Origin of the sequence: Enterobacter sp. MALB-1 (assembly GCF_041021625.1) — a bacterium.
GTDB lineage: Bacteria > Pseudomonadota > Gammaproteobacteria > Enterobacterales > Enterobacteriaceae > Enterobacter > Enterobacter oligotrophicus.
The window spans coordinates 630,737-746,079 of the sequence record NZ_JBDPJL010000001.1; the positions used below are offsets into that span (position 1 = coordinate 630,737).

Consider the following 115,343-nt stretch of genomic DNA (forward strand, 5'->3'; position numbering starts at 1 on the left):
CGGTGGCGTGCTGGGCGGGGTGTTCTCGGATTATCTGATTAAGCAGGGCAAGTCGATCACCCTGGCGCGTAAGCTGCCAATTGTGCTCGGTATGCTGCTGGCGTCGTCCATCATTCTGTGTAACTACACCAATAACACCACGCTGGTGGTGGCCCTGATGGCGCTGGCGTTCTTCGGCAAAGGCTTTGGTGCGCTGGGCTGGCCGGTGATTTCCGACACGGCACCAAAAGAGATTGTCGGCCTGTGCGGCGGGGTGTTTAACGTCTTTGGCAACGTGGCGTCGATTGCGACTCCACTGGTCATTGGTTATCTGGTCAGTGAACTGCATTCGTTCAACGCGGCACTGGTATTCGTTGGCTGTTCAGCGTTGATGGCGATGGTCTGCTACCTGTTCGTGGTAGGCGACATCAAACGTATGGAATTGCAGAAATAAGCAAAGGTATAAGCGATGAGTAACGATATCTTCCCGAACAAGTTTAAAGCGGCCCTCGCGGCGCACCAGATCCAGATTGGCTGCTGGTCTGCGCTGGCAAACCCGATCAGCACCGAAGTGCTGGGTCTGGCCGGGTTCGACTGGCTGGTGCTGGACGGCGAACATGCGCCGAACGATATCAGCACTTTTATTCCACAGCTGATGGCGTTAAAAGGCAGCCCGAGCGCGCCGGTGGTGCGTGTTCCTACTAATGAGCCGGTGATCATCAAGCGTCTGCTGGATATCGGTTTCTACAACTTCCTGATCCCGTTCGTAGAAACGGAAGAAGAAGCGGTGCTGGCCGTAGCCTCTACCCGCTATCCGCCGGAAGGCATTCGCGGCGTGTCCGTTTCACACCGCGCCAACATGTTTGGCACCGTGCCGGACTACTTTGCGCAGTCCAACAAGAACATCACCATCCTGGTACAGATTGAGAGTCAGCAGGGCGTTGATAACGTCGATGCCATTGCCGCAACCGACGGTGTAGACGGCATCTTCGTGGGGCCAAGCGATCTGGCCGCTGCGTTAGGACACCTGGGCAACGCGGGTCATCCGGACGTGCAGCGCGCCATTCAGCACATCTTCACCCGCGCCAAAGCGCACGGTAAACCGTGCGGCATTCTGGCTCCTGTTGAAGCTGATGCCCGCCGCTATCTGGAGTGGGGCGCGACGTTTGTTGCCGTTGGCAGTGACCTCGGCGTATTCCGCTCCGCCACGCAGAAATTAGCAGACGCTTTTAAAAAATAACCATCATTGAGGACAAGATTATGACGCTGAAAGTGGGCTTTATTGGCTTAGGTATCATGGGTAAACCAATGAGTAAGAACCTCATCAAAGCGGGTTACTCACTGGTGGTGTTAGACCGCAATTCAGACGCCGTGGCAGAGGTGATCGCAGCAGGTGCAGAAACAGCCACCACTGCCAAAGCGGTTGCCGAACAGTGCGACGTGATCATCACCATGCTGCCCAACTCCCCGCACGTGAAGGAGGTGGCGCTGGGTGAAAACGGCATCATCGACGGTGCAAAACCGGGCCTGGTGGTGATTGATATGAGTTCTATCGCACCACTGGCAAGCCGCGAAATCAGCGAGGCGCTGAAGGTGAAAGGCGTGGACATGCTGGATGCACCGGTCAGCGGCGGCGAGCCAAAAGCTATCGACGGCACGCTGTCAGTGATGGTGGGCGGCGACAAGGCGATTTTCGACAAATACTACGATCTGATGAAAGCAATGGCGGGCTCTGTGGTGCATACCGGTGAAATCGGTGCGGGCAACGTCACCAAGCTGGCAAACCAGGTGATCGTGGCGCTGAACATTGCTGCGATGTCAGAGGCGCTGACGTTGGCAACCAAAGCGGGCGTAAATCCGGATCTGGTGTATCAGGCTATCCGCGGCGGCCTGGCGGGCAGCACCGTGCTGGATGCCAAAGCGCCGATGGTGATGGATCGTAACTTCAAGCCCGGTTTCCGAATTGACCTGCACATTAAAGATCTGGCGAACGCGCTGGACACCTCCCATGGCGTGGGGGCACAGCTGCCACTGACTGCCGCCGTCATGGAGATGATGCAGGCGCTGCGTGCGGATGGACTGGGCACCGCCGACCACAGCGCGCTTGCGTGCTACTACGAAAAACTGGCGAAGGTGGAAGTTGCTCGCTAATGACGTCCTGCCCGGTGGCGCTACGCTTGCCGGGCCTACGGTCCAGGCCGGATCTGCGCTGTAACAGGCTACAACTATGAAAATCGTAATCGCGCCAGACTCTTATAAAGAAAGCCTTTCTGCCACCGAGGTAGCTCAGGCGATAGAAAAAGGATTTCGGGAGATTTTCCCCGATGCACTTTATGTTTCTGTTCCTGTAGCCGACGGCGGGGAAGGTACCGTTGAAGCGATGATCGCCGCTACCCTGGGTACAGAACAGCATGCCGTGGTCACGGGCCCGTTGGGTGAAAAGGTGAATGCCTGCTGGGGAATGTCCGGTGACGGTAGCACGGCCTTTATTGAGATGGCGGCTGCCAGCGGTCTGGCGCTTGTCCCTCCGGCACAGCGTAATCCACTTGTTACAACCTCACGCGGCACCGGAGAGCTTATCCTCCGCGCACTCGATAAAGGCGCGCGTAATATCATTATCGGCATCGGCGGCAGCGCAACCAACGACGGCGGCGCGGGGATGATACAGGCGCTCGGGGCAAAACTCACCGACGCCAACGGGACGGAGATTGGTTATGGCGGCGGTAGCCTGATGGCCCTTAACAGCATTGATATTTCGGGGCTTGATGGCAGGCTGAAGGGCTGCAAAATTCGCGTCGCCTGCGACGTCACCAATCCGCTGGTGGGAGAGAAAGGGGCGTCGCGCATCTTTGGTCCACAAAAAGGGGCGACCGAGGGGATGATCCTTGAACTTGATGCCAACCTCAGCCACTACGCGGATGTGATTAAAAAATCCCTGCGCATTGACGTAAAGCATGTTCCTGGCGCGGGGGCGGCAGGCGGAATGGGCGCGGCGCTGATGGCGTTTCTCGGTGCGGAGCTTAGGAGCGGCATTGAGATTGTCACCCAGGCGCTTAACCTCGAAGAACATATCCACGACTGTACCTGGGTGCTGACGGGAGAAGGGCGCATCGACAGCCAGAGCATTCATGGCAAAGTACCTGTCGGCGTCGCGGATGTTGCCAAAAAATACCATAAGCCAGTGATTGGGATTGCCGGTAGCCTTACTCCGGACGTAGGCGTGGTGCACCAGTACGGCATCGATGCGGTGTTCAGCGTGCTGACCAGTATTGGCTCCCTGGAGGAGGCGTTCCGCGGTGCGTATGACAACATTTACCGCGCTTCACGCAATATCGCCGCCACTTTGCTGGTGGGGATGCATACCCAAGGGTGACAGCGGCGCGCAAACCCACTATACTGCGCGCCGAAGCTGACCAGACAGTCGCCGCTTCGTCGTCGTCCCTTTCGGGGGAGACGGGCGGAGGGGAGGAAAGTCCGGGCTCCACAGGGCAGGGTGCCAGGTAACGCCTGGGGGGGAAACCCACGACCAGTGCAACAGAGAGCAAACCGCCGATGGCCCGCGCAAGCGGGATCAGGTAAGGGTGAAAGGGTGCGGTAAGAGCGCACCGCGCGGCTGGTAACAGTCCGTGGCACGGTAAACTCCACCCGGAGCAAGGCCAAATAGGGGTTCACATGGTACGGCCCGTACTGAACCCGGGTAGGCTGCTTGAGCCAGTGAGCGATTGCTGGCCTAGATGAATGACTGTCCACGACAGAACCCGGCTTATCGGTCAGCTTCAACTCATTCTAAAACAATACGTTGGTGTGTCTCAGGCTTTATAAGGCAAAACTGTGACACAGACTGTGATACAAACGAGGCACACCAACGGCTGTTCCATCCCGAATATCCTAAAGCGTGGCAACCGCTACCGCCTTCATTTCCGACTACCTTCAGGTGGCTTTTTTCGCATGTCTCTGGATACGCCGCAAGCCATCTCCACCTTTTCATAGCTCGGCCATAGGCATAAATAGGCGGGCAGATGATAATCCCTAAGGCTGACCCTGCAACCTGCGGTTCCGATTCAACAGCCGCTTTCACCAACTCTTTCTGGTCTAGGTACACCAATACCAAAGCCACCACGTAAAAGACTGCCAGGGAAACTTTATCATTCATGGTGAAATAATAAGCAACAGGAAGTATCAAGGGCGCAGTCATGTAGAGATAGAAGCACAGATCCTTATTTTTCAGGTTATTAGTGCTCAAGGTCACAATCCTTTCATGCTGTGAGAGTGAAAATTCAAAGGCACACGATAACCGCATATATAAATAAAATAGATCTTATAGATAAATTTTATCGATATATGCGATTAAAATATCATTACTGAATTCAATAATGAGCCAACTCTGATAACTGTGAGGAGATAAAGAATGAAAGGTTGTGCAGTAATGCTTTGAGGATTATTGATGACCTTAAACGCAACAGTCGGGCGCGTGGCTACGAGCAACCCGAAACGACAACCACGGCAAACGGGCGGACCCGGTGTGTATACAGCAATAGCATTTACACCTTTACCTACGCCACCAGGTCGAAACATTGTCCGTACAGCAAAATCTTCAATACTTCACGGTCTGAATGAAACCACATAATGCATTTATATTATGAATGCATTAAAACGCAGTTTCACTTCAGGTGAAGAGCCGCTTTCGGCGAATGACCGTTATTTTTACAATTCACTCGCAGCAATTTTTTTATGGTAAATAGAGGGACTTATGACCAGAGCGCTGGTAAGGCTCGGAGACAGGACTACGAGCGGTGGAGAGGTTATTTCAGCTTCCTCAACAATTATTGAAGACAGGAATATTGCGCTAAATGGCGATATGGCTTGGTGTCCGAAAGAAACCTGCAATGGACCATTTCAGATAAATGGCACAGCATACTACTTTGCGGAAAACAAACCCTGTGTTGCCACTGGTGATCAGGTGTTGTGTAACTGCAAAAACAATCAGGTAATGGGCACGACAACACTCTGGGTAGAAGACAGCTCGGGCGATCCTTTCGAAGAGCACCAAAAGTGGGCGGCAGAATGGCCCATTAATCAAGCGATTGCCGCTACGGCAGCCTTTAGTGCATTACCTGTTTTTGCAAAATCCTGTTTACGGGGAGAAGGTTGTACCGACGCAGGAACAGATCAGGAATTCGTTGATAATTTCGGTCATGCTGGCTACTACCGAGCGTTGCCTCAACCAGAACAAACTGGATCGGAACCCGTCCAGCACGCGCAGGCAGCAAAGAAGCATAAACCCGCTGAACCGACCCCACCACCAGAAGATAATCGCCCGTGGTATAAACGCCTTTTCAGCTCCCCGGATGCCTCTAAAGCGGCAGCGACCGCTGCGATGGCAACAGCAAGAGCCGCGTCGACAGCAGGGATCACCACTGATGCTGCAATTGAGGCTGGATACGCAGCAATGCAGAAAATCGGCGGGAATCTTTCGACGGCTGGTCACTGGATTGCACCGAACCCCTCTACTATTCTGCTCTTCGGTATGTTCTATTCTCCGAAGCTCAACAGCGGCGAACAGGATTACATCGACAGAATGCGCCTTGAACAGGCCGCACAGAATAAAGAAGATGTTCCTACCCGTATTCGTTTTCGCTGGGAGGCTGACCAGTACGGCACAGTGAAGCCGAAAGGTTTTCACGTTAGTGCGAGAGGCGGTCAGGATAAAGTTCCGGTGCGTATGCTTCAGAAGAATACCGCCACCGGTAACTATGAGCTCTGGGAGGATGGCGCAAACAAACCAACTATCGTATGGACACCAGACGATCCGGGATATGCTTTGCCTTCCAACACCGGCAATCAAGATAACGTCTATATTCCACCAAACGTGCTGGTTTACCCGGAAAGTGAAATCAACAGCCCGTGGTCAACCGTTACCCCTGCACCTGGAGAGCGCCCCTTCCGGGATTATATTCTGGTGCATCCGTTGGGGACGTTTGACCCGATTTATATCTATCTGAATGCGGATCATAAGTATCATGTTGCTCCACGAAGTACACCGCCATTACCCGCATTTCCGGATGCTAAAACGGCTAAGAAAAGAACCCCAGTAAAAGGTGGGGGAACATTGCGCTCAAGATGGAAGGATTCTAAAGGGCGTATTTTCGAGTGGGATTCACAGCATGGTACAGTTGAAATGTATGATCGTTCAGGTCGAAACCATCTCGGGGAGTTTGATCCTGTATCAGGAGAGCAGACCAAGCCAGCGGATCCAACTAGAAGGGTAGAAAAATGACAATTATTTATACTGTTGATGCATTTGATCGTATTGATGAGCTACTTGTTTTTGAGGTTGAAGTACCTAAAGAAAAACTTCCTGAAGTTAGTAACGTTATGGGGTGGAGCGAAGAGGACTATAACGACTTTGTTGCGGGGCTTGGGGGATGGAATCTTACCGAACAAAAAGTTAGAGCCATTGAAGGGATTTTAGGTAAAGAATTCTATCAGGAAGAGCTCGACTACCAGATTTCAGGGGGCGAAGTTTGAAATGATGGATCTCGTCCACTCGTGCCCTTGCTGCGGTCGACATGAGTTTCCCGAAGAAGGTAGTTACGAGATTTGTCCAGTTTGCAACTGGGAAAATGACCCTGTTCAAGCTGAGGACTCTGACTACCGAGGCGGAACTAATGTCATGAGTTTGAACGAAGCACGCGAAGCATTTCGACAAAGTCGAAATGTAAGCTAACCGCTTTCACGGATTTAATCCGTGAGCTAAGTGGCTGGGGCTTAGTCCTGGCCTTTCTTTTGCTTGTTAACCAGCTTTATCTGTCACACAAATTGAGATACAGTCTGCAACACAAGACAACTCCAGCGCCGCAGATGCCTGACGTATGGTTGAACGAACCCGGCTTATCGGTCAGCTTCAACTTCTTAAAGAACCCCGCTTCGGCGGGGTTTTTGCTTTTCGTCCCTGTGTGTCAAATCATCCAAACGATACTAATTCTCAAATTTGCGACACTAAGCACATTTCACTGTTTATAGATTAATGGTTTTCTTCATCCTCCGCAGATGATCGCAATCACAAAATTTCGCGCTAAAAAATCGTGATTTTCCAGTGTTGTTGATTTGTTATGGTTGTTGCCTTAATGGTTCTGAATGTTTTCTTATTTGATAAGCATATATTGAATTCAAAAACATTTACCCTGTGAATGTGTGATGTATTCCACTCTTTCTGCCTGATCGGAAAAATGATTATTATCATATTTGATAAATTACAAAAATGTTTTAAACGAATAATGCCTATTTATTAATCTTTAATTGCCTGAAAGATAGTCTTAATTGATATTTTCATGTGTGAAAAATTCACCATAGTTATCGCCATAAAATAAATTTATTACCGCATATTTTGTTGATCAATATCATCAAGATAGCGTATTTTTAACCGTGTAATTTATTGATTTTAAAGTGTTTTAAAGGCTTTGTGGCGGGTCGTAAAATCCTGTGAAAAGATAAATTGTGAGTAACAGCACATACCCTCTGAAACAATATTGAGTAGAATTCACCCCGTCATAGGGAAATAAGCGCAGAATATTATGAACACTATTATTCTACCGAAAACACAGCACCTTGTTGTATTTCAGGAAGTCATTAAAAGTGGCTCCATAGGTTCTGCTGCAAGACAACTGGGTCTGACGCAACCCGCCGTCAGCAAAATCATCAGCGATATCGAATCCTACTTCGGCGTGGAAGTGATGATCCGCAAAAACACCGGCGTGAAACTCACTGCTGCAGGCCAGGTGCTGCTGTCGTACTCTGAGTCGATCACCCGCGAAATGAAAAACATGGTGAGCGAGATTAACAGCCTCAGTTTTAGTACCGTCATGGATGTCTCCTTTGGTTATCCCTCGCTGATTGGCTTCACCTTCCTGTCGGAGATGATCAAAAAGTTCAAGGAAGTGTTCCCGAAAGCGCGCGTCTCCATGTATGAAGCGCAGCTCTCCTCCTTCCTGCCTGCGATTCGCGATGGCCGACTGGATTTCGCCATTGGTACGCTGAGCGACGAGATGCTGCTGCAGGATCTCCACGTCGAGCCGCTGTTTGAATCCGAGTTTGTGCTGGTTGCCAGTAAATCACGAACGTGCACCGGCTCGACGACACTGGCATCGCTCACGCACGAACAGTGGGTGATGCCGCAAACCGATATGGGCTACTACAAAGAACTCCTGAACACCCTGCAAAACAACCACATCAGTATTGAAAACATCGTCCAGACCGATTCCGTCGTCACCATTTATAACCTTGTCCTGAATGCCGATTATCTCACGGTTATTCCCCGCGACATGATTGCGCCATTCGGTTCCGACCAGTTTGTTGTGTTGCCGGTTGAAGATGAATTACCCGTGGCGCGTTACGCCGCCGTATGGTCAAAAAATTACAGTATAAAAAAATCGGCGTCAGTATTAGTTGAGCTGGCGAAACAATATTCCTCACAGAATAGCGAACGACGACGATGAAGCGTTAATACCCGGTTCAGTATGATTCTTTTTTAAAAAACACCCAGAGCATTATTTACGCTCTGATACCCTGACTTTGCCTGAAAACAATGAATTATTATAACGAGGATATTATGCACATTACCTACGATCTCCCGGTGACCATTGAAGATATTCAGGATGCCAGAAAACGACTGGCAGGAAAAATATATAAAACCGGTATGCCGCGTTCAAATTACCTCAGCGAACGTTGTAAGGGTGAGATATTCCTTAAATTTGAAAATATGCAGCGTACTGGCTCCTTTAAAATTCGCGGTGCGTTTAATAAATTAAGCTCGCTGACCGATGCTGAAAAACGCAAAGGCGTTGTCGCCTGCTCGGCGGGGAACCACGCACAGGGCGTGTCGCTCTCCTGTGCCATGCTCGGTATCGACGGTAAAGTGGTGATGCCGATGGGCGCGCCGAAATCCAAAGTTGCTGCGACCCGCGACTACTCGGCTGAAGTGGTGCTGCACGGCGAAAACTTCAACGACACCATCGCCAAAGTGAGCGAAATCGTGGAGATGGAAGGGCGTATTTTTATCCCGCCATACGACGACGCAAAAGTGATTGCCGGGCAAGGGACCATCGGCCTCGAAATTCTCGAAGATTTATATGATGTGGATAATGTGATTGTGCCCATCGGCGGTGGCGGGTTAATTGCCGGTATTGCCACGGCGATTAAATCCATCAACCCAACCATTAATATTATCGGCGTGCAGTCCGAAAATGTTCACGGTATGGCGGCGTCATACCATGCCGGAGAAATAATGAGCCATCGTGTCACCGGCACATTAGCAGACGGTTGCGATGTTTCTCGTCCGGGTAATTTAACCTTCGAAATTGTTCGTGAATTAGTCGATGACATCGTGCTGGTCAGCGAAGATGACATTCGCAACAGCATGATTGCGCTCATTCAACGAAATAAAGTGGTGACAGAAGGTGCCGGAGCGCTGGCGTGTGCCGCGTTATTAAGCGGCAAGCTCGATCACTATATTCAGGGGCGTAAAACCGTCTGCATTATTTCCGGGGGCAATATCGATCTCTCCCGTGTTTCCCAAATTACTGGCTTTGTTGACGCATAAAAGGATGACCTATGAGCAACACTGAAAGCATTATCGTTGGCCAGACAAAAACGTCCACCTGGCGTAAGTCTGATACCACCTGGACGCTGGGCCTGTTTGGTACCGCCATTGGCGCAGGCGTGCTGTTCTTCCCGATCCGCGCAGGCTTTGGCGGCTTGATCCCCATCCTGCTGATGCTGCTTCTCGCCTTCCCGATCGCCTTTTACTGCCACCGCGCGCTGGCGCGTCTGTGTTTGTCCGGCAGCAACGTCTCCGGGAACATCACCGAAACGGTGGAGGAGCATTTCGGTAAGACCGGCGGGGTGGTGATCACCTTCCTCTACTTCTTTGCGATTTGCCCGCTGCTGTGGATTTACGGCGTCACCATTACTAACACTTTTATGACCTTCTGGGAAAACCAGCTCCAGATGCCCGCGCTGAACCGCGGCTTTGTGGCGCTGTTCCTGTTGCTGCTGATGGCCTTTGTTATCTGGTTTGGTAAAGACCTGATGGTGAAGGTGATGAGCTTCCTGGTGTTCCCGTTTATCGCCAGTCTGGTGCTGATTTCCCTGTCGCTGATCCCGTACTGGAACTCTGCGGTGATCGACCAGGTCAACCTGAGCGATATCGCCTTTACCGGCCATGACGGTATTCTGGTTACGGTGTGGCTGGGGATCTCCATCATGGTCTTCTCCTTTAACTTCTCACCGATCGTTTCTTCATTCGTGGTCTCCAAGCGCGAAGAGTACGAGCCAGAGTTTGGTAAAGAATTCACCGAGCAGAAATGTTCCAAAATCATCGGCCGCGCGAGCATGCTGATGGTCGCCGTGGTGATGTTCTTCGCCTTTAGCTGCCTGTTCACGCTCTCTCCGCAGAACATGGCGGACGCCAAAGCGCAGAATATTCCGGTGCTCTCTTATCTGGCGAACCATTTCGCATCGATGTCAGGGAGCAAATCCACTTTCGCCACCGTGCTGGAATATGGCGCGTCCATCATCGCGCTGGTCGCTATCTTCAAATCCTTCTTCGGCCACTACCTGGGCACGCTGGAGGGGCTGAACGGCCTGATTCTGAAGTTTGGTTACAAGGGCGATAAGACAAAAGTCTCTGTGGGCAAACTGAACACGATCAGTATGGTCTTCATTATGGGTTCCACCTGGGTTGTTGCGTACGCCAACCCGAACATTCTCGACCTTATCGAAGCCATGGGCGCGCCAATCATCGCCTCTCTGCTGTGTCTGTTGCCGATGTACGCCATCCGTAAAGCACCTGCACTGGCGAAATTCAAAGGCAGAGCGGAGAACATCTTCGTGACCACGGTCGGGCTGCTGACCATTCTGAATATCGTTTACAAATTGTTCTGATCAAAGCTCAGGAAGAGCGGAGTCATACCATGATTGAGTTTCCGGTTGTATTGGTTATTAACTGTGGATCGTCCTCTGTTAAGTTTTCGGTTCTGGATGCATCAAATTGCGATGCCCTGATGACGGGCATTGCAGACGGCATTAATACTGAAAACGCCTTTATTTCCGTGAACGGGGGTGAGCCGGTCAGACTGGCTCACCAGGACTACGAAGGGGCGCTGGCTGCCATCGCCCTGGAGCTGGAAAAGCGCGACCTGATGAGCAGCGTGGCCTTAATTGGCCATCGTATTGCTCACGGCGGTGAGCTTTTCAGCGAGTCGACCCTGATCACTGAAGAGGTTATTGAACAGATCCGCCAGGTTTCCCCTCTGGCCCCGCTGCATAACTACGCCAATCTGAATGGCGTGGAAGCGGCAGCGCATTTGTTCCCCGGCGTACAGCAGGTGGCAGTGTTCGACACCAGCTTCCACCAGACGCTGCCGCCGCAGGCGTATCTTTACGGCTTACCATACCGCTATTTCGAAGAGCTGGGCGTGCGTCGCTACGGCTTCCACGGCACCTCTCACCGCTACGTGGCTGGTCAGGCGCATACGCTTCTCGGGCTGTCCCCCGATGATAGCGGGCTGGTCATCGCCCATCTTGGCAACGGCGCATCCATCTGTGCGGTACGTAACGGTGAAAGCGTTGATACCTCTATGGGAATGACGCCACTGGAAGGGCTGGTGATGGGCACGCGCTGTGGCGATGTCGATTTTGGCGCGATGGCGTGGATTGCTCAGCAGACCGGCCAGTCGTTCGAGGATCTGGAGCGCGTGGTCAATAAAGAGTCCGGCCTGCTTGGCCTTTCCGGAATTTCATCCGATCTCCGCACTCTGGAAAAAGCCTGGCACGAGGGTAATCAGCGCGCGCAACTGGCGATTAACACGTTTGTACACCGTATCGCGCGGCATATCGCCGGTCACGCCGCATCGCTGCACCGCCTGGATGGTGTGGTGTTTACCGGTGGTATCGGCGAAAACTCAAAACTGATCCGCGCACTGGTGGTTGAGCGCCTCAAGGTCTTTGGTATCAGCCTCGACGACGCCAAAAACGCTCTGCCGGGTAGTGCGGGCGAGCGCGTGATCTCCACCGAGTCGTCCCGCGTGGCCTGCGCGGTTGTCCCTACCAATGAAGAAAAAATGATCGCGCTGGATGCCCTCCGTCTTGGAAAGGTCATTCCGGCTGCGGCTTACGCCTGATAAAGCGAGAATCAAATGAAAGTAACAATCGATACAGGCGTCGCGCCCTACAGCGACGCATGGGCCGGGTTTCGCGGTGAAGAATGGAAAGACGCCGTTAACGTGCGCGATTTTATTCAGCATAACTACACCCCTTATGAAGGCGATGAGGCTTTCCTCGCGCAGGCGACGCCTGCAACGACGGCGCTGTGGCAAAAGGTGATGGTCGGCATTCGTCAGGAGAATGCCACCCACGCGCCCGTGGACTTTGACACGAACATTGCCACCACCATCACCGCCCACGGACCGGGCTATATCGACGAAGATCTGGAAACCATCGTCGGCCTGCAAACGGATAAACCGCTCAAGCGTGCCCTGCATCCGTATGGCGGGATCAACATGATCCGCAGTTCATTCGAGGCGTATGGCCGCGAGATGGAGCCGCAGTTTGAATACCTGTTTACCGAGCTGCGAAAAACCCACAACCAGGGCGTGTTTGACGTCTACTCCCCGGAGATGATGCGCTGCCGTAAATCGGGCGTGTTGACGGGCCTGCCGGACGGCTACGGGCGTGGGCGTATCATTGGTGACTACCGCCGCGTGGCGCTGTATGGCATCAGCTATCTGGTGCGTGAACGTGAGCTGCAGTTCGCCGATCTTCAGGGAAAACTGGAGCGTGGTGAAGATCTGGAGGCCACGATCCGCCTGCGTGAAGAGCTGGCGGAACATAAGCGCGCGCTGCTGCAGATCCAGCAGATGGCGGCGAACTATGGCTTTGATATCTCACGTCCGGCGATAACGGCCCAGGAAGCGGTGCAGTGGGTGTACTTTGCTTATCTGGCGGCGGTGAAATCCCAGAACGGCGGGGCGATGTCGCTGGGGCGCACGGCATCGTTCCTGGATATCTACATTGAACGCGATATGCAGGCCGGGCGGCTGGATGAGGTTCAGGCACAGGAGCTGATCGACCACTTCATTATGAAGATCCGCATGGTGCGCTTCCTGCGTACCCCGGAGTTCGACACGCTCTTCTCCGGCGATCCGATCTGGGCGACCGAAGTGATCGGCGGGATGGGGCTGGATGGCCGCACGCTGGTGACGAAGAACAGCTTCCGCTACCTGCATACGCTCCACACCATGGGACCCGCGCCGGAGCCAAACCTGACGATCCTCTGGTCCGAACAACTGCCGATTGCGTTCAAGAAATACGCCGCGCAGGTGTCGATCGTTACCTCGTCGCTGCAGTATGAGAACGACGATCTGATGCGTGCGGATTTCAACAGCGACGATTATGCCATTGCCTGCTGCGTCAGCCCGATGGTGATCGGCAAGCAGATGCAGTTCTTTGGCGCGCGCGCCAACCTCGCGAAAACGCTGCTCTATGCAATCAATGGCGGGGTGGATGAGAAGCTGAAGATCCAGGTCGGCCCGAAAACCGAGCCGCTGCTGGATGACGTGCTGGACTACGACACCGTGATGGCGAGCCTCGATCACTTTATGGACTGGCTGGCGGTGCAGTACATCAGCGCGCTGAATCTCATTCACTACATGCATGATAAGTACAGCTACGAAGCCTCGCTGATGGCGCTGCATGACCGCGACGTTTACCGCACGATGGCCTGCGGCATCGCCGGACTGTCGGTGGCGGCGGATTCCCTGTCAGCGATTAAATATGCGACGGTAAAACCGGTGCGCGACCATACCGGTCTGGCGGTCGATTTTGTCATCGAAGGGGACTACCCGCAGTACGGCAACAACGACGATCGCGTGGACAGCATCGCCTGCGACCTGGTCGAGCGCTTTATGAAGAAAATTCAGGCGCTGCCAACCTACCGCAACGCGGTGCCGACCCAGTCGATCCTGACCATCACCTCAAACGTGGTGTACGGCCAGAAGACCGGGAACACGCCGGATGGACGCCGCGGCGGCACGCCGTTTGCCCCAGGCGCGAACCCGATGCACGGGCGCGACAGAAAAGGGGCAGTGGCCTCGTTAACCTCGGTCGCCAAGCTGCCGTTCACCTACGCGAAAGACGGTATCTCTTATACCTTCTCCATCGTGCCGCAGGCGCTTGGGAAAGATGAGGGGGTGCGTAAAACTAACCTCGTGGGGCTGCTGGACGGTTACTTCCACCACGAAGCGGCTATCGAAGGCGGGCAGCACCTGAACGTCAACGTCATGAACCGGGAAATGCTGCTGGATGCGATTGAGCATCCGGAGAATTATCCGAACCTGACGATCCGCGTTTCAGGGTATGCGGTGCGGTTTAATGCCCTGACGCGTGAGCAGCAGCAGGACGTGATTTCGAGGACGTTTACGCAGGCGATGTAAATCAGCACGATTATTATCCCCCTCGTCATGAGGGGGACTTTCATTTCTTGATCACCATCACTTTTAGAAAAACTCCGCAATATTCTCCGTTAAAGAAGTAAATTTTCCTCCTGAAACAGAAAATCCTTATAAACATTGTGACTTTTTTCTCTCCCTCTCCGGATATGATCTTTCCACACCAATAACAAACACCTGCAACGCTCTGGCTCATTATCGCTGGTGGTCAGAACCTCATAAAAATAACTGTTTACCCTACAAACTAAGCGAGTGCCTTTTTATGGATACGGCAACAAACAGCAGTGTGATTGTGAATGATTCCCCTGCGGCAAGGCGGGCGGGAATGAGTGAAAGCGAATGGCGAGAGGCGATTAAATTCGACAGTACCGATACGGGCTGGGTGATTATGAGTATCGGGATGGCTATCGGCGCGGGGATTGTTTTTCTCCCGGTGCAGGTGGGATTAATGGGTCTGTGGGTCTTTTTACTTTCGTCGATTATTGGTTATCCGGCCATGTACCTCTTCCAGCGATTGTTTATTAATACGCTGGCGGAATCGCCGGAATGCAAAGACTACCCGAGCGTGATAAGCGGTTATTTAGGTAAAAACTGGGGCATTTTATTAGGCGCACTCTATTTCGTGATGCTGGTCATCTGGATGTTTGTGTATTCCACGGCCATCACCAACGACAGCGCCTCTTATTTACACACGTTTGGCGTGACCGACGGGTTACTCTCGGAAAATCCGTTCTACGGTTTATTCCTCATCTGCATTCTGGTGGCGATCTCTTCACGCGGCGAAAAGCTGCTGTTTAAAGTCTCCAGCCTGATGGTGCTCACTAAGTTATTTGTGGTCGCAGCACTGGGATTGTCGATGATTGGCCTCTGGCATTTAGCCAACGTGGGCATGCTGCCACCGATGGGGCTGCTGATTAAAAACGCCATTATTACGCTGCCGTTTACCTTAACCTCGATCCTCTTTATTCAGACGCTAAGTCCGATGGTGATTTCCTATCGCTCACGGGAAAAGTCCGTTGAGGTGGCGCGTCATAAAGCGCTGCGGGCAATGAATATTGCCTTTGGCATTCTGTTTGTGACGGTCTTTTTCTACGCCGTCTCTTTCACCCTGGCGATGGGGCACGATGAAGCGGTTAAAGCCTACGAGCAGAATATCTCTGCCCTGGCTATCGCGGCGCAATTTATCAGCGGCGACGGCGCAGGCTGGGTCAAAATCGTCAGCGTGATCCTCAATATTTTCGCGGTCATGACTGCGTTCTTTGGCGTCTATCTTGGTTTCCGCGAGGCGACTCAGGGCATCGTGATGAACATCCTGCGCCGCAAAATACCAGCGGAGAAGATTAATGAAAACACGGTGCAGCGAGGCATCATGTTTTTCGCCATTCTGCTGGCCTGGAGCGCCATTGTTTTAAACGCACCGGTGCTGAGCTTTACCTCTATTTGCAGCCCGATATTCGGCATGGTCGGCTGCTTAATTCCGGCGTGGCTGGTCTACAAAGTCCCTGCGCTGCACAAATATAAAGGCGTGTCGCTGGTGATCATTGTCATCACCGGGCTGCTGCTTTGTGTTTCTCCTTTCCTCGCGTTCTCCTGAGGGCAAATAAGGTCGTAACGATGTCTGAGCAAACTAATTCTTTATGGAACCATTTTATTCGCGCGGTGCAGGAAGAAGTTAAACCTGCCCTGGGATGTACGGAACCCGTCTCACTGGCGCTGGCGTGTGCGATTGCGGCTGAGCAACTGGGCGGTGAGATCACGCAGATTGAGGCGTGGGTGTCACCGAACCTGATGAAAAACGGTCTTGGTGTGACAGTGCCTGGCACCGGAATGGTCGGGCTACCGATTGCGGCGGCACTGGGGGCCATTGGCGGTAATGCGCACGCCGGGCTGGAGGTGTTAAAAGACGCAACCCCCGATGCGCTGGCCCGCGCAAAAGCGATGCTGAATGCCGGAAAAGTGCAGGTGAAGTTGCAGGAACCGTGCGATGAAATCCTCTATTCGCGCGCCTGTGTTTACGCTGGCGACACCTCGGCAATGGTGACCATTGCCGGTGGGCATACGCGCGTCGTGGAGGTGGTTTGTCAGGGCGAAACGCGCTTTACGCTGGACTCTCAACAGCGTCAGGTCACCGACGATCCGCTGGCGGTGCTCTCAAACACCACGCTGTCGCAGATCCTTGAGTTTGTGGAGCAGGTGCCGTTCGAGGCGATCCGCTTTATCCTGGATGCCGGGCGGCTCAACGATGCGCTCTCCCGCGAAGGGTTAAGCGGAAAGTGGGGGCTGCACATTGGTGCGACGCTGCATAAACAGCGCTCGCGCGGATGGATGGCGCAGGATGTCGGCTCCGACATTGTGATCCGCACCAGCGCGGCTTCAGACGCACGTATGGGCGGCGCGACGCTTCCGGCGATGAGCAACTCAGGTTCCGGGAATCAGGGGATCACCGCCACCATGCCGGTGGTTGTCGTTGCCGAACATATTCAGGCTGATGATGAAAAACGGGCGCGGGCGCTGATGCTCTCGCATCTGTCAGCGATCTACATCCATCACCAGCTTCCGCGTTTGTCGGCGTTATGTGCAGCGACAACTGCTGGAATGGGGGCCGCGGCAGGGATGGCGTGGCTGATGGGCGGAAGTTACCAGACGATCGCGATGGCTATCAGCAGCATGATCGGTGATGTCAGCGGGATGATCTGCGACGGCGCTTCTAATAGCTGCGCAATGAAGGTTTCGACCAGCGTCGGGAGTGCCTGGAAAGCGGTGATGATGGCGCTGGATGATTCCGCCGTCACGGGCAACGAAGGGATTGTTGCGCACGATCTGGAGCAATCTATTTCGAACCTGTGCGCACTGGCGTGCCGCTCGATGCAGGAAACGGACCGGCAGATTATTGAGATTATGGCGAATAAGGTGTCGTGAGTCGTTCCTCGCCCCTCTCCCCTTTGGGGAGAGGGGCGAGGGTGAGGGGGCTACACCGGCAAATCAATCAACAGCGCGCGCAGCGGTGTATCCGCCACCAGGGTGATATTCGCTTCATCACGAATAAACGCCCCGTCACCGCAGGTGAGCGCTTCTTTCTCTTCCGTGTGCGTCACTGCATGCACCGTGCCGTGGATCGACTGCAAATAGGCGCGTGGCCCGTGAAGCTGGAAGCTCGCCTGCTCGCCTTTTTTCAGCTCAATATGGTGCAGCCATACCTGCTGGCGCAGTTGCAGACTACCGTTGCTGCCGTCCGGCGAAGCAATTAACTGTTGTTTTTCACCGTTCAAATCCAGTTTCTGCAGCAGCGGATTTTCCCGCTCCGGGCAGGCATCCAGCCATAGCTGCATGCGGGTCAGCGTTTTGTCTTTGCTAAGGTTATGCTCGCTGTAGCTCATACCGGGCTGCGTGGAAATTAACAACGCTTCGCCAGCCTTTGCCTGGACATGATTGCCCTCGCTATCGCGGTATTCTGCCTCGCCTTCCAGGATCAGGTTCAGGATATCGACTTTCGGGTATGTGCGCGGCTGGAAGGCGCTGCCTGGGGCGAGCACTTCCTGATTTAATACGCGCAGTGAAGCATAACCGAGGAGTTTCGGGTCAAAGTAGTGTCCAAAGGAAAAGGTGTAGCGGGCCTGCAGCCAACCGAAATCGGCTTGTCCGCACTGTTTAGCTGTTCTTGTCGTAATCATAAACTTGACCTCTCTTTACACTAAAACAATGGTAAAGGTATGGACGCTGCATTGTTAGCCAGATATTCTGCCCGGTATGTTCAAATTTCCTGAATGAGAACGAGATGGCTAAAGAGAGAGCATTGACGCTTGAGGCGCTGCGCGTCATGGACGCGATTGACCGGCGCGGCAGCTTTGCCGCAGCGGCAGATGAACTGGGGCGCGTTCCGTCTGCGCTGAGCTACACCATGCAGAAGCTGGAAGAGGAGCTGGACGTGGTGCTCTTTGACCGCTCCGGTCATCGAACAAAATTCACTAACGTTGGCCGAATGCTGCTGGAGCGCGGTCGTGTGCTGCTGGAAGCAGCGGATAAGCTGACGACAGACGCCGAAGCACTGGCGCGCGGCTGGGAAACCCATCTGACGCTGGTTACCGAAGCGCTGGTGCCTACCGAGGCACTGTTCCCGCTGGTGGACAGACTGGCGGATAAAGCTAACACCCAGTTGTCGATTATTACCGAGGTGCTGGCAGGCGCGTGGGAGCGTCTGGAGACGGGCAGGGCGGATATCGTGATTGCCCCGGACATGCACTTCCGATCCTCATCTGAAATCAACTCCCGCAAGCTCTACAGCGTGATGAACGTTTACGTGGCTGCCCCGGATCATCCGATCCACCAGGAGCCAGAGCCGCTCTCAGAAGTGACGCGCGTGAAGTATCGTGGCGTGGCAGTGGCCGACACCGCGCGCGAGCGTCCGGTGTTAACGGTGCAGTTGCTGGATAAACAGCCGCGTCTGACCGTCACGTCTCTTGAAGATAAACGTCAGGCGTTGCTGGCCGGTCTGGGCGTGGCGACGATGCCGTATCCGTTTGTTGAAAAAGACATTGCCGAAGGGCGGCTGCGCGTTGTCAGCCCGGAATACACCAGTGAAGTGGATATCATTATGGCGTGGCGGCGCGACAGTATGGGGGAAGCCAAGTCGTGGTGTTTGCGCGAAATACCAAAGCTCTTTGCCCACCACAATAAATAAATGTGCAGGCCCGGAGCGCTGTGCGCCACCGGGCTTTTTTTATGCGCTGACTTTCGGGTCTGGACCGAAGCGGTTTTCACCCGGCGTGCCATTCTGGCAGTTGAAGATCAAAATCACGATCCAACCTACCACCGGAATCAACAGCAACAGTAACCACCATGCTGAACGATCGGTGTCGTGCAGGCGTCTGAACTGTACTGCCCAGGACGGCAGCAGAATAAATATGCCATAAATTGATGTGAGAATGCCTTCCCCGCCGGCCTGCTGCCAGCCGAGAATTTTATCAACGATGCCCAGCACCACGAGAAGAATGAAGTTCACCAGAGCGAACATCCAGTACTCTTTGCGGCGGGCGCGGCCACCAAATCCAATGTAGTTGCGCAGTACGTTTAAATACCAGTCCATTTTCCTTGCCTCATTAATCAGTCAATCACTTGTTTTTTAAGCGATCGAGGTAAGGATAGATGGAGATTGTGAATTAAAAAAGGGCATCTATTGATGCCCTTAATATTTATCCAAAACGGACGTCGCGACCGTGTGGTTCATCCAGATCCTGCCACGGGCCAATGGAGATAATGCCCGTCGGGTTGATGGTTTTATGGCTGCGGAAATAGTGGGTGCGAATGTGGTCAAAATTGACCGTTTCAGCAATGCCCGGCATCTGGTAGATGTCACGCAGAAAACCATACAGGTTGAGGTAGTCGCTAATGCGATGCTTATCGCACTTAAAGTGGGTGACATAGACCGGATCAAAACGTACCAGCGTCGTCCACAGGCGGATGTCAGCTTCGGTCAGGCGGTCGCCCGTCAGATAGCGGTGCTGACCGAGGATCTGCTCCAGACGCTCCAGGGATTCAAATACTTTCCCGACCGCTTCGTCATAGGCTTCCTGGCTGGTGGCAAAACCGGCTTTGTAGACACCGTTGTTTACGTTGTCGTAAATCCAGCTGTTCAGCTCGTCGATTTTCTCACGCAATTCAACCGGATAATAATCCCCGGCGCGGGCACCGTGAGCATCAAACGCCGTGTTAAACATGCGAATGATTTCGGCGGATTCATTACTGACGATGGTCTGGTTTTTCTTGTCCCACAGCACGGGTACGGTAACGCGTCCGGTGTAGTGCGGATCGGCACGCAGATAAAGCTGGTAGAGGAAGTCGTGGTGGTAAAGGTCATCGCCGGTCGCAGCAGGGAAGTCACTGTTAAACGTCCAGCCGTTTTCCAGCATCAGCGGGTTTACCACCGAGACCGGAATGAACGATTCCAGTCCTTTAAGTTTACGTACAATCAGCGTGCGGTGTGCCCACGGACAGGCGAGGGAAACATAAAGGTGATAACGGTCTTTCTCCGCCGCAAAGCCACCTTCGCCACTCGGGCCGGGCGTACCGTCGGCGGTCAGCCAGTTACGGAAGGCCGACGCTGAGCGCTTGAAGCGTCCGCCGGTGGATTTGGTGTCATACCAGACATCCTGCCAGACACCATCTACGAGTTGTCCCATTTTGTTCTCCTCCGTCAGATAAGCAAAAGCGAGGAGAGATCTCCTCGCTTTGTGTTCATTAATTATAGCCTGCTTACCACTTCTTATTCAGAAGGCGGTCAATGCTGTAGGCACCTGGCCCGGTGATAGCCAGCAGCAGGAAGCCGCCTGCGATGGTCAGGTTTTTCATGAACATCAGGGAGTTCACACCTTCCGCAAAGTTACTGTGGAAGATAAACGCCGTCAGCAGGGTGAAGCCTGCGGTAAACAGTGCTGTGGTGCGGGTCAGGAAGCCGAACAGTACCGCCAGGCCGCCGCCGAACTCCAGCAGAATGGTCAGTGGCAGCAGGAAGCCCGGTACGCCCATCGCCTCCATATATTGCTGAGTTCCCGCATAACCGGTGATTTTGCCCCAGCCTGCTGTAATAAACAGAATCGGCATCAGAATGCGCGCGACCAGTACACCAACATCTTCTAATTTTTTCATTTCTCTCTCCAGGAAACCACAACAGCGGCTGAACTTTAAATATGTGCAAATTCGGGTAGATACCGCGGCTTTGCTATCGATGGAGAGGAGTGTAAACGTGACGGATGGCAATTGTTAGCAAGGAAAACTGTCAATCTTTTTCAAAGATATTGAGCAAATGGGCGTGCGGGCTGGTGCCCTCACCCCATCCCTCTCCCACAGGGAGAGAGCGCAAAAACAAAAAACGGTAACCAGGGTTACCGTTTTGCTTTTACCTCGAAGCCGCCACCCGGCGAGAAGGCTACCTCAGCTGCTGCTGCCGCAACGTCGCTTTCACCAGACGCCAGGCGCTCCAGGCACCAAAGCCACGGCGAGCCCAGCGGATCAGCATATTAGGATGGCGGACTGTCCAGATTGCCATCACGCTGCTGCCAACCAGCGCCCACGAACGCAGGCTCAGGAAGGTATTCCAGCCACGATCGAACCGATGCGTCGCCTCGATCCAGTCGCGACGGCTGGCAGAAAGATCCAGCCGCTGCTGCTGGATCTGGCTTAGCAGGTACGCTTTTCGCTTCTGACGTTCGGCTTTGTCGCTCACGGCTTGTCATCCTCCAGCAGAGCGCGATCGTTAGCTAGCTCCTGGCGCGTATGGCGCAGGAAGGTGGATTTTCGCGCTTTACGCAGTGTCCAGATACCGCCAATCAATGCTGCAACAAGCAGAACAACGGTAGTGGCAATCATCGCATTAAGCCGATACTGCGGGTCGATAGCCCAGATGATTAATACCATCAGGCTCATCAAACCAAATGCGGCGAAGAGCATGGTAAGCCCAAGCATCAGTAGCATCTGGAAGAGATTGGCTTTCTCCTCTTCCAGTTCAACCACTGCCAGCCGGACGCGCGTTTCGGCAATCCCGACCAGCGTGGTTAAAATACGCTGGCCGATGCCGAGGACGTTTTTAGCAGGCCCTTGTGCGTGACGAGGATCTTCCATAATTAACGACGCGTCAGCAGAACACCCAGTACCACACCTACGGCGGCACCGATACCAACGCCCGTCCATGGATTATCACGGACATATTCGTCAGCGCGCGCCGCCGCTTCGCGAGTCTGTTTCGCCAGCGCATCGCCGGTTTCACCCAGGCGGTAACGGCTCTCTTTCAGCGCCTGCTCCGCTTTACTGCGCAGCTTGCTGACTTCTTCTTTTGACTTGTCGGCAGAGGAGTTCAGCACCTCTTCCAGGGTATCGGCCAGGGATTTCAGTTCAGCGCGCAGATGTTCAGACGTCGTATCTTTTGACATGATTCTCTCCTGTTGAGATTTCCGTTAACTCAATAATCGCGAGCTTCCAGCGCTTTCAGGTCGTCCTGCGCTTCTTTCAGCTTTCTCTCGCGCTTGGCAATTTTATCCGCATCCCCTTTCTCTTTCGCTTCCTGCAGGTCTTGACGGCGCTCAGCTATCTCGTCCTTTTGTTCAGCGATTTTTTTCTGGTGATCGGCACGCAACTTGCTGTCCGTGCAATTGGCTTTCACTTCGCTCAACGCTTTTTTCAGACCGTCGATCCGGTTCTGATTGTTGTGCTTTTCGGCAAAACTGATCTCGCGTTGAATTTCCTGTTCTTTCTCCTGACAGAGAGAATTGGCGAAGGAAGCTGTGCTTAAAGAAAAAAGGGCCAGAGCCAGAGTGATGCGGTATTTCATTATAGAAACCTTCCATTGTGTTGCGGCGTACACCGCTATCCAGAAACATGCGGAGAACATTGAGGGGTGCTCCGCGTACTTAAGCATAGTAAGTAAACGGGATATTCACCAAAGTAAGTGAAAAGATTCGGAATCCTGGAAGTTATCCGAAGCGATGCGACGTGTCGCGTAGCAGTGATAACCAGGACGCCGTGTGGCTATCGTCATCCTGTTGAGCAATGATATAACCCTGTGGCAGCGTTCTGTCGAGAACGGCTTTTGCCGCTGCGCTTTGTGCACTGGAGTCAAATTTAATCAGTAGCACATCATCCTGCGGAGTTATGCTCTTGAAACGAATTCCGTTGGCATCCAGGTGATGCCAGACAGAAAAACCGTCCGGCACGCTGGCACCCTGGTTCACCGAACGAATCGCCAGCGTAGATTCCTGACGCTGCAACGCGGCCCACGCCAGGAGCATGACGCTGAACATCATCAGCGCGATCATGGCGTATGAGAAGCGGCGCAGAGAGAGCGGGGTCATTGCCATCGTTAGCCCCTGGCTCCGTATTTCTTTTTCCACAGCACAACCAGCGAACCGATCAGGCCAAACACCAGCAGCACGACCGGCAGCAGCATCAGGCAGGACATTAACTGGTCTTCATATTTCATAAACACTGGCGTTTTGCCGAGCGCGTAGCCCAGGGTGGTGAGGATCAGCACCCACAGCAGGCCGCTCATCCAGTTGAAAAACTGAAAGCGTGTGCTGCTCAGCCCGGACAAGCCCGCGATGGTCGGCAGCAGGGTGCGCACAAAAGCGATAAAGCGGCCAATCAGCAGCGCTGACAAACCATGCTTATGGAAAAGATGGTGCGCGCGCTGGTGATAATGCGCTGGCAGGTGGGAAAGCCAGTTTTGCACAATCCGCGTGTTGCCAAGCCATCGTCCCTGGATATAGCTCACCCAGCAGCCGAGACTGGCGGCAATGGTTAACAGCAAAATGGTTTGCGGAAATGCCATCGCCCCTTTGGCACACAAAACGCCGACCAGCACCAGCAGGCTGTCGCCCGGTAAAAAGGCGGCAGGAAGCAATCCATTCTCAAGAAACAGGATCATAAACAAGACGAAATAGAGCATGCCAATCATGGACGGGTTGGCCAGCGTTTCAAAGTCCTGAGCCCATAAGGCATTCAGTAGTTGGGTCAAAAGTTCCATTCAGTGTTCCTGGAAATCGGTTAACGTCACGCCTGTTATCCGGGAAAAACAGCACGGCGACATTGTTATGATTTCATTATGATCGCTCGCGGACACATTGAGATGTGGCCAACACTGTTCCCTGTTAATTGGCTGGTTAGCAAGCACTAACTTACAAAATAGCGAAGTGAATCCAATTGTAACAAAGCCCAACGTTCTGCGTCACAGAATTTGCAGGGGAGAGATGATTTTGGCGTAAGCCCTGGAAGGGAGCGAGGGGATTTACAAAGGCTGACACTATATATGTTTTGCTTACCCATTACTGGCAGAAGGCGCAACGAAGCGCCTGCCAGAGAAAAGGAACGCTATTTTGCGAGACTGGACGCGGTATCAAGATGAACGACAGGATTGTCAGCAAAAAGATAGCGGTCAGCATTGAATTCGAAGTCGTCACTGGTTTCGTTAAACAGCATCTGCTTGGTGTTCTCAAGGTGCTGCCACATCGCCAGTTTCGCTGCATGCGGATCTTTACGAATCAGTGCCTTAAGGATCTGATCATGGTCGTCGCACCAGTTATCGACGGTGCGTGAATCGATATGGTCATGCAGTTTCTTCCAGTACGGGTTGTGAACGCGCTGAGTCCACATTTTTTCAACAATTGCCGCCAGTGCTGTATTTTGGGTTGCCAGAGCCACCTGAACGTGAAACTGCAGATCCCACTCTGAATCGCGGAAACATTTTTCCTTACGCGCTTTCTCCTGGATCTCCATCAGTTTCATGATGTCCTGTTTGGTCACCTGCGTTGCCGCGAACTCCGCAATGTTGCTTTCGATCAACTGACGAGCCTGGAGCAGCTCAAACGGACCGTAGCTGGCGAACTCCAGGCTTTCATCCGGTGCCGGGGAGTGTTTTGCCTGACTGGATATCACGTGTATACCAGAACCCTTACGCACCTCAACATAGCCTTCCACTTCCAGCATGATGATCGCTTCGCGCACCACGGTGCGGCTTACACTCTTTTCATCAGCAATAAAGCGTTCAGCGGGGAGTTTGTCACCGACAAGATAGACCCCTTGCTCGATGCGATCTTTCAGTTCGGCAGCAAGTTGTTGATATAAACGACGTGATTCGGTGATTTCCATATGCGCTCCAGGCAGGGTACGGCGGATTATTTGTTATACCACTTTTGTGCGCCAGTCTCCAGATTTTGCCATGAAAAAAGCCGCCCGGCGGCGGCTTTTGTGCAGATTTTGCCGGGTGGCGTTACGCTTACCCGGCCTGGGTTTTATTGGGTTTTGTAGGCCGGGTCAGGCGAAGCCGCCACCCGGCACAGCGATGCTAACTCTGCGTTGCCGGTCCGCCGAGGGACTCTTTCGCCAGTTCATCTGCCGATTTACTCTTCAGCACCGTCCAGATCACCACCGCCCCCATCAGGTCGAAGATGGCCAGTACCGCGAACAGCGGGCTAAAGCCAATGGTGTCCGCCAGCGCACCGACGACCAGCGCAAACAGGGTGCTCGCGGTCCAGGCTGCCATACCAGTCAGGCCATTTGCGGTTGCCACTTCGTTACGTCCGAAGACGTCAGAAGAGAGGGTAATCAGCGCACCGGACAGAGACTGGTGAGCGAAACCACCAATGCACAGCAGGGCGATAGCTACGTAAGGGCTGGTGAACAGGCCGATCATGCCAGGGCCAATCATCAGCAGGGCACCCATGGTCACCACCATTTTACGGGAGACAATCAGGTTGACACCAAACCAGCGCTGGAACAGCGGTGGCAGGTAGCCGCCAACGATACAACCCAGGTCTGCGAACAGCATTGGCATCCAGGCGAACATCGCAATCTCTTTCAGGTTAAAGCCGTAAACTTTAAACATGAACAGCGGAATCCAGGCGTTGAATGTCCCCCATGCAGGTTCAGCCAGGAAACGCGGCAGGGCGATCCCCCAGAACTGACGCGTGCCCAGAATCTGCCAGACAGACATTTTTTTGCCGTTGTTGGTCTGGTGCTGCGCTTCCTGCCCGCCGATGATGTATTCACGTTCTTCTTCGGACAGCTTTTTCTGGTCACGTGGGTGTTTATAAAAGATCAGCCACGCCATCGCCCATGCAAAACTCAGTACACCTGAGATGATGAACGCCATCTGCCAGCTGTGCATGACGATAGCCCAGACCACCAGCGGTGGCGCAATCATTGCACCGATGGAGGAGCCGACGTTGAAGTAACCCACTGCGATAGAGCGCTCTTTCGCCGGGAACCACTCGGAACTGGCTTTGAGGCCCGCAGGGATCATCGCCGCTTCTGCAGCACCGACCGCACCACGTGCCAGCGCCAGGCCACCCCAGCTGCCTGCCAGCGCAGTTGCACCACAGAACACAGCCCAGGCGACGGCGAAGAAGGCATAACCAATTTTAGTCCCCAGAATATCAAGAACATAACCTGCAACAGGCTGCATTATGGTGTAAGCGGCGGAATACGCCGCAATGATGTAGGAGTATTGCTGTGTTGAGATATGCAATTCTTCCATCAACGTTGGAGCCGCTGCTGCCACGGTGTTACGTGTCAGGTAGCCCAGCACGGTGCCGAGCGTCACCAGTGCGATCATGTACCAACGTAACCCTTTAATTTTACGCATGTAAAACCTCATCGTTATGTTATTTCCGTGCCGGGGCACGGCAACACCTCAACCGTTGCCGGGAGCTGTTCTGTAACGGGAGGGGCGTAACCGGGAGAATTTCCCGGAACGGCCCGAACCTTGCCATAAGTACTCGTGCATAAGTCGGTTTCCGTACCGTTAAATCCGATGTATCTGACACCGGCAATGCATTCCGTCGGCTTATAGTTTGCGACGGCGAAAAGATAACTTGTCATACAACTTTAAAAGGTGAGTGACATCACAAATGTGTGATTCTTTGTAGGGATATTCTGTTGTGAGAACAAAGCCAGTGCTGGCGGGGCTTACAGAAGGGTTTACTCCTTTGAGGGTAATTTTTTTATCGACGATTATTGATCTAACTCACGAAAAAAACTTCGGTCAGTGGAAATTGGTGTGATAACTTTGCAGCATCTGAACATACGATTTCTGACGCTCTCGTTAAGAGGAAGACGATAATGACGCCGTTTATGACCGAAGATTTTCTGTTAGATACCGAATTTGCTCGCCGCCTGTACCACGACTACGCAAAAGACCAGCCGATTTTCGACTACCACTGCCACTTGCCACCGCAGCAGGTTGCCGAAAATTACCGTTTCAAAAACCTGTATGACATCTGGCTGAAGGGTGACCATTACAAATGGCGCGCGATGCGCACCAACGGCGTGGCTGAGCGCCTGTGTACCGGTGACGCTACCGACCGCGAGAAGTTTGACGCCTGGGCCGCGACCGTTCCGCACACCATTGGCAACCCGTTATACCACTGGACGCACCTCGAACTGCGTCGTCCGTTTGGCATCACCGGTAAACTGCTCTCCCCGACCACTGCTGATGAAATCTGGGATCGGTGCAATGAATTGCTGGCGCAGGACAACTTCTCTGCGCGCGGCATCATGAAACAGATGAACGTGAAAATGGTGGGCACCACCGACGACCCTGTCGATTCGCTGGAACACCACGCGGTTGTCGCTAAAGACACGGCTTTTGACATCAAAGTGCTGCCAAGCTGGCGTCCGGATAAAGCGTTCAACATTGAGCAGGCAACCTTTAACGACTACATGGCGAAGCTGGCCGAAGTCTCTGATACCGACATTCGTCGTTTCGCCGACCTGCAAACTGCGTTGACCAAACGTCTGGATCACTTTGCGGCGCACGGCTGTAAGGTGTCTGACCACGCGCTGGACGTGGTGCTGTTTGCTGAGTCTAACGAAGCCGAGCTGGACAGCATCCTGGCGCGTCGACTGTCAGGTGAATCCCTTAACGAACACGAAGTGGCCCAGTTCAAAACGGCAGTGCTGGTGTTCCTCGGTGCGGAATACGCGCGTCGCGGCTGGGTACAGCAGTACCACATTGGGGCACTGCGTAATAACAATCAGCGCCAGTTCAAACTGCTGGGCGCGGATGTGGGCTTCGACTCCATTAACGACCGTCCGCTGGCGGAAGAGCTGTCGAAACTGCTGAGTAAACAAAACGAGCAGAACCTGCTGCCAAAAACCATTCTCTACTGCCTGAACCCACGCGATAACGAAGTGCTGGGCACCATGATCGGTAACTTCCAGGGCGAAGGGATGCCAGGCAAGATGCAGTTCGGTTCTGGCTGGTGGTTCAACGATCAGAAAGACGGCATGGAACGTCAGATGACGCAGCTGGCGCAACTCGGCCTGTTAAGCCGCTTTGTCGGCATGCTGACCGACAGCCGCAGTTTCCTGTCTTACACTCGCCACGAATATTTCCGTCGCATCCTGTGCCAGATGATTGGCCGCTGGGTGCAGGCAGGAGAAGCACCGGCGGATATCCAGCTGCTGGGCGAAATGGTGAAAAACATCTGCTTTAACAATGCGCGTGACTACTTCGCCATTGAACTGAACTAAGGCCGTTTGAGGTTGATATGCAATACATCAAAATCCATTCGCTGGATAACGTTGCCGTCGCGCTGGCGGACCTGACTGAAGGTGACGTTGTGACCGTTGAGAACCAGACGGTCACGCTGCGCCAGGCGATTGCTCGCGGGCATAAATTTGCCGTGAAACCGGTCGCCAAAGGGGAAAACGTCGTTAAGTACGGTTTGCCGATTGGTCATGCGCTGGCGGATATTGCGCCGGGTGAACATATTCATTCCCACAATACCCGCACCAATCTCAGCGATCTGGACGAGTACAGCTATCAACCTGATTTTCAGGCGGAAGAGGGGCAGGCGGCAGATCGCGATGTTCAGATCTACCGCCGCGCCAACGGCGACGTGGGTATCCGCAACGAACTGTGGATACTCCCGACCGTCGGCTGCGTGAATGGGATCGCGCGGCAAATCCAGACGCGCTTCCTGAAAGAGACCAACGATGCCGAAGGCACCGACGGTGTGCATCTTTTCAGCCATACTTACGGCTGTTCACAGCTGGGTGACGACCACATTAACACCCGCACCATGCTGCAAAACATGGTGCGCCACCCGAACGCGGGCGCGGTGCTGGTGATTGGCCTGGGCTGTGAGAACAACCAGGTGGATGCCTTCCGTGAAACGCTGGGGGAGTTCGACCCTGAGCGTGTGCACTTTATGGTGTGTCAGCATCAGGACGACGAAGTGGAAGCCGGCCTGGAGCAGTTACACCAGTTGTATGACGTCATGCGTCATGATAAGCGCGAGCCGGGTAAGCTGAGCGAGCTGAAGTTTGGTCTGGAGTGCGGCGGGTCAGATGGTCTGTCCGGTATCACCGCCAACCCGATGCTGGGCCGCTTCTCGGATTATATGATCGCCAATGGTGGCACTACCGTGCTGACTGAAGTGCCGGAGATGTTCGGCGCAGAGCGTATTCTGATGAGCCACTGCCGCGACGAAGAGACGTTTGAAAAGACCGTCACCATGGTGAACGACTTTAAACAGTATTTCATCGCGCATAACCAGCCGATTTATGAAAACCCATCACCGGGGAACAAAGCGGGGGGGATCACCACGCTGGAAGAGAAATCTCTCGGCTGTACTCAGAAAGCCGGAGCCAGCCAGGTCGTGGACGTGTTGCGCTACGGTGAACGCCTGAAAACGCCCGGTCTGAACCTGCTGAGCGCGCCGGGTAATGATGCGGTTGCCACCAGCGCGCTGGCCGGTGCCGGTTGCCATATGGTGCTGTTCAGTACCGGTCGCGGTACGCCATACGGCGGTTTTGTGCCAACGGTAAAAATTGCTACCAACAGCGAGCTGGCAGCGAAGAAAAAGCACTGGATTGACTTCGATGCGGGTCAGCTGATCCACGGCAAAGCGATGCCGCAGTTGCTGAACGAATTCGTCGATACCATCGTGGAATTCGCCAGCGGCAGGCAGACCTGTAACGAGAAGAACGACTTCCGTGAGCTGGCGATCTTTAAGAGTGGTGTGACGCTGTAAATGTTATGTCGGGTGGCGCTAACGCTTACCCGACCTACCAAATCCTGTAGGCCCGGTAAGGCGTAGCCGCCATCGGGCTTTTTTTACCCGCGCAGGGCGTTCTTCGCTAAACGCGCGTCTTCCGCCTGACAGGCTGCAGCGGTGAACAGCACGTCGGTAGAGGAGTTCAATGCCGTTTCACAGGAGTCCTGCAGCACGCCGATGATAAAGCCCACAGCAACAACCTGCATGGCGATTTCATTCGGGATACCGAACATATTACACGCCAGCGGAATGAGCAGCAGCGAACCGCCCGCCACGCCGGATGCACCACAGGCACACAGCGACGCCACGACGCTCAGCAACAGCGCTGTCGGCAGATCCACCGGAATACCCAGCGTATGTACCGCTGCCAGCGTCAGCACGGTGATGGTGATCGCCGCACCCGCCATATTCACGGTGGCACCCAGTGGGATCGACACCGAGTAGGTGTCGCGATCCAGATTCAGCTTCTCCGCCAGCGCCATGTTAACCGGAATGTTCGCCGCAGAGCTGCGGGTGAAGAAAGCATACACGCCGCTTTCGCGCAGGCACATCAGCACCAGCGGATACGGGTTGCGGCGGATCTGCCAGAACACCAGCAGCGGGTTGATCACCAGCGCCACCAGCAGCATACAGCCAATCAGGACGATCAGCAGCTGTGCATAGCCCCACAATGCGTCAAAACCGGTGGTTGCGAGCGTAGAAGAGACCAGACCGAAGATACCGATTGGCGCAAAACGGATCACGATTTTCACCATAAAGGTCACGGCGTTGGACATATCGTTGACCAGATTTTTGGTCGTTTCGTTACCGTGACGCAGCGCGAAGCCAAGACCAATCGCCCAGACCAGAATGCCAATGTAGTTAGCATTCATCAGCGCTGTAATCGGGTTTGCTACCATGCTCATCAGCAGGCCGCGTAATACCTCTACGATACCGGAAGGCGGTGTGATATCACCTGCCGCGCTGGTCAGATGCAGCGTGGAGGGGAAGAGGAAGCTAAACACAACGGCCGTTAAGGCAGCAGAGAAGGTTCCCAGAAGATACAGGAATAAAATCGGGCGAATGTTGGTTTTTTGTCCGTGCTGGTGGTTGGCAATCGACGCCATCACCAGCATCAGTACCAGCACCGGTGCAACAGCTTTCAGTGCGCCTACGAACAGCGTACCGAGCAGTCCCGTTGCTTCCGCAGCAGGTTTTGACACCATCGCCAGCAGAATACCCAATACCAGCCCGACCAGAATTTGTTTTACAAGGCTGCCCTGCGCCATGCGCGCGAACAGACCGCGTGATTGTGTGCTCATACGTTATTCCTGAGTGAAATTGCGTTCCATCCTGGATGTGCTCTAAGTCACGTTTGTTTCCGGATGTAAGTAAATGTTTGCCTGGTCGAGTATAGGGAATGCGCGAAAGGAGGGAAGCGTAAAATGCTGGATTTTACGTGTTGCGTCATGTTTTTTAACTATTGGTTAACGAAAATGCCGGGTGGCGCTGCGCTTACCCGGCCGACATTGCATTTCCCCCCTCTCCCTGTGGGGGTGGGGTGAGGGCATCAGCCCGCACCGAACGTTGCACTAAATCTGCTGCTTCTTATCGTGCTGGCGGTTAACCCAGGTATTGATAATCAGCGTCACGGTCAGAATGCCAAACACCACGCCAAGCGAAATGGCGATCGGGATGTGGTAGAAGTCGACAATCAGCATCTTAATACCGATAAACACCAGAATCACCGACAGGCCGTACTTCAGCATTGAGAAGCGCTCTGCCGCACCTGCCAGCAGGAAGTACATAGCACGCAGACCGAGGATCGCAAACAGGTTAGAGGTCAGAACAATGAACGGATCGGTGGTCACCGCGAAGATCGCCGGGATACTGTCTACCGCAAAAATCACGTCGCTCAGTTCAACCAGAATCAGCACCAGCAGCAGCGGGGTGGCAAACAGCAGGCCGTTCTTCCGCACAAAGAAGTGCTCGCTTTCGATTTTATCCGTCATGCGCAGATGACCACGCAGCCACTTCACCAGCGGCTTCTCGCCAATACCGGTTTCATCTTCTTTCGCCAGCGCCATTTTGACCCCGGTGAACAGCAGGAACGCGCCGAACACATACAGCAGCCATTCGAACTGGGTGATCAGCCAGCTTCCGGCGAAGATCATGATGGTACGCAGGACAATCGCTCCCAGCACGCCGTAAACCAGCACGCGACGCTGCAGGGCGGCAGGCACAGCGAAATAGCTGAACAGCATCAGCCAGACGAAGACGTTATCCACCGCCAGCGCTTTTTCAATCAGATAACCGGTGAGGAAGGCGAGTGCCTGAGGATCGGCCACCGCGCGGCCCTCGGTCGAAGCCAGATACCACCAGAAGGCGGCGCAGAAGAGGAGTGAAAGGGATACCCACACCAGTGACCAGACGGCGGCTTGCTTGACGCTCATGCCGTGCTCGCCGCGACGGCCCTGCAAAAAGAGGTCGATCGCCAGCATGATGAGCACGACTACCGCGAATCCGCCCCACAACATTGGAGTGCCGACAGAATGCATACTATTTTCCTTACACATAAAAAACAAAAACGGCTATGGTCAGAAGACGATAGCCGTTAGCTTTTTATGCATAGACCTCGCCTTCCGGCAAGGTCTCACTTACAACCATGAAGGTTGCCCGGCGACCGGATGCGGTTTTGCACGCATCGTAATGACGATCCACCGGCGAAGAAGTTACTCCCCTTTGCAGGTAACAAAATATGTCAGACCATCGGTTTCGTCAATGGTCTGCGCCGTTTCATTACACAGTTTTACGCGACCGCTTCTGCGCCCACGCCATCTGCCGGGAACACCACACCAGTCTGACGGCGGATCTCCGTTTGCAGCTTCGCCGTGGTGCGGCTTACCGCGAGGCCTGGGTGATTCACTTCGTTATCTTCTACCAGACGGGCGAAGACCTCTGCCTCATAGAGCATAGTGTTAATATGCTGAGGCTGCGTCAGCTCCTGCGCTTTACCGCCGCGCGGCACAAAACTCAGCTTCTGGCACTCGGAGATCTTCTCAATGACCAGCGACCCGGCTTCACCCTGAATTTCGCTCGGCAGCACGGAATCACTCACTTTCGAGTGCTGCAGCGTGACGCTGAAATCGCCGTAATCCAGCACCACTACGCCATGTGCATCCACGCCGCTCTCCAGCAGGCTGGCGGTGGCCGTTACGCCGTGCGGCTCGCCCCACAGCGCCACGGCAGAGGCCAGGCAGTAAAAACCGATGTCCATAATCGAGCCGTTAGAGAAGGTCGGGTTAAAGGTGTTCGGGTTCTCACCGTCCAGATAGCGCTGGTAGCGTGAGGAATACTGGCAGTAGTTGATAAAGGCTTTACGCACTTTGCCAATTTTCGGCAGGGACTGCTGCAACAGCAGGAAGTTCGGCAGGCTGGCGGTTTTGAACGCTTCGAACAGCACCACCTGGTTTTCGCGGGCAAGCTGAATGGCGGCTTCCACTTCCTGAATATTCGAGGCCAGTGGCTTCTCGCAAATCACATGCTTTTTATGGCTGAGGAACAGCTTCGTTTGCGGGAAGTGCAGGGCGTTCGGGCTGGCGATATAGACCGCGTCAATGGCGTCGCTTTGCGCCATCTCGTCGAGCGAGGTAAACAGGTGTTCGACCGGGTAGTCGTTTGCAAAACTCTGCGCCTGCTCAAGGCTGCGGGAATAGACTGCGGTGAGCTTATATTTGCCGGTTTCGTGGGCGGCGTCGACGAACTGGCGTGTGATCCAGTTCGTGCCAATGACTGCGAAACGTATCATAAACGTTTACGTACTCCGTTGCTGGGAACCTTTAGCCACTGTAGCACGTCATCATGACAATTCGCGTGCGCTACTGCGCATTACTCTTTAACGATAAATGCGTAAGCCACAAACGGGTATCAAACTCCAGCTGGTGGTACTGCGGCTCCATGTGGCAGCACAGAGAGTAAAACGCCTTGTCGTGCTCTTTCTCTTTCAGGTGCGCCAGTTCGTGCACTACGATCATCCGCAAAAACGGTTCTGGCGCAGTGCGAAATACCGTCGCCACGCGGATCTCCGCTTTGGCTTTCAGCTTGCCGCCCTGCACGCGGGAGATGGCAGTGTGCAGGCCGAGCGCGTTCTTCAAAACGTGGATCTTGTTGTCGTACATCACCTTGTTGATCGGCGGGGCGCTCTTGAGATACCGGTTTTTCAGATCCTGCGTATACTGCCAGAGCGCCTTATCAGTCGCGAAATCATGCGTGCCGGGGTAACGTTTTTCCAGCACCGCCCCCAGCTTTTCCCCGGCAATCAGGCTGCGCACCTGAGAAAGTAAATGCTCCGGGTAGCCCTGGAGATAAGTTAGTTGGTTCATCAACGCCCCAAAATGACAATAAAACGGGTATACTCACGCACCCTTTTCAGGGATACGCCAAATTTTACCATTCAGGAGGGCCGATGAGCCACTTAGACAACGGTTTCCGTTCACTCAACCTTAAACGTTTCCCGGAGACGGACGACGTTAACCCGCTTCAGGCGTGGGAAGCGGCGGATGAATATCTGCTGCAGCAGTTGGATGAGACTGAAATCCGCGGCCCGGTTTTGATCCTGAATGACGCGTTTGGCGCGCTGGGCTGCGCCCTGGCGCAACACTCGCCATACAGCATCGGCGATTCCTACCTAAGCGAGCTGGCGACGCGTGAGAACCTGCGTCACAACGACATCGATGAAGGGAGCGTTAAGTTTCTCGACAGCACGGCGGACTACCCACAGGCACCGGGCGTGGTACTGATCAAAGTGCCGAAAACCATGGCGCTGCTGGAGCAACAGCTGCGTGCGCTGCGTAAAGTCGTGACGCCGGAAACGCGCATCATTGCGGGTGCCAAAGCGCGTGATATTCACACCTCGACGCTGGAACTGTTCGAGAAAGTGCTCGGCCCAACCACCACCACGCTGGCGTGGAAAAAGGCGCGTCTGATCAACTGTACGTTTAGCGCACCGGAACTGGCTGATGCGCCAGAGACGCTGAGCTGGACGCTGGAAGGGACCGACTGGACCATCCATAACCACGCGAACGTTTTCTCCCGCACGGGGCTGGATATCGGTGCGCGTTTCTTTATGGAACATCTGCCGGAAAACCTGGAAGGCGAAATTGTCGATCTGGGCTGCGGCAACGGCGTGATTGGCCTGACGCTGCTGGCGAAGAACCCGGAAGCGAGCGTGGTGTTCAGCGATGAGTCGCCCATGGCGGTGGCGTCCAGCCGTCTGAACGTAGAAACCAACATGCCAGAGGCGCTGGATCGCTGCGAGTTTATGATCAACAACGCGCTGTCGGGCGTGGAGCCTTTCCGCTTCAACGCGGTGTTCTGCAACCCGCCGTTCCACCAGAAGCACGCTCTGACGGATAACGTCGCCTGGGAGATGTTCCACCACGCGCGCCGCTGCCTGAAAATCAACGGCGAGCTGTACATTGTGGCAAACCGTCACCTGGACTACTTCCACAAGCTGAAGAAGATTTTCGGTAACTGCGTCACCATTGCGACGAACAACAAGTTTGTGGTGCTGAAAGCGGTGAAGCTGGGGCGTCGTCGGTAAGATTTTTTTTGCCCGGTGGCGCTGCGCTTACCGGGCCTACAACGGCCTCGTACCCGTAGGCCGGGCAAGCGCAGCGCCGCCCGGCAATGCTCTAGATCTCCAGCGCTAATTTCGTCCCCTGCGCAATTGCCCGCCGCGCATCCAGCTCCATCGCCACATCGCATCCGCCAATCAAATGCACTGGTTTACCCACTTCACGCAGCGGATCGGCCAGATCGCGTTTCGGCTCCTGCCCGGCACATAAAATGACATGATCCACGCGCAGCAACTGTGGCTCACCGCCGATCAGCACGTGCAGCCCGTCATCGTCGATCTTCTGGTAGCTCACCGCCGGGATCATCTTCACGCCGCGAGAGAGCAGGGTAGCACGATGTATCCAGCCGGTGGTTTTGCCCAGCCCTTCACCTGGCTTACTGGCTTTACGCTGTAGCATCACAATCTGGCGCGGGCTTTTTGGCAGTTGCGGCCCTTCCGGGCGCAGGCCGCCAGCCTGTTTGAGGCTGGTATCAATTCCCCACTCCACGCAAAACTCGGCAATATTCTGGCTGGTGGCTTCACCCGGCTGGCTTAAGTACATGGCGGTATCAAAACCGATGCCCCCACAGCCGATAATCGCCACTTTTTCCCCAACCGGCACTTTGTCGCGCAGCACGTCCAGATAGCTCAGCACCTTCGGATGGTCGATACCCTCGATCGCAGGGGTGCGCGGCGCGATCCCGCTCGCCAGGATCACCTCATCGAAATCGATCAGATCGTCAGGCGTGACCCACTGGTTGAGCCGCAGATCGACTCCCGTCAGCTCGATCATCCGGCGGTAATAGCGCAGGGTTTCGTAGAACTCCTCTTTGCCGGGGATCTGTTTGGCGATATTAAACTGCCCACCGATTTCGGCTGCGGCATCAAACAGCGTCACGCTGTGCCCGCGTCCGGCGGCATTCACCGCAAATGCCAGCCCCGCCGGACCCGCGCCGACCACGGCCAGGCGTTTTTTATTAACCGCAGGCACGACCGGCATTTTGGTTTCATGGCAGGCGCGTGGGTTGACGAGACAAGAGGTAACCTTACCGACGAAAATCTGATCCAGACAGGCCTGGTTACAGCCGATGCAGGTGTTGATCTCATCCGCCCGCCCGCTTTGCGCTTTGGACAGCAGTTCGGCATCCGCGAGGAACGGACGCGCCATCGACACCATATCGGCGTCGCCGCGTGATATCACATCGTCCGCCACCTGCGGGTCGTTAATGCGGTTGGTGGTCACCAGCGGAACAGAGACTTTGCCTTTCAGCTTGCGCGTCACCCAACTGAAGGCCGCGCGCGGCACCGGCGTGGCGATGGTGGGGATGCGCGCTTCGTGCCAGCCGATCCCGGTGTTGATGATGGTGGCACCAGCGGCTTCAATCGCCTGTGCCAACTGCACGGTTTCGTCAAACGTGCCGCCGCCTTCCACCAGATCGAGCATCGACAGGCGGAAGATGATGATAAAATCCGCGCCCGCACGTTCGCGTACCGCGCGCACGACTTCCACGGCGAAGCGCATGCGGCGGGCATAGTCGCCGCCCCATTCATCCTCGCGCTGGTTGGTGCGGGCGGCGAGGAATTCGTTGATCAGATAGCCTTCGGAGCCCATTACCTCGACGCCGTCGTAGCCCGCTTCACGCGCCAGCGCGGCGCAGCGGGCGAAGTCGTCAATCAGCGCCAGGATCTCGTCGTGGCCCAGGGCATGCGGCTTAAAACGGTTAATGGGTGCCTGAATGGCCGACGGCGCGACCAGATTCGGTTGATAGCTGTAGCGGCCAGTGTGCAGGATCTGCAGGGCAATTTTGCCGCCTTCTTTGTGAACCGCGTCGGTCACAATCCGGTGATGCGCAAGCTGTGACGCATCGTTCAGCACCGCGCCGCCCTCCATCGTCACGCCCGTGGTGGCTGGGGCGACGCCGCCGGTCACAATCAGCGCGACGCCGTGGCGCGCGCGCTCGGCGTAGAAGGCCGCCAGCCGCTCCGGGCCGTCCGGTCGCTCTTCCAGCCCGGTATGCATCGAGCCCATCAATACGCGGTTTTTAAGGGTGGTGAACCCCAAATCGAGGGGGGCGAATAACGACGGGTAGCGGCTCATAGTCTCTTCCAGTGTAAAATTATTGTTATGTGGTCGGATGAGTTACTAATTTAGCCAGCGGGGAGTAAAAGGGAAAAGGGGAATGCAGTGAATGTGATGGGATTCAAATATTGGTGTGGCCTGATGCCCTCACCCTAACCCTCTCCCTAAGGGAGAGGGGACTTAATCTCCCTCTCCCTTAGGGAGAGGGCCGGGGTGAGGGGGTACGCACCAGTCCCGGTGCCTGCCACATCGATGTCGTCAGGCCGCTGTCCACCAGCCCAAGCTGGTCGGCATAGACCGCCTGCCACTTCTGCATCATGCCGTCGTACAGCTCCCGGTGTTGCGGGTTCGGCGTGAACTCGCGGCTCCATTTCACCAGCCGCTCGCCCGTCGAGGCCATATCCGCAAACAGCCCCGCGCCCGCCCCGGCGGCAATCGCGCAGCCGAGCGCCGTCGCCTCTTTTACTTCCGGCACGCGTACCGGCAGGCCGGTGACGTCGCTTAGGATCTGGCTCCACAACGCCCCTTTCGACCCCCCTCCGGCAAAAACCAGGCTCTCAAATGCCACGCCGGAGAAGCGTGAAATCTGCGCCAGATTACAGGCCGAGACAATCGCCGCGTTCTCTTCCAGGGCACGGAACAGCGTGGCTTTGTTGCACTTTTCCGGATCGATGGAGAGGTTAATAAACGACGGCGCGGCGTGGTACCACTGCTTGAAATGCATCGCGTCAGAGAAGATCGGCATTACGCCGTGGGAACCCGCCGGTACGCGGCTCGCCATCTCTTCGAGCAGGGAGTAGGTATCCATGCCCATCCGCTCGGCAATTAGTTTCTCTTCCGCGCAGAAGGCGTCGCGGAACCAGCGCATAGTCAGCCCGGTAAAGAAGCTGATCGACTCCGCCTGCGCCATGCCGGGAATGACGTGCGGATTTACGCGAATATTCATCTCTGGGTCCGTGCGCACCTGTGGCAGGTTCACCACCTGCTGCCAGAAGGTGCCGCCCAGCACTGCCGTTTGTCCGGCGCGCACTACGCCCAGCCCCAGACAACCCAGTTGCACATCGCCGCCGCCCATTACCACGGGCGTGCCTTCGCGCAGGCCGCTCTGTTGCGCGGCTTCTTTGGTTATGGCACCCAACACCGTGCCCGTCTCTTTCACCGGAGAAAGGATATCGGCACGCAGCCCGGCCATGTCGAGCAGCGCCGGACGCCAGTCGCGAGAGAACAGATCCAGCATGCCCGTCGTGCCCGCGTTCGACGGGTCAACCGCCAGCTCGCCGGAGAGCTTCGCCGCCAGCCAGTCGCTGATCATGGTGATGGTCGCGGCTTTACGGTAAATATCCGGGCGATGGTGCGCCAGCCACAGCAGGCGCGGCATGGCGCTCAGAGCAAGAGTTTGCCCGGAGACCTCATACACTTCGGATTCAAAACGGTCGTCGTGGATCTCTTTAAGCTCGGCCACCTCGCGGCTGGCGCGGGCGTCGACGTTGGCGCAGGCCCAGATGGCCTCGCCGTTGCGGTCATAGAGCACAATGCCTTCACGCATCGAGCAGCAGGCAACGGACTGAATATCCGCGGCGCTCAGGTGCGCACGATCCAGCGCCTGCTGAATGCACTGGCAGGTGAGCCGCCAGTTTGTGTCGAGATCGAACTCCATCGACCCCGGCACGTTCTCCACGCTCAGGTGTTTCCACTCGGCCTGGCCGACGGCAATCTGGTTGCCCTGTAAATCGAAAATTACGGCGCGAACGCTGCCTGTCCCTGCATCTAACGCTAAAAGGTAACTCATGAGCTTGCCTCGTTGTTAGCGCAGGGCATCCCCGTTACGTCAGGGCCAGCACCGCGCGGGCTGTCGTCTCTTCCGTCACCAGGCCATTGATACGGCGACCTTTCAGTGCGGCATAAATCGCATCGGCTTTCTCTTCGCCGCCGGCCACGCCAACGATGGTGGGCAGCTGTGCCAGTTCATCGAGCGTGACGCCGAGTAATTCTTTATGGATCTCCAGCTCCTCGACGCATTCCCCCTCGCCGTTGAGGAAATAGCCGAGGATGTCACCCACCGCGCCTTTGCGGGCGTACATCAGCTGTTCACCTTCGCTGATATAGCCGGAGCGCAAAATGGTGGCGTCCCGACGCTGGTTCACCGAACCAATACCTACCACGGCAACATCTGCGGCGGTTGCGGCGAGGATCACGTCTCGCACGCTGGTTTCCCGTTTTAAGATCCCGGCCACTTCAGCAGATGAGACGCGAAGCGGGGCGGGGATCATGCTGACGCTGCAGGCTGCATCAAGCTGACCGATCCCGGTCATATACGGCCCGACGCCGCCGGAGAGCGTGACCAGGCGGATCTGCTGTGAGCTAATAAAACCGCTTAAATGCTGCAGGCTGCTCATGGTCGTTTCACCAAATCCCACCGCTAACAGCTGGCCGGGTTCCAGCACGCCCATCAGCGACTGTGCCGCGCCAATGCCTAACCGCACGTTCATCGGCGGCGTGTTCAGCGCAGGCATCACGCGTACCAGTTTCAACCCAAAACGTTGTTGCAACTCTGTTTCCAGCGCCAGACAGCCCTCATAGCGCGAGTTGATCTGCACGCGGATCACCCCGGACTGGCGGCCTTTTTCCAGCAGGCGCGAAATCTTCAGACGCGGCAGGCCGAGCCGCTCGCCAATGTCGTTCTGGGTTAGCCCGTCGTGGTAGTAGCACCACGCCACGCGCGCCACCAGCTCCTCTTCTGCCAGTGCCAGCCCGGCAAACCGTCCTTCTTCCGCAGTGCGTTTATCGCTCATATTTGAACTCTTATAAAAATTTAGATCATATGTTCGTGATGGCGCGGGCAGAAAATGTGAGCCGCGCGGCAAAACAGATCTTTTAGAGGGTTTCTGCTTTATCTGGATCTTAATCGATAAAACTGTGATCCCTGCACGGTTGTAAATATAGTTCACCGTCTACGCTTTTGAACATTATTAAATCTAAAAATCATTTGTTCAATAGCGGAGCGATGATGACCCCACTTATCGAAGCACGTGATATCTGCAAGCAGTTCTCTGGCGTGCCGGTGTTAAAAAGCATTGATTTCACGCTGCTTGCAGGGCAGGTGCATGCATTGATGGGCGGTAACGGCGCGGGAAAATCGACGCTGATGAAGATCATCGCCGGGGTGGAGACACCGGACAGTGGTGAACTTTCTGTCGTCGGGCAACCATTTACGCGGCTAACCCCCGCGCAGGCACATAAGCTCGGCATTTACCTCGTGCCGCAGGAGCCACTGCTGTTTCCCAACCTGACGGTGCGGGAAAACATCCTGTTCCGCCTGCCGCGTGAAAGCGATCTGGATGAGCGACTGGCAGAGAAACTTCAACAGTTGCAGTGCCAGCTTAATCTCGACGCTACCGCCAGCACCCTGGAGGTAGCGGATCAGCAGATGGTGGAGATCCTGCGTGGATTAATGCGCAACGCGAAGATCCTGATCCTCGACGAACCCACGGCCTCGCTCACGCCGGGCGAGACCGAACGCCTGTTTCGCCAGATCCGCGCCCTGCAGGAACTCGGCGTCGGCATTGTCTTTATCTCGCATAAGCTGCCGGAAATCCGCATGCTTTCGAGCCACGTCTCGGTGATGCGCGACGGCGCGGTGGTGCTGAGCGGCGAAACCGCGCAGTTCGACGATAACGCCCTGATTGCCGCCATGACGCCGGTCAGCCGGGAGAAATCCCTGAGCGATACGCAAAAGCTGTGGCTGGCGTTGCCGGGCAACCGCCGCACCCAGCCGCAGGATTTTCCGGTACTGCGTGTGGAGGATCTCACCGGGGAGGGGTTTATCGATCTCAGCCTGGAGATTTATGCCGGGGAGATCGTCGGGCTGGCCGGGCTGGTGGGATCGGGGCGCACCGAGTTTGCAGAAACGCTCTACGGTTTGCGTCCGGTGCGGGGTGGACGCATCTGGCTGGAAAATCAGGATATTAGCAATGACTCCGTGTCTGCGCGTCTGGATAGAGGGCTGGTTTATCTGCCGGAGGATCGGCAGGTTTCCGGCTTGTTCCTGGATGCGCCAATCCGCTGGAACACCGTGGCGCTGAACGAGCCGTCAGTCTGGCAGCAGCGCAAACGGGAGTCTGCGGTGGTGGAGCGCTATCACCGGGCGCTGGGGATCAAACTCAACAATGCTGATCAAACCGTGCGCACGCTCTCCGGCGGTAACCAGCAGAAGGTGCTGCTGGCGCGTTGTCTGGAAGCGAATCCACTTTTGCTGATCGTCGATGAACCGACACGCGGCGTGGACGTCTCGGCGCGCGCCGACATCTATCAGCTGATAAAAAGTGTGGCGGCGCAGAACGTCGCGGTGCTGATGATCTCAAGCGACCTTGATGAGTTCCCTGGGCTTGCAGACCGCGTGCTGGTGATGCACCAGGGCGTGCTCAGCGGCGAGCTGCCGCGCCACGCCGTCAGTCTCGACCGGATGATGGCACTGGCGTTCGGAGGGCAATCATGAAGACCTTACTCAAAAACCGCGAACTGAGCGCGTTTCTCGCTATTCTGGCGCTGTTTGCCGTCCTCGTGGCGCTGAATCCGGCTTACTTCAGCCTGCAAACGCTGGGGATGATCTTCGCCAGCTCGCAGATCCTGATCCTGCTGGCGCTTGGCGCGGCGCTGGTGATGCTGACCCGCAACATCGACGTTTCCGTTGGCTCCACCGTCGGGCTGTCGGCGATTGCGGTGGGTGTGGCGCTGAACAGCGGCTACAGCCTGCCGGTAGCGATGCTTTTTGCACTGGCGATCGGCGCACTGGCCGGGGCATTTAACGGCTTTCTGGTTGTGGGGCTACGTATTCCGGCGATTGTCGCCACGCTCGGCACGCTGGGGCTGTATCGCGGGGCGATGCTGCTCTGGACGGGCGGAAAATGGATTGAAGGGCTGCCATCAAGCCTGAAATCTCTCTCTGAGCCCGTCGCTATTGGCATTTCACCGCTTGGGATGGTGGTTCTGTTTTTAGCGGTCATTGGCGCGTGGACGCTGTCTCGCACTGCCTTCGGGCGTGATTTTTATGCCGTGGGCGATAACCTTGCCGCCGCACGACAACTGGGCGTGGCGGTGAACCGCACCCGCATGATCGCCTTTACGCTGAACGGTATGCTGGCCGCCTGCGCCGGGATTGTCTTTGCCGCGCAGATTGGCTTTGTCCCCAATCAGACCGGCAGCGGGCTGGAGATGAAAGCCATCGCCGCCTGCGTTCTCGGGGGCATCTCGCTTTTGGGCGGCACCGGCACGCTGATCGGTGCCTTACTTGGCGCTTTCTTCCTCACGCAAATCGACACCGTGCTGGTGCTGTTCAGGCTTCCGGCCTGGTGGAACGACTTTATCGCCGGGCTGGTGTTGCTGGGCGTGCTGGTGCTCGACGGGCGTCTGCGTCAGGCGCTCTCCAGGTATCAGCGGGCGCTGAAATATAGCCGCTTCCAGCCGGGTAACAAAGGGGGAAAGCACGTCACCCCGTTTCCAAAACGCAAAAAAGAGGTGGCGTAAATGAAACTTAACTGGGAAAGCGCGCTGCTCATTTTACTGGTGCTGGAGATCTTGCTCTTCGGTGCCATCAACCCGCGCATGCTCGACATCAACATGCTGCTGTTCAGTACCAGCGATTTTATCTGCATTGGTATTGTCGCGCTGCCGCTCACCCTGGTGATTATCAGCGGTGGGATCGATATCTCTCTCGGCTCGACCATCGGCCTGTGCGCCATCGCGTTGGGCGTGATGATGCAGGCAGGCTGGCCGATGGCGGTGGCCATCCCGCTGACGCTGCTGCTGGGCCTGCTGTGCGGGTTGCTTAACGCGGCGTTGATCCACTACACCGGCATCAGCCCTTTAGTGATTACCCTCGGCACGCTCTACCTCTACGGCGGCGGTGCGCTGCTGCTCTCCGGCATGGCGGGGGCGACGGGCTACGAGGGCATCGGCGGCTTCCCGGACAGCTTTACCGCGTTCGCCAATCTTACCGTTCTTGGCCTGCCAATTCCGCTGGTGCTGTTCGCGCTGATTACCGTCTTCTTCTGGCTGATAACCCATCGCGGGCGCTTTGGTCGTCACCTGTTTTTGATTGGGCAAAACCCGCGCGCGGCGCGTTATGCGGCCCTGTCGGTCAACGGCATGCCTTACGCGCTCTACGGTCTGGTGGGCGTGGCCTCGGCGATTGCTGCGCTAGTGATGGTCTCTTATTTCGGTTCCGCGCGCTCGGATCTGGGGCGTGATTTATTAATGCCTGCACTCACCGCCGCCGTGCTCGGCGGAGCCAATATTTATGGCGGTTCAGGTTCGGTTACGGGTACTGCACTGGCGGCGCTGCTGGTGGGGTATCTGCAACAGGGTTTACAGATGGTCGGCATCCCCAACCAGGTGTCGAGCGCGCTGTCAGGGGCGCTGTTGGTTGTGGTGGTGATGGGACGTTCATTGAGTCTGCACCGTGAATGGGTGCGATCTCTCCTCACAAAACATACCCGGAGCGTAAGATGAAAACAAAACTGATAGTCCTGGCGATGGCCCTCAGCTTCGCGTCGGCGCAGGCGGCGGACCGCATCGCCTTTATCCCGAAACTGGTGGGCGTCGGCTTCTTTACCAGCGGCGGCAACGGCGCGAAAGAGGCGGGGAAAGATCTTGGCGTGGACGTGACCTACGACGGCCCGACCGAGCCGAGCGTCTCCGGGCAGGTGCAGCTCATCAATAACTTCGTCAACCAGGGCTATAACGCCATTATCGTCTCCGCCGTGTCGCCGGACGGCCTCTGCCCGGCGCTGAAGCGCGCGATGCAGCGCGGCGTCAAAGTATTGACCTGGGACTCCGATACCAAACCGGAGTGCCGCAGCATCTACATCAACCAGGGCACGCCAGAACAGCTTGGCAGCCTGCTGGTGGACATGGCAGGCAAGCAGGTCACCAAACCGAATGCCAAAGTGGCGTTCTTCTACTCCAGCCCCACCGTCACCGACCAGAACCAGTGGGTGAAAGAGGCGAAGGCCAAAATCGAGAAAGACCATCCCCAGTGGCAGATTGTCACCACCCAGTTTGGCTATAACGATGCCACCAAATCTCTGCAAACCGCCGAGGGGATCTTAAAAGCGTATCCGGATCTGGATGCGATCATCGCCCCGGACGCTAATGCCCTGCCAGCGGCGGCACAGGCAGCGGAAAACCTGAAGCGGGAAGGGGTGGCGATTGTCGGGTTCAGCACGCCGAATGTGATGCGCCCCTACGTCGAGCGCGGCACGGTAAAAGCCTTCGGGCTATGGGATGTGGTGCAACAGGGCAAAATTGCGGTCAATGTCGCCGATCGTTTGCTGAAAAAGGGCGATCTTAACGTCGGTGACAGCGTGGACGTAAAAGACATCGGGACGCTGAAGGTCGAGCCGAACAGCGTGCAGGGCTATCAGTATGAAGCGAAAGGCAACGGCATCGTGCTGCTGCCGGAGCGCGTGGTGTTCACCAAAGAGAACATCAACAAATACGATTTCTGACGGGGGAACAAATGGCTGATTTAGACGACATCAAAGACGGTAAGGATTTTGGCATCGGTACGCCGCAGGTCAACGCACCCTACACCCTGAAAGGCTGCGGCTCGCTGGACTGGGGCATGCAGTCGAGGCTTTCGCGCATCTTCAACCCGCAGAGCAACCGCACGGTGATGCTGGCCTTTGACCACGGCTACTTTCAGGGGCCGACTACCGGACTTGAGCGTATCGATCTCTCTATTGCGCCGCTGTTTGGCGAAACCGACGTGCTGATGTGCACCCGCGGTATTCTGCGCAGTACCGTCCCCGCGGCGACCAACAAACCGGTGGTGCTGCGCGCCTCCGGGGGGAATTCGATTCTGGGCGAGCTTTCCAACGAGTGTGTGGCGGTGGCGATGGAGGACGCGCTGCGCCTGAACGTCTGCGCGGTGGCGGCACAGGTCTACATCGGCAGCGAATTCGAGCATCAGTCGATCAACAACATCATCAAGCTGGTGGATGCGGGGGCGCGCTACGGCATGCCCACGCTTGCCGTGACCGGCGTCGGCAAAGAGATGGCGCGCGACGCACGGTATTTCTCGCTCGCCAGCCGTATCGCCGCCGAAATGGGGGCACAGTTCGTCAAAACCTATTATGTGGATGAGGGCTTCGAAAAAGTGACCGCCAGCTGCCCGGTACCGATTGTTATCGCCGGGGGGAAAAAGCTGCCGGAACACGAGGCGCTGGAGATGTGCTGGCGGGCTATCGATCAGGGCGCGTCCGGCGTGGATATGGGGCGAAATATCTTCCAGTCCAGCGCGCCGCTCGCCATGCTGAAAGCCGTGAAGAAAGTGGTACACGAGAACATGAGCGCGCGGGATGCGTTCCAGTTCTGGCAGGAAGAGAAACAGGGAGAAGCAAAATGAATGTGACGTTAGTGGAGATCAACATCAAACCGGAACGGGTGGATGAGTTTCTGGAGGTGTTTCGCGCCAACCATGAAGGGGCGATCCAGGAGCCGGGAAACCTGCGCTTCGACGTGTTGCAGGACCCGCGGGTGAAAACCCGGTTCTTTATCTACGAGGCGTATAAAGATGAAGAGGCGGTGCTGGCGCACAAGAAAACGCCGCACTACCTGGCGTGCGTGGATAAGCTCGAAGCGCTGATGTCAGAGCCGCGCAAAAAACGCAGTTTTGTCGGGTTGTTGCCGGAGTAAGATCGTCTCCGGTGACGTGCTTGAGCGCGTCATCGGAGGCTGCGGAAATGTCGGGTTTATCCTTTGGCTTTCTGGATCGCCATGATTATTGCATCCGAGGCGATGTTTCCTGAAAGAACGCTAATGCGCTGAATCACCGGGTCTTTTTCCTGAGGCAGGACAATAAACGCTGGCATGTTCGTAAACCCAATCTGCTTCAGCAGCGCCACATTTTCCTGTAATGCGTTGTCTGCCGATCCCGCAGTGGGCATTTTTTTAAAGATAAAACGGACATCCGGGTTGGCGTGGAGAATCTCTTCTGTGACGTTGCAGTTCACACAGTGTTCGTCCACAAAAGACACCACGGCGACTTTCGCGTCAGCTGGCCCGACGACGGGTTCGCCGGTGTTAAGTAACTGCTCACGGTGGTGCAACGCATTTTGAACCATCGCCTGCTGCTGTGCTATCTGCTGACGCTGACGGAGACTTTCGCCTGCTGCCACTAAAAACTCAGGATGTTCGGCAAGGTATGTCGCGACGGTTTCGCCAATCTTTTCAGGGTGGGCGGCAAAATAGGTTTCTGCTGCTTTTCCTGTTTGATCAATCTGCTGCGGTGTGACTTGCTCTGCCTGCGTTGCGGCTGAGAAAGTCACGGTCGCAGCCAGCAGGAGCGAAAGGCGATGAAGGGCGGTTGAGACTTCCATTATGGTATTCCGTAAAAGAGAGAAAACGGGACTACGACGCAACGGTCTGTGTGCGAACAGGCATAATGCGGCCGAAATCATTGATCGTTTGCCAGCGAACCTCGCATAACCCAGGGGCGATACAGCCATCAAGTAAGCGCTCACTGAAAGGGGCAACAACGCCGCCGTCCGGTATGCTCTTTCCTCCGAGGCTGAGCTGATAAAGCGTGACGTAGTAAGGCGTCGGGTTGTTCACGACAACCTTATTTTTGCTTCGTGACCAGTGCAGGGCCTGGTAGGCATCATCTGGTTTTCCGGCGAGTCCGGCAGGACGATAAAAAAGTTTAAAGCGCGAACGTACCGCCGTTTGTACACCGGAGACGTCATGGTTAGCTGAAGGGATCGCCGCAACGTTTAAGGTGAACAGCGTTTCACGGTCTGCGGGCACGTCTCCACTCGTGAAGATCAGACGAACCGTGTTCTCGCGTTCAGGATGCAGTGAAAACAGCTGTGGCATAGCCACAAATGTGCTTTGAAGCCCGTGCGGGACATCTGCTCCCGTCCATAAGCCACCAGGCTCGACTTTGGTGTAGATCAGATAAGATTCGTCAGAAGGGTTACGGACGGAAAAGCTGATCGATTTCTCTCGTTCTGGATAGACAAAACGCGTTCCGCCGATCACCACGCCCGCCTTCGCCTGTAGCAGGGGGAGCGACAGAAAAAAGAGCGTCAGGAGCGCCGCCCCAAATGAACGTTTACGCATAATTAAGGATAAATGTCGTTGTGGCATTTGCCGTCCCGGTGGTTACGGTGCTGGCAGTGGCAACATAGCGGGCGTAAAAATGGAGAGTCGCGTCGCTCTGATTGGGAATAATCAACGTCTCCTGGCTATGGCTTCCTATGGAAATAAGCGTCTTATCCTGGTTATAAATACCGACGCCAATTCCCGTTGCATAACCTTCACCGCCGATGAGCGTCAGCAAGTCGGGGTTTACCGTGTCTGGTGTGCCGTCAAAGGTAATACTGACGGAACCTTCTGTCCCTGCGCAGTTTTCCACACTGAGGGTAAACGGGTGATAATCCGCCCCCATACCCGGCCGGGTAAAATATGTGCTTTGCACGTTGTCCATCGTGACCGTCAGAGTTTGAGAGTCAGGCGAAATACTGCATGTCTTTTTATGAATCACACCAGTAATATAAATTGTGCCGTCGTGTGCCAGAATGCATTCTGAAAATAACGCCACCAGCGAAAGCGCGGTAAAGAGTATCGTTGATATTTTTTTCATTTCCGCATCCTACTGATAAAGCAAATCAAAATACATGATGGCTGTGGCATTCCCCGGCGTGACGTCTGACAGGGTAGATTTATACCGTAAATTAAACGTTAAGCTATTATCGCCTTGTGTTAAGGGGTAGGTGTCAGATTCCACGTTATTTATGCTAATGGGATTATGCTCAGCGTTAAGAATTTCCACACCAAGACCCGTTGCCATTTCGCTCGCTGTTCCTTTCCCCGTGTCGCTGAGGGATAAAAGATCGGGGTTATTAATATCCGGTGTCCCGCTGAACCAGACTTTTGTTCCATTGATGGCCCGCGAACAATTCTTCAGATCAATTGTGAAGGGTTTTTCCGGCGACGTCGTCCCTGACGCAGGAAACGCCGAACTGTCAAATTCACCCAGATAGACGGTTTGTTCTTTACTGTTCACATCGACATCACAGGATTCACCAATAATCGTGCCGAATATCTGGAGATTTATCGACGCGCCATCATCGGCATGCGTTAGCGGCATCCAGAAAAAAAGAGTGAGCAGAGCGGAAAAATAAATGTTTTTCATTTAGCACCCTTACGCAAAATCGATACGTAAACAAGCCAACGCCGTGAAAATACCCTCTTCCGGGGCGTTACCTGTTGTACTGACCGGGTACGTTTTTAACGTGATATCTGCATGGCCCGAATCGTCGGTGATAAAATCAGCCGTGCTTGAAACGTCGTTAGGTATCATAACCATGCCCTTATCATTCGTAACAACGACGCCAACATCATTGTTATCGGTGGCAAGCGCCTGGTTAACGCGACTGTCTGCCGTTGCGACCAGCCGAAGCGTGAGGTGCGCGGGTGAAATCACATCGGCATTACATTCAACAGGAACATTAAATGTTTTCACTGGTGCGTTATACGGTTTTTCCCCTGCGGTAGTGAAAGATGAGCTGTTTAATTTCCCGAGGTCAACGGTAATGATTTGCCCCGCATTAATGACGCAGTTTTGTGGTACGGTGACAGCGCCGTTGTAGGTTATTTGATAAACAATAGTATTCAGTGGATCGGTATTGTCTGTTGTAATGTAAACATTGAACATCACCTTATTGGGAATAATGACCGTACCAATAAAGGGTTTGACAATTTTTATCCTGAACACCAGGTTGGAGTCATATACCGGGAAGGGTTCGCCAATATCCTCTTGATCGACCCTCCAGTCTTTCCCCATATGAACATAGTCTGCAGGGGGATAATAATCCCCTATATCTGAATCGGTAATACGCATCGCACCTGCGATATAGGTTGGATCGAGGCTCATGTATTGCCATTGATTTTCTGTGAAGATAACAGGAAAAGCACTTTTGTATGAACGATAGGTACGAGAATCACCATCAGGGTGTCTCGCACATATGGCTTCCACACCCACATCCTGTGATTTAACAAGTTCAACTGCCTTTCCCAACTGGTTTTCTTCTTTAGTCAATGTCGTTGTCAAATCGTAATTTACAACTGTAATGCTATTTGAATAATTATGGCAAACCGCAGCCAGACTTTCCGCTGACGTTACAAGAGCCAGTAATAAAAGAATAATACGTAATTTCACCTATCGGCACTCCGCTTTTAAACGTACGAGGGACTGCTTTGTTTCATTTAGCGTGTAGGCAGCAACACATTTTTTATCGCTTGTATCGCCCCACTGCACCGTCAGGGAGCCTGTTGTCCCCAGTCCCGACAGATAGGCTTCGCCATTTTCACCCACGATAGTGTCTCCACCTTCGTCACTGCGCGTGACAATGGCACCAAACGGCACAGGGTGCCCATCGTGAATTAATGAAATCATTGCACGATTCCCGGAGCGGGCCTTGAAGGAGGCGCGTACAAGCGCGCCCTGGGTCGGAATAACTTGCGTAACGGCTTCATCGATATCCAGGTCGTCACTCAGGGAGTTGGTGTTCAGCGCCATGCGGTTACGATGGTATGCGCTGGCATAGGGCACGACCGCATAGCCTCGCCAGTCGGTGTGAATGCCCGGCCCATCTTCCACTTTAACGTTGCTGGCCCCTGGTGCCGCTATCAGGACGTTGGTGTCCCCCAAAGGCTGGCTTAAGGTGATGCCATTACGGTGGGCGACGATACCGCCACTCAGTCCATAATTTACCTGTTGATAATCGCCGTTATGGCTGTAGTTATATCCCAGGTTCGCATTACCGTAAGCGCTGTCGTACTCGGCACTGGCGCTTCCGCTGGCACCGGTATGCTGATTCTGATAGCCCTGCTGAACGCTATAACTTAAGTTGTTATCTTCAAGCAGCGTTCCGTTGATGCCCGCAGTATTGGTCACTCTGCCGTCGTTATCGGTGCTCATGCCGTAGGTGGCATAGATGCTATTTAAACGTTTCGTCACATCTCCACCTGGGTGGAGCCATACATTGAGTGGGAAGGAGAGCGTTAAGGCGTAAATCCGATCGCTTCCGCTCATACCGGGAGCTTTATTGTAGTTGTAGGTCAGGTTATAACTTACACCCGCCACCATCCCGCTATAACCTAGCTGGATAAGTGTGTTTTTTTCATCGGTATGCCAGTACGTTTGTTGGCTGCCGTTGAGAAAAATCGACCCGGCATTGCCAAACTGCTGGGATATATTCGCCTGGAGTTTACCGCGTTTGGTGTAGTACAGATTGTAATAATCCGTCCAGACTGGCCGATCGTCTTCGGTTCGGTTATTGGGATCGTCCTGGCCGATATAACCTTTCATCTGTTTGTAGGTCGTTTCATCCAGCGTATAAAAACCCGACGTTGAGTAGCGATACCCTAACAGCTGGAAATTTGTTCCAATGCCATTTAACGATTTTGCATATAAGAAACGTATTGATTGCCCGCTGTGTGAGCTACCATCGCTCAGTTCGCTTTGCGCACTGGTTACATCGGCCGACACCGCGCCAACGTTGCCCAGGTTAACCCCTGAACCCAAAGCAAAGGCGGCGTATTTTTCCGTCAGTTGCGTACCGCCATAGACGGTAAATCCTTTAGGTAAACCCCAGATAAGCGTTCCCTGAATAAAGTTAACGTCCTCTTGCTGGCTACTGCTGCTGCGATAGCGGGCTGCGGCCGCGGCGTATTTTACGCTGCCTTCTCGCTGTAAAACCGGGACTGCAGAATAGGGCACAGAATAGCTGTTGATCGTACCGTCAGCTTCTTTTACCTCAACGTTTAAATCGCCGCTGGAGGACGTGGGATAAAGATCGTTAATGGCAAAAGCCCCTGGCGGGACATAGCTTTGATAAATGGTGTAACCGTTTTGCTTGATGGTCACCTGGGCATTGGATTTTGCGATACCGCGAATAGTCGGGGCAAAACCCTTCATGCTATCCGGCAGCATATTGTCATCAGAATTAATCTGTACGCCGCGAAACGGCAGGCTATCAAAGACTTCCGATGTCGTATAATTTTCGCCTATCGTTAGCTTGCTTTTAAGGGGAATAACCGCCCGTTCAGCATACGTTTTAATGTGCTCCCAGTTGGTATAGGTACTGGAGCCACTGCTGCTGTAGTTCCAGGTGGAATAATCCCGCAACCGCCAGGGCCCCAGGTTAATCCCACTGTTCATTCCGAGAAAATAGTTATCCGTGGTCGAGCCATAATCGCCGCTGTTTTGGTTATGCGAGCCTGTAAAGTCATAATTCAGCATCAGAGCGTTAATGCCTTCGTCCCATTGTTCAGGGGGGATGTAACCTCGCGCATTATTGCGCAGAGCAGCCTGCGGGATGCTGATATCCAGACGTTGTCGTTCAAAGTCGAAAAGGGTACTGGCTGCAGGAATGGCGGACGCAATATCGGCGCAATGGCTGGCGTTTTCTTCCTTCAGGGCAGGCAACGCATCAACATTAACCCCCATTGCATCAAGCGATTTCAGCGACAAACAGGGAGACAGCCCCGTATCATCATCCGACGGTTTTGCGCTTTTCCGGACGTTAAAAGTTATGTCGCGGGTGGCTAAAAAATTGTCATTCAGCCACACGTCCACCCGGTAAACGCCGGGTGCCTGGCCGGAAGAACTAAAACGTGACAAATCAGCAACTGCCGCAGGATCGCTTGAGAGGAAAGCCGGATTGAAATAATAATTCGCGCCTGCGTTCATTGATGTTAGCGCGCCCAGCATGGCCAATGTGAGAGGAGCCAAATGATGAATGACATGCTTTGTCTTCTGCTTACGATACTTCATTTTTCTCAGCCTGCTTTAACGCGCTCTATGCTTTTATTTTCCGGAAAAGTTATGCTCCAGGGCATGACTGAACGGGGGTAGTAGCACCAAAATCATTCACCGTCTGGAATTTGACCTGACCCCCGCTACCCGCAGGAACGGCAATCTCCAGGCTGTTCATTGGCGCAACCATGGTGTTTGTTAACGTCGTGCTTCCCACTTTGAGCTGCACAAGTGATACGTAATAAGGCGACGGGTTTTTGATGGTCAGCTTGCCGTTCGTCGTCAGGCAACGCAGGGTTTTTGGCGCATCAATAGAAGGCGTTGGTAACTTTTTGGGGCGAATAAACAGCTTGATCACGCTTTGTGTGGCAATCTGCAGCGTATTTCCCTGCAATTTACTTTTATCCACTGACGGTATGGCTTTGCTGTTGAAAAAAAAGACGCTTTCCCTGTCTGTGGGCAAATCCGGGCCCACGTACATAATTCGCACGGTGTTCTCTTTTTTAGGATGCATCACAAATAGCGGAGGGGTAATGATAAAGTCTGTAGACTTCGATTGATCCGCATTTGCAACCCAGGACTGTACCAGAAAAGCATTGCTTTCAGACGTATTCGTCACAGGCAAAGAGATCTGCTTATCGCCTTGCGGGTAAATAATTCGCGTTGCGCCAAGCCCTATACCACCCGCGTGCGCGGTGGTCATCGCCGTCGTCGCAAATAAGAAAGAACCTGTAATCAGCTTATTTATAAAAGCTGATGGTATAATTCGTGTCATTGATATATCACTTAATTAAATACATAGAATAAAACATGCCGTTAGAGCCTATGTATTTAATCGCTGTAAAAATGTCTGGATTAAAATGACTCCTCCGCACTGGTGTACGAAGGAGGAGGAACAGCGTCCGGATCAGGAATAAACCATCTGGAAGGTGGCAGTGGATGCTACGTTACCTGGCGTTGCTGCGCCAGTTGCGATGTAGTCAACGCTCAGTGGAATGATGTTTTCACCGTTGATCAGACCGACGGCTGAGGACGTGGTGCCCAGGTCAAGGTTTTTACCGTCAGGTCCAAACAGTTGCAGAGCAACGTTCAGAGCGGAACCCGCACCCGCGGTATTCGCCATCGCTCCCGGCTGGGTTGCATCCTGCTGCGCGTTGAAAATGACGGCGGCGTTCTGGCTCACGGAAGTGTCGCAGTCTTCCAGCTTGATGTTGAAATCTTCTTTCTGATTTGCGAGCATTCCTTTTTCGGTCAGTTTCACGGTGCGAACCTGGCTCAGAATAACGGTCTGGTCGACAGAGTCAGCCGCGACTGAACACGCGGCATTCACAACCTGACCGACGAAGTTAACGGTTCCACCGCTTACTGTTGTGCTTTCAGCTTGTGCATTCACGGCTACGCCGCTTGCCATTGCCGCAGCAACAACCATTGCTAAAACATGCTTTTTCATACAAATCCTTTTAATAAACAGTTTTCTGTCAAATTGAAACAAGATTTAAAACTACGAACGTTAAGAGGAAAGTAATATCTTAGATTAAATGTCCTTGATATACCGGCTCATATAACACAGTATGTTTCGCACATTCTCATGATGTTTCGAAAAGATATTTTATGAGGTGAAAAATATTATATCAATCTATTGCTGGGTATTTTATGGTTAGAAATACTTAAACGGATTTTAAATAAGAATTTATTAGTTTTTAAAATGAATTTGCACATTAACTGATCGAATTTACCGGTTTCTGGCGCGGGGTGAGCCTGAAATAATATGTGCGGGTTATTGTTGAGCGGAATCCTGAGGGATTTAATTAATATTAAATTCAGGATAATATTATGTGCAGGGATCGCAGAAAATAAAATTTCAATGTGGAATCTTTAATTGCAAAGTGGAATTTAACATATATGTGGTGTAAAAAAGCCCTCCCAAAAGGGAGGACTTTTATCACATTTCTTCCACACTTATCCGCAGCGCTGCCAGCGCTTTGCGCGCCGCTTTCAGCACCTGTTCACACTGTTCAATGGTCAGCGTCAGCGGCGGTTCAATACGGATGGTTTTTGAATTGTTGAGCGTTCCGGCCACCAGTACCCGCTGGCGGAACATCTCGCTCGCGAAGTTATAGCCGATTTCATTATCAACGAACTCAATCGCCATCAGCATCCCTTTACCGCGCGCATCCTGCACCAGATCCGGGTATTCCCGTCCCAGTTGACGGAAGCCATCCAGCAGCATGTCGCCTTTTTGCTCCGCCTGCGCAGGCAGGTTTTGCTCCAGCAGCACGTTGATGGTTGCCAGCGCAGCCGCACAGGCCAGCGGGTTACCGCCAAAGGTGGTGGTGTGCAGGAACGGGTTGTCGAACAGCACCGAGAATACCTCCTCGGTAGCGACCGTCGCACCAATCGGCATCACGCCGCCGCCGAGCGCTTTCGCCAGGCAGAGAATGTCCGGCTGAACGTTCTCATGCTCGCAGGCAAACATCTTGCCGGTGCGGCCCATGCCGGTCTGTACTTCGTCGAAGATCAGCAGCGCACCAAACTCATCGCAAAGCTGACGCACAGCAGGCAGATAACCCTGCGGAGGCAGGATCACGCCGCCTTCCCCCTGGACAGGCTCCAGGATCACCGCTGCCACATCATCGCCAGTTTTACGGCATTCGCTGAGCATGGTGCGCATAGCGTTGATGTCACCAAACGGCACGTGGCGGAAGCCCGGCAGCAGCGGCATAAACGGTTTACGGAAGGTGGATTTGGCGGTCGCTGACAGTGCGCCCAGCGATTTACCGTGGAACGCACCGCTGGTAGCGATAAAGGTGAACTTCCCGCGTGGCGACTGGTACGCTTTGGCGAGCTTAAGTGCCGCTTCGACCGATTCCGTGCCGCTGTTGCTAAAGAAGCTGTATTTCAGTTTGCCGGGGGTTAAGGCCGCCAGCGTTTTCGCGAGCATGGCGCGAAGCGGGTCGAGCAGTTCCTGGCTATGGAGAGGTTGTTTCGCAAGTTGATTCTGTACGGCGGAAACCACTACTGGATTACGGTGCCCCACGTTGAAGATACCAAAACCACCCAGGCAATCGATAAACTCCTGTCCCTGGGTGTCGACAAGCGTATTAAGACTTCCCGCTTGCCACTCTACGGCTCCGTAATCCCCGCCGGCGGTAACAGATTTGCGATACTCCAGAAAACCCGGATTCACATGCTCTTTAAAGTAGTCGATGACCTCTCGGTTAAGTTGTTTCATCTCCTCATGATCAAGCGTTCGCTTTTCAATGAGATTCAGTGCGTGCGCGGTACAGGCAAGAGCCGAGGCGCTGGAAGGTAACCTGTTCAAAATGTGCTCCCTGGGATCGCGTATCACATGATACTGAGTTAAGTATTGCAGGGATTACGCCACTTCAGATGACTTAACGAAAATCGGGATAAACGCCAGGTTAAATTAATGTTGCGCAAAATTTAATCATGCCTATACAAGCCAAACGGGATGAAGGCGCAGGGCGGCGGGGAGGGGTTCTGCAACGCAGTTCGTCAATTGCACTGGTGTGGTGCGAAGGATGCTTCTTTAGTGGGCGTTAACCGATCATACTTTCCAGGTAATTTCTTAGCGAAAGTATTTTAAATCAATTAATTAGAAAGGCGCGCAAAAAGTGCGGTTTAACTGAAATTTGCGATCTCAATCATATTTAACAACTAAAGATAAATTCGTTACCGCCGAAAAACAATAAACCACAAAATTAACATTCAAATAACCTGCAAGGGATGCCCATCATGTCCTCTCCTTCTTATGTCACCCGGAATGAATACCCTCTGGACGATGACACCACCTTAATGTCGACCACCGACCTCCACAGTTACCTGACCCACGCCAACGACACCTTTGTGCAGGTGAGCGGGTACTCGCTCACGGAACTGCTGGGGCAGCCGCACAATCTGGTGCGCCACCCGGATATGCCGAAAGCGGCCTTTGCCGATATGTGGTACACGCTGCAAAAGGGGGAGCCGTGGAGCGGGATTGTCAAAAACCGGCGTAAAAATGGCGACCACTACTGGGTGCGAGCGAACGCGGTACCGATGGTGCGTAATGGTCAGGCGACAGGTTATATGTCGATCCGCACGAAAGCGACGGCCGAAGAGATTGCCGCCGTGGAGCCGCTCTATAAGGCACTGAATGAAGGGCGCTGTAAAAAACGTATCCATAAAGGGCTGGTGGTGCGTCAGGGCTGGCTCGGGAAGTTACCGGCGATGCCGTTGCGCTGGCGTGTGCGCAGCGTGATGGCGGTACTGTTTGCTGCGCTGGCCGCCACGCTGATAGCCACCTCTGCGGACTGGGTTTCACTGGTGGCGACAGCCGTGGTGATGCTGCTGGGGACCGTGCTCTTTGAACAGCAGATTGTCCGCCCGGTGGAAAACGTAGCGCGTCAGGCACTGCGGGTCGCCACCGGTGAGCGCAACAGCGTGCAGCACCTGAATCGCAGCGACGAACTGGGGCTGACCCTGCGCGCGGTTGGGCAGTTAGGGCTGATGTGTCGCTGGCTGATCAATGACGTATCCAGCCAGGTTGTGAGCGTGCGCGATGGCAGTGACAAGCTGGCGCAGGGTAATGAAGATCTCAATGATCGCACGCGCCAAACCGTCGCCAACGTGCAGCAAACCGTGGCGACGATGAACCAGATGGCGGCGTCGGTACAAAGCAACTCAGAGACGGCTGCTGAAGTGGACAAGCTCTCCGTGGCTGCCAGCAGCGCAGCGACCAAAGGCGGTAATGCGATGCAGACCGTAGTCAAAACGATGGATGACATTGCCGACAGCACCCAGCGGATTGGCTCGATTACCTCGCTCATTAACGATATTGCTTTCCAGACCAATATCCTGGCGCTGAATGCCGCCGTAGAAGCGGCACGCGCGGGCGAGCAGGGCAAAGGGTTTGCGGTGGTGGCAGGGGAGGTGCGTCATCTCGCCAGCCGCAGCGCGAATGCGGCTAACGATATTCGTAAGCTGATTGATGCCAGCGCCAGCAAGGTACAATCCGGCTCCGATCAGGTGCATGCCGCAGGCCGCACGATGGACGATATCGTTGAGCAGGTGAAAAACGTGACTCAGCTTATCGCGCAGATCAGCCACTCGACTTCAGAACAGGCGACCGGCCTGTCGGAACTCACCCGTGCCGTGGCGGAACTGGACAGCATCACGCAGAAAAATGCCGACCTGGTGGAAGAGAGTGCGAAAATCTCGTCGATGGTGAAGCATCGTGCCGGGCGGCTTGAAGATGCGGTAACCGTTCTCCATTGATTCAGTAAAGTTCCAGTAAAGCCGTTTGCTCCAGAAAGAGTAAACGGCTTTTTTGTTTGTTGTAATTATTTGGGTTGGTTATTGTTTAATTAACATTAAATAACTAAAAAAATCCGCCTGGTTATTTATTCCTGCCTAAGTCTGTTTTTCCTGACGCTATTTCACATACGCCTGTTCTGGCGGTCACGTAACGATCGATACGGCGTAATTAATAGCCTGCACCTATCCATTATGATGGTTATGAAATAAAAAAACGATCAAAGTCATAAAGTTAGCGCCTGGGTTACCGATAACGATGATCGTCTGAGAAATAATCACATTGATGGAGTAAATATGTTCTTACATGACGTAAAGATCGGCACGAAATTATTTCTGGCGTTTGGATTCTTTATTGTCCTGATGGTGGCGAGTGCGAGTTTGTCCCTGCTGAGCCTGAACCGTGCGAACAACGGTATGCAATCCATCATTACCAGCGGTTATCCGACCACGGTAAAAGCGAACCAGCTAATCGACAACTTCCAGGAATTTATTAGCACACAGCAGCTCATGCTGCTGGACGAGCAGGGGACATACACCGCCCGGTCGCAGCAGCGTATGAAAGAGATCAGTGAGCACATTACCGTGCTGCTGGACGGCCTGAATAACGCTCTGCACGATGCCAAATCACAGCAGGTTTTGGCGGATATTCGCAGCGTGCGCCAGCAGTATCTGGATTCGCGTTACCGTATTTTGCAGGCGGTGCAGAATAACGATCGTGCGGGTGCCATCCAGGAGATGATGACCAACACCCTCAGCCTGCAACAGGCCTATAAGACGAAGGTACAGGAGTTAATCGCTATTCAAAACAGCGAGATGCAACGTGCGGGCACGCAGGTGGACGACGATTTCAGAACCCAACGCCTGCTGCTGATCCTGATCACGCTGTTTAGCGTTGTGGTGGGCAGCCTGATTGGCTGGTTCATTGTGCGCTCGATAACCCGCCCGCTGGGTAAAGCAGTGACCTTCGCTGAAGCCATTGCTGAAGGGGATCTGACCGGCAGCATTGCGTCACACGGTAAAGATGAAACCGGTCTGCTGCTCTCTGCGCTGATGGAGATGAAAACCCGTCTGCTGGAGATTGTGCAGCAGGTGCAGACCGGGTCGGAGAATATCTCCAGCGCGGCCGCGCAGATCGTCGCGGGGAACCAGGATCTGGCGGCACGCACGGAGGAGCAGGCCAGCTCTGTTGAGCAGACAGCGGCGTCGATGGAGCAGATCACTGCGACGGTGAAAAACACCGCGTCTCATACCGGGGAAGCAACGAACCTTTCTGCCGACGCGGCTGCGGTGGTGAAAAACAACGGCGAGATGATGAAGCAGGTGACCAGCAAAATGCGCCTGATTAATGACACCTCAAACCGGATGTCCGACATTATCGACCTGATCGACGCCATTGCCTTCCAGACTAACATCCTGGCGCTGAATGCCGCCGTAGAAGCGGCACGTGCCGGTGAGCATGGCCGTGGTTTTGCGGTTGTTGCGGGGGAAGTGCGCCAGCTGGCGCAGAAAAGCGCCTCCTCAGCCAGTGAAATTCGCCAGCTCATTGAAAGCTCCACCAGCCAGACTCAGGACGGGATGAATCTGGTAGAGAAGGCCAGCGGCTTGATCAACGGCATGGTCGGTAACGTCGAGGAGATGGATGTGATCCTGCGTGAGATCCGCCAGGCCAGCCATGAGCAGACGGAAGGTATCTCGCAAATTAACAGTGCAATTGGCCTGATTGACGCCACCACACAACAGAACTCCGCGCTGGTGGAGGAGTCTGTGGCAGCGGCGGCATCGCTGAATGAGCAGGCGATGCACCTGAAAGAGCTGGTTCGCGTCTTCCGCGTGAGCGAACACGCACCGGCTTAATCCAGCTGAGAGATCTCCAGCGACGCGCGGTCGATCACGCCGATGATCTGCTTAAGCTGCGCATCGCTGAGTTCTCCCTGATTTACCTTCAGGTCTAACACGGCTTTAAAGTTATCCAGCGCCCGCTTCATCTGCGGGTTTTTGCGTAGCTGAAAGCCGACGCAGCGCGCTTTGATACGCACCTGAATGTTCTCAAGCTGTTCCTGGTTTTCATCAAGCCACTGTTGCCCTGCTACGGTGATCGCAATTTTCTTGCGGCCACTTTCTTCTTCCGTCATGGTGATAAACGTCTGATCCTGCAAAAAATCGAGCGTCGGGTAGATAACACCCGGACTTGGGGTGTAATTCCCCTGCGTCATGTTCTCAATCTCTTTGATCAGTTCGTAACCGTGACTGGCGTTGCGGGTCAGGATATCCAGGATCACCAGCCGCAGATCGCCGTGACCAAAAAATCGCGGTCGGCGTCCGCCGCCCTCGTGTTCATGTCGCATGGTATGCCCCTCAATTTGATATATCTAAACTATATCTAAGATATATTAAGATGCAATCTAAAAAATCTTGCATTCTTGCTTATTAGCAATCATTATCATTTAAAATTGATTTCGATATATCGTATTCACCTGAGAAGGGCATAAAAATGACATCCACCCGTTATCCGCAACGTGTCCGTAATGACCTGCGCTTTCGCGAGCTAAACGTGCTCCGCGTTGAGCGTGTAAGTGCTGGCTTCCAGCGCATTGTTCTGGGCGGCGAGGCGCTGGACGGTTTTACCTCCCGCGGTTTTGACGACCACACCAAAGTCTTTTTCCCGGCACCGGGCACAACCTTTGTACCACCGGTGGTGACCGATGATGGCATCGACTGGGGCGACGGTGTACGCCCGCAGGCGCGTGACTATACGCCGCTGTATGATGAGGTAAACCATGAGCTGGTGCTCGATTTCTTCGTTCATGACGGCGGTGTCGCCAGCAACTGGGCGGTTGAGGCGAAACCCGGTGACAAGCTGACTATCGGCGGCCCGCGTGGTTCGCTGGTGGTGCCGGAAGATTACGCCTGGCAGTTGTATGTCTGTGATGAGTCCGGGATGCCCGCACTGCGCCGCCGTTTAGAAGGCATTGCAAAACTGCCGGTGCGCCCGGCGATCCATGCGGTGGTAACCGTAGGTGATGAATCTTATAAGGACTATCTGGCGCACCTGAGTGACTTCAACATCACCTGGATTGTGGGCCACAGCGAGCAGAAGGTGGCTGACCACCTGACGGCGTTGACCGTGCCGTCGGAAGATTACTTCATCTGGCTGACCGGGGAAGGGAAGGTGGTGAAAAACCTGAGCCGCCAGTTTGAAACCGACGCGATTGATCAGCAACTGGTGCGTGCCAGCGCATACTGGCACGCTAAATAACTACGCGGCCGAATCCATCTGCGCTTCGCTTACCTGATGTTCGAGCGAGGCGCAAACCTCTTTCAGCGCCTTCTCCTGCTGAGCAAAGTACGCTTCCATATTGCTGAGCGACGAAACCAGCAGCCAGGACTCTTCTTTCTCCAGCTCCGCCAGCTCGTTCACTAAGGTGTCGATTTGCTCGCGGACCTGTGCCATCTTTTTGCGGATACGCTCCAGATCGTTCAGCCTGTCGCTTGCCATCAATGGCTCAAAGCCCTGCTGCAGACGCGCCACCAGCGAGCGAATGGCTTTCACGTCACCGCGCTGTTTGGCCTGGTTAAGCTGCACCATCATCGTGTTGGCTTCTTCTTTTAGATCATCTGCGACCAGGTCCGGGTGGCACAGTTTGCTTGCCTGACGCCAGAGCCGTTTTAGTTCGTTCTGATCTTCCTGCGAAAGATTTTTCCCTTTGCGCAGACGAATTTCAGCATCGTGATGCTGTTCGCGGTATTTCTCGTACTCTTCATTGGCCTCGTCGCGCGCCTGGCGTGCAGGCTCCTCTTCGCGCGTTAACCCGCGCTCAAGTTCCAGGGCTTCAGCCAGCAGGTTGGCAATCAGGTTACTTTGCTGCTGCAGATGCTTGCGCGCCTCGGCAGCCTGTACGGAATCGGCAGGTTGGTCGCGCCAGCGTTGGGTGAGCGTCGCCAGCACCTCCACCGCCTGCGCCATGTAGCGCTGACAGCGACGATAATCCTCTTCACGACGACGCGCCTCCGCCTGCTGGCGACGCAGGTTTAGCTCCGCCAGTGTTTTACGCAGGGCGAGGATCTGCTGCATAAGCGGCCCGAGCCGGGAGAAATAGAGATCGTTGAACTCATCAAGCTGCTGCACGCGGGCGTTGCGGCGGTCAATCAGATCGCGCAGGCGTTCTTCCAGTGCTTTAAGCTCCAGCTTGCTGGCGGCCACCTGCGGATCGCGCCACTGAGTGATAGCGCGCTGGCCCTGCAGCCAGGCAGTGATGGCCGCAATGGCGGCGGTGTAGTTTTTCTGCTCAAGCGCCACGACGATTGCCTGTAGCTCATCGTCAAACGCTTCCTTTTTCAGCCGTGTCAGCTGGCTCTGGATGATATCGTCATCTTCCAGTTCAATCGCATTTTTAATGATTTCTAGCCGTTTGATCGGTGTGCTCATGATGCCTTTCGCTTTGGCGCTTAAGTATTTGAGTTAAGGTTAGTTGTTACAGACGCTACAGGAAATAATACACACGGATGATGATCGGCGCGATGGGGGATTTCTTTAGTTTTTTACGGTTTGTGAAGGGGCGGGCAAGCGTCATCTTCGCCAAGCGCATTTTCACAACCCAGAGCTAATGAGAGTAAGAACTGCTCATTACGTGTCTTCGATAATATCTCTATCCCCACAGGTAAACCGGCATGATTCAGGCGGTACGGTAAGGTGATTGCTGGCAGACCGCTTATTGCTGCCAGTTCAGGTGCACAGCCAGGGGGCATTTTACTCAGGTCCGCGGGGCGGCGTTTGGCGGTGGGGTAGAGAAAAGCATCGATGCGATACTGTTCGGCCGTACCGCTCAACTCACGATACAGACGACGCTGAAAACGACGTCCGTTAAACCACTGCGGTGTTTTCAGGTGGCTAAACGATAGCATCTGCTCCAGCAGCGGTAAAAATTCAGATAAGCATTGTCCAGAGGTGACCACCTCCCGCAGACTGACCGGAGCGTCCTGCTGGGCCGCGAGCCAGGCGTTGATCCCGGTATGGAATTCGTAAAGACTCAGGCACATCTGAGATTCCACTTCGGTCAGAATCGGCAAAGGCACATTAATCATCGTCGCACCGGCTAACCGCAGGCGATCCAGCGCCTCAGACCATACGCCGAGCTGAGCCGGATCGTCCCCCTCCAGAGCGGTAATGACCCCGAACCGCTTCCCTTTAAGCGGCAGTGCCTCCAGCTCAACGGGCCGCTCGCCGTGCATGATTGCGTGTAAGAGAGCGGCATCGCGCACGGTGTGTACCATCGGGCCAACGGTATCTTTACTCAGGGATAAAGGGGCAACGCCCTCAAGCATCTCACGCCGAAACGCAGGCCGTAATCCGACGAGACCGGTATAACTGCAGGGAATACGAATCGAACCGCCGGTATCCGTACCCAGGGCACCGTCTGCCATACCGGCAGCGACGGCAGCAGCGCTACCGCCGCTTGAGCCGCCCGCCGTAACGGCAGGTTGTAACGGGTTGCGCACATCGCCGCCCAGCGAGCTGCGGGAGCGAACGTCAAAGGCGAACTCAGACATATTTGCTCTTGCCAGAATAATCGCCCCTGCTGCCCGCAGGCGCTGGATGACCCGTGCATCAGATACCGCTTTTACCGATGCCAGCCCTTTGCAGCCGAGTGTGATCGGCAAAGAAGCACAGGCGATGTTGTCCTTCACAATCAGCGGGATGCCGTGCAATGGCCCCATTAAACTATTTTGACGGCGAAGCTGCTGATAACGTTCAGCCTGTGCCATCGCATCGCTATTGACACCAAGAATGGCATTTAGATGCTGGTGTTCATCGATGGCCTGCAGACGTCGGGCCATCTCCTCGCAACAATCCTGGGGTGGAATAAGACGCATCGCGTGAGTTCCTGAAGAGAAGAGTGTGGCAGGCTATTCCGCCTGCCTCTGTTACCTTAATCCCGCGTGCCTGCGGTAATGGCATCAATATCCTGCGGGCGGAGGCGAATTTCTGCCGCACGGCGGTGCCCCTGCATTCCCTCGGTACGGCTCTGGCGAATAGCCGGTTCTGCGATGGCCGGAATTCCCTGCTCGTCAATCCACTGATGGGTGCATACTTTGACATATGCGCCAACCCACAGCCCGCCGGTATAGCGCGCTGCCGCCATTGTGGGTAGCGTGTGGTTTGTTCCGCAGCATTTGTCCGAGAAGACGACGCTGGCGTTTTGTCCGATAAACAGTGAGCCGTAGTTGCGGATCTTGGCCGCAGTAGCGTGCGGATCGCGGGTATGAACCTGTAAATGTTCGGTTGCCATATAATCAGCGAAGGCGATCAGGTGATCTTCGTTGTCGCACACCACGATTTCGCCCTGACGATGCCAGGCTTCTCCCGCTGTCGCGGCGGTGGGCAGGTTGCCTAGCTGGCGTTCGATCTCAGCGAGAGTGCGTGTTGCGATCGCGTCGCTGGTGGTCGCCAGTCCGACGCGGGTATGAATGTCGTGCTCCGCCTGCGCCAGCAGATCGGCGGCCAGAATACGCGGATCGGCAGAATCGTCAGCAACGGTGAAGATCTCACTCGGCCCGGCAAGGGCATCAATACCCACTTTACCAAAGACCTGGCGCTTCGCCTCGTTTACATAAGCGTTGCCAGGACCGACGATTTTATCTACCGCCGGAATACTTTCAGTCCCCCACGCCATGGCGGCAATGGCTTGCGCGCCGCCCACTTTAAAGATGCGGTGCGCCCCGGCCAGGTGACAGACGGCGATCATCGCCGGATGCGCGCCCGGTGGCAGGCAGGCGATAATCTGTTCGCAACCCGCAACGGTGGCAGGCACAATCGACATTACCGGGGCGGAAAGGATAGGGTAGCGCCCGCCCGGCACGTAGCAGCCCACGGTCTGAACCGGAATAATGCGATGCCCAAGATGCACGCCCGGCAGGGTTTCCACTTCCAGCGGCAGCATGGTGGCGAACTGAGCCTGAGCAAAACGGCGCACCTGAGAAATGGCGAATTCGCTATCGCGACGGGTCTGCGGGTCCATGCCAGCCAGCGCCTGTTCAATCTCTTCGGCTGTCACTTCAAACTGCGATGGCACGACTTTATCGAAACGTTGTGAAAAATCCCTCAGCGCCGCATCCCCTTCCTGTTTCACCCGCGCAATAATCGTGCTGACGGTATCGCTCAGGGAACGGTCTGCTTTCTCATCCTGGCCCTGCGGGCGTTTAACCCAGCGAACCTGATTAACAATCGACTCTGACATTATGCATTCTCCATCTGACCAAGTTTGATCTGCGCCAGCAGCGCCAGGTGATCGTAAACGACCCACTCATCAACAATTTTGCCGTTCACAATGTGGTAATGGGACATGCCCATAACGAACAGACGCTCGCCTGTTGGTTTGCCCAGCTCGCCATAGCCCAGGTGGTGGCCTTCCATGATCCAACGGATCGCCACTTTCACGCCGCCCTCATCGCACGGGTTAGAGCAGATATGCTGCGGGAGCCATGCGCCGTCCGGGATCATGCCAATAAGTGCCAGGGTCTGGTGCGTCACCGATGCTACGCCGTAAAGCTCTTTCATCAGCGGGCCGTGGTACTGCACGTTGGGCGCGTAGACCTCTTTAATCTTGCCTAACATCCGACGGTTATAAATTTCGTGCATCCAGCGCAGGCACTGCTCTTCGGTATCGGTATGGGCGATCGAGATGTCGCACTCTATCTCCGGTGGATACTGCCCCAGCATGCGGCCATTCTCACCGATGTCGGTGACGCGGAAGCCTTTATCAAATTGCTCTTTCGCCATGTTGAAGGCGATTTCATCGGTGTTCAGCCCCAGCTGTTTCATCAGGGACATGTTGTCACTCACTACCCACTCGCGGTAAATCTTGTTCTCGTGGATCATGCAGTCGGCCACGGTGCGCGTGACAAACGTGCGGTTAGTGGGCTGGCCGAGATGGCTGAACTGGGTATGACGCCCCGTCCCCGTTACCAGGTGAGAGGTATAGAAACCATCGACGTCATTGCCGTTCCAGATAACCTGCGTCGCCATGCCCCGGCGCTCAGGGAAGGCAACCAGGCGTTTCAGGGTGTCCTGCACCACTTCTTCACGGGTATACAATGTGCCCAGTGCGTTATACAGCACGCAGTTATGGGTATAGTGGGTATAAATTAAACCAACGTCACGTTCGTCCCATATTTTATGGGTACAGCGCACGATATAATCGACAATATCCGTATAACACTCATCGAAGCCTCTTAATGATTGCGCGCGGGGGCGTTTTTCCGGAACGAGATCAATAAAGTCGCGGCGTTCAACCTGTAATACCGGTTCGTCACGCTGAATTTTACTGTTATTTTTTTCGGGTACGGCTGGAGCTTTATTTGTTACTTCAGTTGAAGACATAGGACCTCCTGCATTGATGTTCACTATTATTCAGACAATAAGAAACCTGCACCCAAATAAATGAGTGAAGTCTTTGCCGCAATAACTATTGCGGCAGGGATTTTATGATAATTATTTACGGATTAACGATTTGCGACCATATCGCTAATTCATCTATTCCGAGATATTCACGAATAATTAAACCGTCGCGCAATTCAAGCTGACTAATACCCGAAATAGAAACAGGTTTACGCGTCGGCGCGCCAAATTTTCCATAACCGTCATGCCAGGTTAAAAGTGACCAGCGCAGCGAGATGCGCACCGGCTCATTGGCATCTTTGCGCACAATTAAATGGTGAAGCTGGGTTTCGCTGTCGGCGAACGAGGCACGGTATCCAGAGAGCAGAGCACTGATTTCGGCCTCGCCGGTGCCCATGCAGTGGCCTGGCGCATATAACGTGGCGGCCGGATGGTACAAACCGGGCACAGTACCGCTGTTACCACCCGCCCACATGGTCAGATAGCGTTCAATCACGCCTGCAATAGGGCCTTCGACATCATCCCCTTCAGGGCCGCCCGCCCAGCGCGCGTGCAGTACGTCTGCCGGGCTGTTTTCCAGCCCCAGTTGCTCACGGGCGCTGCCCAGGCTGCGGGCAAATTCACGCACGTCCAGCCCCAACTGCGCAACAATTGCGGCTCTGTCCTGCAGCAACCACTCCTGACGTATCGCGCCATCGGCGCAAATACGATCCGCCCAGGTGCGCACCCAGACGCTCTTGCCCGTCGGCGCACCAAAAAAGCCCTCGCCCTGATGGCGAATCGATGCCATTGTCCGCTGAGAGGTGTAATACTCACCTCCTGGCGCTTCGGTACAGAGAATGTCCTCCGTCAGCACGCTGCGCTGCGGGAAGCTGTACATCGCCTCCAGGGTATGGCGCATAAACTGTGAAAGGTCGGTCAGCTGTTTTTCCGGAGTAATAAATACCACCGGTGTGGCATAAAAATCGGCCAGTTGACCAATATCTTTCTGCTCCCAGACAACGTGGGTCAGCGTGGTAATAAACTGCTGAATGGAGTCAAACTGGGGGCTGAAACCGGGCAATCTGCTCATTTAACCTCCTGAGGCTGAAACAGGGATACACCCTCTTTTTCAATGACGCCGCTGTGTGGCCGTCGGGCGGAGTGTCGCACCACCAGTTGACCCGGCACGGTAATCTGCTCAGGCTCAATGGTGTCGCTCTCAATTTGCTTCATCAGCAGTTCGACCGCCGCTTCCACCATCTCCTTTACAGGCTGTGACACAGAGGTCAATGCATAAGAAGGCCAGCCTGACGGGCCGGTATCGTCATAGCCAATGACCGACACATCCTGAGGAATTTGCAGGCCGAACTCGTAGCGCGCGACGTCCATCACCGTTAACGCCATGTGGTCGTTAGCCACAAAAATAGCATCCGGCACTGGCGGGGTTGAAAAGAGGGTATAGGCTGCGCGGATGGTCTGCCTGGTGTCATAGTCACCGTTAACCACTCTGACGTCGTTTATTCCCTGTTCCTGTAATGCGGCCAGAAAGCCACGCTGACGGGCGATATTCACCGACGAATCGGCCACGCCGCCCACATAGGCGTAACGCTGGTGTTCACCCGCCATCAGGAATTCAGCGATTTGCCGTGCCGCCGCTTCATTATTGCTGTTAACACTGGAGGCCATACCGTTTTCCTGGCTTCGGTTAAACAGAACAACCGGTATCCCCGCAGCCAGACATTCGCCGGAGAGATCCAGCGAAAGCGTAACCGAGGCCAGCACGATGCCGTCCACCCGGTACTGCATGATCTGATCGAAAATCCTGTCCACGTTTCCATCTTTGTCGCCCACAAACAGCAGCAGGTGGTAATTGAGAGTGTCCAGTTTTTGCGCCAGCGCTTCCAGAACCTGCGGATAGAACTGGTTATCGAAATAGGAAATCACCACGCCGATGATGCGCGACCGGGCGGTATTGAGAGAGCGGGCAATCGCGTTTGGTCGATAGCCAAGCTCCCGTGCCGCTTTCAGCACTTTTTCACGGGTTGCCGGGGAGATACTCGCCCCAGGCGTAAAGCTCCGTGATACCGCCGACTGCGATACGCCTGCCAGTTGCGCCACCTGCTGCGACGTGACCGCCGCAAAACTCTTACGTTTCATTACCCCGGTTCCTCATCCTGGACTCTTCCCAACGCCGTAACAACGCCGTCAGAAAGAGGGTGTTTTTTATACTTACACCATCTTTGCATGCGTATGCAACAAGCAAAATTAATTTTCTCACAATGTTAATCAGGTCACTTTACAAAATTGAAACCTTTTCGTAACTTCAATTCTTGAATACGTATTCATGCGTGATTTATGCCGTCAACGATACCGGGCAAATGGAGCAACGAACAGAGGGAAGAGCCGGTAAATGCCGTTCTTGATTGGTTCAAAACCATTAATTATCAGAGGTTCAAACCATGTTTCGAGCACTACTCCGCCGACCTGAAGCCCGGCTTTTTTTCATCATCAGTATCCTGTTTTTCATTTGCATTCATAGTATTGACGCGTTTCTTGCACCTATGATGCTTGACCAGGGCATTGAGCCACAGGTGATGGGAATCATTATGGGGGCCAGCGGTCTGGCTACGCTGCTCATCCGTTTCCCCCTGGGGATTATTTCTGATGTGGTAAAAAGCCGGAAAATCTTTATTCAAATCAGCCTGATGCTACCCATTTTTACCTGGCCTTTGGCCTGGCTGGAACCGAATGCGGTCACGCTGTATCTGGCGAAAGCAGCAGATGGCGTCACCGCCGCCACGTGGGTTTTGTATAACATCCTGTTTATCCGTTACTTTGACCGAAAGGAAGCTCCGGCTGCTGTGGCGCTGCTGGCACTGGCAGGCCCGGTGGGTGTTTTTATTGGTAACTGCGTAGGTGGTTTATTAATTCACTATTTTGAGAACAACATCGCATTTTTGCTTTCCTGCGTTTCCGGATTGCTGGCGCTGATTCTTACCCCCCGTATTAGCGATGTCCACGACCCGGTGCAGGCCCCCACGCTGCAGGCGTGTATCGCCGGGGCGCGTAAACAACTGTGCGACCGCTCGGTATGGATGATCGGCATTTTAGCCACCATTGTTATCCTTGTACCGTTTGCCACCCGCGATACCCTGACTCCCATTTACGCCGAGCAACTCGGTGCCAGAGCGGGCATCCTGTCGCTGTTAAGCAATATTCATCTGATCTTCTATGCGCTTGCTATCGCCCTGTGCAGTGCAGTGTTTTATAAGCGTCTGGGCGTGATGAAAACGGCTGTCGTGGGCATCGTTTTGCAGGTGGTTTCTACCCTCGGCATCCCTTTTACCGACAACATGTACCTGATTTACGCCCTGCAGGCGCTGGCCGGTTTCTCGTTCGGCATGGCCTTTGCCGCGTTTATGTCTCTCAGCGTGGTTAACACGACCTCGGATGAACAATCCACCCGCATGGGACTTTTCCAGACTATCTATTCACTGGGCATGTTTATCGGTCCGGTAATTATGGGCGTCATGCTGCAACATATTAATCTGGCGTCCGGCTATCTGTTTATTGCCGCGCTTTCCGTTGTTGCCGTCATTATTACGCCGCTGTCCGTGCGTTGGGTTAATAACCGGCAGATAAATTCTTCATCTGATTTATCCGCGAACGGGCAACTCGCCTCCGCTCGCGACCAGTAATTTTTTCAGGTAAGCACTCCATCCTGGTTCACCGGGAGGGGATCTCTCATTCTCATTTTGAAAGGAGTACATCATGGCCTATGTTCTAAAAACCAGTAAACCTGTGCAGGAACGTCAGGAAGCCCAGCGGCAAATAAGAGAAACGGTTGAACTTATTCTTGCTGATATTGAAGCGCGCGGGAATAAAGCCATTCGCGAATTAGCGATTAAATTCGATAACTACGATCGTCAGGATTATCGCCTGAGCGATGCCGAAATTAATAGCTGCATGCGCCAGCTAAGTCGTCAGGATATTGCGGATATTGAATTTGCCCAGGAGCAGGTTTTTAATTTCGCCCGCAAACAAAAAGCCTGCCTGCTGGATTTGGAAGTCGAGACGCGTCCTGGCGTTATTCTCGGCCACAAGAATATCCCGATTAACGCCGTCGGGTGCTATGTGCCGGGGGGCAAATATCCGCTGCTGGCGTCAGCGCATATGTCGATTATCACGGCTAACGTCGCGGGTTGTTCGCGCATTATCAGCTGCGCACCGCCCTTTAACGGCCAGCCAGCACCGGCGATCGTCGCCGCTCAGAAGATGGCAGGGGCAACGGAAATTTATGCTTTGGGGGGCATCCAGGCTATCGGCGCGATGGCACTCGGCACCGACACGCTGGCTCCGGTAGATATGCTGGTAGGGCCGGGCAACGCTTTCGTGGCGGAGGCAAAACGCCAGCTATTTGGCCGGGTTGGTATTGACCTGTTTGCCGGGCCGACTGAAACGCTGGTGATTGCCGATGAGAGCGTCGATGCAGAAATGTGCGCCACCGACCTCCTCGGGCAGGCAGAACACGGCGTAACCACGCCTGCCATTTTGCTGACCAATTCAGAGAAGCTCGCCAGAGAGACGATGGCAGAAGTTGAACGGCTGCTGGAAAAACTACCTACCGCAGATATCGCCCGTCGCGCCTGGGAAGATTACGGAGAAGTGATCGTCTGCGAAAGCTACGAAGAGATGCTGAAAGAGGCCGATCGTATCGCCTCTGAACACGTACAGGTGATGACTGAACGTGACGACTGGTTCCTCGCCAATATGACCAACTACGGTGCGCTGTTCCTTGGCCCACGCACCAACGTGGCGTATGGCGATAAGGTGATTGGCACTAACCATACGCTGCCTACGCAGAAAGCTGCGCGTTACACCGGCGGCCTGTGGGTTGGCAAATTTATGAAGACGTGCACCTGGCAAAAGGTACTGAGCGACGAAGCCACGGCTGAAATTGGCAGCTACTGTTCACGCCTTTCGCTGCTGGAAGGATTTGCCGGACACGCTGAGCAGGCCAACGTTCGTGTGCGTCGCTATGGCAACACGGATGTGCCTTACGCCACGCCAGCACCGGTCAGAGAGAAGGTGTGATCATGAGGTTTCCTCAGACACCGTCATTTTCCCTGGCTGGCAGGCGAGCGCTGGTGACCGGAGGATCGAAGGGGCTCGGCTTTGCCTGCGCGGTCGCGCTGGCTCAGGCCGGAGCCGAAGTCTGGATCGCCGCCCGCAATCGTGACGATCTGGCCAGCGCAGTGGAGCTTGCTGCTGGCGAACACCTGGCGCTGCATCCGCTGGCGCTGGACATCACGGAATCTCAAAAGGTAGAGGAGACTCTTCGCCAGCTACCGGTCATGGACATTCTGGTTAACAGCGCCGGACTGGCTCGCCACCAGCCTTTTCTGGAGGTCAGCGATGCGAATTTTGATGCGGTCATGGCGCTTAACGTGCGGGCGACTTTCTTTGTCAGCCAGCAGATCGCGCGGCGCATGTGCGAGGCGGGAAACGGAGGCTCCATCATTCATCTTTCATCGCAAATGGGTCACGTGGGGGGGCCGCAGCGCAGCGTCTATTGTGCGTCGAAATTTGCCCTTGAAGGGCTGACGCGCACGATGGCGCTTGAGCTGGGCGAGGCCGGAATTCGGGTGAATACCTTATGCCCCACCTTTATTGAAACCGAGCTGTCGCGTCAGTCGCTGAGCGACCCGGACTTTCGCCGCTTCGTGATGAGCAACATTAAGCTGCCACGCCTGGGGAAAGTGGAAGATGTCATGGGGCCGGTGGTGTTCCTTGCCTCTGACGCGGCGGCGATGATCACCGGCAGTGCGCTGATGGTGGACGGAGGGTGGACCGCAACATGAATGCCTCTTTTATCGATAATAGCGATGTGCCGCTGGTGTTAATCGGCGGCACGCTCTGCAATGCCCGGCTATGGCAGCCATTGATTGCTCAACTGAACGTCCCGGCGGTTATTTGCCTGACCCTGTCCTGTGCCGATTCGGCACAGGAGTCTTCCCGACGGCTCCTGAACGTGCTGCCACCGCGCTTCCTGCTGGCGGGTTTCTCTCTGGGGGCCATTGTCGCGCTGCAAATGGTTGCTGATGCGCCTGAGCGGCTGGCGGGGCTGGCATTACTGTCGGTCAATCCGCTGGCGGATCGTCCTGAAAACGCGGTTACCCGACGGGCAGCCGTCAGGAATGCGCGCGAACAGGGGCACGGGAAATGGCTTTCTTCAACCCTCTGGCACCAGTATGTGGCACCGTCCAGCCTCGACAACCAGGAGTTACATGACGTCCTGTGCTTGATGGCGCAGGAGACGGACAGCGCAGTATTTGCCCGGCAGACTGAAATTGCGATCGGCCGTCGTGATAACCGTGCGGCGCTGAGCGCTCTTTTGTGTCCGGTGCTCATCATGAATGGCGAGCACGATCCTGTCTGTACGCCTGCACACCACCAGTTAGTTGCCGCAAGCGCAGCCCACGCCACGTGGATCACCCTGAGTTCAACGGGACATTTTTTTATCCTCGAGTCGGCGGAAAACGCCGCTGTTCCGTTACGGAAATGGATTACGGAGTCTTTGAATGCGAGTCAATAAAATCAAAACGGCGATTGCGGAACATCGCCCGGTCATCAACGGTTGGCTGGCCATTCCTTCCAGCTACAGCGCCGAAATCATGGGGCATCAGGGTTACGATGCGGTCACGGTCGATTTACAGCACGGGATGATAGATTTCGCCAGTGCACTGGCGATGTTACAGGCTCTCTCGGCTACGCCTGCCGTACCGCTGGTGCGGGTTGCTGACGATACGCCAGCGCAGATTATGCGGCTATTAGACGCGGGCGCTTACGGCGTGATTTGTCCGATGATATCGACGGCAGAGCAGGCACAACGCTTCGTTTCTGCCTGTCGTTATCCACCGCAGGGTAATCGTTCCTTCGGCCCTGCACGGGGTCTGCTCTATGGTGGCTCCGACTATCCTCTGCATGCAAACCACGAAATTCTTACGCTGGCGATGATTGAAACCCGCGAAGGGCTTGCCAACATTGATGCGATTCTGGATACCGAAGGGCTGGACGGCGTCTTTATTGGTCCGAACGATCTTTCTCTGACGTTGACGGGGACTGCCAGCGCAGAATCCACCCATCCGGATATGCTCGCGGCCATTGAGCGGGTCGTCAGCCGCTGTCGGGAGAAGCACAAAATCGCCGGTATTTTCTGCACCTCCGGCACAGCCGCCGCGCACCGCATCGCCGGGGGCTTCAATTTTGTGACACCCGCTAACGACGTTATGCAACTGGGCCGCGCATCGCGCGAAGCGATCGCCCTTGCTCGCGGCACTGAAATCCCTACTACCGGCGCGTCCGGTTATTAACAGGAGCTGAAATGAACGCAATTACGTTAACCGCTGCGCAGGCCCGCAGCCGTCTGGTCGCACCGGAAGATATGGTCTCCTGCAATCTGGCTTTTATTGATTGCAAGCTGCCGGGTTCACACCTCAAGCAGAACTATTCATTTATTGGCCCCGGCGTGACTCAGTCTTCATCACAGGTCGTCAATATCCCTGAACCGCATGGTTTTAATATTGGTGCAGCGGCGATGCCGAAGGGCGTGACCAATAATTTGCACCTGCACTTTACCGCCGAGGTCTTTTTAATTCATGAAGGATGCTGGCGTTTTCGCTGGGGGGCAAACGGTGAGCATGAGGCGGAATTCAGCGCGCCCGCTATTCTCACCATCCCGACGTGGATATTCCGGGGTTTTACTAATGTCAGCAAGGAAGATACCTGCGGCATGGTGTATACCGTGCTGGGTGGCAATAATACCGGTGGGATTATCTGGCATCCGTCGATACTGGAGGCGGCCAGCGAGTATGGGCTGTATCTGAGCAAAGATAATATGCTTATTGATGTAAATGCGGGTGATACGCTGCCTGAGAAATCGGGCCTGCTGGCACCGCTGGCCCCGGAGGAGATTGCGGCTCTGCGTGATTACTCCATTGAGGAGATGCGTCAGCGAGCAGTGACGGGCGAGGAGCGCCAGTGGTCGTCGGAGGGCTTGCTGGATGCGGTTCTGCCGGGTCACGGCGGCGAAATTGCCCCGGTTATTGGCTATGGCATTTCACAGGACCGTCACAGTGTGCCGCCAGTCACGCAACCGCACGGCTTCTCCGTGGAATGGCTTCGCTTGCGGGCTGAGCATCAGGTGGGGCGTCATCTTTGCCCTGATATTCAGGTGATTATGGTGTTCAAAGGATCACTGGAGGTGACGTGGAATCAGGAAGGGGAAGAGGTCAGCATTATTGCACCGGAACGTTCGGTTATTTCTGTTCCTGCCAACAGCTGGCGGCGCTACCGGGCGGTAGAAGGTGGGACAGAATTTATCCTTACCACGCAGGGGGATCAGCGAAAACGCGTGTACTGGGATGATGCGATTTTACAGCAGGCGAAGGCGCATAATCGTGGGCTCGATCCCGATGGCTATGTTTGCAAGCTGGATATTTTGCCCGTTACTGCCCGACGCGCTGGAGCCAGAATTGAGAAGCTAACAGAAGAGTGATTACCGGGTTTTAGGGGTTGTAAAGAAAAGGGCCAGCGCGTTTAGCGCCAGCCCTTGCTGTATCGGGTGGCCCCTGCTGGACTTGAACCAGCGACCAGACGATTATGAGTCCGAACTATATTTCATAAAAACAATGAGTTACAGTAAATTTAAGCGCATAGGATTTCGTATATTGTCGAAAAGTATTGCATAGTGCTGCGCTGTGCTGCCATTTTGCTACCACCAATTAGGTTTAAAGGGTTAAGTTGAACCGCTTCTGTTAACCGCCCCTTTTTTTTACGCTGTTACACGCTCGTTCCACGCGTCTGAATATTGGACGTTTCCATCGCAATACTTCCAGGTGATCCGCTCATAACGTAGCTGTATGCCCTCGTTGTGATTGTGAATCTGTAGCGCCGGCTCTTTGCAGTTATGCATAACTGGGTTAATGCTGACTACCCGGACGTTTTCGAGCAGCATATTGAAATACTCTACCTCTTGCCCCGCATCATTGATTTTATACCACTTGATTTCCGCGCTTTTCAGTGTCTGGCCGGTGGCTACGGCCTTATAAAGATACGGGCTGGAACTATCAAACTCTTTTTCGATTACAAGCGGAGCATGTAATCGTGTACCGGTGATTTTTCCTGTGTTGTTGTCAGTAGGCACAAGCAGACCGTGACTGAAAGAAAGCACTTCGATACTTCCCTCCCGAGCTTTTACATCTACAGATCCTTTGATATCTGCGCCGCCATCATCTTTAAGCCACAAGTAAGCAGGAATAGCCATTTTTAAAACCCCATTTTATGTAATGAGAATAAACCCCCCCATTAACGGCTAAAACCTGATCGCAGGTAATACAAATTGTGTTATAGATTCGTATTATTTAAACGTGTTACTTATTGATGTTGCAAATAAAATTAATAGATTGATCTCAAACAGTACCGCGCCGCGCCGTTGCTCTTATGTTGCTGGTTTTGCCGGGCAGAAGGGATTAACGATGGCATGTATACCGATTTACCCGCCGCGCGGGCTGGAGATTTTGCGCGAACATATCAGGCTCGCGCGTGCGCGTAACGAAGTACAAGACATGGCCGCCCCGCTTACGTATGTGTGGTTTTATGAGCGAGTAAGAAACGGCGGCCCGTGGGATTTCAAACAAAAAAAACGGATATGGGCTGACTTCGGTAATTTTCATTATGGCGCGGTAGGTTACGCTGCCAGCATTCCTGCAGAGATTTTGCATATAGCTGCTGGCGCGGCTCAGTGGAAAGCCGGCACATCAAGACCAGAATGGGGTAATTTCACGGGGGCCCCGCCATTTGGTGATGATCCGATAGACCAATTCTGGATAAGGCAAGGCATAGACTATGTTAAACAGCACCATTTTTAAGGCGCTGCACTGGATCGCCACTATTCTTATGGCTCTGATGATCGCGGGGTACTGTTATTTTCAGCATATCCAGCGCTTAACAGTGCGAGACAAGATTTATGAGATTCGCCAGCTCACGCCCCGGACGTGGTTATATATCACTGAATACGCAGAGCCGGACATGACCACGGGAAATGTTTACCGCTATTTTCTGGCGAGCAAGATTGACGGCGATCCGCTGGTGGCTCTCGAAAAACAACATATCGCACCCACGCTCACGGCGAACACGCCGCGCGCGAAAGTAGACGGCATAGGCAATAACATCTCTTTCACGATTCACGGCACTGTATACAGCTTTACAACCTCCTCTTTGTTTTACGATGCAGATGGTATAGCCGCCGCCCCCTCTATAGACTTAACAGCGCGTGGCGAGGGTTGGAAGCGAGGGAGTGGTATAAATAATTAGATAATTATTTAATTAAATAATGCTTGTTATCGGGTCAATGACACGATGAGCCGCGTGTAAGTTTTCACGGCGTACCCGCCGCCGTACACGGTTCAAAAGTGCACTGTGATTGTCCTCCGGGTTCGGAAAGGGGCTTTTGGTGCGCTTGCTTCACCGCAATAATTACAGCCAGAATCCCCCACCATATACGATCTGCGAATTCGCAATTAAGCGCCCAGAAAATATACGTTTTTATCGTGTTTTGATTGGCTGGTTAGCCGGGAACCACTAGCGCTGGTGGTAGGTGGTAAGACAATCCCCGTAGGTTACCGAACGCTATACGGCCCGCTTCATCGAATTTTTACACCCGCGAAAATAAAAAATTGGGATGAGATGGTGTGAACGGTCATAAATCAACCATAAATCACTATAATTACTTTTCTGGAATATCCCCGGCATATCCCCGAATAAAAAAGGGCCAGCGCGTTTAGCGCCAGCCCTTGCTGTATCTGGTGGCCCCTGCTGGACTTGAACCAGCGACCAAGCGATTATGAGTCATAAAATCAGCATGTTTCTAATTGTTCGCCATAGCCTCTATTTGTATTTTTAATTGTTAATAATCAAATAGTTACAAAGTAATTTTTGTTTCTGATTGGTTCTCTTATTTCCTCATTGTACTATCCTTACCTGACCCATTACCTGACCCAAAATGGGCATTGGGTCAGGTAACGCTTATCCTCAGAAAGGTAACCTCATGGCCGCTAATCTTACCGAGACTGCTATACGCGGATTGAAGACAAAAAGCACGTCGTACTACGTGTGGAGCAACAGCGCTCAGCGCGGTACCGGCAGGCTTGGCGTCAAAGTTCAGCCTTCAGGTAGCAAGGTTTTTTATTTCCGTTACTACGTTGAGAAAGGGAAGAAAGAGAAATTCATCCAGTTGGGCATCTGGCCTGAGATGAAACTGGTGACGGCCAATGATCTGGCGAAAAAGTATGGTGCCTGGCTTGTTGAAGGAAAAGATCCCCAGCAAGAGCTTGAACAACAGCGCCTGGCCGAACAGCACATCATGCAGCTACATCGTTCGCAGGGATCGTTTGAAGAACTGGTGCATGGCTATGTTAACAAGATGAAACTCGACAACAAGCGTACCTGGGCCGATGTGCTGAAGCGTCTTGAAAAAGAGTGTTATTCGGTCATTCCTCGCGAAACCAAAGCGAAAGATGTCACGCCGTTACAGATCAAAACAATCTTGTCTGGCATTATCCAGCGTGATGCTGTGGTCCATGCAAACCGGATTCGTTCCTACCTGATGGCGGCATTTAACTACGGTCTGAAAGCCGATAACGATCCGATGAATACCAGTGTGGGTATCACGTTCGGTCTTGAAGTTAACCCGGTCTCGGCTATACCGAAGCAGTCTTCGGCGGAAAAAGTGGGTGATACATGGTTAACGCTGGAAGAGCTTCGTTTTGTCATGGAGCGGTTTGCAGAGTCCACCAACGTAGGACCGTTGATGCAGCATCTTATCCGCTTCTGTGTTTATGCTGGTGGGCAGCGACCGTTTGAAATGATTGCCAGCCAGTGGAGTGCGATTGACTGGCAGCAAAAGACGTTACTGGTCATAGCCGATGTATCGAAAAACAAGCGCGAACACCTGATCCCGCTGACTGAATCGGCGCTACAGGAATTAGCCTCAGTGAAAGAACTGACTAAGGAAAGTAACAGTCCCTATATTTTCCCGCTATCAACTAACGGTAAGCGTCCGGTACGTACTGATAGCCTGGCGCGTTCCATCATGTATTTTCGTGCCTTTAATCCTGAGTTTAAAGTTTTCACCGCACGAGATTTACGCCGCACCTGTAAAACGCTGATGGGGGAGGCGGGGATCAGCAAAGAGATCCGGGACCGTATTCAGAACCATGCTCTGAATGACGTCAGCTCGAAACATTATGACCGTTATGATTACCTGCCTGAAAAGCGTAGGGCGCTTGAGATCTGGGAAGACCGGGTTAACAACTATCAGCGGCAGCAGGAAAACAACGTTGTGAACCTGTTTGGGCGGAGGTAAGGGGTTGTCAAAATATGAGCTTAATTCAGCGGAAGAGCGTTATCAGCCAGGCTCTAACGACCTGGTGCTTGCCAATAAATTGGGGATAGTTGATGAGCAGGAAATGGAGGCGCTGGAGTCTGGCTTGTTGTTGATGCTTTATGAGCAGTTATTTATCGAAGGCCAGCCGCCTGCTGAGCTGGCTTTTGAACATATCAGCGGCTGGCATCGTCAATGGCTGGGGAATGTGTACGACTGGGCAGGGAGGCTACGTAACGCTAACCTGACTAAGGATGGTTTTCAGTTTGCGGCTGCCGACAGGATTCCGCTGCTGCTTGATGGCTTCGAGAAGCAGTTTCTTTCTCGGTCTGGTGAACTCAAATCCCTGGCTCGTCTGGAGCTGGTAAGTTATCTGGCCGTATGCCATGTGGAGTTTATTTTGATCCACCCCTTCAGAGAAGGTAACGGGCGTCTGTCGCGGCTACTTTGCGATGTGCTGTCGGTTCTGGCAGGGAAGGGCTTACTTGATTACAGCCTGTGGGATGAGCACAAGGCGTTTTACTTCAAGGCAATACAGGCAGGCGTGTCAGGGAACTACAGCCCCATGATACAACTGGTGAACGATATCTTGCCAGACTAGCGGGCGAGGCCAACGGCTTTCGCCTGTGCCTGATTTTGTTTCAGTTGCTGCTCAATTTTTTGCACAGAAACACCGGTTTCGATCGCGGTTGAGCTGGCAACGGCACGATAGATTTGGGCTTTTGTTACAGGTGTTTTCTTCATGATGCTGTGTTCTCTTAAGTTAATCCGGAAATTTTAGAGGGTAACGGGGCTGCTTGCAAGGCATAGACTGAATGCCACTTTTCAGTTATATAAATCAATATATAAAGCACATATAGCGCAAGCAGCGAAGCGCCACACAGGACGACAAGTCGAATGACATTAAAGCGGCCCGATTTTTACCCTTTGGCAATGGCATCTGAAAAGTGCCATATCATGTCTGAAAATTTACTGAATGATTGGCTTGATCATAAAGTTCCACTCTACATTCGGTTGGATGCTTTGCCATGCCAGATCGTCAGGTACCTTGGTGGAGGCCAATTTCTTCTTAAAGATTGGGAGAGGAAAATTAAATCAAGCATGGATTATTATCAGCATGAAAAAATGCCAGAGTTTAAAATAAGGCAGTTTTACCCGGAGAAAGATGCAGAAATTGAATCTCGACTTCTGGAAGGTGATTTGGGGATATGTCGTTATACCTACAATGGGCATGCACATGGTTACTGGCGGGTAAAGGCTACGCCAGTGACTCGTTTTGCTGAAGACCATTACGTGCTAACGGATATGGATACTGTCAGAGAAAATAATAATATTGCAGGTGCGATTGTGGTATATGGTAAAGATGATAGGGATTATTTGATATTTCCAAGTGGAGTTTTTCGAGATAAATCAGAACTGTTTTTTGATGCAAATGAATTGTCACCACAAAGTGTAGAAAGCATGCCCGGCGTGAAAAAAGAAAAACAAACCCGCATTTCTAGGCCAGAAAGAATAGCCCTGTATGTCATGCTGAAAGAGCATTATCTTGATGGCAATGGTGAGGTTAATTTTTCAAAAATGGCGGAGATGCTTACTGTGGCATCCAAAAAATATGGATTCAGTGACTCATTCAGTGATGACACTATCGCTAAGTGGATAAAACGTATTGAGAATGAAAATCAATAGACCCTCTCCCGCTGGTAATAAATCGTCATAATGGCGCTTCGTCCACTTTAAAGATGGAAAATCATCAATAAGTGGGCACGCCAGCTGAATCGAGAATTACAGCAACCGCATTAATCCCCGCAATAAGCGCTAACACCTTAATAAGGTGTCCGCTGCTGTCATTCAGTTACCCATCTGCGACATACTGCCCCCACTGAAACAAAGGAGGCAGTATGAGTACAACATTTATCACCCCCACCCCGGAAGAACGCCTGAAAATCCTGCGTGATTACGGCGAGCATGGTGATCGTCTGGTACGTGAACGGGAACGCCAGCGTATCACGTCCATTTCCCGCTCTACCGCGTGGAAACTGGAACAGGTTGGAAAGTTTCCACAGCGTAAGTCTATCGGCCTGAAATCCTGCGGATGGCTGTTAAGTGACCTGCTTTGTTGGATCAATTATCGTTAACCTTAGGTTTTTTTATTTATTTTTTTGTTTTTTCCTTAAATGCCCCGTGTTCATCCTGCTATTTCTTCCATTAATAGCGGAATAGCAATGTGAGGGGAATCGTTTTAAACGTTAACTGAATAAGAGGTATCTATGCTGTGTGGTCGTCCTTTCCCTGTGCATGTGTTCCCGCAGATCATCAGAAATGCGGTATATGAAGTGGAACAGCACACGCAGGCTCCTCAGGCTTTGATTGCCGCATCGGTACTGGGGGTTATTTCACTTGCCTGCCAGAACCGGATTGATGTGTGCCGACTGAAAAATCTGCGCAGTCCGGTCTCGCTTTTCTTACTGACTCTGGCGGAATCTGGTGAACGCAAAAGCACTGTGGACAAACTACTGATGAAGCCATTGTATCAACTGGAAGAAGAATGGTTTGAAAAATATACCCAGGACCTGGTTGTCTGGAGGAATGAAGAAACGGTTTTTAATATTGAAAAGAAAGCCCTGATGTCAAAATTGAAATCCGATATTCGCCGTAATAAAGATCACTCCACAACGAATGAACGGCTGAAAGAGCTACTGGCCGCGTCCCCGAAAGCACCGGTCAGGTTCAGGCAGATATACAACGATGCCACACCTGCGGCGATGAAAGACTCTCTCTGTGGACGCTGGCGGTCCATCGGGCTTATGTCTGATGAAGCTGGCACCATTTTTAACGGCTACGCGCTGAATGAACTGCCTTTCATCAATAAAATGTGGGATGGCGCAATGTTTCCCGTGGAAAGAAAAAGCGAGCCAGATAAATTAATCAAAGATGCCAGAATGACGCTGGGGCTGATGATTCAGCCTGATGTGTTTAAAAAAGGGTATCTGGAACGAAAAGGCGATGCCGCGAAAGGGATCGGATTCTTCGCCCGATGTCTGATATGTCAACCGGGTTCAACACAGGGCTACAGACAAATTACCAGTCCGGTTGTCTCAAGTGAGCATCTGCCGGTATTTCATCAACGACTGATAGACATTGTTAACGAGAGCATTGCCAGAAATGAGGAAAATGAGCGTCAGTGTCTGCGTTTCTCTCCCGAAGCAGAAAAACGCTGGCTCGAATTTTATAACAAAGTCGAGTCAGAAATGGGGCTGATTGGCTTCCTGTCTGATTTTAAGGATTATGCTTCTAAAATGGCGGAGAATATGGCGAGGATCGCCGCACTGCTGCATTACTTCAACGGCGATGAAGGAGAAATATCCCTTACTGCCGTGGAAGCCGCAGTAGATATAATCGCCTGGTATGTGGATGAGTATGTGAGAATTTTCTCTAAACCCCAGACGTTGCTGCTGGTAAGTTCAGAAGCAGACGAACTTTACTCGTGGATAAAAGATTATTGCTACAGGTGTGTGGTGCCGTATATCAGGAAGACAACCATCCTGCAATATGGCCCGAATCGGTTCAGGAACCGGAGTAAAGTGAATGAACTGCTCAGTACACTTTATTCGCAAAACAAAATACGGGCAGAGAAAAGAGGGAAAACCATTTTCATACAACCTGTCGATGGTTTTATATAACGAACAGAGCAAAGACAAGACGGAATAATCACTTTATTAAACAGTCATTACTGTAACTAATTACAGAGTAACTTTTAATCAGTCATCGCAGGCTGTGGCTATTCTTTGCCTGAAATTAAGTGTCGGATAGTTATTATATTGTACTGTCATTAACAATATCTGTATATCCACCACACTAATAGCCATACCAGTAATGCGATGACTGCTATCTATCAAGGAATAAATCATTATGAATCTCTACGATAGCGAGTATGGAAGTCATGTTAAATCATACAAAGAAAGAATTATCGAAGTTATTAATAAGGCTGTTAAAGAACACGGACGTACACTGGCAATACGGGTGGATCTGCATGACCCGGTTATTCTGGATAATGGTGATACCATTTCCTGTATCGCGAATACTGATTCAGGAGCTATATCAAGATTTACCAATTCACTGAAAGCCAAACTGGCAGCAGATGAACAGCGCAAGCGTAAAGAAGGTAAACGGGTATACCCGAATACGCTCCGCTATGCGTGGGTGAGGGAATTTACTCAGAATGGTAAGCGTCATTTTCACGTATTTCTATTTCTGAACAAGGATGCTTACTACCACTTAGGGGATTTTAATCTGGATGAAGATACGCTAAGAACCATGATTACATCAGCATGGTGTAGCGCATTAAACCTGACTCCCGAAGAGGGGCAGCACTTGGTGCAGTACCCTGCTAATGGTAAATATACCCTGAACCGTGATGATATTCTCAATAATATTTATTCTGGCGATTTACTGAACCGGATTGATTATCTCACCAAAGTGAAAAGCAAGATCTTTGATGACGGGAACAGATCGTTTGGGTGTAGTAATAATTAATACCAATGAGTTTTAATGCCCTTGTCGCAATGAAAAGGGCATTTTATTAACATGAAAATAAAACGGCGCGAATTACGGTAAAAGAGGTAAGCCTAACTCTTTTAGAAATTCGTTATGTTTTTGAGTTGCTGATTTTATCTGGTTATCCAGAGAAACCAACTCAGCATGTACTGAAGAAAGTTTGATTTCTTCTTCAGCCTCAGCCGTACTTACATAGCGTGAGATGTTTAAATTAAAATCATTTTTTTCGATTTCTTCCATGCTAACGCGACGCGCGTATCGTGGTTCTTCTTTACGGAACTTGTAAGTATCAATGATTTTTTTAATATGATCAGACGAAATCTGATTCTGCCGTTTACCCTTATCGAAGTATTCGGCAGCATTGATGAATAATACGTCGTCAGGTTTTTTACATTTTTTCAGCACCAGAATACATACCGGAATACCAGTAGAGAAGAACAGATTTGCAGGCAGTCCAATTACCGTATCAATATGACCATCCTTCAGCAGCTTCGTGCGTATGCGTGCTTCGGCACCGCTTCGGAAAAGTACACCATGAGGCAGGATAATTGCCATTACGCCATCTTCTTTTAAAAAATGGAATCCATGCAAAAGGAAGGCGAAGTCAGCAGCAGATTTAGGTGCCAGACCGTGATTTTTAAAGCGCACATCATCAGATAATGTTTCTGTAGGTTCCCAGCGATAGCTGAATGGCGGGTTGGCAACCACCGCATCGAATTTAGGCATTCTGGACGGATTGGTCTCGCGTAGCATATCCCAATCGTTGAGCAGGGTATCACCGTGGAAAATATCAAACTCTGAATCTTTCATTCCATGCAGGAGCATGTTCATACGTGCCAGGTTGTAGGTGGTGATATTTTTCTCTTGCCCGTATATTTTCCCAATACCGTGCTGCCCCATGCGCTTGCGAATATTCAGGAGCAATGATCCTGACCCACAGGCAAAATCAAACACGCTGTCTAGGTGTGAACGTTGTCCAGTGGCAGGTTCCTGGCTATCCAACGTAACGATGGCAGATAAGATGTCTGAAATATGCTGAGGTGTGTAGAACTCTCCGGCTTTTTTACCTGAGCCCGCTGCAAATTGGCCGATCAGATATTCGTAAGCATCCCCCAACGTGTCGCTGTCAGTGGAGAACTGCTTCAATCCATCAGCAATCTCTTTGATTATCTTACAAAGACGGTCATTTCGCTCACCGTATGTTTTGCCAAGTTTTTCCGAGGCAAGATTGATTTCAGAGAATAAACCCCGGAAGACACTGGCGAAAGATTCTTCCTCAATGTACTTAAAGCCTGCCTGTAATGTATTAAGCAGTTTCACATGTTGGGTTCGTGCCATCTCGGCAATGCTCGTCCAAAGATACTGAGGTTCGATTACATAATGCACTTTACGGCGCATTAGTTTCTCAAACTCAGGAACATCCTGCTCATTTTGTTCATACCACAGAGTCAGTGGTGGTTGACGTTCCCCCTCTTTCTGTTTGGGGTAGTCTACCCCTAGCTCTTTTTGAGCTGCGGCTTCGTAATTATCCGATAGATATCGCAGGAATAAAAATGCCAGCATATAATCGCGAAAATCATCCGCATTCATAGCGCCGCGTAATTGATCGGCTATATTCCAGAGCGTTTTGCCCAGTTTTTGTTTTTCAAACTCAGTCATAGTTTTTCTTCACCTTCCTCAATCTGTTGAGGAAATAAATCAGGATTAAATGGATAGCGCTTCAGGAAATCATGCAAAATCTTTCTGAAATAAGTTTTATTTTCATCGAGCATAGGCTGAGGCTCGAAAAGCGAATAGTTTCCATGGCTCAGAATATTGATGAGCCTCGAATGTAAAATTCTTTCAGGGTCATCCGCATCCTGCGCAATGCAGGCTGAGAAGTTTGAGAAACCATGGAAGCTGGCTGATTTTTCCAGAACTGAACGCAACATATTGAAATGGTAGGTATATAACTCGCCTGATTGCTCCGCTTTATACAACTCGGTCAGTATCGCAACATGATGAAAGAATGGTGTCGCACCTGTATAGGCCAGAGAATAACTACCATCAACTCTGGATCTTGATAAAAAGTAGGCTGCGACCTTTCTGGATTTACGAACATCAAGTTCATTGTGCATGACATTGAAGAATAAGGGATGATGAGACGAGATCATCACTTTCAACGGGTTATCAGCCTTGTTCAGTAGTTGCGCCAGATGGCTACCAACTGTGATGGCGTTATGCTCATCCAGTGAAGATATAGGATCGTCGATGTAGACATATTTTACCCACTGGTAAGCATCAGCACCATCAAGCGCTAATTGTACGATAGCTAAGAAGAAGCACCAAATGAAGATATTTTCCTCTCCTCGCGAAACCTTGATGTTATCAATAATTTGACCATCCACAGTCCGTGAAAAGCGTATCGCCCATTCTTCTGTATCAATTCGAAAGTCGAAGTCTGTATAACGCTGCAACAACGGTCGTATGCGGTTGTCCATTTCCAGCTCAAACAGTCCTTGAAAAAAACGCGAATCCCTGTTGAGCAGCAAGCGTCGATCCTCATCGCCTACCAGATCGTTGTTCCAGTGGAAGAGATCTTCGGTGAAAGCGTTGAAGTACAATGTATCGTAGGACTCACCTTGCTTACCTGTATCCTTGAAGGCCATTGATAGGCGAGTCTTACCTGTACCGTTGTAGGCGTACAGCAGGATTGCCTTTTTACTCATCAGTTCTGTGCGTAAGTGAGCACTAAGTAAGAATAGGTCAGCAAATGTTTTTCCTGGCTTCATTAAACCACCTCATTAACCTTAGGAAAAATCTGTTGCAATAGGCCTTTTTTAAAGGTTTTAAGTACTTCAACTTTTTGATCTTGAGCTACGATCAGGTTGTCGAAAGAATATAGGCAATTAGCAATATCTCGTTGCTCTGCTTCTATTGGAATAGGCAACTTAATTCGGCGTAGTTCATTTAATGAAAGAACTGTTTGCGAAGTCCCGACACTATGTTTGCCAATAAACTCTGCATATTGAGCAAGTAATTCAATAAAAAACTTATTTACACCTTCATTTATACGAAAGACAGGATAATATGTACTGATAATTCCAGTTATACCCAAATTGTTCTCGTTAAAATAAAATCGTCTATCATCACTCCTGCTACGATATGTGATGTAACTTGTCGGAATAATATTAAAGCCGATATTATCACGTTCTGTAATTCGTTCGTTATCGTAGTATTCACGTTGTCTGATAAGACCACTTCTGGCAGAGGTTAATACTTCATACTCATCTTGATATGTAGACTTTTCTCGATATTCCTCAATAAAATCACCAAATGAACATATCTTCCATTCCGCTGTACCTTGAAAATTGGGAAAACGTATCTTTGGCAGGGTCTCTCCTTCACGAGGAAAAAGTTGCTGCATCAATCCTTTTTTATATTTCTTCAACGCATCCAATTTCCGGACTTCTGCTGTGATCAGAGCATCCAGATAAGACAGGCAGTCAGCGATTTTTTGTTGTTCTTCCGGAGTACATACAGGAAGAGGTAGCTTCATGAAAGCGTTATTACTGATATTCATTCGGTCATGGCGCGCACCCGTACTCGAAACTTGGCGCATGTATTGATGCCAATGTGTTGACTTGAAGTAATGAGCATAAAAATCATTTTCGCTGTTATTAAATTTGAAAACCATATACAACGGCGACATCACCCCTAATCCGATTTTATTTTTTGAAATCGGCCCAACTGGAGCTGTTGTTGATACTCTTGGGTTATAGACATAGTAGCCTTCTTCTACAACATAATACCCTTCAAGATTGCCTTGGTTAGCGATATCTTTTTCGAAAAAGTCACGCTGATCAACTACCCCATACTCTGCTGAGTTTGTTAAGACGCGGGTTATTTTACCTTCCGCATTTTTGCGAATTGATCGCTGAGCCAACTGGCCCAATGTCTGAGATCCCCATGGTCCCAAGGCTTTAAATGATTGAAAGCGCAACCGAGGAACAATTTTTTTAACAACATCATTCATTTTTTTACTCCTAGGATCATGCACTTATTAAGATTGATATATCGCTCGATGTGCAGATAATCCATGTCCAACCTGTTTTCATTATCGTTCTTCCTCATAGGCTGATAGTCCCGTGATCTCACGCCCTTGTGCCAGTTTGTGTAGCAACGGTGTCAGCTCATCCATAAGCGCCAGCTCTTTCTGAGTGCGTGCTTTCCAGCCCAGATTCAGCGGAGCCATTAATTCGGAAAGGCGCTCGCCGTCGAAGATACGGCGACGCAGAATTTCATCAACAAAAACTTGTAGGGCATCGGGTGCGAGTTCGTGTCGGGCGGCGATGTCATTGAGTTCTTTCGCCTTCTTTTCTGCCTTGAAGTGTTCAAAACCCGTTCGAATTTGTTTTTCGTTTAATGCTTCATTTACCGGCAGGCCACGGATGTACTCAGCAATATCTTCACGCTCGTCGATAAACTTGGCATCGGACTGGATCAGGCCAATGAGTTCTTCGCGATTCAGAGTGAGCTTGCCTGGTTTCTGCTGAGTCAGATTAGCAATAAGACTCATGATAAAGTCGTAATCAATAACCGCAGAGGCAAAAAGTACAAACTCAAAATCGAGTTGTTGTACTTCTGGTGGTGTCTGGTCTTTGTCCTGTTGTTCTTTCAGGCGTTTGGCTGTTTCCAGATATACGCCCTTAAATCCCTGCAATTGATCTGACGGCACGATCCTCTCGATCTGTTGCTTCTGCGCTTCAGACAGATCGGTATACTGATCGAGCTGAGTTTTGAGTCTTTGAACATCTTTGAACAGGTTAACGAATTGCGCTCTGGCAACATCGCCTTTAAGGTTAGCGACTTCTTCCGGTGCATTAGTCAGTCCCTGTGATTGCATAAAGTCGGCCAGTTTTTGCGTGGCTGTTTGCAGATTCTCTATGACTTTAGGTGCAGGGTCGACCAGCCAGATTTCACGCGGGTTATCGATTTTCTCACCAGAAAAGAGCGCGATGGCTCCTTCTACCGACTTTTGCTGCTGACGAAAATCGAGAATGTTGCCGTAGGGCTTCGTATCGTTGAGAACGCGATTAGTCCGTGAAAATGCCTGAATTAAGCCATGGTGTTTGAGATTTTTGTCCACGTACAGCGTATTGAGGTACTTGGAGTCAAATCCCGTAAGCAGCATGTCCACTACGATGGTGATGTCAATTTTTTGCGCGGCAGATAAGTCTGTATTGGGGTACTGCTGATCCTTGATGCGCTTTTGTACGTCCTGATAGTAAGAGTCAAATTCGCTTATGCGGTGATTGGTCCCGAAACGGGCATTGTAATCAGCAATGATACGGGTGAGTGCCGCTTTCTTGCCTTCCGGGTCTTGCTGGTTATCTTCTTTCTCCTGAGGCAGATCTTCCTGTATCTGCTGAACGTCTTTGTTACCTTCAGAAGGTGGGGAAAAAACACATGCTACGTTTAATAGCCGGAATTCAGCGTCTTTTTCTGCATTTTTTGTCTGAATACTGGCAAATAACTCAAAATATTCGATGGCATCGTTAATGCTGGCTGTCGCCAGGACAGCGTTAAATTTGCGTCCGTTGGTCGCAGAATCGTGCTTGGAAAGAATGGTTTCGATAACCTTGGATTTAGCGATGCCTTCACCGGGCTTAGGTGGGTTCTTTCCTTCGGGTTTGAAATAGTCTATGTGAAAGCGTAAGACGTTGCGATCTTCGATAGCATGAGTGATGGTGTACTGGTGCAAACACCGTTCGAATAAGTCGTCGGTGGTACGCAGGCTGGCTTGCTGACCTTCGATTTGTTGGTAGCTGGCATTCTGCTCGAAGATAGGCGTCCCCGTGAAGCCAAAAAGCTGGGCATTGGGGAAAAATTCTTTTATAGCCTTATGGTTCTCACCAAATTGCGAGCGGTGGCATTCATCGAAGATGAAAACGATACGGGCGTCTCGTAACGGCTCCAGACGTTCTTTGTAGTTACGTTTATTTGTGCCGTCTAAGGCAAGGCCCAGCTTCTGGATAGTCGTGACAATAACCTTATCGGCATAGTCGTCAGACAAAAGTCGGCGAACCAGTGTTTCAGTGTTAGTGTTCTCTTCTACACAGCCTTCCTGAAAACGGTTAAATTCTTCGCGGGTCTGGCGATCCAGATCTTTACGATCCACCACGAAAAGGCATTTTTCGATGTCAGGATTATCCTTGAGCAAAGTGGACGCTTTGAACGAAGTCAGCGTTTTGCCCGAACCAGTGGTATGCCAGATGTAGCCGTTTCCGCAATTCTGATGAATGCACTCGACGATAGCCTTGACCGCATAAATTTGGTATGGGCGCATCATCAATAGTTTCTGTTCGCTGGCAACCAGGACCATATAACGGCTGATCATTTGCCCTAAAGTACACTTGGCTAAGAACTTGTCGGCGAAGATCTCTAGCTGGGTAATCTTTTTGTTATCTTCACTAGCGAACTGGTAGACCGGCAGGAAGCGCTCATCGGCATTAAAACTGAAATGTCGCGCATTATTGTTAGCGAAGTACCAGGTATCAGTACGATTGCTGACGATGAAGAGCTGGATGAAACACAGCAGCGTCTTACCGTAGCCATTGCCAGGCTCGGTTTTGTAATCCACGATTTGCTGCATAGCACGGCGTGGGCTAACGGACAGTGTTTTAAGCTCGATCTGCACAACCGGTACACCGTTAATGAGAAGCATCACATCATAGCGTTGATGACTGTTATCGGTGTTGATGCGTAATTGGTTCACTACCTCAAAGTCGTTCTTGCACCAGTCGCGAATGTTAACCAAGCTGTAGTTCAGTGGTGTTCCATCATCACGCTCGAAGCTATTGATATTGCGTAGCGTCTGAGCTGCATTGTACACATCAGGCGTAATAATAGTATCGAGCAGACGCTGAAACTCGCTATCGGTCAGATGCACCTTATTGAGAGCTTCAAACTTCTCCCTGAAGTTTTTTTCGAGTGATGCCCGATCACGAATGTCGGGTCGCAGTGTGTATTTTAGTTCAGCCAGCCGGGCAATAAGATCCAGCTCAATTTGGTTTTCGGTCGTACTCATTGGTGAATTCCTCGCCTCAGTATCACTCTTTACTTGACCATGCTTCTATTTTCGTGGAATGAGGCACTAAAAGTGAGCTACTCGGCAGTGTTATTTTTTAGAGTGATCCGGTGTTAGTCCGTGTGCCTTCGCATAATTTATAACCAAAACCTCAATCATTGAGGCGACAGAGCGACGCTCACGATCAGCGGCTTGGCGAAGAAGTTGTTTAATGTCGGCAGATGTGCGTATAGAAAGTGTTTCATCTTTAAGGCGTGTCATCAGCGGAGCCCTCAATACCAGAGCCTGTAAATGTAATGCATTTTGCATTGCAACTCTACAAAACTCAATGGGTTCTTATTGACTGAAAATAACTACTGCTACTGACATAATCCCAAATAATTTCAGATATATATCATCCTCCCGAACACCTCCACCCATAACGGCTAACCGACAGGTTAGCCGTTGTCGTTTTATTTTCTGTTCGGGAAAAATCATGAGTAAACAAGAAGGTATCAACGCTATCAGCAAGGCAATGGCCGCGCTGCCCACACAACTGTCTGGCACCATCCTAAAACACATTCACTCGCTTACCGACTATGAGCCGGTGATCGGCATTATGGGGAAAACTGGAGCCGGGAAATCCAGCCTGTGCAATGCCCTGTTTGCCGGGGAAGTCTCGCCGGTCAGTGATGTTGCAGCCTGTACCCGTGAACCGCTGCGCTTTCGTTTACAGGCTGGCGAACGCTTTATGACCATCGTGGATCTGCCCGGTGTTGGTGAAAGCGACAGCCGTGATGCGGAATATGCCGCGATGTATCGCCAGCAACTGCCGCGCCTCGATCTGGTGTTGTGGCTGGTCAAGGCTGATGACCGGGCGTTGGCGGTAGACGAGCGGTTTTACCGTCAGGTGATCGGCGAGGATCACCAGCATAAGGTGATGTTTGTTATCAGTCAGGCCGACAAAATTGAACCGGTCAGCGGCAATGCTGAAGGTCTGTCCATGCCGCAGCAACAGAGTATCCACCGTAAGACTGAGATACTGAACACCCTGTTTACGCCAGTGCACCCGGTTTGCGCGGTGTCGGTACGAATGAAATGGGGGATAACTCAGATGGCGGAACGGATGATCCGTTGCCTGCCACGTGAGGCCAGCAGCCCGGTCGCCGCCCGGTTACAGAACCCTTTACGTACTACACGGGTAAAGGAAACCGCACGTACTGACTTCGGCGAGGCGGTAGGTGACGTGCTGGATTCCGTCGCTGCCATGCCTTTTGTTCCTCAGATAGCGCGTACCGTTATTCGCTATGTGCGTAATGCTGTTGTATCGGTCGCCCGTTCTGTCTGGGATTTTTTCTTCTGAAGATTTTCACATCCAATAACCCGCCCCGTCGCTCTGTGCGACGGGGCTTTTCTTTATTTATTGCTTAAGGAATGAACCATGACCCGTTTAGCTTCCCGTTTTGGTCGGGCGAATGTTATCCGCCGTGACCGTCCGTTAACCCGTGAAGAGTTGTTTTGCGTGGTGCCCAGCGTGTTCAGCGAAGACAAGCACGCATCCCGCAGTGAGCGTTACACCTGCATTCCCACCATCACTTTGCTGGAAAACCTGCAACGTGAAGGTTTTCAGCCGTTCTTTGCCTGCCAGACGCGCGTACGCGACCAGGGCAAACGTGAGCATACCAAACACATGCTGCGCCTGCGCCGTGAGGGACAAATCACGGGGCATCAGGTGCCGGAAATCATTCTGCTCAACTCACACGATGGTTCCAGCTCGTACCAGATGCTGCCTGGGCTGTTCCGTATGGTGTGCCAGAACGGACTTATCTGCGGAGAGTCCTTCGGCGAGGTGCGAGTTCCCCATAAGGGTGATGTGGTGGAGCGGGTGATTGAAGGCGCGTATGAGGTGCTGGATGTGTTTGACCGTGTTGATGAAAAGCGCGAGGAAATGCAGGCGCTGACGCTGCCGCCACCGGCACAGCAGGCGATGGCGAAAGCGGCACTGACGTACCGTTTTGGCGAGGAATTTCAGCCAGTCAACGAAACTCAGTTACTGACCCCGCGCCGCGTACAGGATCAGCGCAATGATCTGTGGACCACGTACCAGCGAATTCAGGAAAACCTGGTGAAAGGCGGGCTGACGGGGCGTAATGCCACCGGCAAACGCGCCCGTACGCGTGCCGTGAGTGGCATCGACGGGGACGTGAAGCTCAACCGTGCGCTGTGGGTGATGGCAGAAACCATGCTGGGTCATGTGCAGGGGAGAGCGGTCATTTAAATGGTTAATTTAATGTTAATTAAGGACGCTCCCTGTCTGTTTTAACATTATTCAACTGTGCAAATATCGCACACCTGTCTTCGCAGCCCCCGCCATCGCTGGGATAAGCAGAAATAAAAAATAGTTTCTGCTGTGTCCATACCCTTACCGCCCCCCTCTTTAAAGTAATTACACCATTTTTCAGTGAGTTATTACCCACGGAGACAACATTATGACACTGGCGGAACGCCGACATGACCGGCTGGCGGTCAGGCTTTCGCTGATCATCAGCCGACTGCTGGCCGGAGAAACCCTGCATGTGGGAAAACTGGCGGCTGAATTTGGCGTGTCGGTACGTACCCTGAGGCGGGATTTTCGTGAACGACTGATGTATCTGGATCTGGAATACCACCGGGGAATGTGCCGCCTGCGCTCCGGTGGCAGCGTATCGCAACGGGAGCTGGATATTCTGACCTTTGCCTGGCGCTCCGGGATGGGGGATGTATTTCCGGGGCTGGACAGGAAGATGGTCAACACGCTGCTGGCGTGTGATGAATCCCCCTGCCTGGTCTGGTCATCCCCCTGTACCAGCACGGCAGCAGGCTCTCTTTCCTTCTTTCGGCTGATTCAGGCTATTACGGCGCGTCAGCGTGTGACGCTGCTGGCCGAGGGGCAACGCTGCGAAAGGCTGGCTCCCTGTCGGCTGGTTGCGCGGGATGGCACCTGGTATCTGCTGGCGGAATATGGACAACGCATGGCGGTGTTCTCGCTGGATGAGATTCATCAGGTCGTTCCCTCTACTGAAACCTTTATCCGTAATGACGCCATTTTCCGCCTGCCGGAAAACGAGCGTTTTCTCAATGCATTACCTCATTTTCATTTCATCCAGCGTTCTCTTGATGCGCTGTCTCTTTAATCTGCACACAGTAATAAGGATTGTTTAATGAAACGAAACCTCAATACCAGTTACAGGCTGGTCTGGAATGATGTCCTCGGCGCATTTGTCGCCGTTTCCGAGCTGGCGAAAGCGAAAGGTAAACGAACCGGCGCGGTACTGGCGGTGACGGTCGCCGGGCTGGCTGGCTCTGCTGCCGCACTGGCGGACGGCAGCAATATTACCGTGCCCGAAGGGGAGTCCGTCACTGGTGTGGTGGTCAGTAATCACGACTCTCATCTGGTGTACGGTCAGGCAGCAGGCTCCATTATCAACACCGGGCAGGAATACGGAGATGATGATGAAAACAATCAGGGTGGGCAGTTTATCCAGTCCGGCGGTGTGGCAACGTCATCCGTCGTCAATGCCAGTGGCCTTGAGGCGGTACTGAAAGGCGGTAGTGCCACCGATACCATTGTTAATAGCGGTGGTGGGCAAAGCGTGCATGGCGAGGCGACAGGCACTGTGCTGAATGGTGGCTCGCAATGGGTGCATGATGGCGGTGTGGCAAATGGCACGGTCATTAATGAAGCAGGTTATCAGTTAGTTAAAGCAGGCGCGACAGCTTCCGGTACGGTGGTTAACACCGGATCTCAGGGCGGACCGGATGCTGAAAACAGTGATGGTCAGTTTGTGTCCGGTGATGTCACCGACACCCTGATTAATGCCAATGGTCGTCAGGTCATTTTCGAGGGCGGTTCCGCTGACACCACTACCGTGAAAATGGGGGGCGACCAGAGTGTGCATGGCGTGGCAAAAAATACCCTGCTGGAAGGCGGCTTCCAGTATGTTCATGAAGGTGCCAGCGCCGAAGGTACAGTGATTAGCCAAAACGGCTGGCAGGTGGTGAAGAACGGAGCGACGGCAACGGATACCACTATCCTTAATGGTACTGGTACCGAGGCGGCAAACGGCAACAGCGCATCCTCGCAGAGTGTGCAGGCTGGTGGCTCTACCCTGAACACCACTATCGGTGATGATTCCCCCTCCGGCGAATTGCTGACCGACCTGTCGTATCAGATGGTGAATGGTGGACGTGCGGAAAACACCACCATCAATAATGGCGGGGTACAGTCGGTTTTTGCCGGTGGTACAGCTATCGGCTCGGTCGTGAATCGTGGTGGTCGGCTGGAAGTGTCCATCTGGCAGGATGAACCTGTTGCCGGAAAAACGGCGGTGGCCGGGTCGGCGAATAACGTCACAGTGGAAGCGGATGGTGTGTTGTCGGTGGATGCGGGCACTTCCGCGATGGATGTGGTCATCAAACAGGGCGGTGCATTATGGGCGACCACCGATTCCACGGTTACCGGGACGAACAGTCTGGGGGATTTCTCCATTGATGGCACCACGCATACCGCCACCAATGTCCTGCTGGAAAATGGCGGGAAACTGTCGGTTCTGAGCAACGGTATTGCAGAGTCCACCACCGTAAACAACGGCGGGGTATTGGCGGTGGCCGCCGGAGGTACTGCCTCAGACATCGTGATGAACGATGGCGGCACGCTGATTGCGGACACGGGCGCAAACATCCTCGGTAACACCACTCTGAAAGACAATGCCGTGCTGGCCGGGGATGTCACCAATAATGATACCCTGCTGTTCAGTACGGGTTCAGGTGCTGAAGCCCGTTTCAGCGGGACATTAAGCGGTGAAGGTTCGTTGCTGAAAGAAGGTGATGGTACGCTGACGGTCAGTGACAGTACCGTGACACAATCGCAGTTAACGCTGAATGGCGGCACGCTGGCGCTGGAAAACAGCGTGGTTAATAGTGATGTGATTGCGCAGTCCGGCACCAGCCTGTTGCTGACCGGAAACACCGTGCTGAACGGTGCCATTGACCCGACAGATGTGACGCTGGATTCTGGCGCGATCTGGAATATTCCCGATAACGCCACGGTAAAATCGGTACTGGATGACCTCAGTGCCTCAGGCACCATCAATTTCACGTCTGTATCGGGCAGTTTTACGCCCAACACGCTGACCGTGAAAAACCTGATTGGGCATGGAGGCAGCATCAATATGTCCGTTCGTCTGGACGATCCGACTTTCCCCACCGATATGCTGATTATTGATGGCGGCACCGCAACCGGCAAAACCTGGCTGAACTTCACGAATGTGGGGAATGCCGGGCTGGGGCTTGCCACAACCGGTAACGGTATCAAGGTGGTGGATGCCATCAACGGAGCCACGACTGAAGCGGGGGCGTTTGCTCTGGGGAGAAAACTCCAGGCCGGGGCGTATAACTATACCCTGCAACATGGCACGGCAGATGAAAGCTGGTATCTGACTAGCGAAGCGGCTTATCGCGCAGAAACCGCTCTCTATGCTTCTTTGTTCGCGCAGACGCTGGATTATGACCGTGTACTGGCAGGCAGTTACAGCCAGCGCAGTAATAATGCACAGCGCGGCAGTGATAACGCGGTCTGGGGGCGTATTCAGGGCGGTCATCTGGGGCATGGCGATCGTAAAGGGTTGGCGCAGGGAACCACGCCGGAAAGCAGCGGCAGTTACGGTTTTTTGCAACTGGGTGGCGATCTGCTGCGTACCGATGTACTGACGGCGGGTGTTTACGGTGCGTTGGGTGAATCCAACAACGAAGTGAAAAACGATGATCGTTCCCGTGCGGGGTCTGTGCGTGACCATGCGTACAGTCTGGGCGGCTACCTGACGGCGGTGGACAGCGGTACCGGTTTATGGGCCGATATGATGGCACAGGGTTCCCGTCACAGCCTGGAAGCAACATCCGCAGATAACCGTTTTGATACCCGTGGCTGGAGCTGGCTGGGTTCACTGGAAAGCGGTTTGCCGCTGAATATCGGCACCAGCCTGGTGCTGGAACCGCAGGTGCAGTACGTGTACCAGTCCACGTCACTGGATAATGGTCATGATAACGGGGGGTACGTGAACTTCGGCACTGGCAGTGCCCAGCATGTCCGCGCCGGGCTGCGCTTAGGCAACCAGTCGGATATGGTGTTTGGTCAGGGAACGTCCACACTGGCAGGTTATGAATCCACCATGAAGCACAGCGCGGCAGAGCTTCCGGTTAACTGGTGGGTCACGCCATCGGTTATCCGCACCTTTGGCAGTGATGGCGACCTGAACATGGGAACTACCACAGCAGGCAGCAACGTCACGTTCAGTCCGTCACAGAATGGCACCGCGCTGGATGTTCAGGCGGGCGTGGAAGCGCAAATCCGCCAGAATGTCACGCTCGGCGTGCAGGGCGGTTATACCCGCAGCGTGAGCGGTAACAGCGCTGGTGGTTATAACGGTCAGGCCACTCTGAAAGTCGCCTTCTGATAATCCCTTCGCCCCACTCAGGGCGATTATCCACTCAGCCCCTGTTGCTCTGGCAGCAGGGGCTTTTTGCATTTTAAGGAGTATAAACATGTCACATTCTTTACTGGCGGCATCATCTGGCCTGCCACTGGCCGTATCGCAGACGGCATCACCGGTCGGCATCTGGAAAACATTACTGACACGGCTGCTGGCGCAGCATTACGGCCTGACGCTCAATGATACGCCATTCAGTAACGATTCCGTCATTCAGGCGCATATTGACGCAGGAATTGCATTGATCGACGCACTGAACTTTATGGTGGAAAAATACGACCTGGTGCGCACTGACCGTCAGGAGTTCAGTGTACAGACGCCATCGCCGTTCATCAGCCATATCGACATGCTGCGTGCCAGGCGAGCCACCGGACTGATGACCCGCCGCAACTATAAAACTGTCACCGACATCACGCGTGGCACGTTAAGTGGCCCGAAACAATAATCCCGTCAAACCTTCACACTCGCATCCGCGCCAGTCCTCACCGGCTGGCGCTTTGCTTTTATTTATTAAAGGAAAACCAGAAATGACAGAACTGGCACTGACCGACCCCGACGTCTTAACCGGACTTTGCTCACCCCGCACTGAACTGTCCGGCAGCATTGCCCCTGGAGAACAGTGGATTATCCGTCAGGCTCTGTCCCTGCTGGACAAATGCCTGAGGGAGCCGGGCATATCGTTTATCTCTTCCCACGCGGTCAGCGACTGGTTGCGCCTGCAAATGACCCACTTGGAACGAGAGGTGTTTATGGTGATTTACCTCGACAATCAGCACCGGTTGCTGGAGAAAGAAGTCATCGCCCTGGGCACGATTAACAGCGTTGAGGTGCATCCGCGCGAGGTCGTCAGGGGCGCGTTGCGTCATAACGCGGCGGCAGTGATTGTGGCGCACAATCACCCTTCCGGCTACGCCGAGCCCAGCGTAGCTGATCGGCATATAACGGAAACGCTGAAAACCGTGCTGGAGCTGCTGGATATCCGTTTGCTGGATCACCTGGTGGTGGGCGGCGCGGATGTGGTGTCATTTGCCGAACGTAGCTGGATATAGCGGAGGGCATTCTGATGAGCAAAGTGATAGTAACCACCGTCTATCAGCTTGATGAACTGTCCGATGCTGCCAGAGAAAGAGCCCGCGCCTGTTATCGTGAGGGCGGTTTCGACTACGACTGGTTTGATGCGGTGTATGAGGATTTTCAGCATATTTGCGACATCCTTGGTGTGCGCCTCAAAACCCGTGCTGTCCGGCTCTATGGCGATCATACCCGTCAGGAGCCGTGCATCTGGTTCCGTGGTTTCTGGAGTCAGGGTGACGGTGCTTGTTTCGAGGCCGATTATGCCTGGCAGCCGCAGGCGTCACGCCAGATCCGGGACTACGCACCGCAGGATGCCTGGCTTCACCGCATTGCCGATGCATTGCAGGATATCCAGCGTCGTAATTTCTGGCAGTTGCACGCCGAAATCCGCCATCGAGGCAACTATTACCATGAGTATTGCATGGCGTTCGCCGTTGAGCGCGACCATCCTGCCGGGGCGGCGATGACCACCGACGCCGAAGACGCCGTGAGCGAAGCGCTGCGCGAGTTGGCCCGCTGGCTCTATCGGCGACTTGAAGACGAGTACACCTGTTTAACTTCAGATGACGCCGTAGACGAAGCCATCGCCGCTAACGAATACACCTTCACCGAATCGGGCCACCGGTTTGGTTGAGTTTCAATCTGTCCACTCACCGTCAGCGCCAGCCATTTCCGGCTGGCGTTGGCATTTATGGAGTTTACCTTATGCAAACCACTTCACCCGACCCGCAGGTCTTGACCGGCCATAGCGAACTGATCCCCTCAACCAGCATCGCGCGAATAGTGACTGGCCGCGATGCGGCACTGGAGCAAATCCGGCAGCTTATCGCGCAACTGAACGCGATTTCTCAACTCACTGACAGCATCGGGGGTGGTATCGCCCGTGACTGGATGATGCGCCAGGGATATGCGTATGACTGCTGGCTGACGGAAACGCCGGAGAAGGCGATGAAGGCCATTACCCGGCATCTCGACCGCAGTATCTGGCGTGACCTGATGCAAAAATCGGGAATGCTGGCGCTGATGGATGCCCAGGCACGCGAACAGTGGTACAACAGCCTGGAACAGGAGGATATTCCTACCATCAGCACCGACAATATTCTTACCACCTTTGAACTTCTGCACTGTGATAAACAGGCTGTTTTTGAGCGTGGTGTTATCAATGTGTTCCGGGGGCTATCGTGGGATTACAAAACCAACAGCCCCTGTAAGTTTGGTCAGAAAATCATCGTTACAGGTCTTGTCAGACATCAGCCCTGGGGTTTTGGGCTGAACTGGGGCAGACAGCGGGATCAACTGGTGGATCTGGAAAGAATGCTGCATGTGCTGAACGGCAAACCCATTCCCGATAACCGTACTGATATTGCCTCACGGTTGTCAGAGCATATCCGGCAACATCCCCATGACCGGCAGTTTGAGGATGAGATGATGTCTATCCGTTACTTCCAGAAAGGCACCTGCCATATCATTTTCAGGTGCATGGAACTGGTGGAAAAGATGAACGACATCGTGGCAAGACATTATCCGGGGATGCTGGCAGCGAGATGAAGAGGGCATGGAGGCAATTCCTTACCTGACCCATTACCTGACCCAAATCGCATCCAAAGAAAAAGGAGTCAGACGATTTCTCATCTAACTCCTTGTTTTATCTGGTGGCCCCTGCTGGACTTGAACCAGCGACCAAGCGATTATGAGTCGCCTGCTCTAACCACTGAGCTAAGGGGCCGTGGCGGTGAATTATAAAGTAACTCCCCTCAGCAATCCAGCCATTCACACCTGCCTGCTGTTTTTATAAACAACGCATAATCAATCCTTTATACTTCCATAACGACGTATAGATCGGGAGTAAGCATGATCAACGATATTCTGGCCCCTGGCCTGCGGGTAGTGTTCTGCGGCATCAACCCTGGTAAGTCTTCGGCACACACCGGTTTTCACTTCGCTCATCCGGGAAATCGCTTCTGGAAGGTGATCCATCAGGCGGGATTTACCGACAGGCTGCTAAAGCCAGAAGAGGAACAGCAACTGCTGGATACGCGCTGCGGGATTACAATGCTGGTGGAACGTCCCACAGTGCAGGCGAGTGAAGTGAACCTGCATGAACTGCGCAGCGGCGGGCGGGAACTGATCAAAAAGATTGAAGATTACCAGCCTGCCGCGCTGGCGATTCTGGGCAAGCAGGCCTACGAGCAGGCGTTCAGCCAGCGCGGTGTGCAGTGGGGCAAGCAGAGTATCTCTGTTGGGGTGACGCAGGTATGGGTGCTGCCGAACCCGAGCGGGCTGAACAGAGCGACGCTGGATAAGCTGGTGGAGGCGTATCGGGAACTGGATGAAGCGCTGATAGTGCGGGGGCTATAGTCCTCTGCGGGCTGATGCTCTCACCCTGTCCCTCTCCCACAGGGAGAGGGAATAAACAAAAAAAAAGCTCCCGATTGGGAGCTTTTTGCTGTTTACCTGGATTAGTCGTCCAGGAAGCTACGCAGCACTTCAGAGCGGCTAGGATGGCGCAGTTTACGCAGCGCCTTCGCTTCGATCTGACGGATACGTTCGCGGGTAACGTCGAACTGTTTACCCACTTCTTCCAGCGTGTGGTCGGTGTTCATATCGATACCGAAACGCATACGCAGCACTTTTGCTTCACGAGCGGTCAGGCCAGCCAGGACGTCGTGCGTTGCGGCACGCAGGCTCTCGGTGGTGGCAGAGTCCAGCGGCAGCTCGAGGGTGGTATCCTCGATGAAATCACCCAGATGCGAATCTTCATCATCACCAATCGGTGTTTCCATGGAGATAGGCTCTTTGGCGATCTTCAGCACTTTACGAATTTTGTCTTCCGGCATCAGCATACGCTCAGCCAGCTCTTCTGGCGTCGGCTCGCGACCCATCTCCTGCAGCATCTGACGAGAGATACGGTTGAGCTTGTTGATCGTCTCAATCATATGCACCGGAATACGGATGGTGCGCGCCTGGTCTGCGATAGAGCGGGTGATCGCCTGACGGATCCACCATGTCGCGTAAGTGGAGAACTTGTAACCACGACGGTATTCAAACTTATCGACCGCTTTCATCAGACCGATGTTGCCTTCCTGAATCAGATCCAGGAACTGCAGGCCACGGTTGGTGTATTTCTTGGCGATAGAGATAACCAGACGTAAGTTCGCTTCAACCATCTCTTTCTTCGCACGGCGGGCTTTCGCTTCACCGATGGACATGCGACGGTTGATGTCTTTCACCTGCTCGATGGTCAGGCCGGTCTCTTCTTCAATCTGCTGCAGCTTCTGCAGGCCACGATGCACGTCTTCTTTTACGTCGTGCAGTTTTTCAGACCACGGCTTGTTCATCGCGATAGCGGCGTTGAACCAGGTTTCGCTGGTTTCGTTGCCGGTGAAGAGGGTAATAAAATTCTTCTTCGGCATTTTGCACTGTTCAACACACAGCTTCATGATGATGCGTTCCTGGGTACGCACGCGATCCATCATGACGCGCATGCTGTTAACCAGGTAGTCGAACTGTTTTGGCACCAGGCGGAACTGTTTGAACACCTCAGACAGCTTCAGGATCTCTTCTTGCGAGGCTGCGTGGCTGCGGCCTTTCGCCTTGATGGTGTCACGGGCCAGTTCGTATTGTGTACGCAACTCAGCAAACTTCTCGCGCGCCAGCTCAGGGTCGATGCTGTTGTCGTCGTCGCTGCTGTCGTCGTCTTCTTCTTCATCTTCGTCTTCATCGTCATCCATCTCTTCCTGAGACAGTTCAGAGCCGACGTGAGTGGCGGTTGGTGCCATATCTTCTTCAGCGTTCGGGTCAACGAAGCCGGTGATCAGGTCAGACAGACGCGCTTCTTCCGCTTCAACGCGATCGTACTGCTCCAGCAGATAGGTGATCGCTTCCGGGTATTCGGCAACAGAGCACTGAACCTGGTTGATCCCGTCTTCAATGCGTTTCGCAATGTCGATTTCGCCTTCGCGGGTCAACAGTTCAACGGTGCCCATTTCGCGCATGTACATGCGGACCGGGTCAGTGGTGCGCCCGATTTCAGATTCCACGCTGGACAGTACCTGTGCAGCAGCTTCTTCCGCATCTTCATCAGTGTTGTTGGAGGTTTCAGCCAGCAACAGATCATCGGCATCCGGTGCTTCTTCCATCACCTGAATGCCCATGTCATTGATCATTTGGATGATGTCTTCGATCTGATCTGAGTCGACGATATCTTCCGGCAGATGGTCATTGACCTCGGCATAGGTCAGATAGCCTTGCTCCTTACCGCGTTGGACAAGAAGTTTCAGCTGTGACTGCGGGTTTTGCTCCATAAGACGGTATCCACACTTAATTCGTTTGATTGGTGTCGGCGATGATTTGCCAACCTTTAAAGCGAGGGCGTACTTATATTTTTGCCGCTGCCTCTCAGTGCGGCTGCCGGGGGCTTCCCGATCGATATTCGGCACTTAAGCCGTTAAATACTTTTGTCTTTCACTTATTTCTTCGCCAGTTCCTGGTTAATCATCCAGAGTTCCCGGCGTTCTTCGCTGCTTAAGCCATGTGTGCGCTCGCGAGCAATCAGCTCTTCCTGGCGCAACTCAAGCATCGAATCAAACATATGGTTGAGTGAGTCGGTGAACGTTTTTTCTGCAATGTCCTTATCTGCTATATCGTCCCACATCGACAGTTTTTCAAGGGTAGCGGCCTCTTTTGTGCCGCGATAATGTTCTAAAAGTTGTCCGGTGGTCAGACCTGGCTGAGACAGACAAGTGTTGACCAGTTCTGAAAATAAGCCAAGTCCGGGCAATTTTTCGTGGTTCAAACCCGCCAGCGACGGCACTTGCGGAGCAAGTTCAGGGTTTTGTACCAGTAACCCTATCAGTATACGCATGGTTGTGCGTTTTAGCTGAGGCGCGGGGCGTACCGTGCCGTTTTCAGCGTGTTTAGGCATTAAACGTTCAAGCTGGCTGTCATCCAGAATGCCGAGCTTGTTGCCTAACTCCTGACGCAGATAAATGCGCAGCGTTTCGCCGGGCACCTGGCTGATTAACGGCAGCGCCAGCGTGCTGAGCTGCGCGCGCCCGTCAGGAGTACTCAAATCGACCTGCGGCATCAGGCTGTTAAACAAAAACGTGGAGAGCGGCTGAGCCTGCTCCATCCGCGCTTCAAACGCCGCTTTACCCTCTTTACGCACCAGCGTATCCGGGTCTTCACCGTCGGGCAGGAACATAAAACGCAGCTGACGCCCGTCGGTCATATAGGGTAGCGCGGTTTCCAGCGCTCGCCAGGCGGCGTCGCGTCCTGCGCGGTCACCGTCGTAACAACAAATCACGTTGTTCGTCACGCGGAACAGCAGCTGGATGTGATCCGCCGTCGTGGACGTACCTAACGACGCAACCGCGTAGTTAATGTCGTACTGCGCCAGTGCAACGACGTCCATATAGCCTTCGACGACCAGAAGGCGCGGAGGTTCCGCATTATTCTGCTGCGCCTCATAAAGACCATAAAGCTGGCGGCCCTTATGGAAAATATCGGTTTCCGGGGAGTTGAGGTATTTCGGCAGGGCATCGCCCAGCACACGTCCACCAAAACCTATCACCCGGCCACGCTTATCGCGGATCGGGAACATCACCCGTTCACGGAAGCGGTCGTAGCTTCGTCCCTGGTCGTTAGTGACCAGCATGCCTGCATCAACCAGTGATTTACGATCTTCGCTATTGCCGCCAAAACGTTTTAACACGTTGTCCCAGCCGGGCGGGGCGTAACCAATAGCGAAACGCGCAATCACATCGTCGCTCAGTCCGCGCTTGTTCAGATACTGACGCGCAGGCTCAGCAGCAGCGTGCTTAAGAGACTGTTGGTAAAACGAATTCAGGCCGTCCATTAGCTGATACAGCGTTTGCCGTTGGTGGCGCTCTATCTGGCTTGGCCCGCTGCCTGCTTCATACGGCACTTCAAGGTTATGCATCGCCGCCAGTTCTTCGACGGTTTCAACGAACTCGAGCTTGTCGTAGTTCATCAAAAAATCGACGGCATTCCCGTGTGCGCCACAGCCGAAGCAATGGTAAAACTGCTTTTCACCGTTTACGGTGAAAGAGGGGGTTTTTTCGTTATGAAACGGACAGCACGCATGGTAGTTCTTGCCCTGCTTTTTCAGCTTCACCCGCGCGTCGATGAGATCGACGATGTCGGTCCTCGCCAGCAGGTCATTGATGAAAACGCGTGGGATTCGTCCAGCCATATGCCCCGTGAATTTTTAGCTACTCATAAACGAAAACAAGCCGCGCATTCCTTCCGGAAGCACGGCCTTACGACTATTACTCTGTCTGTAATTGAGGGCTGAGGCCCTCAATTGATTAGTACAGACGAGTACGGCGTGCGTTTTCGCGAGCCAGTTTCTTCGCGTGACGTTTCACAGCAGAAGCCTTAGCGCGCTTACGTTCGGTCGTTGGTTTTTCATAAAACTCACGACGACGAACTTCAGCCAGAACACCTGCTTTCTCGCATGAACGTTTGAAGCGACGCAGTGCTACGTCGAACGGCTCGTTTTCACGTACTTTAATTACCGGCATGTAACTCTCACCTTTGATAAATTCGGTTTGCCGCTGGCATCAACGCCAGCTTATTTCAAAATGGTGCGGAATTTTACTGCAAATGCTGCTGCTTTGTAAAGCACCGATGCGATTTTGAAAGGGACTTTAATAAGGGTGAGGAGTATACACGAGCCTTCTTCCTGGGGCGAACAAAGTTTTACATCGATCCGCATTGGCCCTACACTGCGCGGTATTGAAGCGAGGTAAAACAACTCATGCGTGTACTGGGTATTGAAACATCCTGCGATGAAACCGGCATCGCCATTTACGACGACGAAAAAGGGCTTCTGGCCAACCAACTGTATAGTCAGGTGAAATTGCACGCTGACTACGGCGGCGTCGTGCCTGAACTGGCCTCTCGTGACCACGTGCGTAAAACGGTTCCGCTGATTCAGGCGGCGCTGAAAGAGGCCGGGTTGCGTTCAACCGATATTAATGCCGTGGCGTATACCGCAGGCCCTGGCCTGGTGGGTGCGCTGCTGGTCGGCGCAACGGTAGGCCGTTCGCTGGCGTTCGCGTGGGATGTTCCGGCTATTCCGGTCCACCATATGGAAGGGCACCTTCTGGCACCGATGCTGGAAGAGAACCCGCCTGAATTCCCGTTTGTGGCGCTGCTGGTCTCCGGCGGTCATACCCAGTTGATTAGCGTAACGGGCATTGGCAAGTATGAGCTGCTGGGCGAGTCGATCGACGATGCCGCCGGTGAAGCCTTCGATAAAACCGCCAAGCTGCTGGGTCTGGATTATCCCGGTGGCCCGATGCTGTCTAAAATGGCGTCTCAGGGCACGGAAGGGCGCTTTGTCTTCCCGCGTCCGATGACCGACCGTCCGGGGCTGGATTTTAGCTTCTCCGGCCTGAAAACGTTCGCGGCGAATACGATTCGTAATAACGACGATAGCGAGCAGACGCGTGCTGATATTGCCCGTGCGTTCGAAGACGCGGTGGTGGATACGCTGATGATCAAGTGCAAGCGTGCGCTCGACCAGACCGGCTTCAAACGCCTGGTGATGGCGGGCGGCGTGAGCGCCAACCGCACGCTGCGTGCGAAACTCGCCGGGATGATGCAAAAGCGTCGCGGGGAAGTGTTCTACGCCCGTCCGGAGTTTTGTACCGATAACGGAGCGATGATCGCCTACGCCGGGATGGTGCGCCTGAATGCGGGTGCGACGTCCGACCTGAGCGTGTCCGTGCGTCCGCGTTGGCCGCTGGCGGAGCTGCCAGAGGCGTGAGTTTTTTTGCCCGGTGGCGCTGCGCTTACCGGGCCTACTAAACCGCAGGCCGGGTCAGGCGAAGCCGCCACCCGGCAATAAACCGCACTACACCCGCAACATCCCTTTCTCTTCCAGAAACGCAATAATCGTCGCCAGACCGTCACCCGCTTTCAGGTTGGTAAATGTCCACGGACGCTCGCCGCGCATGCGGTTGGTGTCGCGCTCCATCACCTCCAGTGAGGCACCCACGTATGGCGCGAGATCGGTTTTGTTGATCACCAGAAAATCGGATTTGGTGATGCCCGGCCCGCCTTTGCGTGGGATCTTCTCCCCTTCGGCCACGTCGATCACGTAGATAGTGAGATCCGCCAGCTCCGGGCTGAACGTGGCGCTCAGGTTGTCGCCGCCGCTTTCCACGAAGATCAGATCCAGATTACCGAATTTTTCGCTTAACGCTTCAACGGCCGCCAGATTCATCGACGCATCTTCCCGGATGGCGGTGTGCGGGCAGCCGCCGGTCTCCACGCCCACGATGCGCTCCGGTTCCAGCGCGCCCGCTTCAGTGAGAATGCGCTGATCCTCTTTGGTGTAGATATCGTTTGTGACCACCGCCAGATGGTACGTATCGCGCATTGCCTTGCAGAGCGCTTCCAGCAGTGCCGTTTTGCCCGACCCTACCGGGCCGCCCACGCCAACGCGCAGAGGATGTTTGTAATCAGCCATGTTGACTCCTCAGGAACGGAATAACCGTGAATATTGTGTTTCGTGGCGGGCAGAGGCGATGGCGGAAAGCGGCGTTGCCGCACCCAGCGCGTCGTCGCCACGCAAAAATGCCTGTTCAAGCCCGGCGGCGAAATGGTCGCTCAGATCGATAATCAGCTGCTGCGCGGCCTGCTGCCCAAACGGCACGAGCTTGACGCCCGCCATCACCGCGCTCTCAATCCAGCTGTAGCCCAGGCTCAGCGCCAGCTCGCGCGCACCAATGCCCCAGTGCACGCCGAGCCAGGCCATACCCGTGAGCTGGCTTTGCATAAACAGCGGCAGCCACGCTACGGGGCAGTCCGGCTCCCAGCTTTTGACCAGCCGGGTAAAGGCCATACCGCGATTACGTTCTTCTTCGCGCAGTTCGCGCGTTTCCCGGCAGGCGAGCAGGTATGCCGTCCAGCGTTTTGCCGCCGCCAGATCCTGCTGCTTGCAGGCCTGATAAAGACGAAGGAAAAGTGGCAAATCGACGCAGAAAAAGCTCTGCTCCATCTGCTGGGTTTGCCAGCGTTTGAAGGCATCGACGTTCGTCACCCAGCCCGCCTCAACGGCCCACTCCAGCCCCTGCGACCAGGTAAACGATCCGATCGGCAGGCTGCTGCTGGAGAGCTGCATCAGACGCAGCCACTGTCGGGCGTGTTCCATCAGCTCATCAGCGCCAGCAGGGCAGAGACGATCAGCCCACCGCCGAAGGTTTTACGCAGGCCGTCGTGACGGCGCAGCAGCAGCCCTGCGGCAAAGCTGGCGCACAGCACCGTGGCGCTGGCGAGCATAAAGCCGCTGGTGAAGAGCCAGAAGCTGTGGCCGGACATCTCCACGCCGTGCGCCCAGCCGTGGAACATCGCCAGCGCAGGCACCGCCAGCAGCAGGCGGTTTTCGGTTTTAAACATCATCACGCCGCAGACCGCCAGCGAGGCGATAATCAGCATCTCCATGCCGCTAAAGCCACCGAGCAGGCTGCCTGCGACCGCACCTGTCAGCATCATGCCGAGGGTGGCAAACGGCAGCAGCAGCTTGCGGCCGCTCAGCGCAGAGAGCACGCCTGCGCCTGTCAGCATCAGCAGGTGATCGAGGCCCGTTAACGGATGGAGAAAACCAGCCTGAAAACTGTCGGCACCGTGGCCCGGATGCGCCAGCGCCGGAAGGGAAAAGGCCAGAAGGAGCAAGGGTAAATACTTACGCATGGGTAATCCTTAATGTGAATGAGCGTGAGAGTGACTATGGCTGTGGGCATCGCTGGTGTAAGCGCCCGCTTCCGGTTCAAACGGCAGGCTGGCGAATGCCACTTCCAGCCCGAACTGGCGCAGCATATCGTCGAGAACGTGATCGTGGTGATAACGCAGCTCACCGGGCATTATCTGCAGCGGCACGTGGCGGTTGCCCAGGTGATAGCAGGCGCGGGCGAGCAGGAACGGATCGGCGCAGCGCACCACGGAGACCGACTCTGCTGCAGCGATCACTTCAATCACCTCGCTGCCGTCGTCGGTGGTTAGCAGATCCCCGCCGCGCAGCAGCAGACCGCGCGGCAGCATCAGCCCCGCTTCGCGTCCATCGTTCAGCGCCACGCGGGCGCGGCTTTTCACCCGCACATCAATCGGCAGCGTCACGCTGGCGGTGACGGGGTGGGCATGGTCCAGACGTTGAGTTAAATAGATCATCATCACTCCTCAAAACAGGAAATAGCGTTGCGCCATCGGCAGTACGTCAGCCGGTTCGCTGGTAATCAGTTCACCGTCAACACGCACCTCGTAGGTTTGCGAGTCAACGGTGATATTCGGCTGCAGGCCGTTGTGGATCATGTCCGCCTTTTTCACCGTCCGGCAGCCTTTCACTACCGCCGTGGCGCTCTGCAGATTGAGCTGTTGCGGTATCCCCTGCGCGTCAGCCGCCTGCGAGATAAACGTCAGACGGGTGGCGTGACGCGCCGCGCCCAGCGCGCCAAACATCGGGCGGTAATGCACCGGCTGCGGCGTGGGGATTGAGGCGTTGATATCGCCCATTGGCGCGCAGGCGATCATCCCGCCCTTAACAATGGTGGCGGGTTTGACGCCAAAGAATGCCGGGGACCAGACCACCAGATCCGCCAGCTTGCCCGCTTCAATCGATCCCACTTCATGGGCGATGCCGTGGGTGAGCGCCGGGTTGATGGTGTATTTGGCGACGTAGCGCTTCACGCGGAAGTTATCGTTATCGCCCGTCTCTTCCGGCAGCGCGCCGCGCTGGATTTTCATGCGGTGCGCCACCTGCCAGGTGCGGATAATCACTTCCCCCACGCGGCCCATCGCCTGAGAATCTGACGAGGTGAGCGAGAACGCGCCGATATCGTGCAGCACGTCTTCAGCGGCGATAGTTTCGCGGCGAATGCGCGATTCGGCGAAGGCCACATCTTCTGCGATATCCGGGTCAAGGTGGTGACACACCATCAGCATGTCGAGATGCTCGTCGATGGTATTCACCGTGTACGGCAGCGTCGGGTTGGTGGAGGAGGGCAAAATATTCGGGTGCGCGCAGGCGGTGATGATATCCGGCGCATGGCCGCCGCCCGCCCCTTCGGTGTGGAAGGTGTGGATGGTGCGCCCGCCGATGGCGGCCAGGGTGTCTTCGACAAATCCGGACTCGTTCAGCGTGTCGCTGTGCAGCGCCACCTGAATGTCCATCTCTTCGGCGACCTCCAGCGAGCAGTTGATCGCCGCTGGCGTCGCGCCCCAGTCTTCGTGGATTTTTAGCCCGATCGCGCCCGCCGCGATTTGCTCGCGCAGGGCATCAGGGTTCGAGCCATTACCTTTGCCGAGTAGACCGATATTCACCGGCAATGTATCCGCAGCCTGCAGCATGCGGGCGATATACCACGGCCCCGGCGTGCAGGTGGTGGCGTTGGTGCCCGCCGCCGGCCCGGTACCGCCGCCGATCATGGTGGTGACGCCGGAGACCAGCGCCTCTTCCGCCTGCTGCGGGCAGATCCAGTGAATGTGGGTGTCGATCCCGCCCGCGGTGACGATCTTCCCTTCGGTGGCGATCACTTCCGTCGCGGCACCAATCGGGATCGTCACGCCGGGCTGAATGTCCGGATTACCGGCTTTCCCGACGGCAAAGATCCGCCCGTTCTTCACGCCGATATCGGCTTTCACGATCCCCCAGTGATCGACAATCAGCGCGTTGGTCAGCACCAGATCCACGCAGTCGACAGCCGTCATCTGCCCCTGACCCATGCCGTCGCGGATCACTTTTCCGCCGCCGAACTTAACCTCTTCGCCGTAGATCGTGAGATCGTTTTCCACTTCGATCCACAGCTCGCTGTCGGCCAGCCGCACTTTATCCCCTGTAGTGGGGCCGAACATATCGGCATACGCCTGACGGGAAATCTCAGCCATTTTTCACCTCGCCCATCACCTCACCGCGAAAGCCGACAATGCGCTGCGCGCCGGTGACCCGAACCAGCGTCACTTCGCGCTTCTGGCCGGGTTCAAAACGCACGGCAGTGCCCGCCGGAATATTCAGCCGGAAGCCTTTAACGGCTTCCCTGTCGAATTTCAGCGCCGGGTTGACCTCGTAAAAGTGGTAGTGCGAGCCCACCTGGATCGGCCTGTCGCCGTGGTTTTCGACGATCACGATTTGCGTTTCACGCCCGACATTGATGGGGATGTTTCCGGGTTTGATCTGGTATTCGCCTGGGATCATTGCAATCTCCTTACACGATCGGGTTGTGAACGGTGACGAGCTTTGATCCGTCCGGGAAGGTGGCTTCTACCTGGATATCCGGGATCATCTCCGGCACGCCCTCCATCACCTGATCGCGCGTCAGGACATGACGGCCTGCCTCCATTAACGACGCGACAGTTTCGCCATCGCGCGCGCCTTCCATAATAAAGGCGCTGATCAACGCGACCGATTCCGGATAATTGAGTTTTACCCCGCGCGCGAGTCGACGTTCGGCAACCAGCGCGGCGGTAAACAGCAACAGCTTGTCTTTTTCTCTGGGGGTCAGTTCCATAACGTTTCTCTTATGTCTGCCAGATACGCGGCGAGCAGGCGGTTTTGGTGGTTAAAAGCGGGCGAAGCGACTGCCAGATATCGCGCATCACCCGCTGGCAAATCAGGTTGTCGTGGGAGAGAAATCGCACCGACAGCAGGCCATCGGTGAGGGTAGCGCCGGAAAATTTGTCCAGCGGAGTGAGCCACTCTCGCACAGTGTCAAGATGGTTTTCCGTCGCCGGATAGAACAACAGCGTGCCGACCCACGGGTGCCTGGCGACGGACGTCAGATCGCCACCGCTGAGATGCTGGCGCTCAATCAGTAAGGGTTCATCCTCAAGCCAGACTTCAAGGCGGCTCTCAAGCGTGCCGTGACTGAAAGTTTCGTTAATCACCGGGCGACCGAGGCAGTAAAGCTCCCACGCCAGCAATGTGCTGGAGGCGCGCAGGTGAAAGACGGAACGCAGCGCGGCATTCGCGCCGGGAAAGATAATGGTGTCCTGCGGCAGCCATTCCAGCGTGGCATCTTCGTCGAGGTAAAAATGCTGGTTCAGACAAGCCTGTGGGCCGCTGCTGCGATAGAACTTACTGGCACCGGGCATGGTGACAAGTGCGTGGCTTTTGGCATCCAGCCGAACAGAAATATCCAGCGTATCGCCGCCGACAATCCCCCCTGGTGGGTGCAGCAGATAGAGGTGGCAGGTTTCGCCTTCGGGATAAAACGGACGCTGGACGGTAAGCGGCCCGACGTGGTGAGCAGAGTGCAGGAGGGTTTTCTCAGGGGTGTGACAAAACTGCAGGGCAAGCGAGGCCTGCCAGCCTTTATACGTATTATCAGTGACCTGAGCTGCTAACATGCTGCATCCATCTGCTCATCATCGGGGGTCGTTTCAGTATGCCCTGGAGGAAATGAAGGCTGTCATATGAGTCGCTTATGGATAAAAAAACCGGCTCATGTGAGCCAGTTTCAGACTGTTGATAATGTGCATTTTGTGAGTTTCGCCCGGCGGCGCTACGCTTGCACGGGCCTACAGGGGATACGCAATTTATTGTTATCGTGGTGTATTGTAGGCCGGGTAAGCGCAGCGCCACCCGGCAAGAAAGGCTAGCGATAATCCTCCGCATCCACGTCATAGCCGGACGGCTCCCAGCGGATCGCCAGCAGTGACGCCAGGCCGATAAACGGTGCCAGGGCGATCACCCAGAACACGGCGGTATCCAGCGAGGCGACCAGCAGCGGGAACAGGAACAGTGAGAGCGTTGAACTGCTGCGCATCAGCGTCTGGTTTAAGCCGACGCCCACGCCGCGTAGCGAGGTCGGGTAACTCAGAGAGGCAAACGTCATGGTGTGCGCCCCCGGCCCAAAGCCCTGACCAAACAGGAACAGCGCCAGCATCGCGACGGCGAGAACGCCTTCGGTTGATCCTTCCGGGCGGCCAATGAGCGCCAGCCCGAGCAGGGCAACAAGCTGGCAGGCATAACCCGCAAGCGACATCCGCCACGCACCGAAGCGCGGAACATAGCGCACCGCCAGCAGGCCACCGACAAACGCAAACAGCAGGTTAAGCGCCAGCGAGATCAGAATGGTGGTCAGCATCGACTGCACAAAAAAGCTGGAGATGATCACCGGCAGACCAAAGGCAACGGCGTTATAGGCGAATGAGGAGACAACCGACAGCAAGGTAGCCAGCGTCGTGCGCCGTAAATAGATGCCGCGGAACAGATTCAGGTAGTTTGACCATTTTGCCTTGTTGACGACAGGTGCTGGCTGGCTGAGCGCATCCTGCGGCACGTGGGCGTTAATGTTATATGACTGCCGCAAGATGGACGCCGCCTCTTTCAGGTTCCCCTGATTCGCCGCCCAGACCGGAGACTCGCTCATGTAGCGGCTACGGATGGCGATAATCACCAGCGCCGGTACCGCGCCGAAACCGAGGATCAAGCGCCAGAGCCAGTCGCTGTGGCTTTCGGGGAGCACGGCATAGAAGAAGAGCACCAGCAGATAAGAGATACTGATTGCCGCATACCAGGTGGGGCACCACATTGCGACGCTTGAGGCTTTGTTGCCTGGGCCTTTCAGCCTGGCGAATTCGCTCAGAAACGCCATTGCCACGGGAAGGTCGATCCCTACACCGAGGCCCATCACAAAACGCGCGCCCGCCAGAACATATTCATTCGGAGCCAGTGCACAGGCGATGGCCGCTACGACGAAGAACACCATGTCAGCCATAAAGACGCGGTAGCGCCCGATTTTGTCGGTGAGATAACCGCCCAGCAGCGCCCCGACAATGGCACCAAACGTAATCGCCGAGGCCACCATGCCGGTGCCTGCCGGTGTCAGGTTAAATTCGCGGGTAATGTCTTTGATGCCGAACGCCAGCGCGCCGAGGTCGTATGCATCAAGGAAAATACCGCCTAATGCGATACCGACCACGATACGGGCATTGGCCCGACCCTGAGAACCGTCATTAACGAGACGTGAGACATCCGATGCGCTGCGTACCCACTTGATGTCGCCATCCGGGGTATTTCCTGCCGTTGAAAGGGGAGTAGTGTCTGTGATTTCTGCCATTTTCTTTTTTATGTGGTTGTGTTGTGTACCTAACAGTTACCACAGGCAGAAGGTGACCAAAATCACATTTGGTTATAAGGCATAACTATTTATTTAGCGTCTTTCTTCTTTCGCTTGAGTTTTGTCCAGATCCTGGTTTCCTGGCGACGCCACAAGCGCTGGATGTTGTCGTGATGACGCAGCAGGATCAGGCAGGAGAGCATCGACACCGGGAAAGTGAACTGGGGTTTGAACCACCACACGTAGAACGGCGCGATCAGCGCGCTGACAATCGCACCCAGCGACGAGTAGCCACTCAGAAGAATCGTCAGCAGCCAGGTCCCGGCCATCACGCCAGTGAGGTCCCAGCCGATAGGCGCTATGGCACCAAAGGCGGTGGCCACGCCTTTACCACCTTTAAAACCGAAGAATACCGGCCAGATATGACCGACGCAGGCCGCGATAGCAATCAGCCCCAGCCAGAATGGCGTGACGCCCAGCGCATACGCGCCCCAGACGGGAAGCATCCCTTTCAGAACATCAAAAATCAAAACCGCTACGGCTGCTCCCTTGCCGCCAATTCGTAGTACATTGGTCGCCCCTGGGTTCCCGGAGCCACTTTCGCGTGGGTCAGGCAATCCGGCGATGCGGCAGACCAGAATGGCGCTGGAGATTGAGCCGCAAAGGTAGGCAAGGAGGATCATTCCAGGCGCGATTGCACTCATAACGCTGTTCCGTTTTGAAAATGTATCTGTATTCTCAGCATCTGTGGATAATACGCATAATTCGCCGGAAGTGGTATCCGGTTTAGCCAAAAAGCAGGCAGGTCGTGATGGATATTGTATTTATAGAGCAACTTTCGGTAATCACCACTATCGGTGTTTACGACTGGGAACAGACCATCGAGCAAAAGCTGGTGTTCGATATCGAAATGGGCTGGGATAACCGTAAGTCCGCAAAAAGCGATGACGTGAATGACTGTCTGAGCTATGCCGATATCAGTGAAACGGTCATCGGCCACGTAGAAGGGCAACGTTTTGCGCTGGTGGAGCGTGTGGCAGAAGAAGTGGCTGAACTGCTGCTGAGCAAGTTCAACTCACCGTGGGTGCGCATCAAGCTGAGCAAGCCGGGGGCGGTGGCGCGCGCGGCCAATGTAGGTGTGATTATTGAGCGTGGCAAAAATCTGAAAGCAAAGATTTAACGTCATAATCGCTAAACCATTTTCTGTTATACCGGTCTTAAAGCTGTATCTTTCACGGTAGCCCTGGTGGACACCGTTTTTTTATATTTTTTTAGGGGTTTATAGATGAGCGATATGCACTCGCTGCTGGTGGCGGCAATACTGGGTGTGGTCGAAGGATTGACGGAGTTTTTGCCGGTTTCCAGTACGGGCCATATGATTATTGTTGGCCATCTGTTGGGGTTTGAGGGCGACACGGCAAAAACATTCGAAGTGGTGATTCAGTTGGGTTCTATTCTGGCCGTCGTGGTGATGTTCTGGCGTCGTCTGTTTGGTCTGATTGGCATTCACTTTGGTCGTCTGCCGCAGCGCGAAGGGGAAAGCAAAGGCCGTCTGACGCTTATCCATATTCTGCTTGGGATGATCCCGGCGGTAGTGCTGGGGCTGATTTTCCATGACACCATCAAATCGCTGTTTAACCCAATCAACGTGATGTACGCGCTGGTGGTCGGTGGCTTCCTGCTGATCGCTGCGGAAATGCTGAAGCCGAAAACGCCGCGTGCGGAAGGCCTGGACGATATGACGTATCGCCAGGCGTTTATGATTGGCTGCTTCCAGTGTCTGGCTCTGTGGCCGGGCTTCTCGCGCTCAGGGGCAACAATCTCTGGCGGGATGCTGATGGGCGTGAGCCGTTATGCGGCCTCGGAGTTTTCGTTCCTGCTGGCGGTGCCGATGATGATGGGTGCCACCGCGCTGGATCTCTACAAAAGCATTGGCTTCCTGACCGTGGGCGATATCCCGATGTTCGCCGTGGGCTTTGTCACCGCCTTTATCGTGGCGCTGATTGCGATTAAAACCTTCCTGCAGTTGATTAAGCGTATTTCGTTTATTCCGTTCGCGATCTACCGCTTTATTGTGGCGGCAGCCGTCTATGTGGTCTTCTTCTGACCAACCAGCCCTCAGTCTTTCGGCTGAGGGCAACGCTGTTCCTTCCACGCCGCTACCGCATCAATCCGCCGTTTCGTCAGCTCTTCCCGAATCTCCGGCCCTTTAAATCCAGCGTCGACAACGTCTTTCGTTGGCACCGCTTTTGCCACTTTCCACGCTTCGCGCAGCAAACGTCCCTGCGGGTAATCACTGGCTTCAAATCCGGTGCGTCCGCGCACGTCCGCCTCGCTGGTCAGCGCAATCTGCTCTACGCGCTGAGGCTTGCGCCAGGCGTCGATGTTATCGAACAGCTT

At 53.7% G+C, this 115,343-nt stretch carries 110 protein-coding genes, 1 tRNA gene and 1 other RNA gene (2 of these 112 running past the window's edge); 54 read left to right on the plus strand and 58 right to left on the minus strand.

Going from position 1 to position 115,343, the window contains the following annotated elements; translation table 11 throughout:
* From ABGB15_RS03060 to rnpB, 5 genes are all read left to right on the plus strand, one after another.
* Nucleotides 1-433, plus strand: the final stretch of a protein-coding gene (locus tag ABGB15_RS03060) for an MFS transporter (RefSeq protein WP_152082370.1). The gene continues 902 nt to the left of window position 1, outside the view; only the last 433 of its 1,335 coding nucleotides appear in the window; its start codon lies off the left edge, out of view; the stop codon is at nt 431-433.
* A gap of 15 nt (nt 434-448) precedes the next feature.
* A complete protein-coding gene (garL, locus tag ABGB15_RS03065) occupies nt 449-1,219 on the plus strand; it encodes a 2-dehydro-3-deoxyglucarate aldolase (RefSeq protein ID WP_152082369.1) in 771 nt (256 codons plus the stop codon).
* Nucleotides 1,220-1,239: 20 nt separating this feature from the next.
* Nucleotides 1,240-2,130, plus strand: a complete 891-nt coding sequence (gene garR / locus ABGB15_RS03070; RefSeq protein WP_152082368.1) for a 2-hydroxy-3-oxopropionate reductase — start codon at nt 1,240-1,242, stop codon at nt 2,128-2,130.
* A gap of 76 nt (nt 2,131-2,206) precedes the next feature.
* The gene (gene garK, locus ABGB15_RS03075) at nt 2,207-3,352 is read left to right on the plus strand and encodes a glycerate 2-kinase (protein ID WP_215722449.1); all 1,146 of its coding nucleotides are present in this window, start codon (nt 2,207-2,209) and stop codon (nt 3,350-3,352) included.
* 32 nt (nt 3,353-3,384) lie between these two features.
* Nucleotides 3,385-3,761, plus strand: an RNA gene (gene rnpB / locus ABGB15_RS03080) — RNase P RNA component class A.
* Here the strand turns inward: rnpB and ABGB15_RS03085 are convergent.
* Nucleotides 3,761-4,228, minus strand: coding sequence for a hypothetical protein (locus tag ABGB15_RS03085; RefSeq protein WP_313326844.1), 468 nt, complete (start codon nt 4,226-4,228; stop codon nt 3,761-3,763). The genes rnpB and ABGB15_RS03085 overlap by 1 nt on opposite strands.
* A 501-nt stretch (nt 4,229-4,729) precedes the next feature.
* Here ABGB15_RS03085 and ABGB15_RS03090 point away from each other — a divergent pair.
* The 10 genes from ABGB15_RS03090 to ABGB15_RS03135 all read left to right on the plus strand — a co-directional run bounded on the left by ABGB15_RS03090 (nt 4,730) and on the right by ABGB15_RS03135 (nt 17,402).
* Nucleotides 4,730-6,256: a colicin E3/pyocin S6 family cytotoxin gene (locus ABGB15_RS03090; protein WP_313326845.1), complete on the plus strand. Its 1,527-nt coding sequence runs from the start codon at nt 4,730-4,732 to the stop codon at nt 6,254-6,256.
* Nucleotides 6,253-6,507: a pyocin S6 family toxin immunity protein gene (locus ABGB15_RS03095; protein ID WP_215722452.1), complete on the plus strand. Its 255-nt coding sequence runs from the start codon at nt 6,253-6,255 to the stop codon at nt 6,505-6,507. Before ABGB15_RS03090 ends, ABGB15_RS03095 begins: the two co-directional genes overlap by 4 nt.
* Nucleotides 6,508-6,511: 4 nt before the next feature.
* A complete protein-coding gene (locus ABGB15_RS03100; protein ID WP_215722514.1) occupies nt 6,512-6,706 on the plus strand; it encodes a CPCC family cysteine-rich protein in 195 nt (64 codons plus the stop codon).
* 847 nt (nt 6,707-7,553) lie between these two features.
* A complete protein-coding gene (gene tdcA, locus ABGB15_RS03105; RefSeq protein ID WP_152082366.1) occupies nt 7,554-8,474 on the plus strand; it encodes a transcriptional regulator TdcA in 921 nt (306 codons plus the stop codon).
* 113 nt (nt 8,475-8,587) lie between these two features.
* On the plus strand, nt 8,588-9,577 hold the full coding sequence (gene tdcB / locus ABGB15_RS03110; protein ID WP_152082365.1) for a bifunctional threonine ammonia-lyase/L-serine ammonia-lyase TdcB: 990 nt from the start codon (nt 8,588-8,590) through the stop codon (nt 9,575-9,577).
* Nucleotides 9,578-9,588: 11 nt separating this feature from the next.
* Nucleotides 9,589-10,920, plus strand: coding sequence for a threonine/serine transporter TdcC (gene tdcC / locus ABGB15_RS03115; protein ID WP_152082364.1), 1,332 nt, complete (start codon nt 9,589-9,591; stop codon nt 10,918-10,920).
* A gap of 29 nt (nt 10,921-10,949) precedes the next feature.
* On the plus strand, nt 10,950-12,158 hold the full coding sequence (tdcD, locus tag ABGB15_RS03120; protein WP_215722453.1) for a propionate kinase: 1,209 nt from the start codon (nt 10,950-10,952) through the stop codon (nt 12,156-12,158).
* A gap of 15 nt (nt 12,159-12,173) precedes the next feature.
* A complete protein-coding gene (gene pflB, locus ABGB15_RS03125; RefSeq protein WP_152082362.1) occupies nt 12,174-14,468 on the plus strand; it encodes a formate C-acetyltransferase in 2,295 nt (764 codons plus the stop codon).
* 277 nt (nt 14,469-14,745) lie between these two features.
* Nucleotides 14,746-16,077 (plus strand): amino acid permease, encoded by a 1,332-nt coding sequence (locus ABGB15_RS03130; RefSeq protein ID WP_215722454.1) that lies wholly within the window; start codon nt 14,746-14,748, stop codon nt 16,075-16,077.
* 20 nt (nt 16,078-16,097) lie between these two features.
* A complete protein-coding gene (locus ABGB15_RS03135) occupies nt 16,098-17,402 on the plus strand; it encodes a serine dehydratase subunit alpha family protein (protein ID WP_215722455.1) in 1,305 nt (434 codons plus the stop codon).
* Nucleotides 17,403-17,452: 50 nt separating this feature from the next.
* On the opposite strand, the gene ABGB15_RS03140 is transcribed toward ABGB15_RS03135, so the two are convergent.
* Nucleotides 17,453-18,154, minus strand: a complete 702-nt coding sequence (locus ABGB15_RS03140) for a pirin family protein (protein WP_152082359.1) — start codon at nt 18,152-18,154, stop codon at nt 17,453-17,455.
* A 104-nt stretch (nt 18,155-18,258) separates the two neighbouring features.
* Here ABGB15_RS03140 and yhaJ point away from each other — a divergent pair, with 104 nt between their 5' ends.
* Nucleotides 18,259-19,161, plus strand: coding sequence for a DNA-binding transcriptional regulator YhaJ (yhaJ, locus tag ABGB15_RS03145; protein ID WP_152082358.1), 903 nt, complete (start codon nt 18,259-18,261; stop codon nt 19,159-19,161).
* 39 nt (nt 19,162-19,200) lie between these two features.
* Here the strand turns inward: yhaJ and ABGB15_RS03150 are convergent, their stop codons facing one another.
* The 11 genes from ABGB15_RS03150 to ABGB15_RS03200 form a co-directional block, all read right to left on the minus strand.
* Nucleotides 19,201-19,566 carry a DUF805 domain-containing protein gene (locus ABGB15_RS03150; protein WP_215722456.1) on the minus strand — a complete coding sequence of 122 codons (366 nt, stop codon included), beginning with the start codon at nt 19,564-19,566 and terminating at the stop codon, nt 19,201-19,203.
* Nucleotides 19,567-19,672: 106 nt separating this feature from the next.
* On the minus strand, nt 19,673-20,659 hold the full coding sequence (locus ABGB15_RS03155; RefSeq protein WP_152082356.1) for a glutathione S-transferase family protein: 987 nt from the start codon (nt 20,657-20,659) through the stop codon (nt 19,673-19,675).
* Nucleotides 20,660-20,732: 73 nt separating this feature from the next.
* Entirely contained in the window at nt 20,733-21,125 is a 393-nt protein-coding gene (locus ABGB15_RS03160) for a DoxX family protein (RefSeq protein WP_003862651.1), read from the minus strand.
* A 280-nt stretch (nt 21,126-21,405) separates the two neighbouring features.
* Entirely contained in the window at nt 21,406-21,702 is a 297-nt protein-coding gene (locus ABGB15_RS03165) for a YqjK-like family protein (protein WP_152082354.1), read from the minus strand.
* Nucleotides 21,699-22,097: a phage holin family protein gene (locus ABGB15_RS03170; RefSeq protein ID WP_152082353.1), complete on the minus strand. Its 399-nt coding sequence runs from the start codon at nt 22,095-22,097 to the stop codon at nt 21,699-21,701. Before ABGB15_RS03170 ends, ABGB15_RS03165 begins: the two co-directional genes overlap by 4 nt.
* Nucleotides 22,098-22,099: 2 nt before the next feature.
* Nucleotides 22,100-22,405, minus strand: coding sequence for a YqjD family protein (locus tag ABGB15_RS03175; protein ID WP_008503141.1), 306 nt, complete (start codon nt 22,403-22,405; stop codon nt 22,100-22,102).
* A 29-nt stretch (nt 22,406-22,434) separates the two neighbouring features.
* Nucleotides 22,435-22,803, minus strand: coding sequence for a DUF1090 domain-containing protein (locus tag ABGB15_RS03180; RefSeq protein ID WP_152082352.1), 369 nt, complete (start codon nt 22,801-22,803; stop codon nt 22,435-22,437).
* Between the two features lie 142 nt (nt 22,804-22,945).
* Nucleotides 22,946-23,329 carry an EnvZ/OmpR regulon moderator MzrA gene (mzrA, locus tag ABGB15_RS03185; RefSeq protein WP_152082351.1) on the minus strand — a complete coding sequence of 128 codons (384 nt, stop codon included), beginning with the start codon at nt 23,327-23,329 and terminating at the stop codon, nt 22,946-22,948.
* 2 nt (nt 23,330-23,331) lie between these two features.
* Entirely contained in the window at nt 23,332-23,994 is a 663-nt protein-coding gene (yqjA, locus tag ABGB15_RS03190) for a DedA family general envelope maintenance protein YqjA (RefSeq protein ID WP_152082350.1), read from the minus strand.
* Between the two features lie 344 nt (nt 23,995-24,338).
* Entirely contained in the window at nt 24,339-25,115 is a 777-nt protein-coding gene (gene exuR / locus ABGB15_RS03195; protein ID WP_152082349.1) for a transcriptional regulator ExuR, read from the minus strand.
* Between the two features lie 196 nt (nt 25,116-25,311).
* Nucleotides 25,312-26,610, minus strand: coding sequence for an MFS transporter (locus ABGB15_RS03200; protein ID WP_152082348.1), 1,299 nt, complete (start codon nt 26,608-26,610; stop codon nt 25,312-25,314).
* A gap of 476 nt (nt 26,611-27,086) precedes the next feature.
* Here ABGB15_RS03200 and uxaC point away from each other — a divergent pair, with 476 nt between their 5' ends.
* Together uxaC and ABGB15_RS03210 are read left to right on the plus strand one after the other, a co-directional pair.
* Nucleotides 27,087-28,499: a glucuronate isomerase gene (uxaC, locus tag ABGB15_RS03205; RefSeq protein WP_215722457.1), complete on the plus strand. Its 1,413-nt coding sequence runs from the start codon at nt 27,087-27,089 to the stop codon at nt 28,497-28,499.
* Between the two features lie 17 nt (nt 28,500-28,516).
* Entirely contained in the window at nt 28,517-30,004 is a 1,488-nt protein-coding gene (locus ABGB15_RS03210) for a UxaA family hydrolase (RefSeq protein ID WP_215722458.1), read from the plus strand.
* A gap of 83 nt (nt 30,005-30,087) precedes the next feature.
* Here the strand turns inward: ABGB15_RS03210 and sstT are convergent, their stop codons facing one another.
* The 4 genes from sstT to ABGB15_RS03230 all read right to left on the minus strand — a co-directional run bounded on the left by sstT (nt 30,088) and on the right by ABGB15_RS03230 (nt 34,389).
* Nucleotides 30,088-31,329, minus strand: coding sequence for a serine/threonine transporter SstT (gene sstT / locus ABGB15_RS03215; RefSeq protein ID WP_215722459.1), 1,242 nt, complete (start codon nt 31,327-31,329; stop codon nt 30,088-30,090).
* Between the two features lie 270 nt (nt 31,330-31,599).
* Nucleotides 31,600-32,565, minus strand: a complete 966-nt coding sequence (locus ABGB15_RS03220) for a TerC family protein (RefSeq protein ID WP_215722460.1) — start codon at nt 32,563-32,565, stop codon at nt 31,600-31,602.
* A gap of 251 nt (nt 32,566-32,816) precedes the next feature.
* The gene (locus tag ABGB15_RS03225) at nt 32,817-33,815 is read right to left on the minus strand and encodes a Gfo/Idh/MocA family protein (protein WP_215722461.1); all 999 of its coding nucleotides are present in this window, start codon (nt 33,813-33,815) and stop codon (nt 32,817-32,819) included.
* Nucleotides 33,816-33,885: 70 nt separating this feature from the next.
* Nucleotides 33,886-34,389 (minus strand): YgjP-like metallopeptidase domain-containing protein, encoded by a 504-nt coding sequence (locus tag ABGB15_RS03230; RefSeq protein WP_152082342.1) that lies wholly within the window; start codon nt 34,387-34,389, stop codon nt 33,886-33,888.
* An 83-nt stretch (nt 34,390-34,472) separates the two neighbouring features.
* Between ABGB15_RS03230 and rlmG the strand changes: the two genes are divergently transcribed.
* Nucleotides 34,473-35,609 carry a 23S rRNA (guanine(1835)-N(2))-methyltransferase RlmG gene (gene rlmG / locus ABGB15_RS03235; protein WP_215722462.1) on the plus strand — a complete coding sequence of 379 codons (1,137 nt, stop codon included), beginning with the start codon at nt 34,473-34,475 and terminating at the stop codon, nt 35,607-35,609.
* Nucleotides 35,610-35,700: 91 nt separating this feature from the next.
* On the opposite strand, the gene ABGB15_RS03240 is transcribed toward rlmG, so the two are convergent.
* The 3 genes from ABGB15_RS03240 to lsrR form a co-directional block, all read right to left on the minus strand.
* Complete coding sequence (locus tag ABGB15_RS03240; protein WP_215722463.1) at nt 35,701-37,722, minus strand: NADPH-dependent 2,4-dienoyl-CoA reductase; 2,022 nt, start codon at nt 37,720-37,722, stop codon at nt 35,701-35,703.
* 178 nt (nt 37,723-37,900) lie between these two features.
* Nucleotides 37,901-39,493, minus strand: a complete 1,593-nt coding sequence (gene lsrK, locus ABGB15_RS03245) for an autoinducer-2 kinase (RefSeq protein ID WP_215722464.1) — start codon at nt 39,491-39,493, stop codon at nt 37,901-37,903.
* A 34-nt stretch (nt 39,494-39,527) separates the two neighbouring features.
* A complete protein-coding gene (gene lsrR, locus ABGB15_RS03250; RefSeq protein WP_152082338.1) occupies nt 39,528-40,496 on the minus strand; it encodes a transcriptional regulator LsrR in 969 nt (322 codons plus the stop codon).
* Between the two features lie 215 nt (nt 40,497-40,711).
* On the opposite strand from lsrR, the gene lsrA reads away from it, so the two are divergent.
* From lsrA to lsrG, 6 genes are read left to right on the plus strand one after another with little or no spacing between them, the layout of a single operon-like run.
* Nucleotides 40,712-42,199 carry an autoinducer 2 ABC transporter ATP-binding protein LsrA gene (lsrA, locus tag ABGB15_RS03255; RefSeq protein ID WP_215722515.1) on the plus strand — a complete coding sequence of 496 codons (1,488 nt, stop codon included), beginning with the start codon at nt 40,712-40,714 and terminating at the stop codon, nt 42,197-42,199.
* On the plus strand, nt 42,196-43,227 hold the full coding sequence (gene lsrC, locus ABGB15_RS03260; protein ID WP_215722465.1) for an autoinducer 2 ABC transporter permease LsrC: 1,032 nt from the start codon (nt 42,196-42,198) through the stop codon (nt 43,225-43,227). Before lsrA ends, lsrC begins: the two co-directional genes overlap by 4 nt.
* Complete coding sequence (lsrD, locus tag ABGB15_RS03265; RefSeq protein ID WP_215722466.1) at nt 43,228-44,211, plus strand: autoinducer 2 ABC transporter permease LsrD; 984 nt, start codon at nt 43,228-43,230, stop codon at nt 44,209-44,211.
* A complete protein-coding gene (lsrB, locus tag ABGB15_RS03270) occupies nt 44,208-45,209 on the plus strand; it encodes an autoinducer 2 ABC transporter substrate-binding protein LsrB (protein ID WP_215722467.1) in 1,002 nt (333 codons plus the stop codon). Before lsrD ends, lsrB begins: the two co-directional genes overlap by 4 nt.
* 11 nt (nt 45,210-45,220) lie before the next feature.
* The gene (gene lsrF, locus ABGB15_RS03275) at nt 45,221-46,108 is read left to right on the plus strand and encodes a 3-hydroxy-5-phosphonooxypentane-2,4-dione thiolase (RefSeq protein ID WP_152082334.1); all 888 of its coding nucleotides are present in this window, start codon (nt 45,221-45,223) and stop codon (nt 46,106-46,108) included.
* Nucleotides 46,105-46,398: a (4S)-4-hydroxy-5-phosphonooxypentane-2,3-dione isomerase gene (gene lsrG, locus ABGB15_RS03280; RefSeq protein WP_014071825.1), complete on the plus strand. Its 294-nt coding sequence runs from the start codon at nt 46,105-46,107 to the stop codon at nt 46,396-46,398. Before lsrF ends, lsrG begins: the two co-directional genes overlap by 4 nt.
* A 56-nt stretch (nt 46,399-46,454) precedes the next feature.
* On the opposite strand, the gene ABGB15_RS03285 is transcribed toward lsrG, so the two are convergent.
* The 9 genes from ABGB15_RS03285 to ygjG all read right to left on the minus strand — a co-directional run bounded on the left by ABGB15_RS03285 (nt 46,455) and on the right by ygjG (nt 55,847).
* Complete coding sequence (locus tag ABGB15_RS03285; protein WP_152082333.1) at nt 46,455-47,081, minus strand: hypothetical protein; 627 nt, start codon at nt 47,079-47,081, stop codon at nt 46,455-46,457.
* Nucleotides 47,082-47,112: 31 nt separating this feature from the next.
* On the minus strand, nt 47,113-47,850 hold the full coding sequence (locus ABGB15_RS03290; RefSeq protein WP_225903425.1) for a molecular chaperone: 738 nt from the start codon (nt 47,848-47,850) through the stop codon (nt 47,113-47,115).
* Nucleotides 47,816-48,346 (minus strand): fimbrial protein, encoded by a 531-nt coding sequence (locus ABGB15_RS03295; RefSeq protein WP_215722468.1) that lies wholly within the window; start codon nt 48,344-48,346, stop codon nt 47,816-47,818. Before ABGB15_RS03295 ends, ABGB15_RS03290 begins: the two co-directional genes overlap by 35 nt.
* Nucleotides 48,347-48,355: 9 nt before the next feature.
* A complete protein-coding gene (locus ABGB15_RS03300; RefSeq protein ID WP_313326855.1) occupies nt 48,356-48,898 on the minus strand; it encodes a fimbrial protein in 543 nt (180 codons plus the stop codon).
* 9 nt (nt 48,899-48,907) lie between these two features.
* Complete coding sequence (locus ABGB15_RS03305; RefSeq protein ID WP_215722470.1) at nt 48,908-49,924, minus strand: fimbrial protein; 1,017 nt, start codon at nt 49,922-49,924, stop codon at nt 48,908-48,910.
* Nucleotides 49,925-52,543, minus strand: a complete 2,619-nt coding sequence (locus ABGB15_RS03310) for a fimbrial biogenesis usher protein (RefSeq protein ID WP_215722471.1) — start codon at nt 52,541-52,543, stop codon at nt 49,925-49,927.
* Between the two features lie 49 nt (nt 52,544-52,592).
* Nucleotides 52,593-53,228 carry a fimbria/pilus periplasmic chaperone gene (locus tag ABGB15_RS03315; RefSeq protein ID WP_225903434.1) on the minus strand — a complete coding sequence of 212 codons (636 nt, stop codon included), beginning with the start codon at nt 53,226-53,228 and terminating at the stop codon, nt 52,593-52,595.
* A gap of 204 nt (nt 53,229-53,432) precedes the next feature.
* A complete protein-coding gene (locus tag ABGB15_RS03320; protein ID WP_152082327.1) occupies nt 53,433-53,975 on the minus strand; it encodes a fimbrial protein BcfA in 543 nt (180 codons plus the stop codon).
* Between the two features lie 492 nt (nt 53,976-54,467).
* Nucleotides 54,468-55,847: a putrescine aminotransferase gene (gene ygjG, locus ABGB15_RS03325; protein WP_167515538.1), complete on the minus strand. Its 1,380-nt coding sequence runs from the start codon at nt 55,845-55,847 to the stop codon at nt 54,468-54,470.
* A gap of 434 nt (nt 55,848-56,281) precedes the next feature.
* Between ygjG and ABGB15_RS03330 the strand changes: the two genes are divergently transcribed.
* Entirely contained in the window at nt 56,282-57,802 is a 1,521-nt protein-coding gene (locus ABGB15_RS03330) for a PAS domain-containing methyl-accepting chemotaxis protein (RefSeq protein WP_215722473.1), read from the plus strand.
* A gap of 333 nt (nt 57,803-58,135) precedes the next feature.
* Complete coding sequence (locus ABGB15_RS03335) at nt 58,136-59,695, plus strand: methyl-accepting chemotaxis protein (protein WP_152082324.1); 1,560 nt, start codon at nt 58,136-58,138, stop codon at nt 59,693-59,695.
* Here ABGB15_RS03335 and ABGB15_RS03340 read toward each other — a convergent pair.
* On the minus strand, nt 59,692-60,186 hold the full coding sequence (locus tag ABGB15_RS03340) for a PadR family transcriptional regulator (RefSeq protein WP_215722474.1): 495 nt from the start codon (nt 60,184-60,186) through the stop codon (nt 59,692-59,694). The two genes, ABGB15_RS03335 and ABGB15_RS03340, sit on opposite strands and share 4 nt — an antisense overlap.
* Before the next feature lie 146 nt (nt 60,187-60,332).
* Between ABGB15_RS03340 and ABGB15_RS03345 the strand changes: the two genes are divergently transcribed.
* Entirely contained in the window at nt 60,333-61,097 is a 765-nt protein-coding gene (locus ABGB15_RS03345) for a siderophore-interacting protein (protein WP_313326857.1), read from the plus strand.
* Here ABGB15_RS03345 and ABGB15_RS03350 read toward each other — a convergent pair whose 3' ends face one another.
* From ABGB15_RS03350 to ABGB15_RS03375, 6 genes are all read right to left on the minus strand, one after another.
* Nucleotides 61,098-62,267: a DNA repair protein gene (locus ABGB15_RS03350; protein WP_152082321.1), complete on the minus strand. Its 1,170-nt coding sequence runs from the start codon at nt 62,265-62,267 to the stop codon at nt 61,098-61,100.
* Between the two features lie 113 nt (nt 62,268-62,380).
* Nucleotides 62,381-63,712, minus strand: a complete 1,332-nt coding sequence (locus ABGB15_RS03355; RefSeq protein WP_215722476.1) for an amidase family protein — start codon at nt 63,710-63,712, stop codon at nt 62,381-62,383.
* 56 nt (nt 63,713-63,768) lie between these two features.
* On the minus strand, nt 63,769-65,076 hold the full coding sequence (hisD, locus tag ABGB15_RS03360) for a histidinol dehydrogenase (protein ID WP_167515537.1): 1,308 nt from the start codon (nt 65,074-65,076) through the stop codon (nt 63,769-63,771).
* Nucleotides 65,076-66,218, minus strand: coding sequence for an ester cyclase (locus ABGB15_RS03365; RefSeq protein ID WP_215722477.1), 1,143 nt, complete (start codon nt 66,216-66,218; stop codon nt 65,076-65,078). Before ABGB15_RS03365 ends, hisD (ABGB15_RS03360) begins: the two co-directional genes overlap by 1 nt.
* A gap of 115 nt (nt 66,219-66,333) precedes the next feature.
* Nucleotides 66,334-67,308 (minus strand): nuclear transport factor 2 family protein, encoded by a 975-nt coding sequence (locus ABGB15_RS03370; protein WP_215722478.1) that lies wholly within the window; start codon nt 67,306-67,308, stop codon nt 66,334-66,336.
* Complete coding sequence (locus ABGB15_RS03375) at nt 67,305-68,375, minus strand: LacI family DNA-binding transcriptional regulator (protein ID WP_152082317.1); 1,071 nt, start codon at nt 68,373-68,375, stop codon at nt 67,305-67,307. The genes ABGB15_RS03370 and ABGB15_RS03375 overlap by 4 nt, the downstream gene beginning before the upstream one ends.
* Nucleotides 68,376-68,677: 302 nt before the next feature.
* Here ABGB15_RS03375 and ABGB15_RS03380 point away from each other — a divergent pair, with 302 nt between their 5' ends.
* From ABGB15_RS03380 to ABGB15_RS03405, 6 genes are all read left to right on the plus strand, one after another.
* Complete coding sequence (locus ABGB15_RS03380; protein ID WP_369064099.1) at nt 68,678-69,916, plus strand: MFS transporter; 1,239 nt, start codon at nt 68,678-68,680, stop codon at nt 69,914-69,916.
* A 73-nt stretch (nt 69,917-69,989) separates the two neighbouring features.
* On the plus strand, nt 69,990-71,312 hold the full coding sequence (gene hisD / locus ABGB15_RS03385) for a histidinol dehydrogenase (RefSeq protein WP_152082315.1): 1,323 nt from the start codon (nt 69,990-69,992) through the stop codon (nt 71,310-71,312).
* A gap of 2 nt (nt 71,313-71,314) precedes the next feature.
* Nucleotides 71,315-72,079: an SDR family NAD(P)-dependent oxidoreductase gene (locus tag ABGB15_RS03390; RefSeq protein WP_215722479.1), complete on the plus strand. Its 765-nt coding sequence runs from the start codon at nt 71,315-71,317 to the stop codon at nt 72,077-72,079.
* Nucleotides 72,076-72,813: an alpha/beta fold hydrolase gene (locus ABGB15_RS03395; protein ID WP_215722480.1), complete on the plus strand. Its 738-nt coding sequence runs from the start codon at nt 72,076-72,078 to the stop codon at nt 72,811-72,813. Before ABGB15_RS03390 ends, ABGB15_RS03395 begins: the two co-directional genes overlap by 4 nt.
* The gene (locus ABGB15_RS03400) at nt 72,800-73,591 is read left to right on the plus strand and encodes an HpcH/HpaI aldolase/citrate lyase family protein (protein ID WP_215722481.1); all 792 of its coding nucleotides are present in this window, start codon (nt 72,800-72,802) and stop codon (nt 73,589-73,591) included. Before ABGB15_RS03395 ends, ABGB15_RS03400 begins: the two co-directional genes overlap by 14 nt.
* An 11-nt stretch (nt 73,592-73,602) precedes the next feature.
* Nucleotides 73,603-74,775 (plus strand): cupin, encoded by a 1,173-nt coding sequence (locus ABGB15_RS03405; protein ID WP_152082311.1) that lies wholly within the window; start codon nt 73,603-73,605, stop codon nt 74,773-74,775.
* Between the two features lie 276 nt (nt 74,776-75,051).
* Here the strand turns inward: ABGB15_RS03405 and ABGB15_RS03410 are convergent, their stop codons facing one another.
* On the minus strand, nt 75,052-75,543 hold the full coding sequence (locus tag ABGB15_RS03410) for an Hcp family type VI secretion system effector (RefSeq protein ID WP_215722482.1): 492 nt from the start codon (nt 75,541-75,543) through the stop codon (nt 75,052-75,054).
* Between the two features lie 103 nt (nt 75,544-75,646).
* Between ABGB15_RS03410 and ABGB15_RS03415 the strand changes: the two genes are divergently transcribed.
* From ABGB15_RS03415 to ABGB15_RS03430, 4 genes are all read left to right on the plus strand, one after another.
* Entirely contained in the window at nt 75,647-76,147 is a 501-nt protein-coding gene (locus ABGB15_RS03415) for a polymorphic toxin type 44 domain-containing protein (protein ID WP_313326859.1), read from the plus strand.
* Nucleotides 76,125-76,592: a hypothetical protein gene (locus ABGB15_RS03420; RefSeq protein WP_215722483.1), complete on the plus strand. Its 468-nt coding sequence runs from the start codon at nt 76,125-76,127 to the stop codon at nt 76,590-76,592. The genes ABGB15_RS03415 and ABGB15_RS03420 overlap by 23 nt, the downstream gene beginning before the upstream one ends.
* Nucleotides 76,593-77,325: 733 nt before the next feature.
* A complete protein-coding gene (locus ABGB15_RS03425) occupies nt 77,326-78,642 on the plus strand; it encodes a tyrosine-type recombinase/integrase (protein ID WP_369064100.1) in 1,317 nt (438 codons plus the stop codon).
* 4 nt (nt 78,643-78,646) lie between these two features.
* The gene (locus tag ABGB15_RS03430) at nt 78,647-79,261 is read left to right on the plus strand and encodes a Fic family protein (RefSeq protein WP_181145318.1); all 615 of its coding nucleotides are present in this window, start codon (nt 78,647-78,649) and stop codon (nt 79,259-79,261) included.
* On the opposite strand, the gene ABGB15_RS03435 is transcribed toward ABGB15_RS03430, so the two are convergent.
* Nucleotides 79,258-79,404, minus strand: coding sequence for a hypothetical protein (locus tag ABGB15_RS03435; RefSeq protein ID WP_089591852.1), 147 nt, complete (start codon nt 79,402-79,404; stop codon nt 79,258-79,260). The two genes, ABGB15_RS03430 and ABGB15_RS03435, sit on opposite strands and share 4 nt — an antisense overlap.
* A 213-nt stretch (nt 79,405-79,617) precedes the next feature.
* Between ABGB15_RS03435 and ABGB15_RS03440 the strand changes: the two genes are divergently transcribed.
* From ABGB15_RS03440 to ABGB15_RS03455, 4 genes are all read left to right on the plus strand, one after another.
* Complete coding sequence (locus ABGB15_RS03440) at nt 79,618-80,346, plus strand: hypothetical protein (protein WP_369064101.1); 729 nt, start codon at nt 79,618-79,620, stop codon at nt 80,344-80,346.
* A 212-nt stretch (nt 80,347-80,558) separates the two neighbouring features.
* Nucleotides 80,559-80,795, plus strand: a complete 237-nt coding sequence (locus ABGB15_RS03445) for an AlpA family transcriptional regulator (protein ID WP_031518881.1) — start codon at nt 80,559-80,561, stop codon at nt 80,793-80,795.
* 132 nt (nt 80,796-80,927) lie between these two features.
* Complete coding sequence (locus ABGB15_RS03450; RefSeq protein WP_031518878.1) at nt 80,928-82,340, plus strand: YfjI family protein; 1,413 nt, start codon at nt 80,928-80,930, stop codon at nt 82,338-82,340.
* 229 nt (nt 82,341-82,569) lie between these two features.
* A complete protein-coding gene (locus tag ABGB15_RS03455; protein WP_369064102.1) occupies nt 82,570-83,193 on the plus strand; it encodes an inovirus Gp2 family protein in 624 nt (207 codons plus the stop codon).
* 72 nt (nt 83,194-83,265) lie between these two features.
* Here the strand turns inward: ABGB15_RS03455 and ABGB15_RS03460 are convergent, their stop codons facing one another.
* The 5 genes from ABGB15_RS03460 to ABGB15_RS03480 all read right to left on the minus strand — a co-directional run bounded on the left by ABGB15_RS03460 (nt 83,266) and on the right by ABGB15_RS03480 (nt 90,592).
* The gene (locus ABGB15_RS03460; protein ID WP_369064103.1) at nt 83,266-84,873 is read right to left on the minus strand and encodes a type I restriction-modification system subunit M; all 1,608 of its coding nucleotides are present in this window, start codon (nt 84,871-84,873) and stop codon (nt 83,266-83,268) included.
* Nucleotides 84,870-85,985, minus strand: a complete 1,116-nt coding sequence (locus ABGB15_RS03465; RefSeq protein ID WP_369064104.1) for an AAA family ATPase — start codon at nt 85,983-85,985, stop codon at nt 84,870-84,872. The genes ABGB15_RS03460 and ABGB15_RS03465 overlap by 4 nt, the downstream gene beginning before the upstream one ends.
* Complete coding sequence (locus ABGB15_RS03470; protein ID WP_369064105.1) at nt 85,985-87,229, minus strand: restriction endonuclease subunit S; 1,245 nt, start codon at nt 87,227-87,229, stop codon at nt 85,985-85,987. Before ABGB15_RS03470 ends, ABGB15_RS03465 begins: the two co-directional genes overlap by 1 nt.
* Before the next feature lie 81 nt (nt 87,230-87,310).
* Nucleotides 87,311-90,283, minus strand: coding sequence for a type I restriction endonuclease subunit R (locus tag ABGB15_RS03475; RefSeq protein WP_097455396.1), 2,973 nt, complete (start codon nt 90,281-90,283; stop codon nt 87,311-87,313).
* Nucleotides 90,284-90,373: 90 nt separating this feature from the next.
* Entirely contained in the window at nt 90,374-90,592 is a 219-nt protein-coding gene (locus ABGB15_RS03480; protein WP_080395906.1) for a hypothetical protein, read from the minus strand.
* A 166-nt stretch (nt 90,593-90,758) separates the two neighbouring features.
* Between ABGB15_RS03480 and ABGB15_RS03485 the strand changes: the two genes are divergently transcribed.
* From ABGB15_RS03485 to ABGB15_RS03520, 8 genes are all read left to right on the plus strand, one after another.
* Nucleotides 90,759-91,625 (plus strand): GTPase family protein, encoded by an 867-nt coding sequence (locus tag ABGB15_RS03485; RefSeq protein ID WP_369064106.1) that lies wholly within the window; start codon nt 90,759-90,761, stop codon nt 91,623-91,625.
* Nucleotides 91,626-91,703: 78 nt separating this feature from the next.
* Complete coding sequence (locus ABGB15_RS03490) at nt 91,704-92,540, plus strand: DUF932 domain-containing protein (RefSeq protein ID WP_032950157.1); 837 nt, start codon at nt 91,704-91,706, stop codon at nt 92,538-92,540.
* Between the two features lie 211 nt (nt 92,541-92,751).
* Entirely contained in the window at nt 92,752-93,435 is a 684-nt protein-coding gene (locus ABGB15_RS03495; RefSeq protein WP_105590290.1) for a WYL domain-containing protein, read from the plus strand.
* Nucleotides 93,436-93,462: 27 nt separating this feature from the next.
* Nucleotides 93,463-96,753, plus strand: a complete 3,291-nt coding sequence (locus tag ABGB15_RS03500) for an AIDA repeat-containing protein (RefSeq protein WP_369064107.1) — start codon at nt 93,463-93,465, stop codon at nt 96,751-96,753.
* An 88-nt stretch (nt 96,754-96,841) separates the two neighbouring features.
* Entirely contained in the window at nt 96,842-97,231 is a 390-nt protein-coding gene (locus tag ABGB15_RS03505; protein WP_369064108.1) for a TA system toxin CbtA family protein, read from the plus strand.
* An 82-nt stretch (nt 97,232-97,313) separates the two neighbouring features.
* Nucleotides 97,314-97,835 carry a DNA repair protein RadC gene (gene radC, locus ABGB15_RS03510; RefSeq protein ID WP_105590287.1) on the plus strand — a complete coding sequence of 174 codons (522 nt, stop codon included), beginning with the start codon at nt 97,314-97,316 and terminating at the stop codon, nt 97,833-97,835.
* 14 nt (nt 97,836-97,849) lie between these two features.
* The gene (locus ABGB15_RS03515) at nt 97,850-98,494 is read left to right on the plus strand and encodes an antitoxin of toxin-antitoxin stability system (RefSeq protein ID WP_369064109.1); all 645 of its coding nucleotides are present in this window, start codon (nt 97,850-97,852) and stop codon (nt 98,492-98,494) included.
* Between the two features lie 71 nt (nt 98,495-98,565).
* Nucleotides 98,566-99,408 carry a DUF4942 domain-containing protein gene (locus ABGB15_RS03520; protein WP_369064110.1) on the plus strand — a complete coding sequence of 281 codons (843 nt, stop codon included), beginning with the start codon at nt 98,566-98,568 and terminating at the stop codon, nt 99,406-99,408.
* 102 nt (nt 99,409-99,510) lie between these two features.
* On the opposite strand, the gene ABGB15_RS03525 is transcribed toward ABGB15_RS03520, so the two are convergent.
* Nucleotides 99,511-99,586, minus strand: a tRNA-Ile gene (locus tag ABGB15_RS03525).
* A 125-nt stretch (nt 99,587-99,711) separates the two neighbouring features.
* On the opposite strand from ABGB15_RS03525, the gene mug reads away from it, so the two are divergent.
* Nucleotides 99,712-100,218: a G/U mismatch-specific DNA glycosylase gene (mug, locus tag ABGB15_RS03530; protein ID WP_152082281.1), complete on the plus strand. Its 507-nt coding sequence runs from the start codon at nt 99,712-99,714 to the stop codon at nt 100,216-100,218.
* 101 nt (nt 100,219-100,319) lie between these two features.
* Here mug and rpoD read toward each other — a convergent pair whose 3' ends face one another.
* The 3 genes from rpoD to rpsU form a co-directional block, all read right to left on the minus strand.
* Nucleotides 100,320-102,164 (minus strand): RNA polymerase sigma factor RpoD, encoded by a 1,845-nt coding sequence (rpoD, locus tag ABGB15_RS03535; protein ID WP_152082280.1) that lies wholly within the window; start codon nt 102,162-102,164, stop codon nt 100,320-100,322.
* Nucleotides 102,165-102,328: 164 nt separating this feature from the next.
* A complete protein-coding gene (gene dnaG, locus ABGB15_RS03540) occupies nt 102,329-104,074 on the minus strand; it encodes a DNA primase (protein ID WP_215722484.1) in 1,746 nt (581 codons plus the stop codon).
* A gap of 115 nt (nt 104,075-104,189) precedes the next feature.
* The gene (rpsU, locus tag ABGB15_RS03545; RefSeq protein WP_001144069.1) at nt 104,190-104,405 is read right to left on the minus strand and encodes a 30S ribosomal protein S21; all 216 of its coding nucleotides are present in this window, start codon (nt 104,403-104,405) and stop codon (nt 104,190-104,192) included.
* A 236-nt stretch (nt 104,406-104,641) separates the two neighbouring features.
* On the opposite strand from rpsU, the gene tsaD reads away from it, so the two are divergent.
* The gene (tsaD, locus tag ABGB15_RS03550; RefSeq protein ID WP_152082278.1) at nt 104,642-105,655 is read left to right on the plus strand and encodes a tRNA (adenosine(37)-N6)-threonylcarbamoyltransferase complex transferase subunit TsaD; all 1,014 of its coding nucleotides are present in this window, start codon (nt 104,642-104,644) and stop codon (nt 105,653-105,655) included.
* Nucleotides 105,656-105,742: 87 nt separating this feature from the next.
* Here the strand turns inward: tsaD and ureG are convergent, their stop codons facing one another.
* From ureG to plsY, 10 genes are all read right to left on the minus strand, one after another.
* Nucleotides 105,743-106,360: an urease accessory protein UreG gene (gene ureG, locus ABGB15_RS03555; protein ID WP_014071813.1), complete on the minus strand. Its 618-nt coding sequence runs from the start codon at nt 106,358-106,360 to the stop codon at nt 105,743-105,745.
* 9 nt (nt 106,361-106,369) lie between these two features.
* Nucleotides 106,370-107,044, minus strand: a complete 675-nt coding sequence (locus ABGB15_RS03560) for an urease accessory protein UreF (protein ID WP_215722485.1) — start codon at nt 107,042-107,044, stop codon at nt 106,370-106,372.
* Nucleotides 107,044-107,583: a HupE/UreJ family protein gene (locus ABGB15_RS03565; protein WP_215722486.1), complete on the minus strand. Its 540-nt coding sequence runs from the start codon at nt 107,581-107,583 to the stop codon at nt 107,044-107,046. The genes ABGB15_RS03560 and ABGB15_RS03565 overlap by 1 nt, the downstream gene beginning before the upstream one ends.
* A 9-nt stretch (nt 107,584-107,592) precedes the next feature.
* A complete protein-coding gene (ureE, locus tag ABGB15_RS03570; protein WP_215722487.1) occupies nt 107,593-108,057 on the minus strand; it encodes an urease accessory protein UreE in 465 nt (154 codons plus the stop codon).
* A gap of 9 nt (nt 108,058-108,066) precedes the next feature.
* A complete protein-coding gene (gene ureC, locus ABGB15_RS03575) occupies nt 108,067-109,770 on the minus strand; it encodes an urease subunit alpha (RefSeq protein WP_215722488.1) in 1,704 nt (567 codons plus the stop codon).
* Nucleotides 109,763-110,077 carry an urease subunit beta gene (locus tag ABGB15_RS03580; RefSeq protein WP_152082273.1) on the minus strand — a complete coding sequence of 105 codons (315 nt, stop codon included), beginning with the start codon at nt 110,075-110,077 and terminating at the stop codon, nt 109,763-109,765. Before ABGB15_RS03580 ends, ureC begins: the two co-directional genes overlap by 8 nt.
* Before the next feature lie 10 nt (nt 110,078-110,087).
* The gene (locus ABGB15_RS03585) at nt 110,088-110,390 is read right to left on the minus strand and encodes an urease subunit gamma (protein WP_003862556.1); all 303 of its coding nucleotides are present in this window, start codon (nt 110,388-110,390) and stop codon (nt 110,088-110,090) included.
* Between the two features lie 10 nt (nt 110,391-110,400).
* On the minus strand, nt 110,401-111,228 hold the full coding sequence (locus tag ABGB15_RS03590) for an urease accessory protein UreD (protein WP_215722489.1): 828 nt from the start codon (nt 111,226-111,228) through the stop codon (nt 110,401-110,403).
* A gap of 248 nt (nt 111,229-111,476) precedes the next feature.
* Nucleotides 111,477-112,943, minus strand: coding sequence for an MFS transporter (locus tag ABGB15_RS03595; RefSeq protein ID WP_152082271.1), 1,467 nt, complete (start codon nt 112,941-112,943; stop codon nt 111,477-111,479).
* A gap of 89 nt (nt 112,944-113,032) precedes the next feature.
* Nucleotides 113,033-113,647, minus strand: a complete 615-nt coding sequence (gene plsY / locus ABGB15_RS03600) for a glycerol-3-phosphate 1-O-acyltransferase PlsY (protein WP_152082270.1) — start codon at nt 113,645-113,647, stop codon at nt 113,033-113,035.
* Nucleotides 113,648-113,754: 107 nt separating this feature from the next.
* Here plsY and folB point away from each other — a divergent pair, with 107 nt between their 5' ends.
* The gene (folB, locus tag ABGB15_RS03605) at nt 113,755-114,123 is read left to right on the plus strand and encodes a bifunctional dihydroneopterin aldolase/7,8-dihydroneopterin epimerase (RefSeq protein WP_152082269.1); all 369 of its coding nucleotides are present in this window, start codon (nt 113,755-113,757) and stop codon (nt 114,121-114,123) included.
* Between the two features lie 105 nt (nt 114,124-114,228).
* Nucleotides 114,229-115,050: an undecaprenyl-diphosphate phosphatase gene (gene bacA / locus ABGB15_RS03610; RefSeq protein ID WP_152082268.1), complete on the plus strand. Its 822-nt coding sequence runs from the start codon at nt 114,229-114,231 to the stop codon at nt 115,048-115,050.
* Nucleotides 115,051-115,061: 11 nt separating this feature from the next.
* Here bacA and ABGB15_RS03615 read toward each other — a convergent pair whose 3' ends face one another.
* On the minus strand, nt 115,062-115,343 hold the 3' end of the coding sequence (locus ABGB15_RS03615; RefSeq protein ID WP_152082267.1) for a multifunctional CCA addition/repair protein. Its footprint extends 960 nt past the window's final position; the window shows 282 of its 1,242 coding nt (coding positions 961-1,242); the start codon falls outside the window, past its right edge; the stop codon is at nt 115,062-115,064.

Bases quoted from the DNA above. Each gene is read 5' to 3' on its own strand.
- garL (WP_152082369.1), top strand. From the start codon at position 449: ATGAGTAACGATATCTTCCCGAACAAGTTTAAAGCGGCCCTCGCGGCG.
- garR (WP_152082368.1), top strand. From the start codon at position 1,240: ATGACGCTGAAAGTGGGCTTTATTGGCTTAGGTATCATGGGTAAACCA.
- garK (WP_215722449.1), top strand. From the start codon at position 2,207: ATGAAAATCGTAATCGCGCCAGACTCTTATAAAGAAAGCCTTTCTGCC.
- ABGB15_RS03090 (WP_313326845.1), top strand. From the start codon at position 4,730: ATGACCAGAGCGCTGGTAAGGCTCGGAGACAGGACTACGAGCGGTGGA.
- ABGB15_RS03095 (WP_215722452.1), top strand. From the start codon at position 6,253: ATGACAATTATTTATACTGTTGATGCATTTGATCGTATTGATGAGCTA.
- ABGB15_RS03100 (WP_215722514.1), top strand. From the start codon at position 6,512: ATGGATCTCGTCCACTCGTGCCCTTGCTGCGGTCGACATGAGTTTCCC.
- tdcA (WP_152082366.1), top strand. From the start codon at position 7,554: ATGAACACTATTATTCTACCGAAAACACAGCACCTTGTTGTATTTCAG.
- tdcB (WP_152082365.1), top strand. From the start codon at position 8,588: ATGCACATTACCTACGATCTCCCGGTGACCATTGAAGATATTCAGGAT.
- tdcC (WP_152082364.1), top strand. From the start codon at position 9,589: ATGAGCAACACTGAAAGCATTATCGTTGGCCAGACAAAAACGTCCACC.
- tdcD (WP_215722453.1), top strand. From the start codon at position 10,950: ATGATTGAGTTTCCGGTTGTATTGGTTATTAACTGTGGATCGTCCTCT.
- pflB (WP_152082362.1), top strand. From the start codon at position 12,174: ATGAAAGTAACAATCGATACAGGCGTCGCGCCCTACAGCGACGCATGG.
- ABGB15_RS03130 (WP_215722454.1), top strand. From the start codon at position 14,746: ATGGATACGGCAACAAACAGCAGTGTGATTGTGAATGATTCCCCTGCG.
- ABGB15_RS03135 (WP_215722455.1), top strand. From the start codon at position 16,098: ATGTCTGAGCAAACTAATTCTTTATGGAACCATTTTATTCGCGCGGTG.
- ABGB15_RS03140 (WP_152082359.1), bottom strand. From the start codon at position 18,154: ATGATTACGACAAGAACAGCTAAACAGTGCGGACAAGCCGATTTCGGT.
- yhaJ (WP_152082358.1), top strand. From the start codon at position 18,259: ATGGCTAAAGAGAGAGCATTGACGCTTGAGGCGCTGCGCGTCATGGAC.
- ABGB15_RS03150 (WP_215722456.1), bottom strand. From the start codon at position 19,566: ATGGACTGGTATTTAAACGTACTGCGCAACTACATTGGATTTGGTGGC.
- ABGB15_RS03155 (WP_152082356.1), bottom strand. From the start codon at position 20,659: ATGGGACAACTCGTAGATGGTGTCTGGCAGGATGTCTGGTATGACACC.
- ABGB15_RS03160 (WP_003862651.1), bottom strand. From the start codon at position 21,125: ATGAAAAAATTAGAAGATGTTGGTGTACTGGTCGCGCGCATTCTGATG.
- ABGB15_RS03170 (WP_152082353.1), bottom strand. From the start codon at position 22,097: ATGGAAGATCCTCGTCACGCACAAGGGCCTGCTAAAAACGTCCTCGGC.
- ABGB15_RS03175 (WP_008503141.1), bottom strand. From the start codon at position 22,405: ATGTCAAAAGATACGACGTCTGAACATCTGCGCGCTGAACTGAAATCC.
- ABGB15_RS03180 (WP_152082352.1), bottom strand. From the start codon at position 22,803: ATGAAATACCGCATCACTCTGGCTCTGGCCCTTTTTTCTTTAAGCACA.
- mzrA (WP_152082351.1), bottom strand. From the start codon at position 23,329: ATGGCAATGACCCCGCTCTCTCTGCGCCGCTTCTCATACGCCATGATC.
- yqjA (WP_152082350.1), bottom strand. From the start codon at position 23,994: ATGGAACTTTTGACCCAACTACTGAATGCCTTATGGGCTCAGGACTTT.
- exuR (WP_152082349.1), bottom strand. From the start codon at position 25,115: ATGGAAATCACCGAATCACGTCGTTTATATCAACAACTTGCTGCCGAA.
- ABGB15_RS03200 (WP_152082348.1), bottom strand. From the start codon at position 26,610: ATGCGTAAAATTAAAGGGTTACGTTGGTACATGATCGCACTGGTGACG.
- uxaC (WP_215722457.1), top strand. From the start codon at position 27,087: ATGACGCCGTTTATGACCGAAGATTTTCTGTTAGATACCGAATTTGCT.
- ABGB15_RS03210 (WP_215722458.1), top strand. From the start codon at position 28,517: ATGCAATACATCAAAATCCATTCGCTGGATAACGTTGCCGTCGCGCTG.
- sstT (WP_215722459.1), bottom strand. From the start codon at position 31,329: ATGAGCACACAATCACGCGGTCTGTTCGCGCGCATGGCGCAGGGCAGC.
- ABGB15_RS03220 (WP_215722460.1), bottom strand. From the start codon at position 32,565: ATGCATTCTGTCGGCACTCCAATGTTGTGGGGCGGATTCGCGGTAGTC.
- ABGB15_RS03225 (WP_215722461.1), bottom strand. From the start codon at position 33,815: ATGATACGTTTCGCAGTCATTGGCACGAACTGGATCACACGCCAGTTC.
- ABGB15_RS03230 (WP_152082342.1), bottom strand. From the start codon at position 34,389: ATGAACCAACTAACTTATCTCCAGGGCTACCCGGAGCATTTACTTTCT.
- rlmG (WP_215722462.1), top strand. From the start codon at position 34,473: ATGAGCCACTTAGACAACGGTTTCCGTTCACTCAACCTTAAACGTTTC.
- ABGB15_RS03240 (WP_215722463.1), bottom strand. From the start codon at position 37,722: ATGAGCCGCTACCCGTCGTTATTCGCCCCCCTCGATTTGGGGTTCACC.
- lsrK (WP_215722464.1), bottom strand. From the start codon at position 39,493: ATGAGTTACCTTTTAGCGTTAGATGCAGGGACAGGCAGCGTTCGCGCC.
- lsrR (WP_152082338.1), bottom strand. From the start codon at position 40,496: ATGAGCGATAAACGCACTGCGGAAGAAGGACGGTTTGCCGGGCTGGCA.
- lsrA (WP_215722515.1), top strand. From the start codon at position 40,712: ATGACCCCACTTATCGAAGCACGTGATATCTGCAAGCAGTTCTCTGGC.
- lsrC (WP_215722465.1), top strand. From the start codon at position 42,196: ATGAAGACCTTACTCAAAAACCGCGAACTGAGCGCGTTTCTCGCTATT.
- lsrD (WP_215722466.1), top strand. From the start codon at position 43,228: ATGAAACTTAACTGGGAAAGCGCGCTGCTCATTTTACTGGTGCTGGAG.
- lsrB (WP_215722467.1), top strand. From the start codon at position 44,208: ATGAAAACAAAACTGATAGTCCTGGCGATGGCCCTCAGCTTCGCGTCG.
- lsrF (WP_152082334.1), top strand. From the start codon at position 45,221: ATGGCTGATTTAGACGACATCAAAGACGGTAAGGATTTTGGCATCGGT.
- lsrG (WP_014071825.1), top strand. From the start codon at position 46,105: ATGAATGTGACGTTAGTGGAGATCAACATCAAACCGGAACGGGTGGAT.
- ABGB15_RS03285 (WP_152082333.1), bottom strand. From the start codon at position 47,081: ATGGAAGTCTCAACCGCCCTTCATCGCCTTTCGCTCCTGCTGGCTGCG.
- ABGB15_RS03290 (WP_225903425.1), bottom strand. From the start codon at position 47,850: ATGCCACAACGACATTTATCCTTAATTATGCGTAAACGTTCATTTGGG.
- ABGB15_RS03295 (WP_215722468.1), bottom strand. From the start codon at position 48,346: ATGAAAAAAATATCAACGATACTCTTTACCGCGCTTTCGCTGGTGGCG.
- ABGB15_RS03300 (WP_313326855.1), bottom strand. From the start codon at position 48,898: ATGAAAAACATTTATTTTTCCGCTCTGCTCACTCTTTTTTTCTGGATG.
- ABGB15_RS03310 (WP_215722471.1), bottom strand. From the start codon at position 52,543: ATGAAGTATCGTAAGCAGAAGACAAAGCATGTCATTCATCATTTGGCT.
- ABGB15_RS03315 (WP_225903434.1), bottom strand. From the start codon at position 53,228: ATGACCACCGCGCACGCGGGTGGTATAGGGCTTGGCGCAACGCGAATT.
- ABGB15_RS03320 (WP_152082327.1), bottom strand. From the start codon at position 53,975: ATGAAAAAGCATGTTTTAGCAATGGTTGTTGCTGCGGCAATGGCAAGC.
- ABGB15_RS03330 (WP_215722473.1), top strand. From the start codon at position 56,282: ATGTCCTCTCCTTCTTATGTCACCCGGAATGAATACCCTCTGGACGAT.
- ABGB15_RS03335 (WP_152082324.1), top strand. From the start codon at position 58,136: ATGTTCTTACATGACGTAAAGATCGGCACGAAATTATTTCTGGCGTTT.
- ABGB15_RS03340 (WP_215722474.1), bottom strand. From the start codon at position 60,186: ATGCGACATGAACACGAGGGCGGCGGACGCCGACCGCGATTTTTTGGT.
- ABGB15_RS03345 (WP_313326857.1), top strand. From the start codon at position 60,333: ATGACATCCACCCGTTATCCGCAACGTGTCCGTAATGACCTGCGCTTT.
- ABGB15_RS03350 (WP_152082321.1), bottom strand. From the start codon at position 62,267: ATGAGCACACCGATCAAACGGCTAGAAATCATTAAAAATGCGATTGAA.
- ABGB15_RS03355 (WP_215722476.1), bottom strand. From the start codon at position 63,712: ATGCGTCTTATTCCACCCCAGGATTGTTGCGAGGAGATGGCCCGACGT.
- hisD (WP_167515537.1), bottom strand. From the start codon at position 65,076: ATGTCAGAGTCGATTGTTAATCAGGTTCGCTGGGTTAAACGCCCGCAG.
- ABGB15_RS03365 (WP_215722477.1), bottom strand. From the start codon at position 66,218: ATGTCTTCAACTGAAGTAACAAATAAAGCTCCAGCCGTACCCGAAAAA.
- ABGB15_RS03370 (WP_215722478.1), bottom strand. From the start codon at position 67,308: ATGAGCAGATTGCCCGGTTTCAGCCCCCAGTTTGACTCCATTCAGCAG.
- ABGB15_RS03375 (WP_152082317.1), bottom strand. From the start codon at position 68,375: ATGAAACGTAAGAGTTTTGCGGCGGTCACGTCGCAGCAGGTGGCGCAA.
- ABGB15_RS03380 (WP_369064099.1), top strand. From the start codon at position 68,678: ATGTTTCGAGCACTACTCCGCCGACCTGAAGCCCGGCTTTTTTTCATC.
- hisD (WP_152082315.1), top strand. From the start codon at position 69,990: ATGGCCTATGTTCTAAAAACCAGTAAACCTGTGCAGGAACGTCAGGAA.
- ABGB15_RS03390 (WP_215722479.1), top strand. From the start codon at position 71,315: ATGAGGTTTCCTCAGACACCGTCATTTTCCCTGGCTGGCAGGCGAGCG.
- ABGB15_RS03395 (WP_215722480.1), top strand. From the start codon at position 72,076: ATGAATGCCTCTTTTATCGATAATAGCGATGTGCCGCTGGTGTTAATC.
- ABGB15_RS03400 (WP_215722481.1), top strand. From the start codon at position 72,800: ATGCGAGTCAATAAAATCAAAACGGCGATTGCGGAACATCGCCCGGTC.
- ABGB15_RS03405 (WP_152082311.1), top strand. From the start codon at position 73,603: ATGAACGCAATTACGTTAACCGCTGCGCAGGCCCGCAGCCGTCTGGTC.
- ABGB15_RS03410 (WP_215722482.1), bottom strand. From the start codon at position 75,543: ATGGCTATTCCTGCTTACTTGTGGCTTAAAGATGATGGCGGCGCAGAT.
- ABGB15_RS03420 (WP_215722483.1), top strand. From the start codon at position 76,125: ATGTTAAACAGCACCATTTTTAAGGCGCTGCACTGGATCGCCACTATT.
- ABGB15_RS03425 (WP_369064100.1), top strand. From the start codon at position 77,326: ATGGCCGCTAATCTTACCGAGACTGCTATACGCGGATTGAAGACAAAA.
- ABGB15_RS03435 (WP_089591852.1), bottom strand. From the start codon at position 79,404: ATGAAGAAAACACCTGTAACAAAAGCCCAAATCTATCGTGCCGTTGCC.
- ABGB15_RS03440 (WP_369064101.1), top strand. From the start codon at position 79,618: ATGTCTGAAAATTTACTGAATGATTGGCTTGATCATAAAGTTCCACTC.
- ABGB15_RS03445 (WP_031518881.1), top strand. From the start codon at position 80,559: ATGAGTACAACATTTATCACCCCCACCCCGGAAGAACGCCTGAAAATC.
- ABGB15_RS03450 (WP_031518878.1), top strand. From the start codon at position 80,928: ATGCTGTGTGGTCGTCCTTTCCCTGTGCATGTGTTCCCGCAGATCATC.
- ABGB15_RS03455 (WP_369064102.1), top strand. From the start codon at position 82,570: ATGAATCTCTACGATAGCGAGTATGGAAGTCATGTTAAATCATACAAA.
- ABGB15_RS03460 (WP_369064103.1), bottom strand. From the start codon at position 84,873: ATGACTGAGTTTGAAAAACAAAAACTGGGCAAAACGCTCTGGAATATA.
- ABGB15_RS03465 (WP_369064104.1), bottom strand. From the start codon at position 85,985: ATGAAGCCAGGAAAAACATTTGCTGACCTATTCTTACTTAGTGCTCAC.
- ABGB15_RS03470 (WP_369064105.1), bottom strand. From the start codon at position 87,229: ATGAATGATGTTGTTAAAAAAATTGTTCCTCGGTTGCGCTTTCAATCA.
- ABGB15_RS03475 (WP_097455396.1), bottom strand. From the start codon at position 90,283: ATGAGTACGACCGAAAACCAAATTGAGCTGGATCTTATTGCCCGGCTG.
- ABGB15_RS03480 (WP_080395906.1), bottom strand. From the start codon at position 90,592: ATGCAAAATGCATTACATTTACAGGCTCTGGTATTGAGGGCTCCGCTG.
- ABGB15_RS03485 (WP_369064106.1), top strand. From the start codon at position 90,759: ATGAGTAAACAAGAAGGTATCAACGCTATCAGCAAGGCAATGGCCGCG.
- ABGB15_RS03490 (WP_032950157.1), top strand. From the start codon at position 91,704: ATGACCCGTTTAGCTTCCCGTTTTGGTCGGGCGAATGTTATCCGCCGT.
- ABGB15_RS03495 (WP_105590290.1), top strand. From the start codon at position 92,752: ATGACACTGGCGGAACGCCGACATGACCGGCTGGCGGTCAGGCTTTCG.
- ABGB15_RS03500 (WP_369064107.1), top strand. From the start codon at position 93,463: ATGAAACGAAACCTCAATACCAGTTACAGGCTGGTCTGGAATGATGTC.
- ABGB15_RS03505 (WP_369064108.1), top strand. From the start codon at position 96,842: ATGTCACATTCTTTACTGGCGGCATCATCTGGCCTGCCACTGGCCGTA.
- radC (WP_105590287.1), top strand. From the start codon at position 97,314: ATGACAGAACTGGCACTGACCGACCCCGACGTCTTAACCGGACTTTGC.
- ABGB15_RS03515 (WP_369064109.1), top strand. From the start codon at position 97,850: ATGAGCAAAGTGATAGTAACCACCGTCTATCAGCTTGATGAACTGTCC.
- ABGB15_RS03520 (WP_369064110.1), top strand. From the start codon at position 98,566: ATGCAAACCACTTCACCCGACCCGCAGGTCTTGACCGGCCATAGCGAA.
- mug (WP_152082281.1), top strand. From the start codon at position 99,712: ATGATCAACGATATTCTGGCCCCTGGCCTGCGGGTAGTGTTCTGCGGC.
- rpoD (WP_152082280.1), bottom strand. From the start codon at position 102,164: ATGGAGCAAAACCCGCAGTCACAGCTGAAACTTCTTGTCCAACGCGGT.
- dnaG (WP_215722484.1), bottom strand. From the start codon at position 104,074: ATGGCTGGACGAATCCCACGCGTTTTCATCAATGACCTGCTGGCGAGG.
- rpsU (WP_001144069.1), bottom strand. From the start codon at position 104,405: ATGCCGGTAATTAAAGTACGTGAAAACGAGCCGTTCGACGTAGCACTG.
- tsaD (WP_152082278.1), top strand. From the start codon at position 104,642: ATGCGTGTACTGGGTATTGAAACATCCTGCGATGAAACCGGCATCGCC.
- ureG (WP_014071813.1), bottom strand. From the start codon at position 106,360: ATGGCTGATTACAAACATCCTCTGCGCGTTGGCGTGGGCGGCCCGGTA.
- ABGB15_RS03560 (WP_215722485.1), bottom strand. From the start codon at position 107,044: ATGGAACACGCCCGACAGTGGCTGCGTCTGATGCAGCTCTCCAGCAGC.
- ABGB15_RS03565 (WP_215722486.1), bottom strand. From the start codon at position 107,583: ATGCGTAAGTATTTACCCTTGCTCCTTCTGGCCTTTTCCCTTCCGGCG.
- ureE (WP_215722487.1), bottom strand. From the start codon at position 108,057: ATGATCTATTTAACTCAACGTCTGGACCATGCCCACCCCGTCACCGCC.
- ureC (WP_215722488.1), bottom strand. From the start codon at position 109,770: ATGGCTGAGATTTCCCGTCAGGCGTATGCCGATATGTTCGGCCCCACT.
- ABGB15_RS03580 (WP_152082273.1), bottom strand. From the start codon at position 110,077: ATGATCCCAGGCGAATACCAGATCAAACCCGGAAACATCCCCATCAAT.
- ABGB15_RS03585 (WP_003862556.1), bottom strand. From the start codon at position 110,390: ATGGAACTGACCCCCAGAGAAAAAGACAAGCTGTTGCTGTTTACCGCC.
- ABGB15_RS03590 (WP_215722489.1), bottom strand. From the start codon at position 111,228: ATGTTAGCAGCTCAGGTCACTGATAATACGTATAAAGGCTGGCAGGCC.
- ABGB15_RS03595 (WP_152082271.1), bottom strand. From the start codon at position 112,943: ATGGCAGAAATCACAGACACTACTCCCCTTTCAACGGCAGGAAATACC.
- plsY (WP_152082270.1), bottom strand. From the start codon at position 113,647: ATGAGTGCAATCGCGCCTGGAATGATCCTCCTTGCCTACCTTTGCGGC.
- folB (WP_152082269.1), top strand. From the start codon at position 113,755: ATGGATATTGTATTTATAGAGCAACTTTCGGTAATCACCACTATCGGT.
- bacA (WP_152082268.1), top strand. From the start codon at position 114,229: ATGAGCGATATGCACTCGCTGCTGGTGGCGGCAATACTGGGTGTGGTC.